General features: G+C 72.7%; 103 protein-coding genes and 2 riboswitches (1 of these 105 running past the window's edge). Of the genes, 38 read left to right on the top strand and 65 right to left on the bottom strand.

Features of this window, described 5'->3' with window-relative positions; translation table 11 throughout:
• Positions 1-54 precede the first annotated feature (54 nt).
• The 4 genes from MRBLMI1_RS10995 to MRBLMI1_RS10980 all read right to left on the bottom strand — a co-directional run bounded on the left by MRBLMI1_RS10995 (position 55) and on the right by MRBLMI1_RS10980 (position 4,236).
• Complete coding sequence (locus MRBLMI1_RS10995; RefSeq protein WP_367732609.1) at positions 55-819, bottom strand: glycosyltransferase; 765 nt, start codon at positions 817-819, stop codon at positions 55-57.
• Positions 816-2,222, bottom strand: a complete 1,407-nt coding sequence (locus tag MRBLMI1_RS10990) for a PIG-L family deacetylase (protein WP_367732605.1) — start codon at positions 2,220-2,222, stop codon at positions 816-818. The genes MRBLMI1_RS10995 and MRBLMI1_RS10990 overlap by 4 nt, the downstream gene beginning before the upstream one ends.
• Positions 2,216-3,328: an acyl-CoA dehydrogenase gene (locus MRBLMI1_RS10985; RefSeq protein WP_367732603.1), complete on the bottom strand. Its 1,113-nt coding sequence runs from the start codon at positions 3,326-3,328 to the stop codon at positions 2,216-2,218. The genes MRBLMI1_RS10990 and MRBLMI1_RS10985 overlap by 7 nt, the downstream gene beginning before the upstream one ends.
• Before the next feature lie 71 nt (positions 3,329-3,399).
• On the bottom strand, positions 3,400-4,236 hold the full coding sequence (locus tag MRBLMI1_RS10980; protein WP_367732601.1) for a helix-turn-helix transcriptional regulator: 837 nt from the start codon (positions 4,234-4,236) through the stop codon (positions 3,400-3,402).
• Between the two features lie 197 nt (positions 4,237-4,433).
• Between MRBLMI1_RS10980 and MRBLMI1_RS10975 the strand changes: the two genes are divergently transcribed.
• A complete protein-coding gene (locus MRBLMI1_RS10975) occupies positions 4,434-5,375 on the top strand; it encodes an SDR family oxidoreductase (RefSeq protein WP_367732599.1) in 942 nt (313 codons plus the stop codon).
• 88 nt (positions 5,376-5,463) lie between these two features.
• Here MRBLMI1_RS10975 and MRBLMI1_RS10970 read toward each other — a convergent pair whose 3' ends face one another.
• The 5 genes from MRBLMI1_RS10970 to MRBLMI1_RS10950 all read right to left on the bottom strand — a co-directional run bounded on the left by MRBLMI1_RS10970 (position 5,464) and on the right by MRBLMI1_RS10950 (position 11,574).
• Positions 5,464-7,296, bottom strand: coding sequence for a glycoside hydrolase family 127 protein (locus MRBLMI1_RS10970; protein WP_414685891.1), 1,833 nt, complete (start codon positions 7,294-7,296; stop codon positions 5,464-5,466).
• 106 nt (positions 7,297-7,402) lie between these two features.
• Positions 7,403-8,221 (bottom strand): carbohydrate ABC transporter permease, encoded by an 819-nt coding sequence (locus tag MRBLMI1_RS10965; RefSeq protein WP_367732594.1) that lies wholly within the window; start codon positions 8,219-8,221, stop codon positions 7,403-7,405.
• On the bottom strand, positions 8,218-9,189 hold the full coding sequence (locus tag MRBLMI1_RS10960) for a carbohydrate ABC transporter permease (protein ID WP_367732592.1): 972 nt from the start codon (positions 9,187-9,189) through the stop codon (positions 8,218-8,220). The genes MRBLMI1_RS10965 and MRBLMI1_RS10960 overlap by 4 nt, the downstream gene beginning before the upstream one ends.
• Positions 9,190-9,251: 62 nt before the next feature.
• Positions 9,252-10,508 (bottom strand): sugar ABC transporter substrate-binding protein, encoded by a 1,257-nt coding sequence (locus MRBLMI1_RS10955; protein ID WP_367732590.1) that lies wholly within the window; start codon positions 10,506-10,508, stop codon positions 9,252-9,254.
• Positions 10,509-10,551: 43 nt separating this feature from the next.
• Positions 10,552-11,574, bottom strand: a complete 1,023-nt coding sequence (locus MRBLMI1_RS10950) for a LacI family DNA-binding transcriptional regulator (protein WP_367732588.1) — start codon at positions 11,572-11,574, stop codon at positions 10,552-10,554.
• Between the two features lie 181 nt (positions 11,575-11,755).
• Between MRBLMI1_RS10950 and MRBLMI1_RS10945 the strand changes: the two genes are divergently transcribed.
• Entirely contained in the window at positions 11,756-13,498 is a 1,743-nt protein-coding gene (locus MRBLMI1_RS10945) for an amylo-alpha-1,6-glucosidase (protein WP_367732586.1), read from the top strand.
• An 81-nt stretch (positions 13,499-13,579) separates the two neighbouring features.
• The gene (locus MRBLMI1_RS10940; protein WP_367732584.1) at positions 13,580-15,175 is read left to right on the top strand and encodes a molybdopterin-dependent oxidoreductase; all 1,596 of its coding nucleotides are present in this window, start codon (positions 13,580-13,582) and stop codon (positions 15,173-15,175) included.
• 82 nt (positions 15,176-15,257) lie between these two features.
• Here the strand turns inward: MRBLMI1_RS10940 and rocD are convergent, their stop codons facing one another.
• The 4 genes from rocD to MRBLMI1_RS10920 form a co-directional block, all read right to left on the bottom strand.
• Entirely contained in the window at positions 15,258-16,475 is a 1,218-nt protein-coding gene (gene rocD, locus MRBLMI1_RS10935) for an ornithine--oxo-acid transaminase (protein ID WP_367732580.1), read from the bottom strand.
• Entirely contained in the window at positions 16,472-17,356 is an 885-nt protein-coding gene (ddaH, locus tag MRBLMI1_RS10930; protein WP_367732578.1) for a dimethylargininase, read from the bottom strand. The genes rocD and ddaH overlap by 4 nt, the downstream gene beginning before the upstream one ends.
• Positions 17,357-17,549: 193 nt before the next feature.
• Positions 17,550-19,061: an alpha-N-arabinofuranosidase gene (locus MRBLMI1_RS10925; protein ID WP_367732576.1), complete on the bottom strand. Its 1,512-nt coding sequence runs from the start codon at positions 19,059-19,061 to the stop codon at positions 17,550-17,552.
• Between the two features lie 232 nt (positions 19,062-19,293).
• Complete coding sequence (locus tag MRBLMI1_RS10920; RefSeq protein ID WP_367732574.1) at positions 19,294-23,034, bottom strand: proline dehydrogenase family protein; 3,741 nt, start codon at positions 23,032-23,034, stop codon at positions 19,294-19,296.
• A gap of 246 nt (positions 23,035-23,280) precedes the next feature.
• Between MRBLMI1_RS10920 and MRBLMI1_RS10915 the strand changes: the two genes are divergently transcribed.
• Complete coding sequence (locus MRBLMI1_RS10915) at positions 23,281-24,402, top strand: S1 family peptidase (protein ID WP_367732572.1); 1,122 nt, start codon at positions 23,281-23,283, stop codon at positions 24,400-24,402.
• A 125-nt stretch (positions 24,403-24,527) separates the two neighbouring features.
• Positions 24,528-25,508, top strand: a complete 981-nt coding sequence (locus MRBLMI1_RS10910; RefSeq protein ID WP_367732570.1) for an acetylxylan esterase — start codon at positions 24,528-24,530, stop codon at positions 25,506-25,508.
• Positions 25,509-25,521: 13 nt separating this feature from the next.
• On the opposite strand, the gene MRBLMI1_RS10905 is transcribed toward MRBLMI1_RS10910, so the two are convergent.
• Complete coding sequence (locus MRBLMI1_RS10905) at positions 25,522-26,082, bottom strand: acyl-CoA thioesterase (RefSeq protein ID WP_367732568.1); 561 nt, start codon at positions 26,080-26,082, stop codon at positions 25,522-25,524.
• The gene (locus MRBLMI1_RS10900; protein WP_367732566.1) at positions 26,079-27,026 is read right to left on the bottom strand and encodes a DUF817 domain-containing protein; all 948 of its coding nucleotides are present in this window, start codon (positions 27,024-27,026) and stop codon (positions 26,079-26,081) included. Before MRBLMI1_RS10900 ends, MRBLMI1_RS10905 begins: the two co-directional genes overlap by 4 nt.
• A 116-nt stretch (positions 27,027-27,142) precedes the next feature.
• Between MRBLMI1_RS10900 and MRBLMI1_RS10895 the strand changes: the two genes are divergently transcribed.
• Together MRBLMI1_RS10895 and cofE are read left to right on the top strand one after the other, a co-directional pair.
• Positions 27,143-27,649 (top strand): GNAT family N-acetyltransferase, encoded by a 507-nt coding sequence (locus tag MRBLMI1_RS10895; RefSeq protein ID WP_367732564.1) that lies wholly within the window; start codon positions 27,143-27,145, stop codon positions 27,647-27,649.
• 1 nt (position 27,650) lies between these two features.
• Positions 27,651-28,409, top strand: a complete 759-nt coding sequence (cofE, locus tag MRBLMI1_RS10890; RefSeq protein WP_367732562.1) for a coenzyme F420-0:L-glutamate ligase — start codon at positions 27,651-27,653, stop codon at positions 28,407-28,409.
• A gap of 188 nt (positions 28,410-28,597) precedes the next feature.
• Here cofE and MRBLMI1_RS10885 read toward each other — a convergent pair whose 3' ends face one another.
• Genes MRBLMI1_RS10885 through MRBLMI1_RS10875 form a run of 3 tightly spaced genes read right to left on the bottom strand, consistent with a single transcriptional unit; the run spans position 28,598 to position 30,547 of the window.
• Positions 28,598-29,206 carry an energy-coupling factor transporter transmembrane component T family protein gene (locus MRBLMI1_RS10885; RefSeq protein ID WP_367732560.1) on the bottom strand — a complete coding sequence of 203 codons (609 nt, stop codon included), beginning with the start codon at positions 29,204-29,206 and terminating at the stop codon, positions 28,598-28,600.
• Between the two features lie 34 nt (positions 29,207-29,240).
• Entirely contained in the window at positions 29,241-29,939 is a 699-nt protein-coding gene (locus tag MRBLMI1_RS10880; RefSeq protein ID WP_367732558.1) for an energy-coupling factor ABC transporter ATP-binding protein, read from the bottom strand.
• The gene (locus tag MRBLMI1_RS10875; protein WP_367732556.1) at positions 29,936-30,547 is read right to left on the bottom strand and encodes a biotin transporter BioY; all 612 of its coding nucleotides are present in this window, start codon (positions 30,545-30,547) and stop codon (positions 29,936-29,938) included. Before MRBLMI1_RS10875 ends, MRBLMI1_RS10880 begins: the two co-directional genes overlap by 4 nt.
• Before the next feature lie 52 nt (positions 30,548-30,599).
• Here MRBLMI1_RS10875 and MRBLMI1_RS10870 point away from each other — a divergent pair, with 52 nt between their 5' ends.
• Positions 30,600-31,256, top strand: coding sequence for a TetR family transcriptional regulator (locus tag MRBLMI1_RS10870; RefSeq protein WP_367732554.1), 657 nt, complete (start codon positions 30,600-30,602; stop codon positions 31,254-31,256).
• Positions 31,257-31,265: 9 nt separating this feature from the next.
• Here the strand turns inward: MRBLMI1_RS10870 and MRBLMI1_RS10865 are convergent, their stop codons facing one another.
• Genes MRBLMI1_RS10865 through MRBLMI1_RS10855 form a run of 3 tightly spaced genes read right to left on the bottom strand, consistent with a single transcriptional unit; the run spans position 31,266 to position 34,462 of the window.
• Positions 31,266-32,720, bottom strand: a complete 1,455-nt coding sequence (locus MRBLMI1_RS10865) for a cytochrome b/b6 domain-containing protein (RefSeq protein ID WP_367732552.1) — start codon at positions 32,718-32,720, stop codon at positions 31,266-31,268.
• A complete protein-coding gene (locus MRBLMI1_RS10860; RefSeq protein WP_367732550.1) occupies positions 32,721-33,686 on the bottom strand; it encodes an electron transfer flavoprotein subunit alpha/FixB family protein in 966 nt (321 codons plus the stop codon). It lies immediately after the preceding gene.
• Positions 33,686-34,462: an electron transfer flavoprotein subunit beta/FixA family protein gene (locus tag MRBLMI1_RS10855; protein WP_367732548.1), complete on the bottom strand. Its 777-nt coding sequence runs from the start codon at positions 34,460-34,462 to the stop codon at positions 33,686-33,688. The genes MRBLMI1_RS10860 and MRBLMI1_RS10855 overlap by 1 nt, the downstream gene beginning before the upstream one ends.
• A gap of 114 nt (positions 34,463-34,576) precedes the next feature.
• Here MRBLMI1_RS10855 and MRBLMI1_RS10850 point away from each other — a divergent pair, with 114 nt between their 5' ends.
• The gene (locus tag MRBLMI1_RS10850; RefSeq protein WP_367732546.1) at positions 34,577-35,104 is read left to right on the top strand and encodes a MarR family winged helix-turn-helix transcriptional regulator; all 528 of its coding nucleotides are present in this window, start codon (positions 34,577-34,579) and stop codon (positions 35,102-35,104) included.
• A gap of 31 nt (positions 35,105-35,135) precedes the next feature.
• On the opposite strand, the gene MRBLMI1_RS10845 is transcribed toward MRBLMI1_RS10850, so the two are convergent.
• Together MRBLMI1_RS10845 and MRBLMI1_RS10840 are read right to left on the bottom strand one after the other, a co-directional pair.
• A complete protein-coding gene (locus MRBLMI1_RS10845) occupies positions 35,136-35,939 on the bottom strand; it encodes an enoyl-CoA hydratase-related protein (RefSeq protein ID WP_367732544.1) in 804 nt (267 codons plus the stop codon).
• Positions 35,940-36,039: 100 nt separating this feature from the next.
• Positions 36,040-37,203, bottom strand: coding sequence for an acyl-CoA dehydrogenase family protein (locus MRBLMI1_RS10840; protein WP_367732542.1), 1,164 nt, complete (start codon positions 37,201-37,203; stop codon positions 36,040-36,042).
• 218 nt (positions 37,204-37,421) lie between these two features.
• Here MRBLMI1_RS10840 and MRBLMI1_RS10835 point away from each other — a divergent pair, with 218 nt between their 5' ends.
• Positions 37,422-41,225 carry a choice-of-anchor I family protein gene (locus tag MRBLMI1_RS10835; RefSeq protein WP_367732540.1) on the top strand — a complete coding sequence of 1,268 codons (3,804 nt, stop codon included), beginning with the start codon at positions 37,422-37,424 and terminating at the stop codon, positions 41,223-41,225.
• A 99-nt stretch (positions 41,226-41,324) separates the two neighbouring features.
• On the opposite strand, the gene MRBLMI1_RS10830 is transcribed toward MRBLMI1_RS10835, so the two are convergent.
• The 8 genes from MRBLMI1_RS10830 to MRBLMI1_RS10795 all read right to left on the bottom strand — a co-directional run bounded on the left by MRBLMI1_RS10830 (position 41,325) and on the right by MRBLMI1_RS10795 (position 48,575).
• On the bottom strand, positions 41,325-42,041 hold the full coding sequence (locus MRBLMI1_RS10830) for a Type 1 glutamine amidotransferase-like domain-containing protein (RefSeq protein ID WP_367732538.1): 717 nt from the start codon (positions 42,039-42,041) through the stop codon (positions 41,325-41,327).
• A gap of 52 nt (positions 42,042-42,093) precedes the next feature.
• Positions 42,094-42,246: a hypothetical protein gene (locus MRBLMI1_RS10825; protein ID WP_367732536.1), complete on the bottom strand. Its 153-nt coding sequence runs from the start codon at positions 42,244-42,246 to the stop codon at positions 42,094-42,096.
• 127 nt (positions 42,247-42,373) lie between these two features.
• The gene (locus MRBLMI1_RS10820; RefSeq protein WP_367732534.1) at positions 42,374-43,552 is read right to left on the bottom strand and encodes a thiolase family protein; all 1,179 of its coding nucleotides are present in this window, start codon (positions 43,550-43,552) and stop codon (positions 42,374-42,376) included.
• A complete protein-coding gene (locus MRBLMI1_RS10815) occupies positions 43,552-44,736 on the bottom strand; it encodes a bifunctional 2-methylcitrate synthase/citrate synthase (protein WP_367732532.1) in 1,185 nt (394 codons plus the stop codon). The genes MRBLMI1_RS10820 and MRBLMI1_RS10815 overlap by 1 nt, the downstream gene beginning before the upstream one ends.
• Positions 44,737-44,857: 121 nt before the next feature.
• Complete coding sequence (gene prpB / locus MRBLMI1_RS10810; protein WP_367732530.1) at positions 44,858-45,757, bottom strand: methylisocitrate lyase; 900 nt, start codon at positions 45,755-45,757, stop codon at positions 44,858-44,860.
• Entirely contained in the window at positions 45,757-47,283 is a 1,527-nt protein-coding gene (locus tag MRBLMI1_RS10805) for an MmgE/PrpD family protein (RefSeq protein ID WP_367732528.1), read from the bottom strand. The genes prpB and MRBLMI1_RS10805 overlap by 1 nt, the downstream gene beginning before the upstream one ends.
• Positions 47,280-47,909 (bottom strand): GntR family transcriptional regulator, encoded by a 630-nt coding sequence (locus MRBLMI1_RS10800; RefSeq protein WP_367732526.1) that lies wholly within the window; start codon positions 47,907-47,909, stop codon positions 47,280-47,282. Before MRBLMI1_RS10800 ends, MRBLMI1_RS10805 begins: the two co-directional genes overlap by 4 nt.
• A gap of 87 nt (positions 47,910-47,996) precedes the next feature.
• Positions 47,997-48,575, bottom strand: a complete 579-nt coding sequence (locus MRBLMI1_RS10795) for a TetR/AcrR family transcriptional regulator (RefSeq protein WP_367732524.1) — start codon at positions 48,573-48,575, stop codon at positions 47,997-47,999.
• Positions 48,576-48,643: 68 nt separating this feature from the next.
• On the opposite strand from MRBLMI1_RS10795, the gene MRBLMI1_RS10790 reads away from it, so the two are divergent.
• Positions 48,644-49,618, top strand: a complete 975-nt coding sequence (locus MRBLMI1_RS10790) for a zinc-binding dehydrogenase (RefSeq protein ID WP_367732522.1) — start codon at positions 48,644-48,646, stop codon at positions 49,616-49,618.
• Between the two features lie 99 nt (positions 49,619-49,717).
• Here the strand turns inward: MRBLMI1_RS10790 and MRBLMI1_RS10785 are convergent, their stop codons facing one another.
• The 17 genes from MRBLMI1_RS10785 to MRBLMI1_RS10705 all read right to left on the bottom strand — a co-directional run bounded on the left by MRBLMI1_RS10785 (position 49,718) and on the right by MRBLMI1_RS10705 (position 67,439).
• Entirely contained in the window at positions 49,718-50,188 is a 471-nt protein-coding gene (locus MRBLMI1_RS10785; RefSeq protein WP_367732520.1) for an NUDIX domain-containing protein, read from the bottom strand.
• A complete protein-coding gene (locus MRBLMI1_RS10780) occupies positions 50,188-51,828 on the bottom strand; it encodes a DUF4407 domain-containing protein (protein ID WP_367732518.1) in 1,641 nt (546 codons plus the stop codon). The genes MRBLMI1_RS10785 and MRBLMI1_RS10780 overlap by 1 nt, the downstream gene beginning before the upstream one ends.
• A gap of 122 nt (positions 51,829-51,950) precedes the next feature.
• Positions 51,951-52,964, bottom strand: a complete 1,014-nt coding sequence (locus MRBLMI1_RS10775; RefSeq protein ID WP_367732514.1) for an aldo/keto reductase family protein — start codon at positions 52,962-52,964, stop codon at positions 51,951-51,953.
• A gap of 61 nt (positions 52,965-53,025) precedes the next feature.
• Complete coding sequence (locus tag MRBLMI1_RS10770; RefSeq protein ID WP_367732512.1) at positions 53,026-54,645, bottom strand: ABC transporter ATP-binding protein; 1,620 nt, start codon at positions 54,643-54,645, stop codon at positions 53,026-53,028.
• Positions 54,642-55,211, bottom strand: a complete 570-nt coding sequence (locus MRBLMI1_RS10765; protein WP_367732510.1) for a GbsR/MarR family transcriptional regulator — start codon at positions 55,209-55,211, stop codon at positions 54,642-54,644. The genes MRBLMI1_RS10770 and MRBLMI1_RS10765 overlap by 4 nt, the downstream gene beginning before the upstream one ends.
• Positions 55,208-56,764: a serine hydrolase domain-containing protein gene (locus tag MRBLMI1_RS10760; protein ID WP_367732508.1), complete on the bottom strand. Its 1,557-nt coding sequence runs from the start codon at positions 56,762-56,764 to the stop codon at positions 55,208-55,210. Before MRBLMI1_RS10760 ends, MRBLMI1_RS10765 begins: the two co-directional genes overlap by 4 nt.
• A 2-nt stretch (positions 56,765-56,766) precedes the next feature.
• Positions 56,767-57,657 (bottom strand): ABC transporter permease, encoded by an 891-nt coding sequence (locus MRBLMI1_RS10755; RefSeq protein ID WP_367732506.1) that lies wholly within the window; start codon positions 57,655-57,657, stop codon positions 56,767-56,769.
• A complete protein-coding gene (locus tag MRBLMI1_RS10750) occupies positions 57,650-58,582 on the bottom strand; it encodes an ABC transporter permease (protein ID WP_367732504.1) in 933 nt (310 codons plus the stop codon). The genes MRBLMI1_RS10755 and MRBLMI1_RS10750 overlap by 8 nt, the downstream gene beginning before the upstream one ends.
• Positions 58,579-59,919 (bottom strand): M14 family zinc carboxypeptidase, encoded by a 1,341-nt coding sequence (locus MRBLMI1_RS10745; protein WP_367732502.1) that lies wholly within the window; start codon positions 59,917-59,919, stop codon positions 58,579-58,581. The genes MRBLMI1_RS10750 and MRBLMI1_RS10745 overlap by 4 nt, the downstream gene beginning before the upstream one ends.
• A gap of 61 nt (positions 59,920-59,980) precedes the next feature.
• A complete protein-coding gene (locus MRBLMI1_RS10740; protein ID WP_367732500.1) occupies positions 59,981-61,558 on the bottom strand; it encodes a peptide ABC transporter substrate-binding protein in 1,578 nt (525 codons plus the stop codon).
• A gap of 262 nt (positions 61,559-61,820) precedes the next feature.
• Positions 61,821-62,624 carry an ABC transporter permease gene (locus MRBLMI1_RS10735; protein ID WP_367732498.1) on the bottom strand — a complete coding sequence of 268 codons (804 nt, stop codon included), beginning with the start codon at positions 62,622-62,624 and terminating at the stop codon, positions 61,821-61,823.
• Positions 62,621-63,499, bottom strand: coding sequence for an ABC transporter ATP-binding protein (locus tag MRBLMI1_RS10730; protein WP_367732496.1), 879 nt, complete (start codon positions 63,497-63,499; stop codon positions 62,621-62,623). The genes MRBLMI1_RS10735 and MRBLMI1_RS10730 overlap by 4 nt, the downstream gene beginning before the upstream one ends.
• 65 nt (positions 63,500-63,564) lie before the next feature.
• On the bottom strand, positions 63,565-64,338 hold the full coding sequence (locus tag MRBLMI1_RS10725) for an NAD(P)-binding domain-containing protein (protein WP_367732494.1): 774 nt from the start codon (positions 64,336-64,338) through the stop codon (positions 63,565-63,567).
• A 36-nt stretch (positions 64,339-64,374) separates the two neighbouring features.
• Entirely contained in the window at positions 64,375-65,136 is a 762-nt protein-coding gene (locus MRBLMI1_RS10720; protein ID WP_367732492.1) for an IclR family transcriptional regulator, read from the bottom strand.
• Between the two features lie 21 nt (positions 65,137-65,157).
• Positions 65,158-65,757 carry a methyltransferase gene (locus MRBLMI1_RS10715; RefSeq protein ID WP_367732490.1) on the bottom strand — a complete coding sequence of 200 codons (600 nt, stop codon included), beginning with the start codon at positions 65,755-65,757 and terminating at the stop codon, positions 65,158-65,160.
• Positions 65,758-65,788: 31 nt separating this feature from the next.
• Positions 65,789-66,067, bottom strand: a complete 279-nt coding sequence (locus tag MRBLMI1_RS10710; RefSeq protein ID WP_367732488.1) for a hypothetical protein — start codon at positions 66,065-66,067, stop codon at positions 65,789-65,791.
• A 25-nt stretch (positions 66,068-66,092) separates the two neighbouring features.
• A complete protein-coding gene (locus MRBLMI1_RS10705; protein ID WP_367732486.1) occupies positions 66,093-67,439 on the bottom strand; it encodes a TRAP transporter large permease subunit in 1,347 nt (448 codons plus the stop codon).
• 247 nt (positions 67,440-67,686) lie between these two features.
• Here MRBLMI1_RS10705 and MRBLMI1_RS10700 point away from each other — a divergent pair, with 247 nt between their 5' ends.
• From MRBLMI1_RS10700 to MRBLMI1_RS10665, 8 genes are read left to right on the top strand one after another with little or no spacing between them, the layout of a single operon-like run.
• Positions 67,687-69,165 (top strand): glycosyltransferase, encoded by a 1,479-nt coding sequence (locus MRBLMI1_RS10700; protein WP_367732437.1) that lies wholly within the window; start codon positions 67,687-67,689, stop codon positions 69,163-69,165.
• On the top strand, positions 69,162-71,153 hold the full coding sequence (locus tag MRBLMI1_RS10695) for a hypothetical protein (RefSeq protein ID WP_367732435.1): 1,992 nt from the start codon (positions 69,162-69,164) through the stop codon (positions 71,151-71,153). Before MRBLMI1_RS10700 ends, MRBLMI1_RS10695 begins: the two co-directional genes overlap by 4 nt.
• A gap of 47 nt (positions 71,154-71,200) precedes the next feature.
• Positions 71,201-72,100: a DUF4397 domain-containing protein gene (locus MRBLMI1_RS10690; RefSeq protein ID WP_367732433.1), complete on the top strand. Its 900-nt coding sequence runs from the start codon at positions 71,201-71,203 to the stop codon at positions 72,098-72,100.
• Positions 72,097-73,731, top strand: coding sequence for a class F sortase (locus MRBLMI1_RS10685; protein WP_367732430.1), 1,635 nt, complete (start codon positions 72,097-72,099; stop codon positions 73,729-73,731). The genes MRBLMI1_RS10690 and MRBLMI1_RS10685 overlap by 4 nt, the downstream gene beginning before the upstream one ends.
• 29 nt (positions 73,732-73,760) lie before the next feature.
• Entirely contained in the window at positions 73,761-74,552 is a 792-nt protein-coding gene (locus MRBLMI1_RS10680) for a polyprenol monophosphomannose synthase (protein WP_367732427.1), read from the top strand.
• 50 nt (positions 74,553-74,602) lie between these two features.
• A complete protein-coding gene (locus tag MRBLMI1_RS10675; protein WP_367732423.1) occupies positions 74,603-74,884 on the top strand; it encodes a DUF1778 domain-containing protein in 282 nt (93 codons plus the stop codon).
• On the top strand, positions 74,877-75,380 hold the full coding sequence (locus tag MRBLMI1_RS10670) for a GNAT family N-acetyltransferase (RefSeq protein WP_367732420.1): 504 nt from the start codon (positions 74,877-74,879) through the stop codon (positions 75,378-75,380). Before MRBLMI1_RS10675 ends, MRBLMI1_RS10670 begins: the two co-directional genes overlap by 8 nt.
• Positions 75,381-75,432: 52 nt before the next feature.
• Positions 75,433-76,530 (top strand): alanine racemase, encoded by a 1,098-nt coding sequence (locus tag MRBLMI1_RS10665; RefSeq protein WP_367732417.1) that lies wholly within the window; start codon positions 75,433-75,435, stop codon positions 76,528-76,530.
• Between the two features lie 53 nt (positions 76,531-76,583).
• Here the strand turns inward: MRBLMI1_RS10665 and rlmN are convergent, their stop codons facing one another.
• Complete coding sequence (gene rlmN / locus MRBLMI1_RS10660) at positions 76,584-77,921, bottom strand: 23S rRNA (adenine(2503)-C(2))-methyltransferase RlmN (RefSeq protein WP_367732415.1); 1,338 nt, start codon at positions 77,919-77,921, stop codon at positions 76,584-76,586.
• 125 nt (positions 77,922-78,046) lie between these two features.
• On the opposite strand from rlmN, the gene MRBLMI1_RS10655 reads away from it, so the two are divergent.
• From MRBLMI1_RS10655 to MRBLMI1_RS10640, 4 genes are all read left to right on the top strand, one after another.
• Complete coding sequence (locus MRBLMI1_RS10655; RefSeq protein WP_367732413.1) at positions 78,047-78,955, top strand: PRD domain-containing protein; 909 nt, start codon at positions 78,047-78,049, stop codon at positions 78,953-78,955.
• A gap of 193 nt (positions 78,956-79,148) precedes the next feature.
• On the top strand, positions 79,149-81,008 hold the full coding sequence (locus MRBLMI1_RS10650; RefSeq protein ID WP_367732411.1) for a beta-glucoside-specific PTS transporter subunit IIABC: 1,860 nt from the start codon (positions 79,149-79,151) through the stop codon (positions 81,006-81,008).
• A gap of 18 nt (positions 81,009-81,026) precedes the next feature.
• The gene (locus tag MRBLMI1_RS10645; RefSeq protein ID WP_367732407.1) at positions 81,027-82,442 is read left to right on the top strand and encodes a glycoside hydrolase family 1 protein; all 1,416 of its coding nucleotides are present in this window, start codon (positions 81,027-81,029) and stop codon (positions 82,440-82,442) included.
• Between the two features lie 62 nt (positions 82,443-82,504).
• Positions 82,505-83,347: a Cof-type HAD-IIB family hydrolase gene (locus MRBLMI1_RS10640; RefSeq protein WP_367732404.1), complete on the top strand. Its 843-nt coding sequence runs from the start codon at positions 82,505-82,507 to the stop codon at positions 83,345-83,347.
• A 244-nt stretch (positions 83,348-83,591) separates the two neighbouring features.
• Here the strand turns inward: MRBLMI1_RS10640 and MRBLMI1_RS10635 are convergent, their stop codons facing one another.
• Genes MRBLMI1_RS10635 through MRBLMI1_RS10625 form a run of 3 tightly spaced genes read right to left on the bottom strand, consistent with a single transcriptional unit; the run spans position 83,592 to position 85,953 of the window.
• Positions 83,592-84,422, bottom strand: a complete 831-nt coding sequence (locus tag MRBLMI1_RS10635; RefSeq protein ID WP_367732402.1) for an SDR family oxidoreductase — start codon at positions 84,420-84,422, stop codon at positions 83,592-83,594.
• A complete protein-coding gene (locus tag MRBLMI1_RS10630; protein WP_367732400.1) occupies positions 84,419-85,195 on the bottom strand; it encodes an enoyl-CoA hydratase/isomerase family protein in 777 nt (258 codons plus the stop codon). Before MRBLMI1_RS10630 ends, MRBLMI1_RS10635 begins: the two co-directional genes overlap by 4 nt.
• The gene (locus MRBLMI1_RS10625; protein ID WP_367732398.1) at positions 85,192-85,953 is read right to left on the bottom strand and encodes an SDR family NAD(P)-dependent oxidoreductase; all 762 of its coding nucleotides are present in this window, start codon (positions 85,951-85,953) and stop codon (positions 85,192-85,194) included. Before MRBLMI1_RS10625 ends, MRBLMI1_RS10630 begins: the two co-directional genes overlap by 4 nt.
• 246 nt (positions 85,954-86,199) lie before the next feature.
• Between MRBLMI1_RS10625 and MRBLMI1_RS10620 the strand changes: the two genes are divergently transcribed.
• Complete coding sequence (locus MRBLMI1_RS10620; protein WP_367732396.1) at positions 86,200-86,664, top strand: GNAT family N-acetyltransferase; 465 nt, start codon at positions 86,200-86,202, stop codon at positions 86,662-86,664.
• On the opposite strand, the gene MRBLMI1_RS10615 is transcribed toward MRBLMI1_RS10620, so the two are convergent.
• The 4 genes from MRBLMI1_RS10615 to MRBLMI1_RS10600 form a co-directional block, all read right to left on the bottom strand.
• A complete protein-coding gene (locus MRBLMI1_RS10615; protein WP_367732394.1) occupies positions 86,661-87,287 on the bottom strand; it encodes a Pr6Pr family membrane protein in 627 nt (208 codons plus the stop codon). The two genes, MRBLMI1_RS10620 and MRBLMI1_RS10615, sit on opposite strands and share 4 nt — an antisense overlap.
• Positions 87,288-87,358: 71 nt before the next feature.
• Positions 87,359-88,159 (bottom strand): energy-coupling factor transporter transmembrane component T family protein, encoded by an 801-nt coding sequence (locus MRBLMI1_RS10610; RefSeq protein WP_367732392.1) that lies wholly within the window; start codon positions 88,157-88,159, stop codon positions 87,359-87,361.
• Positions 88,156-89,607 (bottom strand): ABC transporter ATP-binding protein, encoded by a 1,452-nt coding sequence (locus MRBLMI1_RS10605; RefSeq protein WP_367732390.1) that lies wholly within the window; start codon positions 89,605-89,607, stop codon positions 88,156-88,158. The genes MRBLMI1_RS10610 and MRBLMI1_RS10605 overlap by 4 nt, the downstream gene beginning before the upstream one ends.
• The gene (locus tag MRBLMI1_RS10600; protein WP_367732387.1) at positions 89,607-90,242 is read right to left on the bottom strand and encodes an ECF transporter S component; all 636 of its coding nucleotides are present in this window, start codon (positions 90,240-90,242) and stop codon (positions 89,607-89,609) included. Before MRBLMI1_RS10600 ends, MRBLMI1_RS10605 begins: the two co-directional genes overlap by 1 nt.
• Positions 90,235-90,345: riboswitch (TPP riboswitch) on the bottom strand. It overlaps the preceding gene by 8 nt.
• Before the next feature lie 36 nt (positions 90,346-90,381).
• Here MRBLMI1_RS10600 and MRBLMI1_RS10595 point away from each other — a divergent pair.
• The 4 genes from MRBLMI1_RS10595 (at position 90,382) to thiD (ending at position 95,269) form a co-directional block, all read left to right on the top strand.
• The gene (locus tag MRBLMI1_RS10595) at positions 90,382-92,130 is read left to right on the top strand and encodes a D-alanyl-D-alanine carboxypeptidase (RefSeq protein WP_367732383.1); all 1,749 of its coding nucleotides are present in this window, start codon (positions 90,382-90,384) and stop codon (positions 92,128-92,130) included.
• 67 nt (positions 92,131-92,197) lie between these two features.
• Positions 92,198-92,289: riboswitch (TPP riboswitch) on the top strand.
• Positions 92,281-93,087: a hydroxyethylthiazole kinase gene (gene thiM, locus MRBLMI1_RS10590; RefSeq protein WP_367732374.1), complete on the top strand. Its 807-nt coding sequence runs from the start codon at positions 92,281-92,283 to the stop codon at positions 93,085-93,087. Its footprint overlaps the riboswitch before it by 9 nt.
• Entirely contained in the window at positions 93,084-93,767 is a 684-nt protein-coding gene (gene thiE, locus MRBLMI1_RS10585) for a thiamine phosphate synthase (protein WP_367732372.1), read from the top strand. Before thiM ends, thiE begins: the two co-directional genes overlap by 4 nt.
• A complete protein-coding gene (gene thiD / locus MRBLMI1_RS10580) occupies positions 93,764-95,269 on the top strand; it encodes a bifunctional hydroxymethylpyrimidine kinase/phosphomethylpyrimidine kinase (protein WP_367732369.1) in 1,506 nt (501 codons plus the stop codon). Before thiE ends, thiD begins: the two co-directional genes overlap by 4 nt.
• A gap of 54 nt (positions 95,270-95,323) precedes the next feature.
• On the opposite strand, the gene MRBLMI1_RS10575 is transcribed toward thiD, so the two are convergent.
• From MRBLMI1_RS10575 to MRBLMI1_RS10565, 3 genes are all read right to left on the bottom strand, one after another.
• The gene (locus MRBLMI1_RS10575) at positions 95,324-96,283 is read right to left on the bottom strand and encodes an ABC transporter permease (RefSeq protein WP_387053086.1); all 960 of its coding nucleotides are present in this window, start codon (positions 96,281-96,283) and stop codon (positions 95,324-95,326) included.
• Positions 96,280-97,284: an ABC transporter permease gene (locus MRBLMI1_RS10570; RefSeq protein WP_367732367.1), complete on the bottom strand. Its 1,005-nt coding sequence runs from the start codon at positions 97,282-97,284 to the stop codon at positions 96,280-96,282. The genes MRBLMI1_RS10575 and MRBLMI1_RS10570 overlap by 4 nt, the downstream gene beginning before the upstream one ends.
• 83 nt (positions 97,285-97,367) lie before the next feature.
• On the bottom strand, positions 97,368-99,038 hold the full coding sequence (locus tag MRBLMI1_RS10565; RefSeq protein WP_367732343.1) for an ABC transporter substrate-binding protein: 1,671 nt from the start codon (positions 99,036-99,038) through the stop codon (positions 97,368-97,370).
• A gap of 261 nt (positions 99,039-99,299) precedes the next feature.
• On the opposite strand from MRBLMI1_RS10565, the gene MRBLMI1_RS10560 reads away from it, so the two are divergent.
• From MRBLMI1_RS10560 to MRBLMI1_RS10550, 3 genes are all read left to right on the top strand, one after another.
• On the top strand, positions 99,300-100,166 hold the full coding sequence (locus MRBLMI1_RS10560) for a spermidine synthase (protein WP_367732341.1): 867 nt from the start codon (positions 99,300-99,302) through the stop codon (positions 100,164-100,166).
• A 115-nt stretch (positions 100,167-100,281) separates the two neighbouring features.
• The gene (locus tag MRBLMI1_RS10555) at positions 100,282-100,809 is read left to right on the top strand and encodes a hypothetical protein (RefSeq protein WP_367732339.1); all 528 of its coding nucleotides are present in this window, start codon (positions 100,282-100,284) and stop codon (positions 100,807-100,809) included.
• Positions 100,810-100,838: 29 nt separating this feature from the next.
• On the top strand, positions 100,839-101,327 hold the full coding sequence (locus tag MRBLMI1_RS10550) for a SprT-like domain-containing protein (RefSeq protein ID WP_367732337.1): 489 nt from the start codon (positions 100,839-100,841) through the stop codon (positions 101,325-101,327).
• Positions 101,328-101,329: 2 nt separating this feature from the next.
• Here the strand turns inward: MRBLMI1_RS10550 and MRBLMI1_RS10545 are convergent, their stop codons facing one another.
• Positions 101,330-101,944, bottom strand: a complete 615-nt coding sequence (locus MRBLMI1_RS10545; protein ID WP_367732335.1) for a 2-phosphosulfolactate phosphatase — start codon at positions 101,942-101,944, stop codon at positions 101,330-101,332.
• A gap of 137 nt (positions 101,945-102,081) precedes the next feature.
• Between MRBLMI1_RS10545 and MRBLMI1_RS10540 the strand changes: the two genes are divergently transcribed.
• The 5 genes from MRBLMI1_RS10540 to MRBLMI1_RS10520 all read left to right on the top strand — a co-directional run bounded on the left by MRBLMI1_RS10540 (position 102,082) and on the right by MRBLMI1_RS10520 (position 105,821).
• Positions 102,082-102,591: a hypothetical protein gene (locus MRBLMI1_RS10540; RefSeq protein ID WP_367732311.1), complete on the top strand. Its 510-nt coding sequence runs from the start codon at positions 102,082-102,084 to the stop codon at positions 102,589-102,591.
• The gene (locus MRBLMI1_RS10535) at positions 102,588-103,100 is read left to right on the top strand and encodes a GNAT family N-acetyltransferase (protein ID WP_367732309.1); all 513 of its coding nucleotides are present in this window, start codon (positions 102,588-102,590) and stop codon (positions 103,098-103,100) included. The genes MRBLMI1_RS10540 and MRBLMI1_RS10535 overlap by 4 nt, the downstream gene beginning before the upstream one ends.
• Positions 103,101-103,231: 131 nt before the next feature.
• Entirely contained in the window at positions 103,232-103,549 is a 318-nt protein-coding gene (locus tag MRBLMI1_RS10530; protein WP_367732299.1) for a hypothetical protein, read from the top strand.
• A complete protein-coding gene (locus MRBLMI1_RS10525; RefSeq protein WP_367732297.1) occupies positions 103,546-105,327 on the top strand; it encodes a hypothetical protein in 1,782 nt (593 codons plus the stop codon). The genes MRBLMI1_RS10530 and MRBLMI1_RS10525 overlap by 4 nt, the downstream gene beginning before the upstream one ends.
• A 5-nt stretch (positions 105,328-105,332) precedes the next feature.
• Positions 105,333-105,821 (top strand): hypothetical protein, encoded by a 489-nt coding sequence (locus tag MRBLMI1_RS10520; RefSeq protein WP_367732295.1) that lies wholly within the window; start codon positions 105,333-105,335, stop codon positions 105,819-105,821.
• Positions 105,822-105,833: 12 nt separating this feature from the next.
• Here the strand turns inward: MRBLMI1_RS10520 and MRBLMI1_RS10515 are convergent, their stop codons facing one another.
• From MRBLMI1_RS10515 to MRBLMI1_RS10500, 4 genes are all read right to left on the bottom strand, one after another.
• Positions 105,834-107,324: an ABC transporter permease gene (locus MRBLMI1_RS10515; RefSeq protein WP_367732294.1), complete on the bottom strand. Its 1,491-nt coding sequence runs from the start codon at positions 107,322-107,324 to the stop codon at positions 105,834-105,836.
• A 76-nt stretch (positions 107,325-107,400) separates the two neighbouring features.
• Positions 107,401-108,051 (bottom strand): response regulator, encoded by a 651-nt coding sequence (locus MRBLMI1_RS10510; RefSeq protein ID WP_367732292.1) that lies wholly within the window; start codon positions 108,049-108,051, stop codon positions 107,401-107,403.
• 67 nt (positions 108,052-108,118) lie between these two features.
• Positions 108,119-109,285: a sensor histidine kinase gene (locus tag MRBLMI1_RS10505; protein WP_367732262.1), complete on the bottom strand. Its 1,167-nt coding sequence runs from the start codon at positions 109,283-109,285 to the stop codon at positions 108,119-108,121.
• A gap of 91 nt (positions 109,286-109,376) precedes the next feature.
• Positions 109,377-109,865 carry an Lrp/AsnC family transcriptional regulator gene (locus MRBLMI1_RS10500; protein ID WP_367732260.1) on the bottom strand — a complete coding sequence of 163 codons (489 nt, stop codon included), beginning with the start codon at positions 109,863-109,865 and terminating at the stop codon, positions 109,377-109,379.
• A gap of 120 nt (positions 109,866-109,985) precedes the next feature.
• On the opposite strand from MRBLMI1_RS10500, the gene MRBLMI1_RS10495 reads away from it, so the two are divergent.
• On the top strand, positions 109,986-111,392 hold the full coding sequence (locus MRBLMI1_RS10495) for a DUF6421 family protein (RefSeq protein ID WP_367732257.1): 1,407 nt from the start codon (positions 109,986-109,988) through the stop codon (positions 111,390-111,392).
• 47 nt (positions 111,393-111,439) lie between these two features.
• Positions 111,440-112,120, top strand: a complete 681-nt coding sequence (locus tag MRBLMI1_RS10490; protein ID WP_367732255.1) for an SDR family NAD(P)-dependent oxidoreductase — start codon at positions 111,440-111,442, stop codon at positions 112,118-112,120.
• A 49-nt stretch (positions 112,121-112,169) separates the two neighbouring features.
• Here the strand turns inward: MRBLMI1_RS10490 and MRBLMI1_RS10485 are convergent, their stop codons facing one another.
• Positions 112,170-113,127: the 3' portion of an MFS transporter gene (locus MRBLMI1_RS10485; RefSeq protein WP_367732253.1), read on the bottom strand. Its footprint extends 551 nt past the window's final position; the window shows 958 of its 1,509 coding nt (coding positions 552-1,509); its start codon lies beyond the right edge, outside the window — the gene reads right to left on this strand; its stop codon occupies positions 112,170-112,172.

Genomic DNA, 113,127 nt, shown 5'->3' with positions numbered 1-113,127 from the left:
CCGCCCCACCGGTTGACGCGCGGCGCAAGAGGAATAGGGGCCCGCAGCCGGCGCCTACCGGGCCGCTGCGTCGAGGCGGAGGTGCACCTGCGCGAGGAACGCGGCATAGCCCCCGGGAGTCCGGCCGACGAAGCGCCCGGACGTCTCGACCTCGTGCTCGTCGCTGGCCCGGATGTCCGCGCCTCGTCGCCGCAGCGCCTCCACGAGTGCGACGTCCTCGTGCGCGGGGAGGTGCGGCACCCCTCCCGCGTCGAGATACGCGCGCGCCCGCACGCCGAGGTTCGCGCCGTGGACGTTGCCGGGCGGTCGGCCGCGGTGATGCGTCGCCCGCCAGTAGGCCGCGTGCCGCTCACTGAGGTCGGCGAAGTCGGGGCGGACGGTGCCGAGAACCGCGTCGGCTCCCCCGTCCATCAGGTCGAGCTGATGGATGATCCATCCCTCGGGCACGACCGTGTCGGCGTCGGTCATGGCGATCCACGTCCGGTCGGGGTCCATGCCGCCCCCGGCGGCGGGGCCGGCGTCGTCGGCGGCGAGCCGGGCGAGGGCGGCCGCCACGGCTGCGCGTCGGGCGGTGCCGACGCAGCGCGCATCGATCCGCACGACGTCGGTGTCGCCGACCTGAGCCTCCGAGGCGTCCGTGCACGCGTCCAGGACGACCACCAGGGCCGACCGCAGCCCCGGCTCACGGGCGTGGGCGGCGTCGAGCGCGCGGCGCACCGACGCCAGGCACCGGCCGAGCAGCACCTCCTCGTTGTGCGCCGGGATCGCGACCGCGACGGCGCGGCCCGGCAGCGCGGGATCCTCCCGGCGTCCGCTCACGGGAGCAGCCCGCCCTCGCGCGCCACCGATCCCGCGCCCGGCGCCCCGAAGACCTCGAGGACGAAGTCCTCCTCCTCATGCCGCACCAGGCGACGGAGGCCGGGGTGCGCGGCGAGCGCAGCGTGCACGTCGTCACCCGTGCGGGGATACTCGGCGACCGGATGCCGCCAGTGGCACGCGACCAGGTGACCGCCCGGCCGAAGCGACCCGACGCAGGCCGTGAGGGCGCGATCGAGGTCCGCATCGCCCCAGTAGTAGGCGACCTCGGAGAGCACGATCAGGTCGAACTCGCCGTCGGGCCATTCGGCGGGGAGGGCGGCCCGCCGGATCTCGACGCCCGCACGTCCCGCGAGACGGTCCCGGGCGCGGTCCACCGCCGCCTCGGCGAGGTCGACGGCCAGCACACGGTCGCAGCGCGCGGCCAGCACCGCGGTGAGCGCGCCGGTGGAGCAGCCGGCCTCGAAGGCGGCGTCGTACCGTTCACGCGGCAGCGTCGCCGTGACGATGCGTCGTTTGCGCTCCTCGTACCAGCGCGAGTCGAACCCCCACGGGTCGTCGTGCCGGTCGTACATGCCGTCGAAGTAGGCGGCATCCATCGATCCGGACGTGACGCGCGCGTCCGCCTCCGCCTTGCCCACACCGGGCCGCAGAGGTTCCGGTGCGATGAGCAGCTCGACGGTGCGCGCGAAGTGCGCCTGCATCCCCGGGTGCAGCAGGGCCTCGTCGCCGGCGGCCGCGGACAGCGGATGCGTCTGGCTGACGTGGGCGTCGAGCGCCCGGGCCTTCGCCGCACGGGCGGCGTCGTCGAGGGCGACGGCCTCCATCCGGTCCCACGGGACGTCGGCGGGCGTCCCCCAGTGCCACAGCCAGATCGGGTAGGCACGGACGCGCGCGCCCGCGCGGGCTCCGACCTCTTCGGCGACCTCCCCGACGACGCGGTGGTCCCGGTGCCCGTCCCCTCGCCACGGCGACACCACGAGGACGCGCTCGTCGGCCGACGCGGCCGCCAGCACGGCGGTGAGGGCGGTCGCGATGGCATCCCGATGTCCGTCGGTGCCGCCGTCCGGCAGGCCCAGGAACGTCGGCGGGGTGAGCAGCCCCAGTCGAGCCATCGCGGTGGTCAGCTCGTCTCGCCGCCACAGCGCGAGGCGAGCGGGGGTGACGGTGGGCGACTCGGGATGCGAACCCTCCCCGTCGGTCACGACGAGGACGTCGACCGGGATGCCGCGGGCCACCGCGCGCGCGATGGTCCCGGCGGCGCCGAGGCTCTCGTCGTCCGGGTGCGCCGCGACGACCACCAGACGGTCGACCCTCTCGTCGGCCGCGGGGATGTCCCGTGCGGCGAACGCCTCCGCCCACACGGTCTCGGGCGTGCCCGGGTCGCGGTGGTCGAAGCTCACCACGCGCCGCCCGCCGTCACGACGTCGGCGCCGACGCGGGTGAGGTCCCGCTCCGCATGATGCTGTCGGACGTAGATCTGCAGGTCCGCGACCCGGCGCGCGTGCTCCTCGTCCGCGACCAGCGGCAGGGGGCCGAGGGCGTGCGCCGCGGCGGTGAGGACCGTCTCGACGGCGCCGGCCACCACGGTGCGCGCCCGCGCCGCGACATGCTTCTGCAGAGCTGCGTCGTCGTCGTCCGCCCCGACGGATCGCTCGCGCGCCGTCCGGTGCGCGCCGTCGAAGACGTCGGCGGCCTCCCGCAGCGCCGCGCGCGCCGCCCACAGCGCCGTGTCCGCGCGGCCGAGGTGCATCAGCGCGAGCTGATCGGCGCGTTCCGCCGCGGCCGCTGCGAGCAGAGCGGCCCGCAGCGGGAAGGCCCCGCCCCACCAGCACGCCGCGACCCCCACACCGCCGTGGGCGAAGCCGGGGCGGCGCAGATACCAGCCCGCCTCGCCGACCGGCACGGCGCGGACGCCCTCGAAGTCGACCGGCGCGCTGACGATCTCGGAGAGACCGCGGGAGTGCCACGGCCCCGGCCGGGCGGTGACGCCCGGGCCGCGCAGGGACACCGCGAAGAGGCGCCGCTCGCCGGGGCCGACCCACGCGGTCACCAGCGCGTGCGACAGCTCGGCCGCGAGCGAGCACCACGGCTTCGTCCCCGTGAGCACCCAGCCCTCCGCCGTGTCTGCGGCGTCGAGTCGGACGCCCGGCCCCTCGGCCGCGAAGACGCCCCACGACGACGCGGGCCCCGCGCCGACGGCATCCAGGTCCACGTCGATGCCGGCCGCGCGGGCCTCCTCCAGGATGCCGAGGGCGTCGAGGTGCGGCTCCAGCACCCGGGCCATGGCGACATCGCGCGCCGCCACGGCGGCGAGCAGCTCCCACGTGGCGAGCACGCCCTGCGGGCGCCGGTCGCCGATCTCGACCGCGGCGGCGATGGTCGCCCCGAGGTCGCCCCCGTCGGCGGGGAGGGCGGCGACGGTGGCGCGGATCGCGGAAGCGGACGCGCGGGCACCCTCGCCGTCGCCGTCGAGCAGGAGCGGGGAGGGGGGAGAGTCGGGATCGGGCACAGTCCGATTCTCGACAGCGCCGGCCCCATCACGAAGGCTTGACAGGACCGCCGCGGAAACGCAGCGTTGCGTTACCCGGCCAGCTCTCCGACGACGGCGAGCAGACCGAGCCGCTCCGCGCTCTCCGAGCCGGGGACGGCGGTGTAGACCAGCAGCGAGTGCGACGACCCGGGGTCGGTGAGCACCTGGCAGTGCAGGTCCAGCGGTCCGACCGACGGGTGCACGAACCGCTTCGTCTCGGCCGGCCGCAGCCCCACCTCGTGCGCGGACCAGAGCTCCTGGAACTCGGGACTGACGGCGAGCAGGTCGTCGGCGAGGGCGGCCGCCCGGGAGTCGGGTCCCCGCCGGCCGACGATCTCCCGCAGACCCGCGGCATACAGTCGGCCGAGGAACGCATGATCGGCGGGGTCGTAGAGCGCCCGGGTCCGCGGGTCCGTGAACCACCGGTACCCGAGGCTGCGCGCCGGACCCGTGCGCACGGACGCGTCCCCGGTGAGCGCCGCCCCGAGGCGGGTCTGCCGCAGGGTCTCGCCCAGCTCCGTGACGATCTCGGCGGGCGTGTCCTCGAGCCGGTCGAGGATGCGCAGCATGCCGGGACTGACGTGGTCGCCGGCCGGCCCGTGCTCGGTCGGCACATGCCCGGCCAGACGGAACAGGTGGTCGCGCTCGGCGCGTGAGAGGTGCAGCCCGAGGGCGATCGCGGCGAGCATCTGCTCGGACGGCTGCGGGCCGCGCTCCCGCTCGAGGCGGGCGTAGTAGTCCGTCGACATGTGCGAGAGGGCCGCGACCTCCTCCCGCCGCAGTCCGCGGGTGCGCCGGCGGGGCCCGCGCGACAGCCCGACGTCCTCGGGCTGGAGCGCCTCGCGGCGCGTGCGGAGGAAGTCGGCCAGCGCAGTCCTGTCGATCACGGATGTCCCCTCGTCTCGCCTCCTGTCTACCCGGCCGGACGCCGCCGCAGCCAGGACGCGTCGATCCCCCTTTCGCGGAAGCTGCCCGCACCCGGATCGCCGAGCCTCGGATCGGCGGGCCCTGCCTCGGCCCACGCGGAGACGTCACGCTGGCCCGGACAGGACGTCACCGGCATCCGCACCGACAGGAGCTCCTCATGGCCCGAGAGAACATCGACATCGACATCCCCGACCTGACCGACCGCCGCGCCGTCGTGACCGGCGGCAGCGACGGCATGGGCGTCGTCATCGCCGAGCGGCTCGCCGCCGCCGGCGCGGAGGTCCTCCTCCCCGTCCGGACCCGCGCGAAGGGCGAGCGCGTCGCCGCGGCCATCCGCGACCGGGTGCCGAAGGCCCGGGTCTCCGTCCACGACCTGGACCTGTCGTCCGTGGCATCCGTCCGCGCCCTCGGCGAGACGCTGCGGGCCGAGGGGTCCCCCGTGCACCTGCTCGTCAACAACGCCGGCGTCATGACCCCGCCCGCGCGGCAGACGACCGCGGACGGATTCGAGCTGCAGCTGGGGACGAACCATCTCGGACACGTCGCGCTGGTCGGAGAGCTCCTGCCTCTGCTGCGCGCCGGCACGGCGCGGGTGGTGACGCAGGTGAGCGTCGCCGCGGAGCGCGGCCGGATCGACTGGGACGACCTGAACAGCGAGCACCGGTACCGTCCGCAGCGGGCGTACGCGCAGTCGAAGATCGCGCTCGGCCTGTTCGGACGAGAGCTGGACCGCCGCAGCCGCGCGGAGGGCTGGGGCATCACGAGCGTCCTGTCGCATCCCGGCGTCGCCCCGACGAACCTGCTGGCCGCGCGTCCGGAGATCGGCCGCAGCTCCGACACGACGAGCGTCCGGGTGATCCGGTGGCTGTCCGCGCGAGGGGTGCTGCTCGGCACGCCCCGCACCGCCGCCCTCCCCGCGCTGCTGGCGGCGACCACGGCGCAGCCGCGCACGGACCTCCTGTACGGCCCGTCCGGCCTCGGGCACCTCGGCGGCGCCCCGGCCCCGCACACCCTCTACCGTCCGCTCCGCGACACCGCCGAGGCGGCGAGGGTGTGGGAGACCTCCGCCCGGATGACCGGCGCGGCGCTCCCGGTCTGAGGGCGGCCGACGCGGAGCGCGGACCGCCCGACCGCAGCGCGGAGATCACACGTTCCTGTCGAGATCACACCGTGCCGCGGCATCCGTCTCACGAAGAGGCCGCCGCCTCCCGTGGAACGAACACCCGCATCCGCGACGGTCCCCTCTCCGCCCACCGGTGGTACGGCACGAAGTCGGCCTCGAAGGTGCCGCCGCCCTCCGGTCGCGTCGGGCCCGGACGGTAGGGGAGCCCCCCGTCGGACGAGTGGTCCGACCGCACGGTGGTCACGGTGACGCGCGCCCCGTCGGCGTGGGGACGGGGCGGGACGGACGTCAGACGCACGTCGTCCAGCGACACCCCGTCGGGCAGGTCGACCGACTCCAGGCACAGCACCAACGGCCCGCGCTCGATGGCGGCGGCCCCGCGGACGGCGTCGATGCGCTCATCGGGGAAGGTCACGCGCGGATCCAGCGGCAGCTCCAGCACCACCCGGGTGCCGGCGACGGCGCCGTCCACGTCCACCCACCCGGGGCGCACGGACCGCCCGGGTCCCCCGTCGACCGCGACGACCGCTCCCTCCGCCCACGCCGGGACCCGCAGGCGCAGGCGTGCCGCGTCCTTCGGCGCCTCCCGCACCGTGATCGCCACGCGTCCCTCCGCGGGGTAGCGGGTGTCGATGCGGAGCCGCCACCCGTCGGCATCCACGACCCCCGCCGCGTACTGCAGCACCGTCAGGCCGTCGTCGTCGGCCGCGAGGGCGTAGGCCGACAGCGAGGCGAGCGTGCGGGCGACATTGGTCGGGCAGCACGACACCTCGAACCACGGCGCGCGCACCCCGCCTTCCGCACGCGGGTTGACCCCGTCCAAGGCGGACGCCACGGCGTCGCGCTGGTGCAGCGGGTTGGCGTAGAAGAACGACCGGCCGTCCTCCCCCGGCGAGGTCGCGACGACGTTGAACAGCGTGCGCTCGATCAGGTCGGGGTAGCGCACATCGCCGGTCTGCAGGAACAGCCGCCAGGAGAACATCACCGACGCCACTCCCGCGCACGTCTCGCAGTAGGCCCGGTCGGCGGGCAGCTCCCAGTCGTCGCCGAAGCCCTCGTCCTGGTGCCGCGACCCCATGCCGCCGGTGAGGTAGGTCCGCCGCCCCACGGTGCGCCGCCACTGCCGTTCGAGGGCGACGAGAAGCTCGTCGTCCCCGGTGTCCACGGCGACGTCGACGGCCCCCGCCGACAGGTACAGCGCGCGCACGGCGTGCCCGCGCAGCACGTGGGCCTCGCGCACCGGCACGTCGTCCTGGAAGTACTCGGGCGACTGCAGGGGCGGGACCGGCAGGGAGCCACGACCGCGCCGCTCGACGAACAGCCGGGCCTGGTCGAGGTAGCGACGCTCGCCGAACGCGCGCCCCGCTTCGGCGAGCGCCACCTCTATCTCGGCGTGACCGCACACGCCGTCGCGTGCGCCCTCGCCGAACTCCCGGCAGATGTGGTCGGCTGCGCGGCGGGCCACCTCGACGAGCAGGTCGTGGGGGTGGCCGGTGCGTGAGCGCGCCACGGCCGCCTGCAGCAGATGACCCATGTTGTACAGCTCGTGGCCCATCGACAGATCGCTGTAGCGCGGCGCCTGGCCCGGGTGACCGAATGCGGTGCCGAGGTAGCCGTCGTCGTCCTGGGCTCGCGCCACGCGCGCCACGAGCGCCGTGAAGGTCGCCGCGAGCTCGTCTTCGGGCGCGCGGCCCAGCTCCCAGGCCATCGCCTCGAGGAGCTTGTACACCTCGGAGTCGGAGAAGACCCACCCGGTGCGGCCGTCGAGCACCGCGCCGTCGGCGACACGATCGAAGTTGTCGAGCCAGCCGAGCCGGTCCATCCATTCCCGGCAATGGCTCAGGGTGGCCCGCGCGTTCGTCGTCTGCCGATGGCCCCAGAACCCCTCGGCATCCATGCGGAGGGCGGAGACGTCGAGTCCGCGGACACGCGAGGTCGCGGGGATGACGGGGATCGCCCCCAGGCGCGGCTCGGCCGCGACGGTCTGTTCGAGAACCACGGGGTCAGTCCTTCACCGCGCCGGCGGTCACGCCCGCGGCGACATAGCGTTGCGCGACCACCAGGAGGATGGCGGCGGGGATGGATGCCACTGCCGCGGTCGCCATGATGGCGTTCCACTGCGTGGTGTTGTTGCCGATGTAGGCGTAGATGCCGAGCGTGATCGGCTTGAGCGCCGAGTTGCGGGCGAGGGTCGAGGCGAAGATGAAGTCCGACCATGCCCACAGGAAGGCGAACAGCGCCACCGTGAGCACGGAGTTCCGGCTGAGGGGCAGCACCACCGACGTGAACGTGCGCCACGCCCCCGCCCCGTCGATGCGCGCCGCCTGCAGCAGCTCACGCGGCAGACCGCCCATGAAGGCGGTGAACAGGAGCACGGCGAACGGCACGGCGACCGTGGAGTCGGCGAGGATCAGCCCGGGCACGCTGTTGAGGAGGCCCGCGCGGGCGTAGATGGCGTAGAAGCCCATCGCCATGACGACGGCCGGGATCATCTGCGCTACGAGCAGCACGAAGTTCAACGTCCGCCCCCCGCGCAGATTGAGCAGGGCGATGGCATAGGCGGCAGGCGCGGCGATGACGACGGTCACCGCGACGCAGCCGAGGCCGATGAGCAGGCTCGTGCCGAGGTTGGGCAGCTGCTGCCCCAACACCGCCGTGTACCCCTCGAGCGTCGGGTCGACGGGGAAGAGATGGGGCGGGCTGAGACGCAGGTCGGTCGTCTTCGTGAAGGAGACGTTGAGCATCCAGTAGACGGGGAAGAGCATGAGGGCGGTGAAGACGAGGCCGAGGCCCGTCTTCCACCACGCGCGGCGGGCGGTCATGAGTTCTCCTGGCGACGCTGGGCCCGCAGGTAGACGAACCCGAAGACGAGGGCGATGACGATGAGGATGTTGCCGACGGCGGCGGCGGGCGACAGGTCGGGCTGGCCGGTTCCGAACGCCTCCCGGTACGACCAGATCGCGAGGGTCGTGGTCGTGTCGGCGGGACCGCCGCGGGTCATGATCCAGATGATGTCGACGACCTTGAGGGTGTAGACCAGGCCCAGCAGCAGCGTGATCGCCGACACCGGGCGCAGCAACGGGAACGTGATGCTCCAGAACTGGCGCCACGATCCGGCGCCGTCGAGCGACGCGGCCTCGTACAGGTCGCCGGGGATGTTCTGCAGCCCGGAGTAGAGGATGACGAGGTTGAACGGGATGCCGAGCCAGATGTTCGCGATGATGACGGCGGTCATCGCCGTGTCGGGCGAGGTGAGCCAGTTGATCGGCGCTGCGCCGACGGCGCGCAGCACGGAGTTGATGATCCCGTTGTCGCTGTTCATCATCCACGACCAGGTCGACCCCGAGACGATCAGCGGCAGGAGCCACGGGACGAGGAAGAGACCGCGGAGAACCCCGCTGAGGGGGAAGTGGGAGCGGAAGAACACCGCGAGACCGAGGCCGATCGCGTATTGGAACACCAGCGAGAGGGCCACGAACAGGGCCGTGTTCGACAGGGCCGGCAGGAATGTCGGCGAGGTGATCACGGCGATGTAGTTGTCGAGGCCGACGAAGACCGCGTCGCCCTGGACGAACGCGCGGACGGTGTAGTCGTGGACGCTCAGGTCGATGCTGCGCACGAGCGGCCACAGGTAGAAGACGAGCAGGTAGACGACCAGCGGGGCGGCGAAGGCGGCCGCGACGCACGGGGAGCCGCCGCGTCGGGCCCGTCGACGACCAGGGCGGGGCACGGTCACCGCGACGGTGTCGTCGGCGATGTCCGTGCGCTCGCGCAGCACTGGAAAGGACATGGGATGCCTCTTTCGAAGGGGCGTCCGGGGAACGTCGCCGTCCCCCGGACGCCGGGGTCTCGTTACTTGGAGGTCGCTGCCTGCGCGGCCGTCTGCGCGGCGTCGAGCGCCTGTTGGGGCGTCTGCACGCCGGAGAGGACGTTCTGCACGGCCGTCCACAGCTGCTCCGAGATGAGGGGGTAGTCCGTGCCGAGGTTGTCGCTCGTGCGGCCCTTGGCATCCTGGACCGCCGTCACCCACGTCTCGAGGTCGGGGTGCTCGGTGAGGAGCTCCTGCTGACCCTCCTCCGTCGGCGGGATGTAGTACGCGAAGGTGTTCGCCGTCTGCACGAAGCCCTCGGTGGTCGTCATGCAGTCGATGATCTTGCGCGTGGTGTCGTACCGGGCGGTGTCCTGCTGTGCCGGAGCGACGATGAACTCGCCGCCGGTGGGTGCGGGAGCGGCACCCCCGTCCTTGGCCGGGAGCTGGATGACGCCCGTGGCGAAGGGGGCTTCCGCGGCGCTGTTGACCTGCCACGTGCCGTTCTCGGCGAACGCGAAGTCGCCGGTGAGGAACTCCTCCCACACGGTGTTCTGCGAGTTGGTGATCACCGAGTTGGGGGCGTACCCCTTGTCGATCCAGTCCTTCCACAGGGTGAGCGCCTCGACCGCCTGCGGGGAGGACAGGTCGGTGAGGTCCGCGCCCGCACCCCAGAACCACGGCAGGAACTGGAACGTGCCCTCCTCGGTGTTGATGCCCGAGAACGAGATGCCCTTCTTGCCCGCGGCGGCCACCTTGGCCAGCGCGGCGTCGAGGGAGGCCCAGTCGGTCACCGAGGAGGGGTCGACGCCGGCCGCGGACAGCACGTCGGCGTTGTAATAGAGCGCGAGGGTGTTCGCACCGATGGGGATGCCGTAGGTCTGGCCGTCCAGCTCGCCGGCGGCCAGCAGGTTGGGCTCGATGCCCGAGGTGTCCAGGCCGAGGTCCTCGGTGGTGGTCAGCATCCCGGTCTCGGCCAGGGTGGAGACGGCCGGGTTGTCGATGAGGATGATGTCGGGCGAGGTGCCGTCCTGAGCCGACAGCAGCGCCTGGTTCGTCAGCGCGGTGGTGTCGTACGCCGTGCGCTGGATGGTGACCCCCGCCTGGGTGCCGCAGTCCTGTACGCGCTGGGCCCAGTCGGAGCCCTCGGCGTGCTGCGGATACGGGTCCCACCAGGTGTAGGTGTCGCCGGCGGCGTCGCCGGTCGATCCGCCGGTGCCGCCGGAGCATCCGGCGAGCGTTCCGACGGCCACGGTTGCCGTGGCCAGCGCCGCCGTGATGCGGAGCATCGTGGTGTTCATCTGTTCCTCCTTGAACGAGCTCGTCGTGAGCCGGGAAGCGGTGTCAATCTCGGTATGGTGGTGCGGCGATGCTGCCGCGATCGTCGATGATGGGCGCGATCAGGTCGACGACGTGCGAGCCCGCCGTGTCCGCGTCGTTCAGGCGAGCGACCAGCTGCTCGACGGCGCGGCGGCCGAGCAGGTCGGCGCCGCTGTCGATGGCGGAGTAGGGCAGGGAGAAGGTGCGGGCGAACTCGTCCGAGTAGCGCCCGATGACGGAGATGTCGCCGGGGGACGACAGGCCGCGCGCGGCGAGAACCGAGGGCAGCGCGGCGGCCGCCGCCTCGTTGTTCAGCAGCAGTCCGGTGGAGGACGGGTGGGCGTCGAGCACCGCGTTGAGATCGCGGCCGATGTCGGGCTGATGCGAGGCCCCGAACACGTGGTGCAGGCGGATGCCGTGCTCCTCCGCCCGGGCGCGGGCGGCGTCGGCGAGCCGCCAGACGTAGGCGCCGCCGCGCTCGACGACGTGCTCCGGCTGCGACACGAGGATCAGCTCGCGGTGACCGAGGCCGTGGAGACGGTCGACCATGAGGCGTCCGGCCGCGACGAAGTCGAGGTCGAACGCATCGACGCCCGCGGGATCGCCCGGGAGGCCGACGAGCGCCCCGGGCTGCGGGACGGCACGGAGGACGTCGAGGCGATCGTCGAACTCCGCCACGTTGAGCAGCACGAAGCCGTCGACCATGCGGGAGGCCGCGATGCGCTCGAGGGCGGCGCGACCGTCGCTCTCGGTGACGAGCAGCGTGTCGAAGCCCAGCTCGCGGGCCCGGTTGGCGATGCCGAGGATGTACTGCAGCATGGCCGGCGCGAACTCGTCGTCGAAGAACTGCCCGAGGACCGCCAGCACGTTGGTCCGCGAGGTCGCGAGGGCTTTGGCCCCGGCATTGGGGGTGTACCCGAGCTCGCGGACGGCCTTCTCGACCTTCTCCCGCACCGGCGCGGAGATGGTCCGCTTGCCCGAGAGGGCGTAGGAGGCGGTACTGCGCGAGACGCCGGCGGCGCGGGCCACGTCACCGATGTTGACCATGTCGTCGTCCTCTCTGGCGGCGACCGGGGGTGTGCGTCCCGGCCCGTCGACGGGGTGTCGACGGTGTGCGTATGGCGGGTTCGAACGGGGTTGTCGAACTGGTTCGATTCGAACCGGTTCGACCGTACAATGAGATCGCCGCCGTGGCAAGCACGAACTCCTCACGAATCGGAGACCCTCGATGACGAGCCCCCTCCCCTCCTTCGACCTGCGCCGCGTCCCCTTCAGCCGTCGGGGTTCGTGGATGAACCTCTCCCCCGTCGTCGCCGCGCACCGCACGGTCGACGACGTCCACCTCGTCTCGCACCACACCGGCATGCACGCCGTCCTCTCGCTGCAGCCCACGACCCCCGGGCGTGACGAGGGCCGGTGGGCCGTGTCCGCCGACGCCGCCGAGGTGCGATGGGCGGACGGACTCCGCTCCGTGCACGCGGTCTTCGCCTCGACCGACACCCTGCGGGTGCGCGGCGACGCCGGCACCGGCCTCCGTCTGGCGGAGGCTGCCGCCGAGCTCACCCCGTTCACGGGCATCTACCTCTTCCGCGACCCGCGTGACGGCAGCGCGGTGTTCACCTCGTACGAGACCGGCGCGCGGTACCGGGTCACCGCCCTGCGGGGAACGCTGGTCATCGACGGCGCCGAGGCACTGGGCGTCGCCTCCCGCACGGTCACCGTCACCGGCGTCGACGCCGCCGAGTGGGAGGTCGCGATCGAGGAGTTCGAGACGTCCCGCCCGCCGTTCGCCACCGCGACGACCTTCGCGGACGCACGGGCGGAGGTGGCGCAGGAGTTCCGCGACTACGCGCGGGCGGTGGCCCCCTGGGCGGAGGAGGACGGCACCGCCGCCGTCGTCCGCCAGGCCTCCCTGCTGGCGACCTACGTCCTCTGGTCGGCGACGGTGTCCCCCGCCGGGTTCTTCGGGCGCGAGGCCGTCCTGATGTCGAAGCACTGGATGGACAAGGTGTGGAGCTGGGATCACTGCTTCAACGCCCTCGCCCTGGCATCCGGTCTCCCCGGTCCCGCCCTCGACCAGTTCCTGACGCCCTTCGACCACCAGGACGCCTCGGGCGCCCTCCCCGACTCGGTCGCCCACTCCGAGCGGCTGTACAACTTCGTCAAGCCGCCGATCCACGGGTGGGCCCTCGGCCGTGTCCGCGCCGAGGGCGTCGAGCTCACCGCGGCGCAGCGACGCGACGTCTACGACAAGCTCGCCCGGTGGACGCGATTCTGGCTCGACGAGCGGCGCGTCCCCGGCCACGCCCTCCCCCACTACCAGCACGGCAATGACAGCGGATGGGACAACGCCACGACGTTCGACCGCTCCCGCCTCGTCGAGTCACCGGATCTCGCCGCGTTCCTCCTGCTCCAGCTCGACGCGCTGGCCGGCCTCGCCGATGAGCTCGACGAGGACCCCTCGGAGTGGGTCGACGAGTCCGCGCGCCTCGCCGCCGCCCTGCAGGACGAGCTGTGGCGGGGCGACGGCTACACCGCGCGCGGGGTCGCGGACGGGATGGATGCCACCAGGACCAGCCTCCTTCCCTGGCTCGCGGTCGTGGCGGCCGACCGACTGCCCGCCGCGGTCGGCGCGGTCCTGGCCGACGGCATCCGCGCGTTCCTCACCCCGTGGGGGCCTGCGACCGAGCAGCCCGACAGCGAGCACTACGCCGACGACGGCTACTGGCGCGGCCCGATCTGGGCGCCGTCGACGCTTCTCCTCGAGGACGGCCTGCGGCGGGCCGGGCACGACGGCCTCGCGGACGACGTCAGCGCACGGTTCCGCCGCCTGTGCGAGACCGGCGGGTTCGCCGAGAACTTCGACGCGCGCACGGGCGAGGGACTGCGCGACCGCGCCTACACCTGGACCGCGTCGGTGTACCTGATCCTCACCCGCGATGCGTGGCGACGGGATGCCGCCGGGGACTGACGCGCTCCCCGCGGGTGCCGGTTGGCTGTGAGTTCCGGGACCGACGGCCTCGCCGGGTCCGCCGCTCCATAGGCTCCGTTCGTGACTCCTCCGCCGTCCCGCGTCCGCGCCCTGCCCGCGATCGTCGCGGCGGCGGCGGCGACCGTCCTCGGAGCGGGGCTCGGCGAGCTCGCCGCCGCGGTCGTCGCCCCCTCCGCGAGTCCGTTCGCGGTGATCGGCGGCGGCATGATCGACATCGCCCCGGCGTGGGCCAAGGACCTCGCCATCGACCTGTTCGGGACGGGCGACAAGGCCGCCCTGCTCGTCGGGATCGCGGTGCTGCTCCTCGCGGTCGCGGCCGTGGCCGGGGCCGTCGAGTGGCACCGCCCGCCGTGGGGGCGTGTCGTCCTCATCGGCCTCGGGGTCGTCGGTGCGGTGGTCGCGACGACGCGTGCCGACGCGGGCGTCCTCTCCCCCGTGCCCTCCCTCCTCGCCGGCGTGGCTGCGGCCGTGGTCGCGGCGGTGCTCATCACACGTCTTCGTCGCGGCACGGTCCCCCGCGGGCGCGCGCACCCGGCTGACGGCGCGGCCCACGACGGCGCGCCGGTGCCCCGTCCCGCCGACGCCTCCGGACCCACCCGCCGCGGCGTCCTCGCGCTCTCGGGCGTCGCCGTGCTCGCCGGCGCCCTGGCCGCAGCGGGCTCCGTCGCGCTGAGCGGAGGCGCCCGGGCCACGAGCGCCGTGCGCGCCGCGCTGCGCCTCCCGCGTCCGTCCACGACCACCGCCGTCCCGGCGTCCGCCGAGCTCGGCATCGACGGGCTCGCCCCCGTCATCACGCCGTCGGCGTCGTTCTACCGCATCGACACCGCGCTCGTCGTGCCGCAGTTGGATCCCGCCACCTGGACCCTGCGCATCCACGGCCTCGTCGAGCAGGAGGTCGTGCTGCGCTGGGACGACCTGGTGGAGCTCCCGCAGAAGGAGACCGTCGCGACCCTCGTCTGCGTCTCGAACGAGGTGGGCGGATCCCTCATCGGCACCGCGCGGTGGCTGGGGGTGCCGCTGCGCGACATCCTCGCCCGGGCGCGCCCGACGGCCGAGGCCGACATGGTGCTGTCGCGTTCGGTCGACGGGTTCACGGCATCCACGCCCCTCGAGGCGCTCACGGACGAGCGCGACGCGCTCCTCGCGATCGGCATGAACGGCGAGCCGCTCCCGGTCGAGCACGGCTTCCCGGTGCGGATGGTCGTGCCCGGGCTGTACGGATACGTCTCCGCGACCAAGTGGGTCAGCGAGCTCGAGGTCACCCGCTTCGACCGCGCCGAGGGGTACTGGACCCCGCGGGGCTGGTCCGAGCGCGGCCCGGTCAAGCTCGCGTCGCGCATCGACGTGCCGCAGGCGGGCGCGCGCGTCACCGCCGGGGCGACCGTCATCGCCGGCGTCGCCTGGCAGACCCACGTCGGCGTCTCCGGCGTCGAGGTGCAGATCGACGACGGGCCCTGGCAGCCGGCGACGCTCGCCACCGCCATCTCCGCCGACACGTGGGTGCAGTGGAGCCTGCCGTGGGATGCCACCAGCGGCGCGCACACCGTGCGCTGCCGCGCGATCTCGGCCGACGGGCAGACGCAGACCGCGGAGCGCGCCGCCCCGGCCCCCGACGGGGCGACGGGCTACGACGAGCTCACGCTGACGGTCGCCTGACGGCGGCGAGACCGCACGCCCGCCGCGAGATCACACGCTCCGCGGAGTCCGGAGCGTGCGACCTCGCGCGGCCGACCGCAGGTCAGGCAGTGAGGACGTGCCGCAGCTGCTCGACGGCCCAGTCCAGCTCGGTGGCCCTGATCGTCAGCGGCGGGGCGATGCGGATGGTCTGACCGTGCGTGTCCTTGACGAGAACGCCGCGCGCAAGCATCTTCTCGGCGACCTGGCGACCGGTGCCGTACGCGGGGTCGATGTCGACGCCCGCCCACAGGCCCGCGATGCGCACGGCGGTCACGCCGGTGCCGATGAGGGACCGCAGATCGGCCTCGAGGTGCTCCCCCAGCGCCTTCGCGCGAGTCTGGAACTCCCCGGATGCCAGCATCTCGACGACCCGCAGACCCACCGCCGTCGCCAGCGGGTTGCCGCCGAACGTCGACCCGTGCTCGCCGGGACGGATGACGCCCAGCACGTCCTCGTCGGCGACGACCGCGGACAGCGGCAGGATGCCGCCGCCGAGCGCCTTGCCGAGCAGGTACACGTCCGGGACGACGCCCTCGCGGTCGCAGGCGAACGTCTCGCCGACGCGGCCGAGGCCCGACTGGATCTCGTCGGCGATGAACAGCACGTCGTTCTCGGTGCAGATCTCCCGCACGCGGCGGAGGAACCCGTCCGGCGGGACCACGACGCCGGCCTCGCCCTGGATGGGCTCGAGCAGCACGGCGGCGGTGTTCTCGTCGATCGCGGCGGCGATGGCATCCGCGTCCCCGTAGGGCACGTGCACGAATCCCGGCGCATACGGCCCGAAGTCGTCGTGCGCCACGGGGTCGTCGCTGAAGCCGACGATCGTGGTGGTCCGGCCGTGGAAGTTGCCGTTCGCGACGATGATGGTCGCGGCGTCCGGGGCGATGCCCTTGGTCCGGTAGCCCCAGGCGCGAGCGACCTTGATCCCGGTCTCGACCGCCTCGGCGCCGGTGTTCATCGGCAGCACGAGATCCTTGCCGCACAGCTGCGCGAGGGCCGCGGCGAAGGGGCCGAGCCGGTCGTTGTGGTACGCCCGGCTGGTCAGCGTCAGGCGATCCAGCTGCTCCCGCGCGGCGGCCAGGAGGGCGGGGTGCCCGTGGCCGAAGTTCAGCGCGGAGTAGGCCGACAGCAGGTCGAGGTACCGCTTTCCCTCGACGTCCGTGACCCACACGCCCTCGGCGCGCGAGACGACCACCGGCAGCGGGTGGTAGTTATGCGCGACGTGCGCGCTCTCGTCGGCGATCAGTCGGGCGCCGATGTCGTCGACGGCGGTGCTCATCGCGAGCCGCCGCGCAGCTCGAGCGTGCAGCACTTGATCCCGCCGCCGCCGAGCAGCAGCTCGGACAGGTCGACCATCACCGGGGTGTAGCCGCGCTCGCGCAGCTGCGCCTCGAAGCCCACCGCGCGCGGGGAGATGATCACGTTCTTGCCGTCGCTCGCCGAGTTGAGCCCGAACACCGAGCCGTCGGCATCCGAGACCCGGATGGCCTCGGGGTAGCGCTCGCGCAGGACGGCCTGGCTGCGCTCGTCGAACGCGGTGGGGAGGTAGGCGATGTTCGCCGACTCCACGCCGCCGGGACCCTCGACCGGGTCGAGGACCGCGATGGCGGTGTCGAGGTGGTAGAACCGGGGGTCCGTCAGGGTCAGCGACACGACCTCGCGCGAGAAGACCTCGCCGACCTCGCGGTGGCTGTCGCCGGTGGAGCGGAAGCCCGTGCCGGCCAGGATGGTGTCGCCGACGAGGAGGAAGTCGCCCTCGCCCTCGTTCACCTCGACGGGCTCGGCGACCTCGAAGCCGTTCGCGGCGAACCAGTCGATGAAGGCCGGGGCCTCGGCGGCGCGCTCACGGAAGCGGAACTTCGGGCCGTACGCGACGCCGTCGATGACGAAGCCGCCGTTGGCGGTGTAGACCATGTCGGGCAGACCCTCGACCGGGTCGATCAGCTCAATCTCGTGCCCCAGCTCGACGTACGTGTCGTACAGCGACTGCCACTGCTTCAGCGCCAGGTTCGTGTCGGTGGGGCGCGACGGCTCCATCCACGGGTTGATGCTGTAGCTCACCGTGAAGTGCTCGGGACGGCACATCAGATAGCGGCGGTGCTGCTGCACGCGCTCGACGGTCGAGGCCTCGCTGGCGGCGGCGGTGGGGTTCGCGGACATCTTCACTCCTCAGAGAAGGTGCGGCGGACGCTGTCCTCGGGCCCGGTGGCCCTTCGACCCGTCGGCACCGAGGCGCCGTGCGGGGAAAGGTCGGTCCGGGCACGCCGCGCCCATTCTCGCACGCGCGCGCGGACAGGCGCGAGCGGACCGCCGTGCGGACGCCCCGTCGTGTCGCCGACGGTCGCGCTCCGGGTCAGCGCCGTCGCAGCGCCAGCGCCGCCCACGCGACGGGCGGGAGGGTCACGCGCAGGATGCCGCCCTCGACACGCGCGTCGAGGGGACGGGGCCGGACCCGGTCGGGGTCGGCGAGCGTGTTGCGGGCGGCGGGGTCGTCGTCGTGCAGGAGGTGGGTCTCGACGATCTCGACGTCGCCGAGGCCGCGGACGTCGATCTCGACGTCGAGCGGCTCCGCCATCCCGCGGTTGACGAGGAATACCGCGGACGTCCCCGCGTCGGCGTCGTGGGTCGCGACCCCGGCCACGGCCGGCACGGTCCCGTAGCGCGCCGTCTCGACGCTCGGCGACGCGATGTGCAGGCGCACCGCCTCCCCCGTCGCCAGGCGGGAGGTGAGGGCGAAGGGGAAGAAGGTCGTCTGCCGCCAGGCCGGTCCGCCCGGCTCGGTCATGATCGGCGCGATGACGTTCACGAGCTGCGCCAGCGACGCGCTCGCCACCCGATCGGCGTGCGCGAGCAGCGAGATCAGGAGGCTGCCGAACACGACGGCATCCACCGCCGAGTACACGTCCTCGAGGAGCCGCGGCGCCACCGGCCAGTCGTCGATCGCCGTGGGCTTCTCGGATGCCACGCGGTCCATGTACCAGACGTTCCACTCGTCGAACGAGATGTCGATGCGCTTCGCGCTGCCCTTCGCGGCGCCGACGTGGTCCGCCGTCGCGACGACCGCTTCGATGAACCGGTCGGTGTCGACGGCGGAGGCCAGGAAGGACGCGGTGTCGCCGTCGTGCTCCTGGTAGTAGGCGTGGCAGGAGATCATGTCGACGTCGTCGTAGGTGTGCTCGAGGACGACCCGCTCCCACTCGCCGAACGTCGGCATCTGCGCGCCCGAGGAGCCGCACACGACGAGCTCGATCGACGGGTCCAGCTGGCGCATGCCCTTCGCCGTGCGGGCGGCGAGCGCGCCGTAGTCCGCGGCCGAGCGATGCCCGAGCTGCCACGGCCCGTCCATCTCGTTGCCGAGGCACCACACGCGGACGTCGAAGGGCTCCGCGCGGCCGTTGTCGATCCGCTGCTGCGCCAGCGTGGAGCCGGCGGGGACGTTGGCGTACTCGAGCAGGTCGATGGCCTCGAGGGTGCCCCGCGTGCCGAGGTTGACCGCGAGCATGAGGTCGCTGCCGGCCTTGTCGAGCCAGTCGGCGAACTCGTGCAGGCCGATCTCGTTCGTCTCCGTCGAGTGCCACGCGAGGTCGAGGCGGCGGGGGCGCTGCTCGCGCGGGCCGACGCTGTCCTCCCAGCGGAAGCCGGAGACGAAGTTCCCGCCGGGGTACCGGATGGTGCTCACGCCCAGCTCGCGGACGAGGTCGAGCACGTCGGTCCGGAACCCCTGCTCGTCGGCGGCGGGATGACCGGGCTCGTAGATGCCGTCGTAGACGTGCCGACCGAGGTGCTCGACGAAGCCGCCGAACAGGCGACGGCGGACGGGGCCGATCACGGATCGGGGGTCGACGGTCAGTCGGGCGGCGGTCATCGTTGCTCCTCCGGGTCGGGTCGACGGTATCCCGAGCCCCGCGCGCACGGAAACGTTTTCGAAACCCCTCAGGGCGATGGATGCCATGCCCCCCAACCTGGCGCTGACTTGTCGCATATGCACGCGAAAGCTCGGCGTCCGGCGTACATATGTGCCAAGTCAGCGCGAGGCCGGACCGCGACCCACGACGACAAGGACTGCGCTGCGGGCGATGGATGCCACGCCCCCGGGCTCAGATGACGGCGGTGCTCCACGGGTCGGGGCGGCCGTGACGGAACGCCGCGATCGAGATCGCCTGCTCCCGGAGGAAGGGCAGCAGCTCGATCCGGCCCGCGGTCGTCACCTCGTCGGCGTACACCGTGACCGCGGGGTCGCCGGCGATCGTCCCGACGAGGGCCGCGCGGAGGGCGCGCACCGACTCCGCGGGGCCGACGAGCCGCACGCGCGACGGCCGGACGGCGGGGGCCGCCGGCGGGTCCGCGGCGGTGTCGCCGGCGGCATCCGGGACGCCCCCCGCCATCCGCTGCAGCCACTGCGCGTCGCTCTCGACCGAGACCGCGACACCACCGTCGCCGAGCAGGTGCCGCACCTCGGCCGGAAGCCCGACCGGAGTGCTGAGGGTGAACGTCGACGCCGACCGCACCGCCGCCACCAGCACGCGCAGCACGGCCTGCCACGACGCGTCGCCGGTCGCACGCACGGCGACGTCGACCGGGCGGTAACGCCACAGGTTCCGTTCGACGCCGAGCCGCGACACGTCCTTGACGCGGCCGAACTCACGGTCCCACGCGACCGCGTCCGACAACGCCCCGCGGCGCAGCCACTCGAACGCCTCGTAGCCGAGCGTCGGCTGCGCGGCCTCGATGAGCGCGGCGATGCGGCTGTCCAGCCCGCGCAGGTGCAGCGTCGAGGACGCCGGACCACCCGACGACGGCCGCCACGACCCGAGGGCGACGAGGCGGTTCGGCCCGCCCGCCATCGTCCCCGTGCCCACGTTCGCCTCGCCCCAGCCGCCGAGCGGCTCGCGCTGGGCGGCGAAGCCCACCGTGGAGCGGTTGACCCGGAGCGTCGCGGCCTCCACGCCGTCGAGCCACAGGTCGAGGTCGGCGGCGTCGCGGGTGTGCAGCCCGGCGACGAGACCCGACCCCAGCAGGTTCTGCAGCTCGATCGCGCGGGTCATCGACGGCGCGTGCAGGACGCCGAGCACCGGTGCGGCCACGGCGGTGCGGGTCAGGTGCGATCCGGCGTGCACGCCGATGCGGACGCCGGGGGTCCAGAACCGTCCCGCGGTGTCCGGGCCGAGGTCCAGCTCGCGCGGCTGAACGAGCCAGCGCTCCCCGGTCTCGAGCACGGTCAGGGCGCGACGCACCTCGCCGGTCGGCTCCTCCACGAGGGGCCCGATGTCCGAGCGCGGGTCCGAGGCGGGCCCGACCCGCAGCGACGAGACGGCGTCGGCGAGCTGCGCCGCGATGCGCGACGACCGCGCGGCCGACCCGACGAGGATCGCGAGCGAGGCGGCGCCCGGGGCCTGACCGGCGCGCGCGAACGCCCCCTCCACGAGAGCCGCGACGGCGTCGTCGACGTCGGCGGACGGGGCGACCACGACGACGTTCCGCCCCGCCGTGACCGCCTGCAGCGGCAGCTCGGGTCGCCAGGCGACGAACCGCTCCGCCGTGGCCCGCGCCCCCGCAAGCAGGACGCGGTCGACGCCCGGGTGCACGAGGAGCGAACGACCGGATGCCTCCTCGTTGAGGTCGACGTAGGCGAGGACGTCCCGCGGGACCCCCGCCGCCCACAGCGCCTCGGCAACCACCGCCCCCGCACGCCGCGCGCGGGGCGAGGGGGTGAGCACGACACCGGAGCCCGTGGCCAGCGCGGCCAGGGTCTCGGCCGCGCACAGTCCGACGGCGGAGTTCCACCGCGGCGCGACGACCGTCACGCGATCGGGGACGAAGACGGCGCCCGGGACGCGGTCGAGCTCCTTGGCGGTGACGGCGTAATACGCGGCGGCGTCGACGGCCGCGTTGACCTCCGCGTCGCCCTCGGCGACGAGCACGCCCGCCTCGGACGCGAGCACCTCCAGCAGCTCGCCGCGGCGCTCCTCGAGCGAGCGCGCGGCCGCCTGCAGGACGACGGCGCGGTCGGCGGCACCGAGCGCGCTCCACGGCTCGGCGCCGGTCCGCACGCGGTCGATCACGGCATCCAGGCCCTCGGCGTCGTCGACGCGGCCCGCCGCCGCCGTCGCGTCGCCGGCGGTCGACTCTTCGGAGCGCGCGAGCACGTCGCGCGCCCAGGCGCGGTCCGCGGGGATCGTGGGGTCGGTGCGCGCGGCGTTGCGGAAGCCGACGGCCCCCTCGGCCGCATCAGCGGTCTCGCGCAGCGAGAACACCGCGGTGTCGACGAAGGCCTGCCCGCCGAAGAGCATCTGCTGCACGTCCGGTCCGAGCGCCGAGGTGTCCTCCGCGGCGGCGTCCCTGGCGATGCCGAGCACCGCCTGGGTGAGGCCGCCGTCGACGGCCTCGTCGTCGGCGCGGTCGCGCAGGATGGACGGCGCACCCGCCCGCCCGCGGCGGGAGAAGCGCGGGGGCAGCACGGTGGTGCCGGCCCGGCGGAGCGCGCGGTCGACGCGCTCGGCGACGGGCGAGGCCGGCCCGTCGTCGTCGGGGGATCCGGATGCCGCGGCGTCCGACGCCGGCGCATCGTCGCCCGCCGTCCCGTCGGTCGAGGGAGCCGGCTCCGCCGACCCGGGGCCGGACGTCGCGGCGGCGGCGGCCGCCTCCGCGGCGGCCCGGGCGATGTCGGCGGCGACGACGTCGAGGTCGTCGGGGTGGACGACGGGGGCGAGGACGACGTCGGCCCCGGCCGCCGGGACGAAGGAGCGCGGGGCGACGATCTCCACGGCGGTGCCGGCGTCGTCCGCGAGCGCGCGCGCGAGCTCGGCGACCACGCCGTCGGCGGTCTGCACCTGCACGCGCAGACCGGACGCGACGCGCTCGTCCAGCACGGTGCGCACCGCCGCGACGACGAGCGCGTCGAGGTCGTCGCGGTCGATGGCGAAGGGCGCGGACCAGCCCGAGCGCGCGGCGTCGACGAGCTCGTCGGTCGTCGGCACGCCGTCCACCAGCCGGACGTGGAGCGGCGCGCCGCCGTCCGCGACCCGCACGCGCGCCCACGCGGCCAGCTCGCGAAGGGCGTCGGCGGCGTCGGGAACGGCGACGGGGAGGGCGATGCCGGCCGCGAAGCCCTGCAGGCGCGGCTCCTCGAGCACCCGCGTCAGGACGGCGACACCGAGGTCGAGGTCGTCGCGACCCTCGACCACGAGAGTCGGTCGGACGTCGGCGCCGGCGGCATCCAGGACGATCGGAAGGATCCGCTCCGCCGCGCGCTCGACGTGCGCGTCGAAGCCCCACACGCCCAGGCCGGCGAGGACGTCGCGCAGGGTGAAGGAGATCCGGTCCACGTCATCGTGGGAGAGGAGGGCGCGGATGCCGTCGACGCGGCGGCGCGCGGCGGCGTCGCCGAGCACCGCGGGACCGGCGAGACGCACGTCGAGGCCGCTGTCGGCGCGGACGGCCGCGATGTCGGCGCCGAGACGCTCGCTCCGCGCGTCGAGGACGAGGCGGGCGACGAGGTCCCGGACCGCCCGGCGCGCCACGGGCACCGCCGGGGTCGGCAGGACCGGCGCGACGGCGCCGCCGAGCTGGAGGGCTCCCCGCACGAACCACGGCAGGGCGTCGGGCAGGTCGGCCGCCAGCCGGTGCAGGCCGGCCGCGGCGGCGCCGACGCCCTCGGGACGCAGCACGTCGTCGGCGGCCGTCGCGAGGAGCCGGACCGCCTCCGGCCCGATGACCGGCGGACGCGGGCGGTCACCGTCCGGCAGGGGGTCGTTCCGGCCCGCGATGCGCGCCGCGACGCGGTCGGAGACGTCGGAGGAGAGCGCCGAACCGGTGGCGCGCGCGTCGTTCGTGCTCATGGTGCACAGCCTAGGCACGAGGTGCCGAGCGCCCCGGCGGCCCGCCGCGCGCGCCGAGAACTGGCGGCTGGGGATCCGTCCGGCGCCGGCGGGCACCCTGCACGGTGCGGAGGACGGCGAACGAGCGTTTTGTTACACCCAGATCAACAAAACTGTGAGTTCCTTCGCAATCGGGCCTGAGCGTGCTTACATGTCTCCCGGGTACCCACCACCATTTATCCCCCACTGGATGGAAGGTCACTCCACGTGAACCGCATATCGAAAGCCGTCGTCGGCGCTGCCGCCTTCGGCCTCTTCCTCACCACCGCGGCCACCGCTCCGGCGCTGGCCCAGACCGCCGCCCCCGACGCCGCCGTCGAGGGCGTCGACGCCCGACTCCTCGCCGCCATGGCGAACAGCCTCGGGACCGACACCGCCGGAGCGCAGGACGTGTTGCGTTTTCAGGCCGACGCGACCGAGACGCAGACGGACGTCATCGAATCCACGGGCGACGCCTACGCCGGCACCTGGCTCGACGAGTCGAGCCTGACCGTCTACGCCGCGGTCACCGACGACGCGGCGAGCGCCGCCGCCGTCGAGGCCGGCGCCGTGCCGGTCGAGGTGGACCACTCCCTCGCCGACCTCGAGGCGATCTCCGCGCAGATCGAGGCCGGCGTCATCCCCGACGTCATCCCCTCCTGGTGGATCGACGTGGAGACCAACGACGTGGTGGTCGACGTCGTCGCCGGCGGCGAGCAGTCGGCGACCGACTTCGTCGCGTCGCTCGGCGTCCCCGCCGACGCGGTGCGTCTGGAGACGGGCGTCGAGGCGCCCGAGACCCTCGCCACGATCCGCGGCGGCATCGCGTACAACATGTCGAACGGCGGCCGATGCTCGGTCGGCTTCTCGGTCCAGGGCGGGTTCATCACCGCCGGTCACTGCGGCGAGGTCGGCACCGGCACCACCTACGGCACGTTCCGCGGCTCGTCCTTCCCCGGCAACGACTACGCCTGGGTGGCCACCACCGCGGACCACGCCCCCGTGGGCCAGGTCGTGAACTACTCGGGCGGCACCGTCGCGGTGCGCGGCTCGACGCAGGCCGCGGTCGGTGCGACCGTCTGCCGTTCCGGCTCCACCACCGGGTGGCACTGCGGCCAGATCCAGGCGTACAACACGTCGGTCCGCTACGCGGAGGGCACCGTCTCGGGCCTCATCCGCACCAACGTCTGCGCCGAGCCGGGTGACTCGGGCGGCTCGCTGCTCGCCGGCAACCAGGCCCAGGGCGTGACCTCGGGCGGGTCGGGCAACTGCAGCTCCGGCGGCACGACCTACTTCCAGCCCGTCAACGAGATCCTGCAGGCCTACGGCCTGCGCCTGCTCACCAGCTGAGCCCCTCCCCCCGAAGACGGCACCCCGGTCGACTGACGCGACCGGGGTGTCGTCGCGCGTGCGGGACCCGCGGCTCGCATCGTGTCGTACTGTCGGTTCGTCCCGCCCCCTGCCGAGGAGTCCCCATGGCTCACGTCCTCACCGACCTGCCGCTCGAGCAGCTGCACGAGTACCGCCCCGCTCTGCCGGAGCCCGACGACCTCGACGCGTTCTGGGCCGACACCCTCGCCGAGGCGCGTGCCGCCGCGACGGCCCCGACGCTCGCGCCGGTCGCCGCGCCCGTCCGCGCGCTCACCGTGCACGACATGACCTTCACCGGCTTCGGCGGAGACGAGATCCGCGCGTGGGTCGTCCGCCCGCACGGCACGGAGCCGCTCCCGGCCGTCGTCGAGTTCATCGGCTACGGCGGCGGCCGCGGACTCCCCGGAGAGCGCGTGAACTGGGCCGCGGCGGGATACGTCCAGGTCGTGATGGACACCCGAGGCCAGGGCAGCGGATGGAGCCACGGCGACACCCCCGACCCGCACGGGTCCGCGGCCGCCTTCCCCGGGGTCATGACCCGTGGCATCCGGGATCCCCGCGACTACTACTATCGACGGCTCATCACCGACGCCGTCCGTCTCGTCGACGAGGTACGGGCGATGGAGGGCGTGGATGCCACCCGCATCGCCGTCACCGGAGTGAGCCAGGGCGGCGGACTGGCCCTCGCCGCGGCGGCGCTGTCCGGCGATGCGGTGGCCGCGGTGCTGCCGGACGTGCCGTTCCTCTGCGACTTCCCGAAGGCGATCGTGCGGACGCCGCTGCCCCCGTTCACGGAGATCACCCGTTACCTGTCGGTCCACCGCGACGACACCGCCGCGGTCCTGCGCACCCTGTCCTACATCGACGGTGCCGTGCTGGCCCGCCGCATCGCCGCGCCGGCGTACTTCTCCGTCGGGCTCATGGACGACATCGTCCTGCCCTCGGGGGTCTTCGCGGCGTTCCACAACGTCGCGTCGGAGGACGCGGCGATCGAGGTGTACCCCTACAACGGCCACGAAGGCGGCGGGTACCGCCACTTCCTGCGGCAGGTCGCCTGGCTCGACGCCCGCTTCGGTCTCGGCTGAGCCTCCCCGCCGGTCACTTCCAGTCGCTGGGGGCGGGGCGCCGCGTCGAGGGAAGGGCGGATGCCGCCGCCCACTCGTGCACCCAGGGCTCGATGTCCGGCAGGCCTTCGGGGCGGCCGACCGCGCCGAACAGCTCGTCGTGCGGCACGGTCCCGCCGGTGCGGCGGAGGATGCGCGCCCGGATGACGGCGCTGGCGTAGATCTCCCCGCCCGCGACGGCGCGGTGCCCGAGGTAGACCGCGCGATCGTCGTGGCCGAGCAGCCGCGTCTCGAGCGTGAACCGCTGCCCCAGCTCGAGCGACCGGCGGAAGGTGATGGTCTCGGCGGCCACCACCGCGTACCACCCGTTCCGCGACATCGCGTCGAGCAGCCCGGTGCGGGTCAGCAGGTCCCACCGCCCGAGGTCGAACAGCGACAGGTACCGGCCGTTGTTGAGGTGCCGCAGCAGGTCGATGTCGGTCGGGAGCACGCGGATGCGGATGCGGCCGATCGTGTTCGGGTCGAGGGCTCCCTCGCGACGGAGTCGACGGCGCGCGCGGGCGAGGACGAGGAGGGTGCGCCAGAGGAGGTTCACGAGGGGCGAGTGTAGCGATCCGACGGAGAAGCCCTTTCTCCGTTGTCGTTGTCCGACAAGTCCGCGTTCGGGGCCGCGCCGACGACGACGTCCGGCCGACGCGGCGGGTACACCCACGTCACGAGGACGACCGACACGATCATCAGCAGGAACCACGACACGAGCTTCGACGCGTCCACGGGATGCCATCCGCCCACCTGGGAGGGGTAGAGCCAGGCCCCGGCATAGGTGCCGATGTTCTCCGCCAGCCAGATGACGACCGCGACCCCCGCGAATGCGAGGAGCAGCGGCATCCGGAACGTGCCCCGGAAGAAGCGGAAGTGCATCGTCGTCCGCGCCCACAGCAGCACCACCACGGCCAGGAGCACCCAGCGGGCGTCGAACACGAAGTGATGCGAGAAGAAGTTGACGTAGATGAGCGCCGCGACGACCCCCGTCGCCCACAGCGGCGGGTACCGGGTGAAGCGCAGGTCGAACAGGCGGTACACGCGCACCATGTAGCTGCCGACCGCGGCGTACATGAAGCCGCTGTACAGGGGCACCCCGCCCAGCCGCAGCACGCCCTCCGCCCCGTAGACCCAGGAGCCGACGTCCGTCTTGAACAGCTCCATGATCGTGCCGACGACGTGGAACGTGACGATGACGCGCAGCTCGCGCACGGTCTCCAGGCGACCGACGAGCATGACGACCTGGATCAGCACCGCCGCGATCGTGAGCGCGTCGTTGCGTGCGAGCACGGCGTCGTCGGGGTACCAGAGCTTCGCCGCGAGCAGCACGGCGAGGAAGGCCGCCCCGAACACGCACGCCCACGCCTGCTTCAGGACGAAGACCGCGAACTCGACCAGCCGCGCCCGGGCGCCCGTCTCCGGGGCGCCGGCCAGCAGGCGGTTCGCGACGGCGTCGATACGGGCCTCGACGGAGGTGAGGGAACGGCGGTCCGGCATGGGGGCATGCTGACACGTCCGTCTGACAGAACCCGGGCGGCCCGCATCGCATACCGCATCCGGGCGTCCGCGGCATCCGATTTCACCCCCGTCGGCGGCGCGCGTAGGGTCGTGCCATGGAAGCGGAGACCCGAACCGACATCGTCGTCCGTCCGGTACGCGACGTGGATGCCGAGGCCCTGGGCCGCGTGCACGCCACCTGCTGGCACGAGACCTACGACCACCTGATCAGCACGGCCGCCCTCGAGGCGGTCTCCCCCCGGCGCATGGCCGAGCTCTGGACGCATTGGGCGTCGCAGGGCGAGGAGTACCGCATGCAGGCCGCTCTCGTCGACGGCGAGATCGTCGGCTTCGTCGGCTCGGGCCCGGCCCGTGACGAGGACGCCCCGCGCCCCCGCGAGCTGTACTTCATCTACCTGCTCGACGCCTTCCACGGGACCGGCATCGGCCAGCGCCTGTTCGACGCGGCGGTCGAGGAGGGCGAGGGCCTCTACCTGTGGGTCGCCGAGGACAACCCCCGCGCGCACCGGTTCTACACGCGCAACGGCTTCACGCTCGACGGCTCCTCGCAGGTGCAGCCCTTCCTCGGTGAAGAGCTCACCGAGGTGCGCTTCGTCCGCTGACGTGCTGCAGGTGTGGGCCCTCGCGGGCATCGGCGAGATCACTCCGGGCGCGGACCTGACGAAGGTCGTCCTGGATGCCGCCGACGAGCCGTTCCGCGACGGCGACATCGTCGTCGTGACGAGCAAGATCGTCTCGAAGGCCGAAGGGCGACTGCTCGCGGCCGACGACCGCGAGGACGCCATCACCCGGGAGACGGTGCGGCTCGTGGCATCCCGCCCCTCGCCGTCCGGGCACGTGACGCGCATCGTCGAGAACCGCCTCGGGATCGTCTCGGCCGCCGCGGGCGTCGATGCGAGCAACACCCCCGAGGGGACGGTCCTGCTGCTGCCCGAGGACCCGGACGCCTCGGCCCGCCGCCTCGCCGAAGGCCTGCGGGAGGCGACCGGTGCCCGCGTGGGCGTCATCGTGACCGACACGCTCGGCCGCGCGTGGCGCGAGGGCCAGACCGATCACGCGATCGGGGCGGCCGGAGTGCACGTCTTCGAGGACCTGCGGGGGACCACGGATGCCGAGGGCCGGCCGCTCGTCGTGACGCTGCCGTGCGTGGCCGACGAGATCGCCGCGGCCGCCGACCTCGTGAAGGGCAAGGCCGCACGCCTGCCCGTGGCCGTCGTCCGCGGGCGCGGGGACCTCGTCGGGGACCTCGACCTGCCCGGCGCGCGGTCCATCGTGCGTCCGGCCGAGCGCGACATGTTCCGCCTCGGTGCGGACGAGGCGTACGCCGCCGGGCTCGCCGCGGGGCGGGCGACCGCGGACTGACGGCTGCGGTGCTTCCGGCGTCGTTCGCTGGGCGTGTCCCAGAATGTGCGAGGTGGGGGCTGCTTTCCTGCACGAAGTGGGACATGCCGGTTCGGCCAACGGCCGGTTCCTCGGGCCAAGAGGGCGTGTCCCAGAATGTGCCGATCAGAGGCTGATCTCCTGCACGAAGTGGGACATGCCGGCGGGGATCAGCGGACGCCGCGAGCCGCGAGCGCCTCGCCGAGCTGATCCGCATGCCGGAGCGTCAGGACGAGGAAGGGCAGCATGCCGCGGTGGATCGCCGGCCGCACGCCCCGCGCCCGTTGGGCCTCGCGCACCTCGGCCGCGAGGCGGGCGAGCACCGGGATCGTCGTGAGCGCGACGCTGAGAAGGAGCGCCGCGCGGGCGGCATCCATCCCCATCCACGACAGCGGGGCGAGGATCCGCTCGAGGGCCTCGAGCACCGCCGCGGCGGGCGTCGTCAACGGCAGGAGCGCGGCCACGGCCAGGGACACGGCGATGCGGACCGTCGTGGCCGCCGCGGGCTCGACGCCGGCGAAGACCGCCTGCACCACCGCCGTGAAGGCGAGCAGCCAGCGCAGCCCCCACACCTGACGGGCGAGCTCCGCGAGACCGGCGCGGGTACCCCACCCGACCGTGGCGTACCCGACGATCGCCGTGACCAGCCCGATCCCGCACGCGAGCCACGACGACGGCAGGGCCGCGACGGCGATCGCCACGAGGGCGAGGAGCGCGATCTTGCGTCCGGCGGGCATCCGGTGCAGCCGCCCGTCGCCGGGGCGGAAGAGACTCAGCACCGTCGCACCCGCGCCGCCTGGCCGGCGGGCACCGTCAGCACGCCAGCACCCGTTCGTAGGCGGCGACGACGTCGTCGGGCGTCCCCACGCCGGCGACCCGTCCCCCGGCGAACAGCACGGCCACGTCGCAGCGGCGCGCGAGGGCGAGGTCGTGCGTGACGAGGACGACGCGGTGCCCGGCGTCGGACAGCAGGTGATCGGCGACGAGGCGGGCGTTGCGGGCGTCGAGATACGCCGTCGGCTCGTCCGCGACGACGAGCGCGGGATCGCGGACGAACGCCCCGCACAGCGCGAGCAGCTGCTTCTGCCCGCCGGAGAGGTCGTGCGCGGCACGTCCGGCGAGGTCGCCGAGACCGAAGCGGTCCAGCGTCGCGGCGACCCGGGCGTCCCGCTCGGACCGCGGCAGGCGCTGCGGGCGCAGCGAGAAGGCGACGTCCTCGGCGACCGTCGGCAGGAGGATCTGCGCGTCGGGATTGCTGAGCACCAACGCCGCGCGGTCGCGGAGGACCGCGGCATCCCGGTCCGGATCGACGCCGAGCACCTCGAGCGTCCCCGCCGTCCGCGGCACCAGCCCGGCGACCACGCGGGCGAAGGTCGACTTGCCCGACCCGTTCTCGCCGATCACCGCGATGGTGCGCTGCGGGAGTGCGAGGGCGACGCCGTCCAGGACGAGGTGCCCGCCCAGCCGGACGGCGAGGCCGTCGCACCGCACCGTGGCCGGCGCCGGAGTCATACCGCGGCGGCCTCGGGGGCGCGCTCGGCCGCGACAGGCTCGCGCCACTCCCGCCGGAACCCGCGCGGGTAGGCCCGCACGAGCGTCGTGACGACGAGCGTCGCGACCACGGCCTTCGCCAGGTCGCCGGGCACGAACCCGAGGCTCGACAGGGCCGTCTCCCCGAGGGGCAGCCGCATGACCAGGCTCTGGACCGGGATGCCGAAGAGGTAGATGACGCCGATCCCGCCGACGACCATCGCGACGGCGGTCCGCCACACCACGGGCCGGCGACCGCCCGCGTGGACGATGAGCCCGATGACGACGGCGCCCACGATCCATCCGAGCAGGTACCCGGCGGTCGGGCCGAGGAAGACGCCGAAGCCGCCGCGGCCGCCCGACAGGACCGGGAGCCCGACCGCGGCGAGCGCGAGGAGGACCGACACCGACAGCGCACCGAGCCACGGACCGAGGATGGCTCCGGCGAGCATCACCCCGAGCGTCTGCAGCGTCACCGGGACGCCGCTGAGGACGACGAAGCCGCCGGGCAGGCCGAGCACGGCGATGAGCGCGGCGAAGACCGCGACGCGGGCGAGGTCGGTGGCGTCGAGAGCACGACGAGTGGGCATGAGGACTCCTCCTGAACGGTGTTCACTGAACGGCGTTCACTATACTCACCGGATGGCATCCCGCGGACACACGGCCGACGACGTCGCCCGGACGGCTCTCCGCCTCCTCGACGACCACGGACTCCCCGACCTGACGATGCGCCGCCTCGCCGGCGCTCTCGAGGTCCAGCCCAGTGCCCTGTACTGGCACTTCGCGAACAAGCAGACGCTGCTCGCCGAGCTGTCCGACCGGATCGTCGCGCGGATGACGCCGGGGCGGCCGGCCCTCCCCGCCGACAGCGCGTCGGACACCGACGGCGGAGCCGCGGGCCGCGGGCCGGCGTCCGAGGACGACGGTGCGGACCCCGCGGCATCCGGGATCCGCTCCGTCGCCCGCGAGGCCGCCGCGTTGCGCGACGCCCTCCTGGCCTATCGCGACGGGGCGGAGGTCGTCTCGAGCACCCTCGCGCTGGGCCTGGGCGGATCGACCGCCCGCGACCGTCTCTCCCGGGCGGTCCGGCAGGACGGGGTGGATGCCGCGGACGCCGACCGCGCGGCGACGACGCTCCTCCACTTCGTGCTCGGGCACGCCTGGCACGAGCAGCAGCGGATGCAGTACGACAGCGCCGGCGCACGTCTGGACGACGGCCGCGCGTCGACGGCATCCGCGGACTTCGCCTTCGGAGTCGACGTGATCGTCGCCGGCCTCCGCGCCCGCGCCCCGCGCTGACCGCCCGGGTCAGCGCTGCTTCACGTCGCCGAACAGGCGCGCGATCGGGATCAGGACGGACGGGCGCGCCGCCACCCATCCCGCGGCCATGACGAGGAGGGATGCCGCGAAGATCAGCAGCCCGGTCGGATCGCCCGCGAACGCGTCGGGGTCCACCGAGCCGCGCGCCGCGTACATGTGGTCGAGGTTCCGCAGGGCCCCCGTGGCGAGGACCAGGGTCACGTGGACCACGATGAACGCGACGAAGAACAGCATGGTCGGGTAGTGCAGCTTGCGCGCCCACTCGGCCGGGAACAGCCGGTTCAGCCTCTCGGCATCCCTCGGCCACACCCCCGACAGGCGCACCCCCGTGACGATGGCGACCGGGGCCGCCACGAAGGTGATGGCGAAGTACGACAGCTGCTGCAGGCTGTTGTAGTTCACCCAGCCGTTCTCGGTCGGCCAGTCGAGAGCGGCGTACTGCAGCGCCGCCGACACCGCGTTCGGGAACACGTCCCACGACGTCGGCACGATGCGCATCCACTGCCCGGTGACGAACAGCAGCACGACGAAGACGACGCCGTTGGCGATCCAGAGGATGTCGAGCGACTGGTGGAACCACAGTGCGAGGCTGATGCGGCGACGCTTGTTGCCGCGCGGCGACCAGAAGGCGGCGGGCCGCTTCTCCCGGTGCACCTGCCAGCCGGTGCGGATGATCAGCAGCAGGAAGAAGCTGTTGAGGAAGTGCGACCAGTTCAGCCACGCCGGGATGCCGACCGGAGCGGCGTCCGGCAGGGGGTACTCCCCCGGGTACGCGGCCAGGAACGCCTGCCCCGACGGCAGCGAGAGCAGCACGCGCGCGATGACGACGACGAGCGCGACGAGCACGAGCGCCAGCGTCCCCAGCACCGCGAGGGAGCCGGCCCACTGCACCGGCGTGTAGGGCCCGATCGTGCGCGGCTCGCGCTTCGGCGGGCGAGGGAGGGATGCCGCCACCCCCGGCCGCACCGTCCGCGGCAGGGTCAGCGGTGCACGGGGCGCGGCGGCGCGATCCTCGGACGACGGCACGGAGCTCGCCGCATCCCCCCGCGCATCTGCGGGATCGGGACGGATCTGCGAGATCGGCGGCCACGGCTCGCCCCCCGGCTCGCGCGGCAGTCCTCGCCGCACGCCCGAGCCCGCGGCATCCCTCCGCCCCGCTTCCGGGACTCCGGATGCCACCGCCCCCACGCCCGCGGAATCGGAGACCGACTCAGCGCCCGGGACTCCGGATGCCACCGCCCCCACGCCCGCGGAATCGGAGACCGGCGCCGCATTCGGACCCGCGGCGGGCTTGCGTCCGATTCCGGCGCGGTCCTCCGATTCCACGACGGCCGGTTCGGCGGACCCCTGCGGGCCCGGCGCGTCGGATGCCGCGGGCGGCCAGGGCTCCCCACCGGGGACGCGCGGCAGCCCGCGACGCGGGGTGCGGGGTGTGGACGCCATCTACTTCTTATGGGCCTCGAGCGCGCTGATGAGTTGGGGGACGACGGTGAACAGGTCTCCGACGATACCGAAGTCGGCGATGGCGAAGATCGGGGCCTCGGAATCTTTGTCGACGGCGACGATGGTGCTAGCGGTCTGCATGCCCGCGCGGTGCTGGATGGCTCCGGAGATGCCGAGCGCGATGTACAGCTGCGGCGACACCGAGACCCCGGTCTGCCCCACCTGGTGCGCGACGGGAACGTACCCGGCGTCGACCGCCGCCCGCGATGCGCCGACCGCCGCCCCGAGCACGTCCGCCAGCTGCTCGACGAGCGCGAAGCTCTCCCGCGATCCGACTCCCCGGCCCCCGGCGACCACCTTCGCCGCCCCGCGCAGCTCCGGACGCGACGACGGCGCCGTCGTCTCGCGGAAGCTCTCCACCCGGGCGGACGGGACCCCGGATGCCGCGACGTTCAGGCTCTCCTGCACGAGCGGTCGCGGCCCGAGCCGGTCGGTGACGGCTCCGGGTCGGAGCGTCGCGACGAGCGTGCCGAACGTCGGCGCCCCGTCGACGGTGAACGCACCGCCGAAGACGGAGTGCTGCGCGACGACGCCGAGCTCGTCCCGCGACACCCCCACCACGTCCGCGGCGAGCGGGAGCCGCAGGCGCGCGGCGAGACGTGCCACGGCGTCGCGCGGCTCGACCGCGTTCGCGGCGAGCACCGCCTCGGGCCGCACCCGGTCGACGGCGGCGGCGAGCGCGTCCACCACCGGGCCGGTGAGCAGGCTCGGGTCGACCGCCGACGTGAGGACGCGAGCGGCGCCGAGGCCGGCGGCCGCCTCCGCGGCGGCGGGGAGGACCTCGGCGGGTCCGGCGAGGAGCGCCACGGGCTCGCCGAGACGCTCGGCGGCGGCGAGCAGCCCGGCGGAGGTCGCGGCGAGCGCCCCGGACGGCAGGATCTCGAGCAGGACGACGACGGGACCCATCACGCCACCCCCGCCGCGATCAGGTAGTCGGCCAGGCGACGCCCGGCGTCGCCCTCGTCGACGATCTTCGTCCCGGCCTCCCGCGGCGGGCGCTCGGCGACGGACAGCATGATGTAGCGCGCGACGGCGGGGTCGTCGACCTCGATGCCGAGGTCGGCGGCCGTGAGGGTCTCGTACGGCTTCTTCTTCGCGGCCATGATCCCCTTGAAGGTCGTGAACCGCCCCTCCGGCAGGGCCTCCGTGATCGAGACCACTGCCGGCAGCGGCGCCCGTACCCGCATGGTCCCCGCATCGGTGAGACGGTCGCCCGCCACCTCGTCGTCGCCGATCTCGAGGGTCGCGAGCGCCGTGAGCTGCGGCATCCCGAGCAGTTCGGCGATCATCGCCGGCAGCACGCCGCCTCCGCCGTCGGTGGAGACGTTCCCCGCGATGACGAGCGCGGGGGCGACGCGGCGCACCGCCGCGGCCAGCACCTCGGCGGTCAGCCCGAGGTCGGCCCCGCGAAGGCCTTCGTCGACGACGTGCACCGCGGAGGTCGCCCCCATCGCGAGCGCCTTCCGGACGGTGGCGGCGGCGCTCTCGGGAGCCATGGTCATGACGACCACCTCGGTGCCCGGATGCGCGTCGGCGTACGCGAGCGCCGCCTCGACCGACCGCTCACCGATCTCGTCGAGCACGGGGGTGGACGCCCCGCGGTCCACGAGCCCGGTCTCGAGGTCGAGCCGCCGCTCGCCCCACGTGTCGGGCACTTCCTTGACGAGCACCGCGATCCTCATCGACGCGTTCCCTTCCCTCGGATGGATGCCTCTCCCCCGCGGGCCCGCCGTCGGACGGACGCGGCCGATCGCCGTCCGCCGCCCGCGCGGTACCGTGAGGGACGAGGAGGACCGATGACGCGACGACTGCCGGTGGACCCGATCGCCGAGGCGAAGCGCCAGTGGCTCGCGCACGGGTGGGACGACGCGGCCGACGGCATGACCGTCGTGACCTCGGTCATCCGGGCGCACCAGCTGCTGATGGCATCCATCGACCGCGCCCTCCGTCCGTTCGACCTGTCGTTCTCGCGGTTCGAGATGCTGCGTCTGCTCGCCTTCACGCGGGAGGGACGGATGCCGATGGCCAGCGCGATCGCCCGCCTCCAGGTCCACCCGACGAGCGTGACGAACACCGTCGACCGTCTCGTCCGCGACGCGCTCGTCACCCGCGAGCCGCACCCGACGGACGGCCGCGCCGCTCTCCTCGTGCTCACCGCGGAGGGTCGGCGGCAGGTCGACGCGGCGACGGAGGCGCTGAACGGCGTGTTCGCCGACCTCGGGCTGGGCGACGACGACGCGGTCGCCCTCGTGCGGATCATCGCGCGCTTCCGCAAGGGCGCGGGCGACTTCGCCGACCCGACGCCGGTCCCCGACCCGCTCTGACCGGGTCGCCCGTCCACCCCCGCCGTGACGCTCATCGGTGCGTGAACGACGGCGACCGCTTCTCGCGGAACGCCGCCATCCCCTCCTTCTGGTCGGCGGTGTCGAACAGCGACGAGAACGCCTGACGCTCGAAGCGGAGACCCTCGGCCAGCGTGGACTCCAGGGCCACGTCCAGCGCCGCCTTCGCCGCGTAGAGCGCGGGCAGCGACTTCTCGGCGATGGTGCGGGCGACCTGGTCGGCCTCGTCGAGCAGGTCGGCCGCGGGCACCACGCGCGAGACGAGTCCCGCACGCTCGGCCTCGGCGGCATCCATCATCCGCCCCGTCAGGACGAGCTCGGCCGCCTTGTAGTACCCGATCGCGCGGACGAGGCGCTGCGTGCCGCCCATGCCCGGGATGACGCCCAGCTGGATCTCCGGCTGCCCGAACTTCGCGCGGTCCGAGGCGAGGATGACGTCGCACATGAGCGCGAGCTCGCAGCCGCCGCCGAGGGCGTAGCCCGAGACCGCCGCGACGACGGGCGTCCGCACGGCGGCGAAGCGCGACCAGGCGCCGAAGTGGTCGGTGAGGGACATGTCCAGACCGGACTTCGTCTCCATCTCCTTGATGTCGGCGCCGGCGGCGAAGGCCTTCTCGGACCCGGTGACGACGATCGCGCCGATGTCGGGTGCGTCGTCGAACGCGGTGGCGGCGGCCACGACCTCGATCATCGAGCGGGTGTTGAGGGCGTTCAGCGCCTCGGGCCGGTCGAGGGTGATCCAGCCGACCCGTCCGCGCTGCTCCGTGCGGATGGTCTCGTAGGCGGCGCTGCGGTCACCGGTGTGCTGCTCGGTCATGTCACTCCCGTCATGTCGGCGCGGGCTGTCCCGCTGTCGCATGGTCGCACGTCCGCGGGTGCGGCGCGCGGGGGTTCCGCGGCCGTCCGCCGGGACGCCGTCACGCGGCCAGCACGCTGCGGCCGACGATGAGCCGCATGATCTCGTTCGTGCCCTCGAGGATCTGGTGGACCCGCAGGTCCCGGACGACCTTCTCGATGCCGTAGTCCTGCAGGTAGCCGTAGCCGCCGTGCAGCTGCAGCGCCTCGTTCGCGACGCGGAAGCCGACGTCCGTCGCGAAGCGCTTGGCCATGGCGCACCGCGTGGCGGCGTCCGGGGCGTGCGCGTCGAGGGCGGCGGCGGCGTCGCGGACGAGCAGGCGCGCGGCCTCGAGCTCGGTCGCCATGTCGGCGACGGCGAAGACGACGGACTGCTTCTCGGCGAGCGCCTCGCCGAACGTGAAGCGCTCGTGCACGTAGGCGACCGACCGTTCGAGCGCCCAGCGCGCGCCGCCGAGGGAGCACGTGGCGATGTTGAGACGACCGCCGTTCAGCGCCGTCATCGCGAGGGAGAAGCCGCGCCCCTCTCCGCCGAGCAGGTTCTCGGCCGGGACCCGCACCTCGTCGAGGATCACCTGCCGCGTCGGCTGCGCGTTCCAGCCCATCTTCTTCTCGTGGGGGCCGAACGACAGTCCCGCCGACCCGGCAGGGACGAGGAAGGCGCTGATGCCGCGGGCACCCGGCTCGCCCGTGCGCGCCATGACGACGTAGACGGATGCCTCGCCGGCGCCGGAGATGAACTGCTTGACCCCCGTGAGGACGTACTCGTCGCCGTGGCGGATGGCCGACGTGGTGATGGCGGCGGCGTCGGACCCGGCGCCCGGCTCGGTGAGGCAGTAGGCGCCGAGGTCGTCCATGGCGACGAGACCCAGCAGCCAGCGCTCCCGCTGCGCCTCGGACCCGTAGGCGTCGACCATCCACGCGACCATGTTGTGGATCGTGACGTAGGCGGCGATGGCCGGGTCGCCGTAGGCGAGCTCCTCGAAGACCGCGACGGCGTCCGTGCGGCCGAGGCCGGTCCCGCCGACGTCCTCGCGGACCGTGACGCCGCCGAGTCCCAGCTCCCCGGCGCGGCGCAGCACGTCGCGGGGGAAGTGCCGGGCGGCATCCCACTCCAGGGCGTGCGGGGCGAGCTCGGTCGCGGCGAAGTCGCGGACGGCGTCGAGGATGGCGGCGCGTTCGTCGGCGGACAGGGCGGCGAGGGCGGGAGCAGGGGTCGTGTCCATGCGGCTCTCCTTCGGGGAGCGACGGCGTCGTCGCCCGGTCGAGTTTACCTGGACGTCCTACTATTTCCTAGGGGTATGGAGGGACATGGATGCCACTCCCCTCCCTCCGACCGGCGCGTTCGTCCGCCGTTCACCCCGTGGTCACCGCCTCGCGACAGGATCGTCGCGACCGTCGCGCCTGACGGCGGTCGATCCACCCGACCCCTCCGAGGACACGCATGCCTTCGCCCTTCCTTCGTCGTGCCGTCGCGTTCACCGCGACGACCGCGGCGGTGTGCGCGCTCGCCCTGTCGAGCGCCACGGCGGCCTCCGCCGCCATCGTCCCCCAGCCGATCAGCGACAGCGCCGCCGGCGCCGCGATCGGCCTGACCCCGCTCGGCTCGTACGACACCGGTGTGTACAAGAAGTCGGCGGCCGAGATCGTCCAGCCGTACCGCGACCGCCTGTTCGTGGTCAACGCGCAGGCGGGCACCGTCACGGTGCTCGACAACCGCGACCCGAAGAAGCCGGTGAAGCTGTACGACATCGCCTCGACCGGCACCGCCAACTCGGTCGCCGTCCGCGACGACGGCCTCGGCGTCATCGCGTTCGAGGCGTCCGTCAAGACCGACCCGGGCCACCTCGTCTTCTTCGACGCCAACGCGACGGACGTCGCGGCCGCGAAGCTCGGCGAGGTCACCGTCGGCGCGCTGCCCGACATGGTCACGTTCTCGAAGGACGGTCTCTACGCCGTCGTCGCCAACGAGGGCGAGCCGGCGGCCGACTTCTCGGTCGACCCCGAGGGCTCGGTCGGCGTCGTCGCGCTGACCTCCGCCCTCGCCGCCCCCGCGCAGAGCGCGGTCAAGACGGCCCGCTTCACCGCGTTCGAGCAGGGCGGATCCAAGACCCTCGACCCGAAGGTGCGCGTGTTCGGACCGGACGTCGCCGCCCCCGACCAGGGGACCACGCCGCTGTCGGCCAACCGCGTCAGCCGCAACCTGGAGCCGGAGTACATCACCGTCGACGGCACCACCGCGTACGTCGCCCTGCAGGAGGCGAACGCCATCGCCACCGTCGACCTGGCCAAGGCCGACGTCACCGGCATCCTTCCGCTCGGGTACAAGGACTACGGCGTCGCGGGGCTGGACCCCAGCGACCGCGACGGCGCGAGCCAGATCCGCACCTACCCGGGCCTGAAGGGCATTTACATGCCCGACGGCATCGCCGCGTACTCCGCGACCGTCGGCGGCAAGGCGTCCACCTACCTCGTCACCGCCAACGAGGGCGACGGGCGCGAGTGGGGCACGTTCATCGACGAGGCCCGCGTGAAGGACCTCGGCAAGAACGGCCTGGGCGCGATCTGCGCCGCCTCGCCGCTCGCGACGAAGACCGCGGACGCGGAGCTGGGTCGCCTCAAGGTCGTCACGGACCTGGGCAAGACCGCCGACGGCTGCTACAGCGACCTCTACGCCTACGGCGGCCGGTCGTTCTCGATCTGGGACACCAAGGGACAGCTCGTCTTCGACTCGGGCGACCAGTTCGAGAAGAAGCTGAAGGAGGTCGCCCCGCAGCTGTTCAACGTCTCCAACGACAACAACACCGTCGACGACCGCTCCGATGACAAGGGTCCGGAGCCGGAGAACGTCGCCATCGGCGTCGTCGACGGCCGTACCTACGCCTTCATCGGCCTGGAGCGCGCGGGCGGCGTGATGGTCTACGACATCACCGACCCCAAGAACGCGACCTACGTCACGTACGTCAACAACCGCAACGCCTCGGCCGACGTCACCACCGCCGCCGCCGGCGACCTCGGACCCGAGGGCATCGCGTTCGTCTCGGCGCTGCGCTCGCCCACGGGCACGCCGCTGCTCGTCACGGGCAACGAGGTCTCCGGGTCGACCACCGTCTTCGAGGTGCGCCCGACGCAGCCGAAGACGCCGGACCTGCGCGTGCTCACCGTCAACGACTTCCACGGCCGCCTCCTCCAGGAGACCGGGGGCATCGCCGGCGCGGCCGTCCTCGCCGGCGCGGTCGAGAAGTACCGTCAGCAGAACCCGAACACCCTGTTCGTGTCGGCGGGCGACAACATCGGCGCGAGCGCGTTCGAGTCGTTCATCGACCAGGACAACCCGACCATCGACGCGCTGAAGAGCGCCGGCCTCGACGCCAGCGCCGTGGGCAACCACGAGTTCGACCGCGGCTTCGCCGACCTCACCGAGCGGGTCATCCCGCGCTACGGCGCGAACGACGGCGCGAAGAGCGACTTCGCTCTCGGGGCGAACGTGTACCTGAAGGGCACCAAGACCCCGGCGCTCAAGCCGTACACGATCGCGGAGGTCGACGGGACAAAGGTGGCCTTCGTCGGCACCGTCACCGAGCAGACGGCCGGGATGGTGGACCCGTCGAAGATCTCGACCATCGAGTTCGGGGACCAGGTCGAGGCCGCCGACCGCGAGGCGAAGAACGCCCGCGCGGCCGGCGCCGACATCGTCGTGCTGCTCGCCCACGAGGGCTCCGAGGGCACCGACTGCACCGCCATCGCGACCGAGAGCGGCGACTACGGCGACCTCGTCCGCGGCGCCTCGAGCGACATCGACGCGATCGTCTCGGCGCACACGCACCAGAAGTACGCGTGCACGATCGGCGACCGCCCCGTCATCCAGGCGGGCCAGTACGGCACGAACCTCGGCTCGCTCGACATCGACCTCGACGACCAGGGCGAGCTCGTCTCGATCACGCCCGGCGTGACCTCGCTGTACGACGGCACCGTGGGGCAGTACATCGCCTACCCGCAGGCCGCCACCGCCGCCATCGTGGCGCAGGCCAAGAAGACGGCCGACGTGAAGGGCCAGGTCGAGGTCGGCAGGATCACGGCCGACATCACCCGTGCGAAGAACGCGTCCGGCGGCGAGGACCGCGGGTCGTACTCGACGCTCGGCAACACCGTCGCCGACGTCTACCTGTGGGCCACGAGCGAGAACCCGGCGTACAACGGGCAGGACGCGCAGATCGCGATGATGAACCCGGGCGGCCTGCGCGCCGACCTGCTGTTCGGCACCGACAACGGCTCCGTGTCGTACCGCGAGGCCGCGAACGTGCAGCCCTTCGGCAACACCCTGGTCACGCTGTCGCTGACCGGCGCGCAGCTGAAGTCGGTCCTCGAGCAGCAGTGGCAGCCGGCCGGGGCGTCCCGTCCGGTGCTCGCGCTCGGCGTCTCGAAGGGCTTCACCTTCGAGTACGACCCGAACGCGGCGGCAAGCTCGCGCATCGTGTCCATCCAGCTGAACGGGACCGAGATCGACCCGGCGGCCTCGTACCGCGTCGTGACGAACTCGTTCCTCGCGGCCGGCGGCGACAACTTCACCGCCTTCGGGCAGGGCACGGGCAAGGCCGACTCGGGTCAGATCGACCTGCAGGCCACCGTCGACTACTTCGCCGCGGAGAAGGTCGTCGCCCCGTCGCCGCTGGGCCGGGCCTACCTCGTGGGCCAGACACCCGTCGACGAGGGCACCGAGACCCCCGACCCCGGCACCACGCCGGACCCCGGCACCACGCCGGACCCGGGCACGACCCCGGACCCGGGCACCACGCCGGACCCCGGCACCACGCCGACGCCGGGCACCCCGGCGCCGACCGCGCAGCCGACCACGTCCCCCGCCTCGGTGACGGTCACCGCGAGCGCGACGCGCGTCGAGCAGGGCGGATCGTTCACGATCCGCGTCACGGGGCTGAACGCCGGCGAGCAGCTGACGGCGACGCTGAACAGCACGCCGACCGTGATCACGGGGATCCCCGCGGCCGACGCGTCGGGCGTGGTGACCTTCCGGGTGAACGTGCCCTCGTCGCTCGCGACCGGCGCCCACACGGTGGTCATCACGCGCGCCGACGGCACGGTGCTCCCCCCGGTCGCCATCGAGGTCGTCCGTCCCGGCGCCCTCGCGGTGACCGGTGCGGAGACGCCCTGGGGCATCGCCCTCGCGGGCGGCATGCTCGTGATCGCGGGCGGTCTCGCCTTCGCGCTGCGCCGCCGCCGCACCGCCTGACGCCCGGCACCGGAACGGCCCCCACCCCTCGCGGGTGGGGGCCGTTCCTGTCTGCCGGCGCGCGGCATCCCGCACGTCCCTCCCGGAGACGTGCGCCGGTCAGGCGCGGATGACCTCGACCCGGACTCCGGATGCCGCGGACTCGACGCGCCAGACCTGCCCGCTGCCGCGGACGGCCGGGCCCGCCTGCGCCGACATCACCAGGGCCGTGTGCTCGTCGATCGCGACCCCTTCGGCGACGAGACCCGCGTCGACCGCGGCGACGAGACGCGACAGCGTCCCCCACTGCGCGGCGTGCACGTCGACGGCGAAGTCCAGCAGCCCGAGGCCGGGGCGCACCTCGAGCTCGTCGAGCTCCTCGCCGGCGTCCTCCGACGCGACCTCGACGCCGCCCACCCGGAAGCCGCCGACGAGCGCGGGGCCGGCCGCGATGACCGAGCCGGCCGAGAAGCCCGCGTAGGGCATCCCGTCGCGCACACGGTCGGTCACGGCATCCCGAATGCCCCCGACCGCCTCCTGGTACGCCGGCGTCAGCCCGCCTGCGACGAACACCGCGTCGGCATCGAGCACGTCCGGGGCGAACCGGTCGCCCTCGACGATCGCCGTGACCCGCAGCTCGGCCGCCGTCGCCCCCGCCGCCTCCAGCACGGCCGAGAAGCGCGCGACCGAGGAGTCGTCGTCCGCCTCCATGACGAGCAGCACGGCGATCCGGGGCGTTCTGCTGCCGGCCCGCTCCCGCGCCTCGAGGACGAAGGGCCTCAGCAGATCGCCGCAGCGGGCGGTGTCGCGACCGCCGCCGAGAAGGTGAACGCTCATCCGTCCAGTATCCCGCTCACCCGAACGCGCGATGCAGTCGCACGCACATCGCTCAGCTCCAGAGACCGGACTCCTTCCATCCCGCCGGAGCGCCCAGATCGGACACGGACAGCGACAGGACGGAGGGGAAGCCCCGGATGACAGCGGGAAGCATCGTTCGCCGGAGACCGTCCTGATCGAGCAGGAACTGGATCAGCGAGAGCATTCCGAACGTGCGGGTGAAAGGCGCGCAGAGGTCCAGCGCGCCGAACGAGCCGACGCGAGTGGGCGGAACCGGTCGTGATACCTCGAGAATATCAGGGCTGTCGTGTGCTCGACCCGGATTTCACCCGTCAGTATCGCCGCAGCAGCGCGGCGAGGGCCTGGCCGCCGCCGATGCACATCGTGACGACGGCGTACTCGAGGTCGCGACGCTGCAGGTCGAGCGCCGCGCGCACGGTGAGGATCGCGCCCGTCGCCCCGACCGGGTGGCCGAGGGCGATCGCACCGCCGTAGGGGTTCACCTTCGACGGGTCCAGTCCCGCGTCGCGGATCACCGCCACCGCCTGTGCCGCGAACGCCTCGTTCAGCTCGATCACGTCGACGTCGGCGGGCGTCAGTCCCGTCCGCTCCCACAGTCGTTGCAGCGCGATGACCGGGGCGTACCCCATGATCTCGGGGTCGACCCCCGCGGTGGTGACCGCCTCGAGCGTCGCCAGGCCCGTCAGACCCCGCTCGCGCGCGTCGTCCTCCCGGAGGAGCACCATCGCGGCGGCGCCGTCGTTGATGCCCGAGGAGTTGCCCGCGGTGACCGACCCGTCCTTCTCGAACGCCGGCCGCAGCCCGGCCAGCGTCTCGAGGGTCGCCCCGGGACGCGGGTGCTCGTCGACGGACACCTCGACCGGGCGCTTCCCGCCGGTCGTGACGGGGACGATCTCCTCCGCGAACGCCGCGCGGGCGGCATCCGTCGACGCCCGTCGCTGGCTCTCGACAGCGAAGGCGTCCTGCTCCTCGCGGGAGACGGAGTACCGGGATGCCACGACCTCGGCCGTCGTGCCCATGTGACGGCCGCTGAACGGGTCGGTCAGGATCGCGAGCGTGCCGTCGAGGAGGGTCCGGTCGCCGAGCCGCGCGTTGCCGCGGGAGCCGTGGTCGAGGAACGGGGTGCGCGACATGCTCTCGTCGCCGCCGGCCACGGCGACGTCGATGCCGCCCCACCGCAGCTCCTGGGCAGCCGACCAGATGGCCTGCAGCCCGGAGCCGCAGAGGCGGTTGACCGTGAACGCGGGCACGCGCGTGGGGAGCCCTGCGGCGAGCGCGACGCGGCGGGCGTTGTAGGCGTCGGGGCCGTTCTGGGCGATGCAGCCCATGACGACCTCGTCCACGTCCTCCTTCGCGACACCGGCGCGGGCCAGGGCGGCCTCGACGGCGACGGCCCCGAGCTCGAAGGCGTCGACGCCCGACAGGGCGCCGCCGAACGAGCCGATCGGCGTGCGCGCGCCCGAGACCAGGACGATCTTCTGCTCGGACATCAGCCCGCCGCCTCTTCGGGGCGGTCCTGGACCTCGGTGTCGGCGGCATCCGGCACGTATCCCTCGACATGCCGCTCGTCGGGACCGACGTACGCCGAGAGCGGTCGGATGAGCGCGTTCGAGGCCTGCTGCTCGCGGATGTGGGCGGTCCAGCCGGTCACGCGGGCGGCGACGAACAGCGGGGTGAAGGTCAGGGTGTCGAAGCCCATGAGCGCGTACGCCGGACCCGACGGGTAGTCGAGGTTCGGGTAGATGCCCTTGCGTCCGACGAACGCGGACTCGAGCGCGTCGTAGAGGGCGGCGACATCGGGTCGGTCGTAGTGCGCGACGAGCGTGTCGAGGGCCGCCTTCATGGTCGGCACGCGCGAGTCGCCCCGCTTGTAGACGCGGTGGCCGAAGCCCATGATCTTGCGCTTCTCGGCGAGCGCGGCGTCGAGCCAGGGCTCGACGTTCTCGGCCGAGCCGATCTCGGTGAACACGTGCAGCACGGCCTCGTTCGCCCCGCCGTGCAGCGGTCCCTTCAGTGCGCCGATCGCGCCGACGACGGCGGAGTACAGGTCGCTCAGGGTCGAGGCGATCACGCGCGCGGTGAAGGTCGAGGCGTTGAAGGAGTGCTCGGCGTACAGGGTCATCGACTGGGTGAAGGCCTCGACGACGACCGGCGCAGCCTCCTCGCCGAACGTCATCCACAGGAAGTTCGCCGCGTAGTCGAGGTCGTCGCGCGGAGCGACGAGCTCCTGCCCGCGACGGCGGCGCTGCCCGTAGGCGACCACGGCGGGCAGCTGCGCCCACAGGCGGACGGAGCGTTCGAGGTTCTCGGCGGGGGTGCCCACGGCATCCATCACGTTCTCGATGCCCGCGGTCTCGCGCGCGCCGATGACGCTCACCGCGGTGCGGACCTCGTCCATCGGGTGGGCCGTGACGGGCAGGAGGTCGATGGCCGCGCGGACGTCGTCGGTGAGCGCGCGGTGCTGCCGCTCGACGGCGCGGAGCGCGGCGAGCTCATCCTCGGTGGGCAGCTCGCCGTTCCACAGCAGGTAGGCCACGGCCTCGAACGGCTGCGTCGCGGCCAGTTGCTGCACCGGGTATCCGCGGTACAGCAGGCTGTTCGTCTCGGGGTTCACCTTGCTGACGGCGGTCTCGTCGACCGTAACGCCGGCGAGGCCTTTCTTGATGTCGGTCATCGTCTCTCCCTTGAGTCGTCTGCGGTCGTTCTCCGGCTCAGCCCGCCGGTCCTGGCATCCGTGTCCCACTATGTGCGGAGAACCTGCCCTCCCGCTGCACATAAGAGGACACGGATGCCGGCTAGCGCTCGACGGTGAAGTCGAACACGTCGGCGTCGAAGCGGGTGTAGCCCTCGTAGTCGATGAGGTCGTACAGGTCGGCGCGATGCTGCATGTCCCCCAGCTGGTCGCGCAGATGACCCTCGGATGCCAAGGCGTCCAGGCCCCGTCCCGCCGCGCCCATCGCGAGGCGGAGCAGCGACACCGGCCAGATGACCAGGTTCACGCCCGCGTCGCGCAGCTGGGCGGTGGAGAACAGCTCCGACTTCCCGAACTCGGTCATGTTCGCCAGGATCGGCACGTCCAGAGCCGAGCGCATCGCCTCGAACTCCCCCAGGTCGCGCATCGCCTCGGGGAAGATCGCGTCCGCGCCCGCATCGACGAGGGCCTTCGCGCGGTCGATCGCGGCATCCAGTCCCTCCACCGCCCGCACGTCGGTGCGGGCCATGACGAGGAAGTTCGGATCGCGCCGACCGTCGACGGCCGCCCGGATGCGCTTGACCGCGGTGTCGGCGTCCACGACGCTCTTGCCGTCGAGGTGACCGCAGCGCTTCGGGTTGACCTGGTCCTCGATGTGGGCACCGGCGAGCCCCGCGTCCTCTAGCGTCTGGATCGTGCGGGCGACGTTCATCGGCTCGCCGAACCCGGTGTCGGCGTCGATGATCGCGGGCAGCTCGGTCATGCGGGCGATCTGCCCGCCGCGTCCGGCGACCTCGGTGAGGGTCGTGAGCCCGATGTCGGGCAGCCCCAGGTCGGCCGAGATGACGGCGCCCGAGATGTAGACGCCGTCGAAGCCCTTGCGCTCGATCAGGCGGGCCGAGAGGGGATTGAAGGCCCCCGGCATCCGGACGAGGTCCCCGGATGCCAGCCTCTCGCGCAGCGCGCGACGCTTCTCGGCCGCGGTGGCCTGGGCGTACAGCATCAGAACAGGCCCTTCGGAGCCGGGGCGAGGGCCAGCACCCCGGGCTTGGCCACGATGGAGAGGTGCTGCACCTCGTCGGCGGTCAGCTCGGGCAGGCGCTGCACGAGCGCGAGGAAGCGCTCGATCTCCTCCGGCAGCAGCACCGGCTCGGCGAGCGTGCGGAACTTGCGGATGTAGTCCTCGCGCGCGAACGGCCGGGCCCCGAGGGGGTGGGCGTCGGCGACGGCGATCTCGTCCTCGACGGTCGATCCGTCGGTCAGAGTGATCACGACGCGGCCGCCGAACGCCTTCTCGTTCGGGTCCTCGGAGTGGTAGCGGCGGGTCCACTCCGCGTCCTCGTCCGTGGTGACCTTGTGCCACAGCGCGACGGTGTCCTCCCGGCCCGCGCGCTCGGGGGTGTAGGAGTCGACGTGGTGCCACGCGCCGTCCTGCAGCGCGACCGCGAAGATGTACGGGATCGAGTGGTCCAGCGTCTCGCGCGAGGCGGTCGGGTCGTACTTCTGCGGGTCGTTCGCGCCGGAGCCGATGACGTAGTGCGTGTGGTGGCTGGTGTGCAGGACGATGGATGCCACCTTGGCGGGGTCGCGCAGTTCGGGGCGCTCCGTGCCGAGGCGGCGGGCCAGGTCGATCCAGGCCTGCGCCTGGTACTCGGCCGAGTGCTCCTTCGTGTAGGAGTCGAGGATGCCGCGCTTCGACTCGCCCTCGGCGGGGAGGGGCACGTCGTAGGAGGCGTCCGGACCGTCGAGCATCCAGGCGATGACGCCGTCCTCGCCCTCGTAGATCGGGGAGGGGCTGGTCTCGCCCCGCATGGCGCGGTCGACGGCCTCGATCGCCATCTTCCCGGCGAAGGCGGGGGCGTGGGCCTTCCAGGTCGAGATCTCGCCCTTCCGCGACTGGCGAGTCGCGGTCGTGGTGTGGAGGGCCTGACCGATGGCCTGGTAGATGGTCTCCTGGTCGAGGTCGAGCAGAGTGCCGATGCCGGCGGCGGCCGCGGGGCCGAGGTGGGCGACGTGGTCGATCTTGTGCGCGTGCAGCGAGATGGCCCGGACGAGGTCGATCTGGATCTCGTACGCCGTGGCGAGGGCGCGCACCACCGCGGCACCGTCGCGGCGCGTGTGCTGGGCGACCGCCAGCACGGGCGGGATGTTGTCGCCGGGGTGCGAGTAGTCCGCAGCGAGGAAGGTGTCGTGGTAATCGAGCTCCCGCACGGCGACGCCGTTGGCCCAGGCGGCCCACTCGGGGCTCGAGCGGCGCTCGAGGGCGCAGCCGAAGACGGTCGCGCCCACGCCGCCGATGGACACGGCGTGATCGAGCGCCTGCTGGCGCGCCGCGCTGACCGGCTGCCGCGACAGCGACGCGGCTGCGACGGCCGCGTTGTCGATGAGGCGGTTGACGATCATGTCGACGACGTCGTCGTCCACGGCGACGGGGTCCACGGCGACCCGGGCGAGCGCCCACGCCAGCTGTCCCTCGCGGGCGAGGTTCTCGTCGCTGCGGTGCACGCGCACGTGGTGGGTGATCGTCATGAGGGGTCCTCCGTCAGGGCTTCGAGGATGGTGGTGAGGGCGTTGTGCAGGTGCACGTGGGTGGCGTGGACGGCGAGCTCGGGGTCGCCGTCGCCGATCGCGTGCGCGATCAGTCGATGCTCTCGCGCCGAGGCCGAGAGGCGCAGGGGGTTGAAGCGCGCCATGCGCCGCACCCGCACGAGGTGCATGCGGACGCTGCGCAGCGACGCGGAGAGGTAGCTGTTGTCGACCGCCGCATCGATGGCGGCGTCGAAGCGGGCGATGAGCGCGTAGTACCCGTCGGTGTCGTCGGTGTCGATGCCGTCGAACTCGGCGGCGAGGGCGCGGAACGCCCGGCGGTCGGCGCGGTGGGCGGCGAGACGGGATGCCTCGGACTCCAGGGCCCGGCGCAGCTCGAACAGGGCACGGATGTCGTCCGCATCGATGCCGGCGACGACCGTCACCCGCGGTGAGGCCTGCGTCACGAGCCCGTCGGAGGCGAGCCGGCGCAGGGCCTCGCGGAGGGGCGTGCGACTCACGCCGAGGCGTGCCGCCTGCTCGACCTCGGCGAGGACGGCGCCCGGGGCGAGGACGCCGGTCTGGATCTCGTCGAGCAGTCGGGAGTACGCCCCGTCACCCGCCCTCATGATCCGGCCTCTGTATACATTGCTACCGATTATGGCCGATCCGGCCGGTCATCGGGGGCTCTGCGTATACAAGGGCACGGCGGGGTGCTACGCCCACGCCTCCAGCGTCGACGCGACGGAGCCCAGCGTGGCGACCGCGGCGTCGCGGTCGGCCCGGGCCAGCGTCAGCCCGGCCACGACGAGCGAGGAGCAGACCGCCGCCAGCGCGTCCGTGGCATCCGGGTCCAGGTCGGGTCGGCGGTCGGCAACCGCGGCCCGGATCGCCGCGCGCATCTCGGCCGCGTAGCCCGACACCAGGCGGCGCAGGTCCGCGTCGTCGGACGCGAGGGGCGCGCACCCGGCGTTGAGGAGGAGGCATCCCGCCCGCGCGCGCGGGGTGTCGGCCGCGATGGCCGCGCGCATCTCGTCGACGTAGGCCTCGAGGGCCCCGGGGTCGCCACCGCCGAGCGGGCGCAGGCGCGTGCGAACGACGTCGTCGAGGTACGCCGCGAGCACCGCGTCGAAGAGACCCCTCTTGCTGCCGAAGGCGTTGTACAGGCTCGAGCGGGTCAGGCCCGTGGCCTCCTCCAGCTCGACGACGCCCGTCTCGGCGTAGCCGCGCTGCCAGAAGACGTCGCGCGCCGCGTCGACCACCTGTCCGCGGTCGAAGGTCGCCGTCCTGCCCATGGGTGCCGCTCCTCGTCGTCGGGGTCTATATTAGACCGGTCGTTACAAAATAACCACGGGAGGAACCCATGCGCGCGATCATCCACCACGAGTTCGGAGAGCCCGCCGACGTCCTGGCCGTCGAGGAGGTCGCCACGCCCGAGCCCGGGCCGGGCGAGGTGCGCGTGCGCGTCACCCTGTCCCCCATCCACAACCACGACCTGTGGACCGTCCGTGGCACCTACGGCTACAAGCCCGAGCTCCCCGCGCGGGCCGGCACCGAGGCGGTCGGCGTCGTGGACGCGCTCGGCGACGGCGTCGAGGGACTGACCGTGGGACAGCGCGTCGCCACCGGCGGGACCTTCGGCGTATGGGCCGAGTACGTGCTCGCGCCGGCCGCGGCGCTCATCCCCGTCGCGGACGCCCTGTCCGACGAGGTCGCCGCGCAGCTCGTCGCCATGCCCTTCAGCGCCATCAGCCTCCTCCACTCCCTCGACCTCGCCCCCGGCGACTGGATCGTCCAGAACACCGCGAACGGCGCGGTCGGCCGCATGGTCGCGCAGATCGCCCGTGCCCGTGGCATCCACGTGATCGGTCTCGTCCGTCGCGCGAGCGCCGTCGCCGAGCTCGCGGAGCAGGGGATCGAGAACATCGTCTCCACCGACGACGACGGCTGGCGCGACCGGGCGCTCGCCCTCGCGGACGGCGCGCGCATCGTGGCGGGCGTCGACTCGGTCGGCGGCTCGGCCAGCAACGACGTGCTGTCGCTGCTCTCCGAGAACGGCACGCTCGTGATCTTCGGCTCGATGGGCGCCGGGAAGCTCGAGCTCTCCGCGGGCGACATCATCTTCCGCCAGGCGACCGTGAAGGGGTTCTGGGGCAGCGTCGTGAGCAAGACGATGGATGCCACCACCCGCGCGGCCCTGTTCGGCGAGCTCGCCCGCTACCTCGGGGACGGCACCGTGACCCTGCCCGTCGCGGCGACCTTCGGCCTCGACGACATCGCCGAGGCGGTCACGACGAGCCTGTCGCCGCGCATCGGCAAGGTCCTCCTGCGGCCGTGACGCCCGCCTGACCCGGCGCCGTCGGCCTTCGGCCTGACCGGCATGTCCCCCTCGTGCAGATTCGACACCTCGTCGCTGCACAAAGGGGGACACGCCGGGTCAGGCGCGGTCGAGGGCGGCGGCGAGTGCGTCCAGAGCGGGCCGCTGACCCTTCACGAGGCGGTCGCGGGCGACGTCCAGCGGCATCCATTCCGCCCTGTCGACCTCGGGGAAGGAGGCCGTCCGCCCCGAGCGGGGCGGCCATTCCATCTCGAACTCGCCGTAGACGAAGTCGGTGGCGGTGAACTCGGAGCCGTCGGCGACGAAGACGACCACCTTCTTGCCGGACGAGGTGGGGTAGGTGCCGAGCTCGGCCCACTCCCCCGCCGGCGGCTCGACGCCGAGCTCCTCCGCGAACTCGCGGCGGGCGGCGTCGCGTGCGCTCTCGGTCTCCGGGTCGAACTCGCCCTTGGGGACCGACCAGGCGCCGGCGTCCTTCGACGCCCAGAACGGTCCGCCCATGTGGGCGATGAGCACCTCGGGGGCGGGCGTCAGCCGGTACAGCAGAAGCCCCGCACTCCAGGCGACCATCAGGCCGTCGCCGCCGGGACCCGCGTCGCCTCGTCGGTGATGATGTCGGCCCGCTTGCGGAACGTCCGTGCGGTGACGCGGTCGAGGGCGACCTGGCCGCGCATCTTCTCCGCCCGCTCGTACAGCGACGGTCCGCCGAAGCCGGTCAGCACCTTCACGAGCACGGGCAGCAGCTCGATCATGAAGAACAGTGCGGCGATCAACCAGTGCGCCCACTTCAGGACGGGCTCGCGCTCTCCGAGCCTCTCCAACGCGGTGATCTGCGACAGCAGACCCATGGCCTGCGCGTTGCCGCCGGCGACCGAGGACGTGCGCTCGTTGTAGGCGGCGAGCGCCGCCTCGTACTGGGCGCGGGCCGCCGGCAGCTGGTCCTCCGCCTGCGCCTTGTTCTGCTCGGCCGAGGAGGCGGCGGCGTCCGTACCCGCCGCGTTGGCGGCAGTGAGCGCCTGCTGGGCCTGCTGCAGCTGCGACGACAGCGCGTCGTAGGACGACTGCGCCTGCTGCAGCTGGGCCTGGGCGGCATCCGAGCTCGCGCCGTCACCGGCCACCCCGGTGCAGCCGGGCACCGTGCCGGCCCCCTGCCCCGTGAGCTCGCACTGGTACACCGCGCGCGCCTGGTCGATGACGGTCTGCTGGGCGGCGAGCTGCTGGGTGAGCTGGTCGACGGTCTGCTGGGCCGCGGCGGACTCGGCGGACGTCGATGACGTGCCGGCGACGATGCCCGTCGCCGCCTGGTTCTCGAGCGCACTGACCTGGGCGCTGGCCGCGTCGAGCGCCTGCTTCTCGGGACCGTTCAGGATCGCGTCCTGGTCGGTGAGCGCCTGCGTCACGTTCGTGGAGTTGACCTCGCGGGTGATGTCGTTCTGGAAGATCTGCAGCACCAGCGGCTCCGCGACGACGATGCCGATGAGCGCCGCCATGATGACGCGGGGGACGGCGAGGCCGAGGAGCCGTCCGATGTTCTTCGTCGACCGCATGGTCGAGGTGAGGAAGCGGTCGAGGTTGAAGATGATGAGGCCCCACACGATGGCGAGGGGGACGGCGAGCCAGATCGCCACGCGCACGCCGGTGAGCAACGCGAACATCATCGACAGGGCCGAGACGAGTGCCGTGCCGAACAGCACGAAGAACATCTGGACGAATCGCGGCGTCTCCTCCGGGACCTCGTCCAGGACGTCGTTGTCGGCACCGCCGAGCACGGCCATGCGGCGGACCATCGACAGACTCGGTCGCCGCGGGTCGGCGCGGCGCAGACGCGGGGGCCGGGGGTCCTCCGGCGCGGGGACGGCGAGCGCGACCGCGTCGAGCTCCCGGGCGCGCTCCTCGGCGGCCGGCTCGGACGCGGGCTGCTCCTCGACCACCGGGTCGGACGCCGGCTGCTCCTCGACCACCGGGTCGGACGCGGGCTGCGAGGACACGGGGTCGGTCTCCGCCGGCGTGCGGTCGAGGGGCAGGGTCTCGTCGTCGGCCGGCGGGGCTCCCCACGGCTCGGCGGTGTGATCCTGCGGCTCGGCGGGATGCTCCGCCGCGTTCTGCGCGGCGAGGAATTCGTCGAGGTACTGCGCGCGTTCCTCGTCCGTTGTGAACTCGATGCGGCCGTCGGAGCCGAAGCGGCCGGGCCGGTGAGCGGAAAAGGACATTCGCTCAGGGTACGACGCGATCCCTGCCGTCTCCTGAGCGGCGCCTGAGGCGGGGCCCAGCGCGGGGCCCGGGTACGGAGAAGCGGGCCGGGCGCGCACGCCCGACCCGCTCGTCCGTGCGGTCAGACCAGGCGCTTCTTGGGAGAGACCTCGTAGGTGTTCTCGGCGTCCGAGAAGACCGCGTCGCCCAGCGCCGCGTCGATGGCGGCCAGGGTGTCGCCATCGAGCGTCACGCCCGAGGCCTTGACCGTGTCCGCCAGCTGCTCCGGCCGCGAGGCGCCCACGAGAGCGGCCGCGATGTTCGGGTTCTGCAGCACCCAGGCGATCGCGAGCTGCGGCATCGACAGGCCCGCCTCCTCGGCGATCGGCTTCAGCTTCTGCACGGCCTCGAGGACGTCGTCGCGGAGGAAGCGCTTGATGAAGTTGGCGCCGCTCTTCTCGTCGGTCGCGCGCGAGCCCTCCGGAACCGGCTGCCCGGGCAGATACTTGCCGCTGAGCACGCCCTGCGCCATCGGCGACCAGACGATCTGCGAGATCCCGAGCTCTTCGCTCGTGGGGACGACCTTGCCCTCGATGACGCGCCACAGCATCGAGTACTGCGGCTGGTTCGAGATGAGCTGGATGCCGAGGTCCTTGGCGAGCTTGTGTCCTTCACGCAGCTGCTCGGCGGTCCACTCCGAGACGCCGATGTAGAGGACCTTGCCCTGGCGGACGAGGTCGGCGAAGGCCTGGAACGTCTCCTCGAGCGGGGTCTCGTAGTCGAAGCGGTGGGCCTGGTAGAGGTCGACGTAGTCGGTGCCGAGGCGCTTCAGCGACCCGTTGATGGAGTCCATGATGTGCTTGCGGCTCAGGCCGGTGTCATTCGGACCCATGGGGCCGGTCGGGAAGTACACCTTCGTGAAGATCTCGAGCGACTCGCGGCGCTGACCCTCGAGCGCTTTGCCGAGCACCGTCTCAGCGGCGGTGTTGGCGTACGTGTCCGCCGTGTCGAAGGTGGTGATGCCCGCGTCGAGCGCCGCGTGCACCGTCTTGACGGCGGCGTCGTCGCCGACCTGCGAGCCGTGCGTCACCCAGTTGCCGAGGGTGATCTCCGAGATCTTGAATCCACTGTTTCCGAGGTAGCGATAACCGACCATGAGTCCACGCTATCGGCGACCGCCGACACCGGGGCCGCACGCGTGCGCACCGGGCGGGTGCTCAGGCCGCCGACCGGCGCCGGGCCTGCTCCCGCGGATCGGGCACGGGCACGGCCGCGATGAGCGCCCGCGTGTACTGCTCGCGCGGCGCCGCGAGCACCTCGCGGCGGGGGCCCTCTTCGACGATCCGGCCGCGCCGCAGCACGACGACGCGATCGCTCAGCTGGTCGACCACCGCCAGGTCGTGGCTGATGAAGAGGCAGGCGAACCGCAGCTCCTCCTGGAGACGCCGCAGGAGCTCGAGCACCGTCGCCTGCACCGACACGTCGAGCGCCGAGGTGGGCTCGTCGGCCACGAGCAGACGGGGCTCGAGAGCGATGGCCCGCGCGATCGCGACGCGCTGCCGCTGACCGCCCGAGAGCTCGTGGGGGAAACGGCGGGCCCAGGATGCCGGGAGCTCGACGTCCGACAGGAGGGCGCCGACGCGCGCCTCGCGGTCCCGCGAGGACAGGTCGGTGTGGGCGCGGAGCGGCTCGGCGATCGACGCCCCGATGCTCATCCGGGGGTCCAGGGCCGCCGTGGAGTTCTGGAACACGACCCCGACCGACCTCTTCACCGCGAGCGCCTCGGCGCGGCGGGCCCCGCGGAGGTCGACGCCGTCGATGAGCACGCGTCCCGCGGTGATGGGCGCCAGGCCCAGCGCGCACATGCCGATCGTGCTCTTGCCCGACCCCGACTCCCCCACCAGCGCCGTCGTCTGGCCGCGGTGGATCCGCAGGTCGACGTCGTCGACCGCGGTGAGCGCGCGGGCCCCGCGGCCGTACACGACCGTCAGTCCCTGCACGTCGAGGACCGGCTCGCCCTCGGCCGCGGCGACGGCACGTTCGGAGGCGCCGAGGCGCGGGACCGCCGAGAGGAGCTGTCGCGTGTACGGCGCCGCGGGCGCGTCGAAGATGCGCTGCACGTCGGCGTGCTCCTGCACCTCTCCGCGGCGCAGGACCACGACGCTGTCGGCCATGTCGGCCACCACGCCCATGTCATGCGTGATGAGGAGCATCGCCGTCCCGGTCCGCTCGCGCAGCCGTCGCATGACGTCCAGCACCTCGCGCTGGACGGTCACGTCCAGCGCGGTCGTCGGCTCGTCGGCGATGATCAGCTCCGGGTCGCAGGCGAGGGCCATCGCGATCATGACGCGCTGGGCCTGACCCCCCGACATCTGGTGCGGATACGAGCGCACGCGCGCGGCGGCATCCGGGATCTCCACCATGGTGAGGAGCTCGATGACGCGGGCGCGCCGGGCGGCGCGGTCCATCTCCGGGCGGTGCACGCGCAGCACCTCGTCGATCTGGTGCCCGATGGGGAAGACCGGGTCGAGGGCGTTCATCGGGTCCTGGAACACGACGGCGATGCGGGAGCCGCGGATCGCGTTGAGCCGGACCTCGTCGAGGGCGAGCAGGTCCACACCGTCGAACAGGGCCGTCCCGCGGACGCGGGCGCGCTCGGGGAGGAGTCCGACGAGGGCCAGGGCGCTCACGCTCTTGCCCGACCCGGACTCGCCGACGAGCGCGACGATCTCGCCGTGCCCGACCGTGAGGTCCAGTCCCGACACGGCGACGATCTTCTCGGTCCCGACCTCGAAGACGACCTCGAGTCCGGTGACCTCCAGCACGGGCGCGCTCACGAGCCGACCTCCCGGCGTGCCGGCTCGACGGGGGTCTCGCCCGCGGCGCCCCCGGGGGCGGCGGCGCCCGCCGTGCTGTCGCGGTACTCCTGCCATTCGGCGAGCATCTTCCGGTGGTGGCCGACGAGCCACGTCATGTACCGCAGGGCGTTCGTGAGTCGCGTGCGCGGCCGGGAGGCGTCCTCGGGGAGGACGTCGAGGCCGAACTCGAGGGTGGAGTTGATGCGCCGGACGTAGTCCCGCTCCCCCGCGAGGAACCCGCCCCACACGTCGTCCTCGGTGCGGAAGTAGTGGCTGCGGTCGCCCGGGATGGCGTGGCGCTTGAGGAAGCCGAGGTTCACGAGCGCGCGGGTCGACATCGACACCGCACCGGCGCTGGCCTGCAGCAGATCGGCGATCCGGGCCGACGACAGGTACGGCTCGTCGACGATCAGGAGGAGGGCGAGGACGCGGCCCTCCATCCGCGGGTTCCCGGCCGCACCCCAGGCGTACGCGAAGTCCTCCACGAAGGCGCTCACGGCCTCGTCCAGCGGACCGGTGGGCTCGGCGTGTCCCTCGTCGTTCACAAGGCCATCCCCTTCAGCAGCTCCGACGGCTGCTCCGTCGACAGAGCGTAGCGATACCGGTCGTACGGCCACATGGACATGCCGCTCAGCCGGATCGAGACGACCTCCCCCGCGTCGTCGCGCTCGACGCCCATCGGCTCGCCGCTGGCGCCGAAGCTGGCCCGCGCGGGCATGCGCAGCGTCCCGTCGGCGTCGACCTCGAGCACCTCGGCCGATCGGGCCGGGTCGGGGTCGGCCGGGTGCAGCACCGCGAGGGCGCCGCCGAGGTCGACGAGATCGGCGACGCTCCACATGCTCGCGAACCGCCCGGTGATGTCCGCCGCGCCCGGCTCGCGGTCGAGCTGGGCGAGAGCGAGGCGCAGGATGCCGACGGCCCCGGTCGCGAGCACGTCGGCCGGACCGTCGATGGCGTTGGTGAGGACGCTGACGACGATGTCGTCGTCCAGGTCGAGCCACGTGCGCGTGATGTGCCCGGGATAGCCGCCGCTGTGTCCGATCAGGCTCGCCCCGTCGAGGTCGCGCACGTCGAAGCCGAGCCCGTAGTGCCGCAGCACGCCCGCGTACTCGATGTCCGACTCCCGGCGCTGCAGCAGGCGCCGCGACCCCTCGGACAGCAGCGTCTCCTCGCCGGGGGCGTGCGCGGCGAAGTACGCGGAGAGGTCGCGGGCCGTGCCGAACCATCCCGTGGCCGCCGCCATCGCCCGCGTGTCGACGTGCGGGATGACGCGCCGGGGCGCCCCCGCCTGCAGCGCCGCGGTGTGGCCGGAGGCGTACTCGTCGGCCCGGTCGGCATCCCATTCGGGTCCCAGGTCGTCCAGACCGAGCGGACGGACGATCTCGTCGGTCACGTACTGCCCGTACGTCCGTCCCGTCGCCGCCTCGATCACGAGACCGAGCAGCGAATATCCGACGTTGGAGTACTTGAAGTGCTCGTTCGGGGCGAAGACGCGCCCCTCCTCGGCCGCCATGCGCAGGATCTCGGCACCGTCAGGGAAGGGCAGGCCGCGCTGCCAGAAGTCGGCGACGACGCCGTCTCGGATGACCCCGCCCTGGTGCCCGAGGAGCTCGCGCACGGTGACCGGGCCCACCTCGGCGTCCGCCAGCTCGGGCAGCCACCGTGACACCGGGTCGTCCAGGCGCAGCGTCCCGCGCTCGACGAGCTGCAGGACCGCGGTGGCCGTGAACGTCTTGGAGTGCGAGGCGATGCGGAAGAGGTGCCCCGTGGTGAGGGGCTCGGACGTCGTGGCATCCGCGACCCCCCACGCCTCGTCGAGGAGGAGCTCCCCGCGGTGGCGGATGGCGACCTGGATGCCGGGGACCCCGCGCAGCTCGTGCTGGAACCCGATCCACTGGGCGACGTAGGCGGCTCCGGCGCGGAGCAGCGCGTCGCGGCGGGCGGCGGTCCCGTCCGCCGCGTCCGACCGGCTGGGGGCCGCGTCACGGTGCGCCGTGGTGGGCGCGGCGGTGGGCGCATCCGCGAGCGCGGTGGCGGGCGCGTCGGCGGCCGTCGCGTCGGCGAGGGTCGCGGCGGGGGCGGAGGAAGGAGTCGACACGGTCAGCGTCCTTTCGGGTCGAGGGCGTCGCGCACGGTGTCGCCCAGGGTGATGAGCGCGAGCACGGTGATGCTGAGGAAGAGGGCGGGAAAGAGGAGCATATGCGGCGCCGTGCCGACGTACGACTGCGCGTTCGCCAGCTGCAGGCCCCAGGAGATCGTGGGCGCCCGCAGCCCCACACCGAGGAAGGTGAGGGTCGACTCGGCGACGATGACACCGCCGACGAAGGTGGCGGCGATCGCCAGCACCGGCCCGATCGCGTTGGGGAGCACGTGCCGGAGGACGATCTGCACGTGCGACAGTCCGATGACGGATGCCGCCCGCACGTAGTCGGCGCCCCGGACGCTCCGCACCGCGCCGCGCACCAGACGGGCCATCGTGGGCCACGAGAAGAAGGCCAGAACGAGCGAGACCAGCACGGGGTCGGGCCGGCCGAGGCTGTTCAGCACGATGATCGCGCCCAGGATGAACGGGAACCCGAGGAACACGTCGGTGAGGCGGGAGATGATCGTGTCCAGGATGCCGCCGGCGTACCCGGCGATCGTCCCGAGCACGATCGCCACGATGAGGCAGAGCGCCGTCGTCAGCAGTCCGATGGACAGCGACGTGCGGGTGCCGAAGATGACGTTGGCGTAGATGTCGCAGCCCTGCAGGTCGGTCCCGAACAGGTGTCCCGGCCCGGGCGGCAGGGCGCTGTCGACGAGGTCGCAGGCGCGCGGGTCCCCGCTGCCCGAGAGCATCGCGATCGGCCCGGGCGCGACGGCGACGAGCGCGAGCACCGCGAGCACGGCGAGGGGCGCCCAGAACGTCACCCGGCGGCGCAGGACGGACCAGAGGCCGCGGTCGACGAGCGTGGGCTGGTCCGCTGCGGTGGCGGCGATCATCTCAGACATGGCGGATCCTCGGGTCGAGGGCGGAGTTGACGAGGTCGACCAGCAGGCTGAGCGCCAGGAAGATGAGGATGAGCGTCGTGCCCACCCCCACCACGGTGGGTCCCTCGTGCGTGCGGATCGCGGAGAACAGCAGCTGCCCGATACCCGGCAGGTTGAACACGCCCTCGACGACGACGGCGCCGCCGAGCAGGTAGCCCAGGTCGATGGCGACGAAGGTGAGGACGGGGGCGACGGAGTTGCGCATGACGTGCGTGCCGACGATCGTGCGACGCGGGACGCCCTTGGCACGCAGGGTCCGGACGAAATCGGACTGGAGCGTGTCGATGACGCTGCCGCGCATGAGGCGCGCGATCGCGGCGAGGCCGAAGATCGCGATGACGGCCGCGGGCAGGAGGTAGGCCGTCGGCCATCCCGCCGTCGTGCCGGCGATGGGGAGCCACTTCAGCTGCAGGCCGAAGATCAGCTGCCCGCCGACGGCGACGACGAAGATCGGGATCGAGGTCGCGAGGATCGTGGTCAGCAGCACGCCGCGGTCGATCCAGCTGCCCTTGCGCAGGCCCGCGACGAGACCGAGGAGCACACCGAGCACGACCTCGATGACCCAGGCCGTGACGGCGAGCGTGATCGTCACCGGCCAGCGCGCGGCCATGCGGTCGGCCACCGCGACGCCGTCGAAGGTGGTCCCCAGATCTCCCGTGAACAGTCCGCCGAGGTAGCGCAGGTACTGCAGGACGAGCGGATCGTCGAGGTGGTACTGCCGCCGCAGCTCGGCCACGACCGTCGGCGGGAGCGGCCGGTCCCCGCCCAGCGCCGCGATCGGGTCGCCCGGGAGGGCGTAGACCATCGCGTAGATGATGAAGGTGACGCCGAGGAAGACGATGCCGACCTCCAGCAGGCGCCCGCCGGCGGCGCGCGCGAACCTCACGCGGTCACCGCCGCGCGGGCCGCCGCCATCAGGGCGTCCAGCTGCACGCCGACCAGGTCGGCGAGCGGGAGGGTGTCGAGCGGCACCTGTTCGGCCTCGGCCACCCAGTCGTCGTAGACGCGCCGGAAGGCGTCGCGCTCGCGGCGCACCGTGTCGTGCGCGACTCCCGCCGCGCACTCCGCCTCCAGCGCGCGCAGGAGCATCCCCCCGAACCGGAGGCGGAAGGACCGCACGGCGTCCTCGTTCGAGAACACCTCGGCACGCGTCGCGACGCGCTCGTCGGTCAGACGCCGCGCCCGCTCGTCCTCGGCATCCGCGAGGACCGCCATCAACGGCGCGAACGCGCGTGCACCGCGCAGGAAGGGGCTGGGGATCGTCAGGTGCGGATCCACCCGGGACAGCACGCCCGTCAGCGTCTCGCCGAGGGTGCGGAGCCGGTGCGCGCGATCCGCGACGACACGGCGGTACGGCAGGCCGCTCGGACGGTCGTCCGCGACGTCGGCGTGCGTCCAATAGGGCAGCTCGGCGACCATGACGAGGGTGCCGAAGCGCTGCAGGTAGTCGGCGGAGCCGCCCCCGGACGCCTCCGCGAGCGGGTCGAGCCCGAGCGACTCGACGTAGTCGTAGCGCTCCGCGACCGTCGGGCAGCGGAACACGGCGTCGCCGAGACGCACCAGGTCGGGCGACTCCGGCTCCCCGTTGTCGAGGGGCAGACCGTGGCGTGCCGGGATCGACGACAGCTCGCGGACGAGCGCGTCGTCCTCGCGGTTCACGTAGAAGTACACGCCGCCGACCTCGGCGTTGTGCAGGCCGACGAACAGAGCCGGCTCGACCGTGTCGAAGAGGTCGGCGAGGGCCCGGGTCTCGGGCAGCACGCGGTCGAAGTGCAGCCGCTTGTACGACAGCGGGAAGCTCCACTCGACCTGCTCGTCCGGGGCGGGGCGGTAGAACGCCCGCCCGTACGCGCCGCGGTCGCCGGGCGCGGCGAACCAGCCCTCGTTCAGGCGGGTCCCGTCCGGATCGACGCACGGGACGATGTGGAAGGTCATGCCCAGCTCGCCGCGGAGGGCGTCGTCGGCGACGAGCCGCCGGGCGAGGGCGAGGGCGGTGTGGAAGCCGATGGGCTCGTTGGGGTGCACGCCCCCGGCGACGACGGCGTGCGCCGGCCCGTCGCCGATCTCGTAGACGGGGATGGGCTCGCCGAGCCGGGAGCGGCCGAGGAGGCGACGGCGCACGAGATGCGGTGCGCCCTCGGCGAGGGCGAGGAACGCGGACTCGAGGGCGTCGACCGTGGGGAAGCCCGTCAGGACGGGCGAGGGGGAGAGAAGGGGGTGCATGGGTGTCCCGGGGGTCGGCGGCCGGCGCGCGGGCGGGGGCTCCGCGCGCCTGCCGGGGAGGTCAGCGCAGCTGGATCGCGCGGTAGGTCGGGTTGCCCACCGGCGAGCTCACGAGCTCGGCGACGCGCTCCGAGGTCACGTAGGAGTACGTCTCGAAGAACAGCGGCACGGCCGGGAACTCCTCCTGGATGATGTCCTGGACCGCGGCGTACGCCTCTCCGTCCCCGCTGAGGTCGGCGTCGGCGGTCTGCATGGCCGCGCTCACCTCGGGGTCGTAGAACGGGATGCAGTTCGCGCAGCCGCCGCCCTCGATGAAGAACACGCGCAGCGTGGCCTGCTGGCTGGGGTACAGCGCTCCCCAGCGGGAGAAGAACGGCCCGGTGAGCGAGGCGTCCGTGCGCTTCTGCAGGAACTCCGCCCAGTCCGCGGTCGGCGTCGCGGTCGCGTCGATGCCGAGGTTCTGCCGCAGCTGGTTCGCGATGGCCTCGTAGAGCGGGTCCAGTCCGCCGCCGCCGGGGTAGGTGATCTCGAGGGGCCCGTCGAACCCTCCCGCCTCGTCGAGCAGCGCCTTCGCGGCATCCGGGTCGTACTCGCAGTACTCGCCGCAGATGCCCTCGGGCGTCCCGGGCTCGATCGCCGGGGTCCACGCCGTCGCCGGGGTGTACGTGCCGCCGTAGATGCGGTCGATGATGGTCTGCCGGTCGATCGCCATCGACAGCGCCTGGCGCACGCGGACGTCCTGGTACTGCTCGTTCCACAGCGGCAGGCCGAGGAACGAGATGCCGGGCGCCTCGAAGGAGTACAGGCGGTCGCCGAAGTCGGTGCCCGCCTGGATAAGGCGGCTGGCGGGCACGCCCGCGACGTCGAGGTTGCCGGCGAGCACGTCGGTGTAGGCGGTCTCGGAGTCGGTGTAGGGGACGAAAGTGATCTCGTCGACGGTGGGGGCCTCCCCCGCGAAGTCGTCGTAGGCCGACACCGTGATCGGCTCGTTCTCGACGTAGTCGCCCGTCATCTCGAAGGGGCCGTTGCCGACGGGGTGCGTGTTGTAGGCGTCGAAGTCCGACAGTGCCGACTCCGGCATCGGGAAGAACGCCGTCTGCGCCTGCGTCACCTGGAGCGGGAACTGTCCGTCGGGGCTGACGAGCTCCACCGTGAAGGTCAGGTCGTCCACGACGGCGAGACCCGACATGGCATCCGTCGTGGGGTCTCCCTCGGCCGGGTTCAGGTCGGCGTACCCGACGATGGATGCCAGCTGCCCCGAGTTCTCGAAGGCGTTGGGCCCGTAGGCCACGGCGTTCCAGGAGTCGACGTAGCTCTGCGCGGTGACGGGGGTGCCGTCCTGGAAGGTCCACCCGTCGCGGAGGGTGACGGTCCACGTCTGCGCGTCGTCGGACTCGATCGACTCCGCCTGGACGTACTCCAGGGTGCCGTCGGACTGCAGGAAGGCCAGCGGCGACCAGACCGCCATGTTGAAGTCGTAGGCGATCGACTGCCGCCCGGGGATGAGCTGCTGCGGGTCGGTGACCGCCACGCGGATGGATGCGTCGGCGGACGCGGTGTCCCCGCCGTCACCGCCGGAGCAGCCGGCGAGCGCGAGAGCGCCGGCGGCGAGCACGGCGAGCGCGATTCTTCTCTTCATCAGGAGCCTCTCGGGAAAGGGCGACGTTCCGCGCCCAAGGTGGGATGCAAGTGGAACTGCGCCCAGAGAACACCCGTGTCGCGAGACGGTCAATGCGAAACGTTCAGAAGTTTCAGCGAGTGATGAAAACTTAACGCCCGGGAAACACCGGCTCGGAGGCCGTGGCATCCCTCTCCCACACCGATAAACGCCGCCTGCCCCGAGAAACGCCCGCACACGGCGTTTCTCGGGGCAGCGAGCGTTTATCGGCAGACCCCGCGGGTCAGGCGTCCTTGCGGATCCAGCGGAAGGTGAGGCGCACCACCGCGAGCCCGACGACGAGCCACAGGGCCGTGACGAGCAGGATGAGGGGGTGGTCCCACGACCCGGACGGCTCGGCCGCGGCGAAGGAGTCCGGCAGGAACACCGACCGGAAACCCTGCGCCAGCCACTTCAGCGGGAACACGCTCGCGATGTTCTGCAGCCACTCCGGGAGCGTCGAGAAGTTGATGTAGACGCCCGAGATGAACTGCAGCAGCAGCACGATCGGGATGACGACGCCGGTGGCGCTGCGACCGGTCCGCGGCAGGGCCGACAGTCCGATGCCGAGGATCGCGCACGTGGTCACTCCGAGCAGGAACACCCACGCGAAGGTCAGCCACCGTTCCGGGTCGTCCGGCAGCGGCACGCCGAAGGCGAGCGCCGCGACCGCGATGAGCAGCGCCGACTGCAGTAGGCCGGTGATCAGCACCTGCCCGAGCTTGCCGATGAAGTACGACACGGGGCTCAGCGGCGTGCCCCCGAGGCGCTTGAGCGTGCCGTCGCTGCGCTCCATCGCGATGTCGATCGACATGTTCTGCAGCCCCGACAGCAGCACCCCGGCGGCGAGCATGGCGGGGAGGTAGAACCGGGCGGCATCCACCTCGTCCCCGGGCGGGCCGAAGGTCTGCGAGTCGAAGGCCACCGCGAAGATGAGCAGAATCATCACCGGAAACAGGAAGGTGAAGAAGACCGAGTCGCCCTGCCGGAAGTACGAGCGCGTCTCGAAGGCGATCCGCGCGACACCCAGCCGGAGCACCCGGCTCACGCGAGGCCACCCGACGTCGCGGCGATGCGGCGCTCGTCGGCGCCGAGGAACGACAGGTACACGTCCTCGAGGCTCGGGCGCACCACCTCCAGCCGGTCCGGCTCGCCGAGCCGGGCGTGCAGCGCGGCGACGAGCGCCCCGGGGTCGTCCGTCCGCCGCTCCTTGGCGACACCGTCCTCGCGCCAGCGCACGAGCGGCACCCGGGCGTCGGGCCCGCCGAGCTCGTCGATGGGACCGGTGGATGCCACGGCTCCCGCGACGATGATGGCCGCGCGTTCCGACAGCTCGGCGGCCTCGTCGAGGTAGTGGGTCGTGAGGAGGATGGAGGTCCCCTCGGCTTGGAGCGTGCGGATGAGGTCCCAGAACTGCCGGCGCACCTCCGGGTCGAACCCGGTCGTCGGCTCGTCGAGGAACAGCAGCTCCGGACGCCCGACGATGCCGAGCGCCACGTCGACGCGGCGACGCTGACCGCCGGAGAGCTTGCGTACCGACACCTTGGCCTTCTCGGTGAGTCCGACGGCCGCGATCACCTCGTCGACGTCCCGCGGGCGCGGGTAGAAGGAGGCGAAGTGCGCGAGCAGCTCGCGCACGGTCGCCGTCGGCGCCTCGCCCGTGTTCTGGAGCACGATGCCGAGCCGGGCCTTCCAGTCCAGACCGCCGCGGTGCGGATCGACGCCGAGCACCCGCACCTCCCCGCTCGTGCGGTCGCGGTACCCCTCGAGGATCTCGATCACGGTGCTCTTGCCGGCGCCGTTCGGTCCCAGGAGCGCGAACGTCTCGCCTCGTCGGATCTCGAACGCGACCCCGCGCAGCGCCTCGACGCCGCCGCGGTAGGTCTTGCGCAGGTCCCGGACCTCGACGACGTTCTCGCTCATGGGCCCAGTCTGTCGTGCCGCGGCCACCCGCTTCACGTCAATTCACCCGACACCCGCCCGGCGGGTCAGGACCGCTCGGCCCCCAGGCGGGTGAGCACCGCGCGCGCGGCGTCGGACATCTCGGCGGCCACGCCGAGGCTGCCGAGGTAGTCGACGACCGACTCCATCTCGTGGGCGCGACGGACGGCGTGCTTGCGGCTGCCCGTCTCGTACCGGTCCATCTTCGCCTCCGCGTCGCCCGACAGTTGCGCCGCGATCTGCGCCCGCACCCACGGCTCGCAGCCCGCGGCCCGTCCGGCCTCGAGCGCCTCGATCACGATCGCAGCGAGGCTCTTCATCAGGACGCTGCGCAGGAGCTTGCGCGACGTGGCGTCCCCGGCGGGCCCGTCGATCAGCTCCACGTCCGAGCCGAACCGTCGCAGCACCTCGGCCACGTCGGCCGCCGCTCCGCCGCTGACGATCGTCTCCGTCGCCGCGCCCTTGGTCGGCACGGGACCCAGAATCGCGACGTCGGCGAAACGGGCGCCCGCCGCCTCCACGACGGCCGCGACATCGACCATGACCTCGGGCGAGGCGGTGGTGAAGTCGGCGTAGACCGCGCCGGGGCGCAGGTGCGGTGCGGCGTCGGCCGCGATGCGGGGGCTCAGAGCCGCGCCGGTGAGCACGATGACGAGGTCGCCGGCCGCAGCCAGGGCGTCGAGCGTCGCCGCCCGCTCCACCCCGTCCGGCGTCGGGGTCGGGGCGGGGTCGTAGCCGTGCACCTCGTACCCGGCCTCGACCGCCCCGCGGGCGTAGAGCGAGCCCGCCTCGCCGAGTCCGATGATTCCGATCACGCGCATGTCGTTCCTTTCGAGACGCGCGAGTCGGTGCTCGCGCTATCGGCCGACGGCCGCTGCCGCCCGTCGGAGTTCGGGGGCCCACTCGGGCAGTCGCGCCGGATCCGTCGACTCGACGGGGCCGGACGCGGAGAGGGAGGCGATGACCTCCCCGGTCCCCGCGAAGACGGGGACGCTGATGGATGCCACGGCGGTGTCGCGCTCGGCGACGGAGACGTGGAAGCCGTTCCGACGGATGTCGGAGAGGTCGGCATCCATCCCCTCCACCGACACGGTGCGGCCGTCCGCCCGCTGCGTCTCGCCCAGCAGCTGGAGGATGCGGGTGATCTCGTCGGCGGGGAGGTTCGCGAGGATCGGCTTGCCCGCCCCGAGGTGCAGGGCGAGCCGGCGCCCGAGCGGCAGCTGGTAGCGGAGCGGGTGCTCCCCGTCGACGCGGACCGCGAGGATGCGCTCGTCGCCGCTGCGGACGTACAGCGAGGTGGTGAGACGGGTCGTGTCGGCGAGCTGCTGCAGGTGCGGCCGCGCGCGGTTGCTGAGCGGATCGGACGAGATGTACCCGTGCGCCATGCCGAGGGTCGCGACGCCCAGCCGGTACTCGCCCGCTCCGCTGGCGACGAGGTCGCGGCGCTGGAGCACGGCGAGCAGACGGAGGAGCGTCGCCGACGAGAGACCCGTTCCGCGGCTGAGGTCGACGAGCCGCAGCGGGCGGTCGGCGCGCTCCAGCAGCTCGAGCACCTCGAGGGCGCGCTCGACGCTGCGGACCGTGGGCTGACCTGACGTCTCATCGCGAGCCGGACTCATCCATCTAGTCTGTCGGATCGGTCAGGAGGCCAGGATGCCGCGACGGATCTCGGACTCGTCCGCGTTCTTGCGCCGTGCACGCTCGAGGACCGCCTCCGCCTCCGCCGCCGGCACGACCGCGAGGCCGTCGCCGTCGCCGACGACGACGTCACCGGGCGTCACGACCACGCCGCCCAGCGCGATGGGCACGCCCACGCGGAACGGGCCGTTCTTGTACGGACCGGCGGGGCTGCTCGACCGGGCGAAGACGGGGAAGCCCATCTCCTCCAGGTCGCCGACGTCGCGGACGGCGCCGTCGACGACGAACCCGGCGCAGCCGACCTTGCGGAGCCGCTCGGCGATGAGCTCGCCGATGAGGGCGCGGTCGGTCACGCCGTGGCCGTTGACCACGAGCACGGCGCCGGCGGGCACCTGCGAGATCGCGGCGTGGATGCCGGCGTTGTCGCCGCCGGCCACCTCCACGGTGAAGGCCGGGCCGGCGACCGCGGCGCCGCGCCAGACGGCCTGGATCCCGGCGTCGACGACGTTGAGCCGGTCCATCGAGTCACCGATGTTGGCGACGGGGAGGGCGGCGAGACCGGCGACGACGTCCGCGGCGACCGGGGTGGGTGAGGTGGTCATGTGGCATCCATTCGTTCGAATCGGCCGACGGTCAGTCGGCGGGCTTCCATCCGTGGGCGTACGACAGCAGCAGCGTCCAGATGCCGAGCACGCCGGCGATCCCGAACGCCCAGGGGCTCAGCGCGTCGGCGACGCCGACGACGAACGAGCCGTTCGCCAGGAGCAGGCCGATGATCTGCAGCACCACCAGCACCGTGCCGACGATGAGCATCGTGGCCAGGAGGACCACGAAGACGGGGGTCATGAGCGCGATCGCGCGGCGGCGGACGGGGCCGTGCGGGTTCTCGGCGGGAGTCTTCTCTTCAGACATGTGCTTCTCCGATGACGGACGCGGGCTAGAACGACACCGGCAGCCAGCCGGGACCGATGAGGGCGGCGATCGCGAGGATCGGCAGGACGTACCAGACGATCAGCGGCACGAAGGTCTTCACGGGGTTGACCTGGGCGATGCCGGTGGCGATGTAGATCGCCGAGGCACCGGGAGGGGAGGCCCCCTCGGTGGACGCCGCGACGAGGACGACGCAGGCCGCCAGGATCGGGTCCACCCCCGACACCATGAGCACGCTGAAGCCGATGCCGCCGATCGTCGCGATCGTGGCGGTGGAGCTCAGCGGTCCTGCGACGAGGACGGTGAGGACCGCGACGATGATCGACATGACCACCGGGGAGGCGTTGAGGCCGTTCAGGACCGCGGCGAGCTGATCGCCCAGGCCCAGCTCGGTGAGGACGGCGCCGCCCGCGAAGGCGAACACCAGCGTGGCGCCGATGTCGCGGTAGCGCGGGGCCGTCTTGGCGATGAAGTCGTACCACGCCCGGCCGCCGCGGGGCAGACCTCGCCAGCCGAGGAGGACGGCGAAGATCATGAGGAGCACGGGGATCCAGACGATGACGCTGACGGCATCCATCGTGTCCTCGCCGAGCGCCTGGGTGAGCGCGTCCCCGGTGGGTCCGAGCGTGACCGCGACCGGGATGACGATGCCGAGGAAGACCAGCAGCGACGTCCATCCCTGACGGAACGAGCGGGCGAAGGGGAGGATGTCGGCCGCGGCGACCCGGTCGATCTTGTGGCGGCGCACGAAGATGAAGATCACGATGAGGCGCCACAGCACGCACCAGGCGGCGGCCACGAACATGGCGATCAGGAGCTTGTCGATGGTGACGTACGGCGCCACGGTGGCCGTGCCGATCAGGATGAAGAACGAGGCGCTGGGCGGGATGACCGTGCCGTTGCCGGCGTTGCCCGCGATGACCGTGGCGGCGACGTGCGGCGGCCAGTTCGACCGCTTCATCCAGGGGATGGCGACCGATCCCATCGTGGCGGCGTTCGCGGAGCCGGAGTGGGCGACGGAGCCGAACAGCGCGGAGCCGATCGTCGCCACGTAGCCCGCCCCGCCGCGCAGGCGGCCCAGCAGCGAGTTGAGGATGTCGACCTGGCGGTCGATGACTCCGGTGGATGCCAGGAGGAAGCCGATGAACGTGAAGGCCAGGGCCGCGAAGACGATCTCCTGCGTGAACGCCGCCTCCAGTCCAACCGCCAGCAGGCGGAGGAAGTCCGCACCGCCGAAGGCGCAGACGACGAGGAAGCCGACGACCATCGCCTCGCCGATGCCGCGTTTGACGACGACGCTCCAGAGGACGATCACGCCGATGTAGGCGATCAGCGCCCAGACAGCCAAGCCCATAGTGCTCTCCATTGAGGTGGGGGGTTCATCTAGTGAACTAAGTGTTCACCTGTTGGAGTATGCCTCACGCCCACGGACGCGTCAACCGCCCCGGCGGAGCGCCGGAGAACCCTGGCAAACCCCTGGGCGATCCAAACCATCCCCCCCACGGCCCCCGGATGACCCGCGTACGACGACCTCGCCCGCGGTCGTCACCCATCCCCCACTCCGCCCTCGAACCGTCCACGTGGACGCTGGAGGTTGTCTTTTGTCGTCCCTGCTCACACCCACGATGGTCCGCGCGACCGCCGCGACCCCCCAACCGCTGCTCACCCCCGTCGCTCCCGCGCCCGGCGGCGGGCCCGAGGACATCACCACCGTTCCCGTCCCCGCTCAGCCGGGGACCTCGGTCATGGGCAGCCTCCTGCCCGACTGGTCCCTCGGCGAATGGCTCGGCTACAGCGGCATCATCGTGCTCGCCCTGCTCCTGACCGTCGTCGCGACGACGACCCTCTGGTGGATGCTGCACGCGTGGCGCTCCGCCGACGACCTGCGGGCCACGCAGTTCAGTTCGTCCCCGCGCCCCGCACGGCACCGCTTCACGCTCCTCGTCCCCGGCCGCCACGAGGAGGAGGTCATGGGGCAGACCCTGGACCGCCTCGCGCAGCAGGACCACCCCGACTTCGAGATCATCGCCATCGTCGGCCACGACGACCCGGGGACCGAGCTCGTCGTCCGGCAGGCCGCCGCGCGGCATCCCGACCTCATCAAGGTGGTCGTCGACGACAGCGTCCCCAAGAACAAGCCCAAGGCGCTCAACCGCGCCCTGCAGATCGCCACCGGCGACGTGGTCGGCGTGTTCGATGCGGAGGACGAGGTGCACCCCGGCCTGCTGACCGTCGTCGACTCCAAGTTCCAGGAGACGGGCGCCGACGTCGTGCAGGGCGGCGTGCAGCTGATGAACTTCGAGACCAGCTGGTGGTCGCTGCGCAACGTGCTCGAGTACTACTTCTGGTTCCGGTCGCGCCTGCACTTCCACGCCCGGTCCAAGTTCATCCCCCTCGGCGGCAACACCGTCTTCGTCACCCGTGAGCGCCTGGAGTGGTCGCACGGCTGGGACGACCAGTGCCTCGCCGAGGACTGCGAGCTGGGCGTGCGCCTGTCGAGCGACGGCGCGAAGGTCGTCGTCGCCTACAACCCCGAGTACGTCACGCGCGAGGAGACCCCGCCCACCCTGAAGTCGCTGTACAAGCAGCGCACCCGCTGGAACCAGGGGTTCCTGCAGGTGCTCGGCAAGGGCGAGTGGAAGGCGCTGCCGACCCTCCGCCAGCGGATGTACGCCCGCTACCTGCTGAACATGCCGTTCCTGCAGGCGGCCACCGGTCTGCTGATCCCGATCTCGGTCGCGTTCATCCTGCTGGTCAAGGTGCCGACCCCGGTCGCGCTGATCACCTTCCTGCCCCTCGTCCCCACCGTCATCACGCTGGTGGCCGAGGCTGCCGGGCTCACCGAGTTCGGCCGCGTGTACGACAAGAAGGTGCGGGTGCGCGACTACGTGCGCCTCGTGCTGGGACTCGTGCCGTACCAGATCTTCCTCGCGGCCGCGGCCGTGCGCTCCGTCGTCCGTCAGCTGCGCGGCGACGGCAGCTGGGAGAAGACCGAGCACACCGGCGCGCACCGTGAGGCCGCGTCCGAACCGACCACGAGCCGCGAGCTCGTAGGCGCCACCGCGGAGGTGACCCGATGACCTCGACCCTCGAGCGCCCCACCGCGCCGGTCCCCACCCGCCGCGACCGCGGAACGGCCGACGCGCCCGCACGCCGCTCGACGTGGCGCACCCGCCTCGTCGACGCGGCCTGGCTGCTGCCGCCGCTGTTCGTCGGCATCCTCGTCAACGCCCTCAACCTCGGCGGCTCGCCGCAGAGGATCGACGACGAGGGCACCTATACCGCCCAGGCCTGGAGCATCGGCAACCTCGGCGAGCTGACCCACTACACGTACTGGTACGACCACCCGCCGCTGGGGTGGATCCAGATCGCCGCCTACGCGGGCCTGACCGACGCGTGGGAGCGCTACGACGTCGCCGTGATCGCCGCCCGCGAGGCCATGCTGGTCTTCACGGGGATCGCCGCGATCCTGCTGTGGGTGCTGGTACGCCGCATCGGATTCGCCCGGCTGACGGCCTCGGTCGCGGTCGCGATCTTCCTGCTCTCGCCGCTGGCGGTGCAGTTCCACCGTCAGGTGTACCTCGACAACATCGCGACCGCGTGGCTGCTGGCCGCCCTGCTGCTGGCCTTGAGCCGGCGCGCGCAGCTCATCGGCTACATCGGGGCCGCCGCCGCCTTCGGCATCGCTGTGCTGACGAAGGAGACGTACCTCCTCGCGCTGCCGCTGCTCGCCTGGTTCCTGTGGCGCGGCGCCGACAAGACGACCCGCCGCTACACGCTGTCGGTCGCGGCCGCGGTGCTGGGTCTCATCGGCCTCACCTACGTCGCGTTCGCCGTGGTCAAGGGCGAGGTCATGCCGGCCGACGGCCGCGTGAGCCTGTGGGACGGGCTGGCCTTCCAGCTGGCGTCCCGCGAGGGCAGCGGGTCTCTGTTCGACCCCGAGAGCCTCATGTCCCGGACCGTCGGCCTGTGGTGGCAGCTGGACGCGGCGCTCATCGTGACCGCGCTCGCGGCGGCCGTGGCCGCGCTGTTCGTCCGTCGCCTCCGGCCCTGGGCGATCGCCCTGCTCGCGCTGACGGCGTTCATGTTCCGCGGCGGCTACCTCCCGGTGCCGTACGTCATCATGCTGCTCCCCTTCGCCGCGATCGTCGTGGCCGGAATGGGTCAGATCGCCGTCGAGTCGCTGCGGTCGCGGGCGACGCTGCGCCGATTCGGCGGGGTCGCGGTCGCGTCCGGCCTGCTCGTCGCGCTCGTCGCCGCGGGTCCGCTGTGGGCCGCGCAGCTGCGCGGGTTCCTCCTCGCCGACCTCGACCGGCCGTTGCGCGATGCGGAGGCGTGGATGACGCAGAACGCCCCGGCTGACGCGCGCATGCTCGTCGACGACGCCATGTGGGTGGACCTGGTCGACGCGGGCTTCACCCGCGAGGACGTCGTCTGGTACTACAAGGCCGACACCGACCCCGACGTGCAGGAGCTCGCTCCCGACGGCTGGCGGGACTACGACTACGTCATCACGACGGACTCGATGCGCACCTTCCCGACCGAGTTCCCCACGGTCCGGCAGGCGATCGAGAACAGCGTGGTCGTGGCCTCCTTCGGCGAGGGGGCGCAGCAGGTCGACGTGCGTCTGATCGATCGGGAGCAGGCCGCGCTCGCCCAGGCCGCGGACGAGGGGCTCTACACCGCCCGGTCGGTGGCCGGACAGCAGCTGCTGCAGAACCCCGGCATCGGACTCCCCGGCGCCGAGCAGGACCTGCTGACCTCCGGCGTCGTCGACGGCCGCATCCTGGTGACCCTGGGTCAGCTCTCGGCGGTCGGACGCATCGACGTCGCCGCGATCGACCAGCTCGACGGCGACCCCTCGGGCGTGCACCGTCAGCTCGTCGTCAGCTCGTTCGACGGTCAGGACGCACGCGGCACCGCCGCGGGCGCGGACGAGGTGGTGCGGTTCTACGAGTCGCTGACCGGCCGCCTCCGCCCCGTCTCGGTCGAACGCGGCGATGCCGGCGTGGTGATCACGTTCTCCCCCGACGAGCCGACCGGCCTCCTGCCGCGTCCGACCTCGTGACCCCGTCCCCCCGGACGACTCTCCTCCCCCCGACGAAAGGATCCCTCATGACCCGCATGACCGAGACCCCCCGCTCCTCGACCCGCGCACCCCGGCGCGCCCTGCGCGGCCTCGCGCTGACGGCCGCGGCCGTGATGCCGCTGGCCCTCGGCGTCGCCCTCGCCCCCGCGGCATCGGCCGCCTCGGCGGCTCCGGGCGGATGGGCGCGCGTGGCGCACCTGTCCCCCGACACCAAGTCGGTCGACGTGCAGATGACGGCGCTGTCGGGCGGCGCTGTCGTGTACGAGCTGGACGACGTCGCCTACGGCGCCGTCAGCGACTACATCCCCCTCGCGGAGGGCACGTACGTCGTGTCGATGGTCCCCTCCGACGCCGCCGACGACGCCGAGCCCGTCGTGCAGCAGTCGATCGACGTCGCGGAGGGCGAGCCGGTCACGGTCGCCGCCTACGGCCGCAACGCCGAGCTGCGCACGACGGTCTTCGAGGACGACCTCTCCGCCCCCGACGAGGGACAGGCGCGCGTGCGCGTGGTTCAGGCCTCCACGGTCGAGCCGACCGTCGACGTGGACACCGCGGAGGGCCGCGCGATCGCGCGCGACGTCCCCACCGGGACGGCCACCGACTACGCCGCCGTGCCCGCCGGTTCGTGGGACCTCGAGCTGACCGGCGCCGACGAGAGCGGCTCCTCCGCCGTCGACCTCCCCGCCGGATCGGTCTCGACCCTCTTCGTGCTCGATGACGCCGCGGGGGCGCTGACCGCGCGCGCCGTCACCGACTCGGCCACCCTCGCCGACATGCCCGTCGGCGGCATCCACACCGGCGGCGGCAGCACGGCCGCGTCGTCCGAGGTCGCACCCGGTGCCGTCGTGGGCGCGGCGGCTCTGCTCGGCGGCCTGCTCGTCGCGGTGGCGGCGCTCCGTCGTCGGGCGTCGAAGGGCACAGCGTGACCGGCATCCGCACCGTCCTCTCCGCCGGCGCGGCCGCCGTCGCCGTCGCGCTCACCCTGACCGCCTGCGCCGGACCGGCCGAGCCGGACACGGAGGGCCACGACCGCACCGTCGAGACGGCATCCGCGTTCCTGTCGACCTACGTGGACGACGGACGGGTCGTCCGCACCGACCAGGGCGGCGACACCGTCAGCGAGGGGCAGGCGTACGGCCTGCTCCTCGCCCTGGCGGCCGGCGACGAGGAGCAGTTCGACCGCATCTGGTCGTGGACCACCGAGAACCTGCAGCGCGACGACCTGCTGCTCGCGTGGCGGTGGGAGGGCGGCGCGGTCGTCGACGAGCAGCCGGCCTCCGACGCGGACCTGGATGCCGCCCGCGCCCTCGTGCTCGCGGGGGACGCGTTCGGCCGCGACGACCTGCGCACCGAGGGCATCGCGCTCGGAGGGGCGCTGCTCGACGACATGACGGCCGAGACCGCTGTCGGGCGGATCCTGCTGCCCGGTCCGTGGGCCACGTCGTCGCCCCACGCCTACAACCCCTCTTACGCCTCGCCGGCCGCGTATGCGGTGCTGTCCGAGGCCTCGGACGATCCGCGGTGGGAGGAGCTGGCCGAGGGCAGCCGGGCCGTGACCTCGGCCCTGCTCGACGCGAACCCCCTGCCGACGAACTGGGCCACGGTGGCGGCCGACGGGACCGTCGCGATCGCCGGCGCCGCCGACGGTCAGGGCGAGCCGGGCTACGGCTACGACGCCACGCGCACCCCGATCCGCTTCGCCGAGTCGTGCGAGCCCGCGGACCGGGCGCTGGCGGGACGCATCGCCGCCGCGCTCCCCGCGGACGACACCCTCGCCGCGGAGCTCGACTCCGGCGCGGGCGCGGTCACGAGCGACCAGCACGCGATCGCGTACGCGGCCCGGGCGGCGTCCTACGCAGGTGACGGGGACAGGGATGCCGCCGAGGCCGACCTGCAGCGGATGTCCGAGACCTCGGCATCCACGCCCACCTACTACGGCGACGCGTGGAACGCCCTGGCGACGGCGATGCTGACGGACGACGTCCTCGCCGGCTGCCCCCCGCTCGAGGAGTCCGCCTCCGCCGCGCCGGCGGGGGCCGCCCCCGGCACGGGCGCCGCCTCCGGCACGGGCGCCGCCTCGGGCTTCCAGGACCCGGTCGCGGCGGCCCCGGCCTCCACGGCGACACCCGTCCACCTCTCGATCCCCGCCATCGGCGTCGAGTCCGACCTCATCGGGTTGGACCGCGGGGCGGACGGCTGGATCGAGGCGCCCACCGACTTCGACGCCGTCGGCTGGTACGAGGGCGGCGTCCTCCCCGGGGAGGTGGGTCCGGCGGTCATCGCCGCGCACGTCGACTCCCCCACGGGCCCCGCTGTGTTCTTCGACCTGCCGAAGCTGACCGCCGGCGACACCGTCTCGGTCCGACGCAGCGACGGCACGACGGCGGACTTCGTCGTGACGGGACTGCAGACCGTCGAGAAGGACACCTTCCCCACGGCATCCATCTACGCCCCCGTCCCGACGCCGGAGCTGCGCATCGTCACGTGCGCGGGCGCCTGGGATCCCGAGACGGGCCACTACGTCGACAACGTCGTCGTGACCGCCGTCGCCGCCTGACATCCGCCCCTCGACGCCTCAGGAGAGACATGACCCCGGTCCTCACCATCATCCCCACCTACAACGAGATCGAGAACCTCGGCCCGATCGTCGATCGCGTCCTCGCCGTCGGCGGCACGGACGTCCTCGTCGTCGACGACGCCTCGCCCGACGGGACCGGTGAGCTCGCCGACCGGCTGGCGCTCCGGCACGAGGCGGTCCACGTCCTGCACCGGTCGGGCAAGGACGGTCTCGGCCGCGCGTACCTCGACGGCTTCGCCTGGGGGCGCGCTCACGGCTACGCCTACCTGGTCGAGATGGATGCCGACGGCTCCCACCAGCCGGAGGCGCTCCCGGCCCTGCTGGCCGAGACGCCGACCGCCGACGTCGTGCTCGGTTCGCGCTGGATCCCCGGCGGACGGGTGCGGAACTGGCCGCTGCATCGACGGCTGCTCAGCCGCGGCGGCAACCTCTACGCGCGTCTCGCCCTCGGGATGGACGTCCGCGACGCGACGGGGGGCTACCGGGTCTTCCGCGCCGACGCCCTCGACGCGATCGGGGTCGACGACGTCGCCTCCCAGGGTTACTGCTTCCAGCTCGACCTGCTGTGGCGCGCGCTGCAGCGCGGCCTGCGCGTCTCGGAGGTGCCGATCACCTTCGTGGAGCGCGAGCGCGGGGTGAGCAAGATGAGCGGGGCGATCGTCCGCGAGTCGCTCGCGAACGTCACGCGGTGGGCGGTGCGCCGACGCCTGACCGGCCTCCGCACGATGCTCACGACCGGCCGGCGCCTGCCGTCCGTGCGCGCGCACACGCGGAGGGTCGCGCTGCCGTCGGCGTCCTGACCGCCGGACACACAGAGCGAACGTACGGAATATTTCCGTACACTGGAGCCATGGCCGCACCCCGGAAGAACGCGCGTATCGAACTGCGGGTGACCGCTGCGCAGAAGGAGTCGATCGAAGCCGCCGCCGCGATCTCCGGTCGCACCGTCACCGCGTTCTCGGCCGACGTTTTGACCGAGCGGGCGGAAGAGGTGATCCAGCAGGACCGGCAGCTCCGCGTCGAGGCCGAGGCCTTCGACGCGTTCCTCGCCGTGATGGATCGTCCCGCACGGTCGGTCGAGGGACTGCAGGACCTGTTCCGGCGCACATCCGTCTTCGTCGACCGTGGTTGAGTTCCTCACCCCCTGCCCGATCGCGGCGGGTGACCGGCTGTCGGAGTTCGACTCCGGTGAGGAAGCGCTGGACAGTTGGCTGCGTGGCCGGGCGCGCAGCAGCGAGAAGGCGGGCGCCTCTCGCACCAGCGTCTGCGTCACCCGTGAAGACCACCGAGTCGCGGGGTATTACTGCCTCTCGTCGAGCTCGCTGGAACGCGAGGACGGCCCGCCCCCTCTCACGGCCAAGCTGCCCTCACGCGTCCCGGTCGTCCTTCTCGGCCGTCTCGCCGTCGACCGTGCCTTCCACGGCATGGGCCTGGGTGCCTCCCTGCTCCAGCATGCGACGATGCGGGCTCTCGACGCGGCGGAGACCATCGGCATCCGAGCCGTCCTCGTCCACGCCCTGCGGGAGGACGTCATCCCGTTCTACGAGAGATTTGGGTTCACCCGCTTCCCCGGCCAGGCGAAGACCCTCTACCTGCTCACTCAGGACGCCCGAGCGAGCCTCGGCTAGCGCCCCCCACGTCTGCGGAGCAGGCCTCACCCCACCGAGCGGAGCCGACATCGTGCAGCACTCCCCCGTGTCCGACCTCGAGACGCCGAGCCTGCTCATCGACCGCGACATCCTCCAACGGAACCTCTCCGGGATGCAGACCGCGCTCGCGGAAAAGGCCATCGCCCTCCGCCCGCACGCGAAGACCCACAAGATCCCCGAGATCGCGCGGCTGCAGGTGGCGCTCGGGGCGGTGGGGATCACGGTCGCGACGCTCGGCGAGGCCGAGGTGTTCGCCGCCGCGGGCATCGACGACGTGTTCATCGCCTACCCCCTGTGGATGACGCCCCGGTCGGCAGACCGCGTGCGGGCGGTCCTGGCATCCACTCGTCTCTCCCTCGGCGTGGACTCCGCGGAGAGCGCGGAGAACACCGCGGCTCTCCTCGGGCCGGATGCCGCCCGCGTCGCAGTCCGCATCGAGGTCGACAGCGGGCATCACCGCTCGGGCGTCCGCCCCGAAGACGCGGCGACGGTCGCCCTCGCCGCCCGGTCGACGGGCCTCGCCGTGGAGGGCGTGTTCACGTTTCCCGGCCATTCCTACGCACCGGGCGCCGCGGCGACGGTCGCGCTCGACGAACGCGACGCCCTCACCGCGGCCGCGGCGGCGCTGGAGGCGGTGGGGATCCCGGTGGCCGTCCGCAGCGGCGGATCCACGCCGACCGCGCTGTTGACCGCCGCGGGCACGGTCACCGAGGCTCGACCCGGCGTGTACGCGTTCGGAGACGCCCAGCAGTGGGAGCTCGGCCGCTGCGCCCCGGAGGACATCGCGGTGAGCGTCCTGTCCACCGTCGTCAGCGCGCACGAACGCGACGGCGAGACGTTCCTCGTCGCCGACGCGGGCAGCAAGATCCTCGGGTCCGATCGCCCCGCCTGGACGACCGGCTACGGGCGCGTCCTCGACGCCCCCGACGCGCGTATCGTCGCCCTCTCCGAGCATCACGCCACCATCCGCTGGGCAGAGCGAGACCGGCCGCCTGCTCTCGGCTCGCGCCTGCGCATCGTGCCCAATCACGTCTGCCTGGCGATGAACCTCATCGACGACGCGGTCGTCACCGCCGGCGATCAGGTCGTCGACGTCTGGCGCGTCGCGGCGCGCGGCCGGAACGGCTGAGGGCCGTCGGCCCCCTCCGCGTCGATCAGGCGACGGGGCCCGCCCGGGCGGGATCAGGCGACGGGGGTCGCCGCCGCGGCGACCTCGTCCTCCTCGGTCGCGACGAGCTGACCGCACGCCCCGTCGATCTCCTTGCCGCGGGTGTCGCGCAGGGTCGTCGGGATGCCGGCGTCGTTGAGGCGGCGCACGAACTCGTTCTGCACGGGGACCTCGGATGCCGTCCAGATCGAGCCCGGAGTCGGGTTCAGCGGGATCGGGTTGACGTGCACCCAGCCGCGCCCACGGGCGTTGAGCTTCTCCGCCAGCAGGTCGGCGCGCCAGGCGTGGTCGTTCATGTCCTTGATGAGCGCGTACTCGATCGAGACGCGGCGCCCCGTCTTGTCGAAGTAGGCGCGGGCGGCATCCAGGGCCTCGTCGACCTTCCAGCGGGAGTTGACCGGGATCAGCTCGTCGCGCAGGTGGTCGTCGGGGGCGTGCAGCGACAGGGCGAAGGTGACCGGGATGTCCTCGGCGGCGAGCTTGGTGATCGCGGGCACCAGGCCGACGGTCGAGACGGTGATACCGCGGGCGCTCATGCCGAGGCCGTGGTCCTTGTCGACCATCACGCGCACGGCCTGCATGACCCGCGCGTAGTTCGCCAGCGGCTCGCCCATGCCCATGAAGACGATGTTCGAGACACGGTCGAGCGAGTGGTCGTCGCGCTTCTTGCCGCCGAGACCGCCGGCGGCGATGAGGGCGTTGGCGCGGACGATCTGCTCGATGATCTCGGCGGACGACATGTTGCGCGTCAGGCCCGCCTGCCCGGTCGCGCAGAACGGGCAGTTCATCCCGCAACCGGCCTGGCTCGACACGCACAGGGTGATGCGGCCCGGGTAGCGCATGAGCACCGACTCGACGAGCGCGCCGTCGTGCAGCTTCCAGAGGAACTTGATCGTGTCGCCGCGGTCGGTCTCGAGCCGGCGCACCTCGGTGAGCAGGGGCGGCAGCATCCCCGCGACGAGCTGTTCCCGAGTGGATGCCGGGAGGTCGGTCATCTCGGCCGGGTCGGACGTGTAGTGCGTGAAGTAGTGCTTCTCGAGCTGCTTCGCCCGGAAGCCGGGCAGGCCCAGCTCCTTGACCTTCTCGACGCGCTCGGCGGCGGTGAGGTCGGCGAGGTGCACGGGCGGCTTGCCGCGCTTGGGGCTGGCGAACTGCAGCAGCGGGCGGCCGGTCTCGTCCTTCTGCTGCTGCCATCCCTCGGTCTGAGGGCGGACCTGGCGTCCGGCCTTCGGTCGGGTCTCGCGGATGCCGGTGCTCTTCGGCGTCGTCTCGCGGATGCCGGTGTCGGCCGGCGCCCCCGCGGGGCGCACCTGCCGGGGCGTGGTGGTGCGCACGGGGGGCTGGTCAGTCATGGTTTCCAGGATACCGGGGGCCGCCTGCGTCCCGGCTGGGCACGGAGAACGGGGCGTCGAGGTCGTGTCGAGGGGACCCCGACGCGCCCTCCGGCACCGACCCGACCGCGAATATGATGCATCCCATGCCCGGTGCCGGTGACGTCTCCCTCCCGCCCGGCGGCGTCCAGAAGCTGCTGAACAACAACGTCGTCGTGGCCATCGACGCCGACGGCCGCGAGCGGGTGCTGATGGGGCGCGGGATCGGCTTCCAGCTGAAGCACGACGGCCGTGTCGACCCGGCGAAGGTCGAGAAGACGTTCGTCCTCGACCAGTCCACCGACACCGCGCACGCGCAGAAGCTGCTCACCGACGCGCCCTACGCGCTCGTGCAGGCGGTGCTGCGCGCGGTCGACGAGGCCGAGCGGGAGCTCGGGCGGGACCTCGGCCGTCGTCTGCCGCTGGCCGTGATCGACCACGTCAACTACGTCGTCGAACGTCTGGACCAAGGCATCCGGATCCCTGGTACGTCGATGCCGGAGCTGCGCATCCTCCACCCCGACGAGTCGCGCGTCGCCGAGCACATGGCCGCGTCGATCGCCCGCTCGCTGGACCGGGAGCTCCCGCCCGAAGAAGGCGTGTTCCTCACGATGCACCTGCTGAACGCCACCCGCGACGAGCCCAACGGCACGGCGGCGCTGCTGTTCCGGCGCGTGCAGCACGTCGTGCGGACGGTCGAGACGGGCCTCGCCGTGACCCTCGACACCGCGAGTCCGGACTACGCCCGCTTCATCCTGCACGTCCGGTTCCTCCTGCAGCGCCTGGTCGACCGCACGATGCTGACGAGCGGTGACTCGTCGTTCTTCGAGTTCGCCAAGCACCGGTACCCGCGCTCCTTCGGCATCGCCGAGGCCGTCAAGGCGTACGTCCTGGCCGCGACCGGCTCCGCGCTCACCGACGAGGAGGTGCTGTACCTGATCGTCCACGTCGAGCGACTGGCGACGAGCATGGGGCGGGCCGACGCCACTGGCGACCCCGACGCGCCGGTGCTATAGTCGCCGACGCAGGCGTCACAGCCTGCCGACGATTTCCGGATTGTTACCGCGCGAGCGGGCAAGACCTGAATCCACATCGCTGACGAGCGATGAACGGATTCGGGTCTTTTTTATTGCCCGGAACACCCCGGAACCGTCGCCACAGAACATTCGAAAGGGCCGCACCGAAGCGGCGAAAGGCAGGCGGATTCCGATGACGGATCACGCGAAGACAGCAGCGGCGGTACTCACCGGCGTCGGCGGAGAGAGCAACATCACCTCGATGGTGCACTGCGCGACCAGACTCCGGTTCGTCCTGAAAGACGAGGGCAAGGCGGATGCCGCCGCCCTCCGCGCCACCCCCGGCGTCATCACCACCGCGCAGGCGGGCGGTCAGTACCAGGTCGTGATCGGCAACGACGTCCCGGATGTCTATGCGGCGATCCAGGCGCAGACGTCCCTGGGCGGCGGCGGCGCGGACGGCGGCGACAGCGGCCCCAAGGGCAACCTCTTCAACCGCTTCATCAAGATGATCTCGTCGATCTTCACGCCCATCCTCTGGGCGCTGGCGGGCACCGGTCTGCTGAAGGCGTTCGTCGCCGCGGCCGTCACCTTCGGCTGGCTGGATGCCACGACCACCACCTACACGATCCTCAACGCGCTCTCCGACGCGCTGATCAACTTCCTCCCGATGGCGCTCGCCATCACCGCGGCGCGCTACTTCAAGGCATCCGAGTTCACCTCCTTCGCCATCGCCGGCGCCCTCGTGTACCCCTCGATCGTCGCGTTGAACGGCCAGCCCGACATCACCTTCTTCGGCATCCCGGTGACGATGGTCAGCTACGTCTCGAGCGTCATCCCGATCATCGTGATCGTCTGGCTGCAGAGCTACGCCGAGCGCTTCCTGCTGAAGGTGCTCCCCGGGGCGGTCAAGCGGTTCCTCACCCCGATGATCGTGGTGGCCATCGCCGTTCCGCTCGTGTTCCTCGCGATCGGCCCCCTGTCGAGCCTCATCGGCGGCGGTCTCGCCGCGGGCATCGGCTGGGTGTTCCAGACCGTGCCGTGGCTGGGCGGGGCCATCATGGGTGGCCTGTGGCAGGTCTTCGTCATCTTCGGCCTGCACTGGGGCCTGGTGCCGCTGTTCCAGCTCGAGCTGCAGACCACCGGTCAGATGCTCCTCATCGGCCCGGTCTTCGCTGCGGTGCTCGCCCAGGCCGCCGCCGTCGCCGGTGTGCTCGTGCGCACCCGTAACAAGAACCTCCGCTCGCTCGCCGCCCCGGCCACCCTGTCGGGACTGCTCGCCGGCATCACCGAGCCCGCGATCTACGGCATCAACCTCCCCCTCAAGCGCCCCTTCGCCTTCGGCATCGCCGGCGGTGCGCTCGGCGGCGCCCTCATCGCCATGGGCGGGGTGTTCTCGGTGGCGTTCGTCGTCCCCTCGGGCCTGGCCCTTCCCGCGCTGCTCGGCAACGGCAACATGGTGATGCTCGCGATCGGTCTCGCCGTCGCGCTGCTCGTGCCGTTCCTGCTCACCGTGCTCGTCGGCTTCAAGGACCCCGTCGACACGGCCGCCCCCGCGGCGCCCGTCGCGGCGACCGACACCGTCGTCCTGAACCCCGTCGACGGCACCGTCGTGCCGTTGAGCGAGGTTCCGGATGCCGCCTTCGCCGACGGATCGCTCGGGCAGGGCGTCGCGATCCGCCCGACCTCCGGCGCCGTGTACGCCCCCTTCGACGCGACCGTCGTCGCGGCGTTCCCCACCGGACACGCGATCGGCCTGCGCGGCGTCGACGGCGTGGAGCTGCTCATCCACGTCGGTCTCGACACTGTCCGCCTGGGCGGTCAGCACTTCACCCTGAAGGTGCGGTCCGGCGCCGAGGTCAAGGCCGGCGACCTCCTCCTCGAGTTCGACGGGGATGCCATCGAGAAGGCCGGCTACGACCTCGTCACCCCGGTCATCGTCACGAACGGCGACCTCTACCCGGGCATCGCCGAGGCGGCATCCGGTCCCCTCTCGCACGGCGAGGCGCTGTTCCGCGCCGTGTCCGTCGACTCCCTGTCCACCGCCCGCTGACCCCTGGAGGCACGCACCATGACCACCACCCCCTTCCCCGACGGCTTCCTCTGGGGCGGCGCGACCGCGGCGAACCAGATCGAGGGCGCCTACGACGAGGACGGCAAGGGCTACTCGGTGCAGGACGTGATGCCCCGCGGCATCTCCGGTCCGCGCAGCGAGCGCCCCACGCCCGACAACCTGAAGCTCGTCGGCATCGACCATTACCACCGCTACGCCGAGGACATCGCCCTCTTCGCGGAGATGGGCTTCTCGGTCTACCGGTTCTCGATCGCGTGGAGCCGCATCTTCCCGAACGGCGACGAGACGGAGCCGAACGAGGCCGGCCTGGCGTTCTACGACCGCGTCCTCGACGAGCTCGAGAAGCACGGCATCGAGCCGCTCGTCACCATCTCGCACTACGAGACCCCGCTCCACCTCGCCGAGCAGTACGGCGGGTGGACGAACCGCGCGCTCATCGGGTTCTACGAGCGCTACGCCCGCACCCTGTTCGAGCGCTTCGGATCGCGCGTGAAGTACTGGTTGACCTTCAACGAGATCAACTCGCTGCTGCACGCGCCGTTCATGAGCGGCGGCATCCCGATCCCCGAGGGCGGCGTGCCCGAGCAGCAGCTCTACCAGGCGATGCACCACGAGCTCGTGGCCTCCGCCCGCGCCACCCGGATCGCCCGGGAGGTCGCCCCCGAGGCGAAGGTCGGCTGCATGGTGCTGTCCATGCCGATCTACCCGCTCAGCCCGTCGCCCGATGACGCGGTCGCGGTCATGACCGCCGACCACGGCAACCTGGTCTACGGCGACGTGCACACGCGCGGCGCCTACCCCGGATACTTCCTGCGCACGCTGCGCGAGAAGGGCATCGAGCTCGACATCACCGACGAGGACCGCGACGACCTGACGAACACCGTCGACTTCGTCTCGTTCAGCTATTACATGAGCATCGCCGAGACCGCCGACCCCGAGAAGCGGGGCAGCGGCGAGGGCAACATCATGGGCGGCGTCCCGAACCCCACCCTCGAGGCGAGCGAGTGGGGATGGCAGATCGACCCGGTGGGCCTGCGCCTCGTGCTGAACCAGTTCTGGGACCGGTGGCAGAAGCCGCTGTTCATCGTCGAGAACGGTCTGGGCGCCCGCGACCAGCTCGTCGAGGTCGACGGTGAGAAGACGGTCGTCGACGACTACCGCATCCAGTACCTCAACGACCACCTCGTGCAGGTGGGCGAGGCCCTGGAGGACGGCGTCGACGTGCTCGGCTACACCTCGTGGGGCTGCATCGACATCGTCAGCGCGAGCACCGCGCAGTTGAGCAAGCGATACGGTTTCATCTACGTCGACCGTGACGACGACGGCACCGGTTCGCTCGATCGCTACCGGAAGAAGTCGTTCCACTGGTACGCCGACGTCATCCGGACCAACGGCGCGTCCCTGACCCGCTGATCCCCCACTGATCGGATCGGCCCCGGAGCCTCGCGCCCCGGGGCCGTTCCGCGGAGAAACGCATGACCCGCATCGCCTTCCTCGACGTCGACGGCACGATCCTCGAGCACGGCTCCGTGATCGCCCCGTCCACCGTCACTGCCATCCGTCAGGCCCGGGAGAACGGCCACCTCGTCTGGCTGTGCACGGGCCGCTCCGCAGGCGACATCCACCCGGACGTCCTCGCCATCGGGTTCGACGGGGCCATCACCAACGGCGGCGCCTACGCGACGCGCGAGGACGACACCCTCGCCGCGCACCCGATGCCCCGCGCCGACGTCGAGCTCCTCGAGCGGTACTTCGACGCTCATGGCATCCACTACTTCCTTCAAACGCACGGGGGCGTGTTCGCGAGCCCCGGCATGGGACCGGTGATGAGCGAGTACCGGCGCGCGCGGCACGCCGAGCGCGCCGCCGAGCTCGAGGCGCAGGGACTACCGGCGGAGCAGCCGCTGTGGCGCGAGCCGCGTCCCGTCGCGGAGGTCGACCGCGACGCCGTCGCGAAGGCCGTGTTCGTCAGCCCGTCCATCGACACCGTGGCGCACGCCGCCGCCGAGCTCGGGTCGGGGTTCCACGTGATCCCCGGCTCCATCCCGCTGCCCGGCGGCTCGAACGGCGAGATCGGTCAGGCCGGCGTCACGAAGGGCTCCGCCATCCTCGAGGTCCTGGAGGTGCTGGGGATCGACCGGATGGATGCCATCGGCATCGGCGACAGCTGGAACGACGTCGAGATGTTCGAGGTCGTCGGAACCCCCGTCGCGATGGGCAACGCGGTGCTCGCGCTGCAGCAGCTCGCCGGCCGCGTCACGACCGCCGTCCTGGACGACGGCGTGCACAACGCGTTCCGCGAGCTCGGCCTGATCTGACGCCCCGGCGGCGAGGCGCGCCGGAAAGCGCCGGGGCGCCTGCCCCGATGCGGCCGGCGAGGCGCACCGGAATGCGTCGGGGCGTCTGCCCCGGCGCGGCCGGCGAGTCTGCAGGACGCGCGTCCGTCGCACGGCCCCATCCGCCCCAGGGCGTGACGCCAGCCCCACGGCTCCTGCAATCGAGCGGCCGCGCGGCCGGCATCTAAGCGGCCGAACGGCTCGCGACCCCACCGCGGACGCGGGCTCAGTCGAGGAAGATGTCGGGGTACAGCGCGGCGTCGGGAGTGCCGGGCACCGCGGCGTAACCGGAGAAGTCCGTCACCCCGGCCTGCCCGAGCACGTCCTCCACGATCAGCGTCTGCCCGCTCAGCTCGCGGGCCGGCGCCGTCAGCACCTCGTACGCGGCGTCGGCGTAGATCTCCGGCGTCCGCGACACCGCCATGAGCCGGTCGCCGCCGATGACGTTCTGCACCGCGGCGGTCGCGATCGTCGTCCGCGGCCAGAGGGTGTTCGCCGCGATCCCGTCGCTCGCGAACTCCGACGCCAGACCGAGCGTCGCCATGGTCATGCCGAACTTGGCGAGGCTGTACCCGGTGTGCGCGCCCAGCCACTTGGGGGTGATGTTCAGCGGCGGTGACAGCGAGAGGATGTGCGGGTTCGCGGCCTCGCGCAGCTGCGGGACGGCCGCCCGCGAGAGCAGGAACGTCCCGCGGACGTTCACGTCCTGCATGAGGTCGTACTTCTTCGCGGCGAGCTCGAGCGACCCGGACAGGTCGATGACGCTGGCGTTGTTCACGACGATGTCGATGCCGCCGAACTCCCCCACCGTCCGCAGCACGGCCTCCGTGATCGACGCCTCGTCGCGCACGTCGCCGACGATCGGCAGCGCCTGACCGCCGGCCGCCCGGATCTGCTCGGCCGCGGTGTGCACCGTCCCCTCGAGCTTCGGGTGCGGGGTGTCGGTCTTGGCGAGCATCGCGATGTTCGCGCCGTCGCGAGCCGCGCGCAGCGCGATCGCCAGGCCGATGCCGCGGCTTCCGCCCGACATGAGGATGGTCTTGCCGGAGAGCGTCACGAGCGTCCTTTCGCAGAGGCGGCGGCGAACGCGGCGACGCGCGCCTTCGCCTCGGGGGTGTCGAAGGCGGCGCCGATCGTGGCCGCCTCGTCGTCGAGGTTGTCGGCGAACGTGCGCCCGGCGCCGAGGCGCACGAGCCTCGTCGCCTGCCCGAACGCGGCGGTCGCGCCGTCGAGCCAGAAGCGGGCGATCTCGTCGACGCGGGTCTCGAGGTCTCCGGATGCCACGACCTCCGCGACCAGACCCCACTCGAGCGCCTCCGCGGCGTCGATCATCCGGTCCTGCAGCAGCAGCTGGAGCGCGCGGCGTTGGCCGATCGCCGCGGGCAGCAACGTCGACACCCCGAGGTCCGGGGTGAGGCCGATGTTCGCGTAGCGGCTGACGAACCGGGCCTTCTCGCTCGCGACCACGTAGTCGGCGGTGAGCATGAGACCGAGGCCCCCACCCGCGACGGCACCCTGGACGGCCGCGACCATCGGCAGCGGGGCCTCGACGAAGGTCCGGATGCCGTCGTGGATCGCCTCCGCCGTCTCCGTCACCTCGCGCCCCGACGAGCCGGTCGTGGCCATCGCGACCACATCGCCGCCGGCGCAGAAGGCGGGGCCGTTGGCATCCATGATCACCGCGCCCACCGAGGAGTCGGAGGTGACCTCGTGCGCGATCTCGCGCCAGCGGCGCGCCATCGGGAAGTCCATCGCGTTCAGCGACGCGGGACGGTCGAACGTGACGCGGGCGAGCCCGTCGGCGACGGAGAGCAGGATGCCGTCGCTCATCGCGGAGCCATCCGGATCGCGCCGTCGAGGCGGATGGTCTCGCCGTTGAGGTAGCCGTTGTCGACGAGGGAGAGCACGAGCCGAGCGTATTCGTCGGGCGCGCCGAGCCGCGAGGGGTAGGGCACCTGCTGACCCAGCGAGTCCTGGGCCGCCTGCGGCAGGCCTTTGAGCATCGGCGTCTCCATGATCCCGGGCGCGATCGTGACGACGCGGATGCCGTGACGCGCGAGCTCGCGCGCGATCGGCAGCGTCATCGCGTGGACGCCGCCCTTGCTGGCGGCGTAGGCGGGCTGGCCGATCTGGCCGTCGAAGGCGGCGACGCTCGCGGTGTTCACGACGACGCCGCGGTCGCCGCCGACGGTCGGCTCGGTGCGGGCCATGACCGCGGCGGTCTGCGCGACGACGTTGTAGGTGCCGACGAGGTTCACCCGGACCACCCGCTCGAAGTCGGCGAGCGAAGTGGGGGTGCCGTCGCGGTCGAGCACCTTGGCCGGCGGGGCGATGCCGGCGCAGTTGACGACGACGCGCAGCGGGCCGGCCTCCGCGGCGCGGGCGGCTGCGGCCGCGATCTGGTCCGCATCGGTGACGTCCGCCGGGGCGAAGGACCCGCCGAGCTCGGCCGCCACGTCCGCCCCCGCGGAGGACGGCAGGTCGACGACGACGACGTGCGCTCCGGCCTCGGCGAGGCGGCGCGCCGTGGCGAGCCCCAGCCCCGAGGCGCCCCCGGTGACGAGGGCGGATGCTCCCGCGATGTCCATGCGTTCTCCTTCGAACAGAAACCCGGTGCCACCCTACCCGGCACCCAGTCCCGTCGCGATGCGTCGCGTCGCCGACCTCTCGGGGTCGCACCCGCGGCACCGGCGGCTCTCTGCTTCATCAGTAAACGCTCCGGCGCGGTGGAAACGCCGTGCCACGGCGTTTCCACCAGCCCGGGGCGTTTACTGGCGCGGGAGACCCGCGGCTACGCTCGACGGGTGGGCCACGCGGGGTTTCGGATCGAGCGGGTGGATGTCGACGATCCCCGTGCGGTGGAGCTTCGCGGCATCCTGGACTCCGATCTCGACCGGCGTTACCGCGACGCCGACCGGGACGACCCGCCCGGCTTCGCCGAGAAGCGCGCCGACGCCCTCCGCGTGCACCCCGAGCAGATCGTCGCGACGCTCCTCGCGGTCGAGCCGGACGGCACCCCGCTGGGACACGTCATGCTCCGCCGGCTCGACGCTGACTGGGAGCTCAAACGCCTCGTCGTGGTCGAGGCCGCCCGCCGCCGCGGCGTGGGCCGGGCACTGACCGACGCCGTGGTCGGCATCGCGCGCGACGCGGGCGCTGAGCGGGTGATCCTGCAGAGCGGACGGATGCAGCCCGAGTCGCTCGTCCTGTACGCCGCCGCGGGGTTCACGCCCATCCCCGTCTACGAGCCGTACGTCGAGACGATGCCGCGCTCGCTCTGCTTCGAGCGCGTCCTCTAGACGGCTCCGCGCGCGGGCGCGTCCCGCCTGCCTCCGCGCCGCGGCAGGCGCGTCATCGCCCATGTCAGGGCGCCGGCCACGACCAGCGAAGCGAGCAGACCGCCGACGTGGGCGAGGAGGGATGCCACCCCCCGCTCCGGCAGCAGGAAGCCGTACGGCACCCACCCGTCGGTGGCGCCCCGCACGAGCACGACCGCCATCCACAGCAGCGGATACGGCAGCACCATCCACAGCCAACGCCACGGCAGCGGCCTCCGATCCGGAGCGGACAGCAGGTCGAGCAGGAAGAGCACGGGGAAGACCCCGTGGAGCAGCACGCTCACCCACACGGGGGCCGTCCCCGTCCCCGGGACGAGAACGTTGTACACGACGGCGACGATGAGCAGGCATGCTGCCGAAACGGCCTGCGCCGCGGTGAGCCACCGCATCCCGGGCCGACCGCGGACCGCCCGGATGCCGGAGACGATCATGACCGCCGCCGCCCACAGGCTCGTCTGGTTCGTGAAGTAGCCGAAGTAGTCGAAGGGGTTCGCATCCCCCACGGTGATCCGGCCGGCGTACGTGACGAGCAGGACGACGATCACCGCGACCCCGGTCACGATGCGCGCGATTCCTCTCCCCACCGCATCAGGGTACGGGAGGGGGGGGGATCCGGCATCCCGTCGCCGGACGGACGCGGCGGAACCGCACCGGCTCACGCCCAGATGAAGCGGAACGTCCCCGCCGCCACCGCGGCGGTCAGCGCCCCGGCGATGATCACGACCGCGCCGACGAGCGCGACGGCGTCGCGCGGGTGCAGCCGCGAGGGCCTCGCCCACGTGCGCTCGATGTCGGCACCGAAGCCGCGGGCCTCCATCGCCGTCGCGAGCCGCGTCCCCCGGCGCACCGCGAAGACCAGCAGGACGAACGCCATGGAGAAGAACCGGCGCACCGCGCCCCGGTCGCCGAGACCCCGGGCGCGGCGGGCGAGCGCCATGCTGCGCCAGTCGTCGACGAACAGTCCGACCGTCCGCGCTCCCGCGAGCACGCCGAGCACGAAACGGCTGGGCAGCTTTGCGACCTGCGCGAGCGCGTCGGCCAGTTCCGTCGGGTCGGTCCGCCCGAACAGCAGGATGGTGGGCAGGGCGAGTGCGAAGACGCGTAGAAGCACGGCCACCGCCAGCGAGATGGAGTCGTCGCTGATCGTGGCGTACCAGAACGACCAGTACACGCGCCCGCCGGGATCGGCGTAGAGCAGCATGCTCAGGCCGGCCACCGGAGCGAACAGGGCGACCGGCAGCAGGCGCTTCGCCACCGTCGCGTACGACAGCCCGGTCAGGGGGACCGCGAGCAGCTGGAGGACGATCGCGACCGCCGCGCTGACGACGTCGATCGAGGCGAACAGCGGCACCGACAGCACGAGCGCGACGACGATCTTCGTCACGGGGTTCACCCCCGCGAGCCATCCGCCCCCGTTCGATGTCGCGGCGGCCGAGCGGGCGAGCGTCGCGCTCATGCCGCGGCCCCCATCGCGACGCGATGCTGACCGACATGGCGCACCACGTCGGCGTCGTGCGTGACGGCGACGACGGTCCGACCGTGCGCGATCTCCCGCTGCAGCAGCGCGACGATCTCACGCCATCCGCGGCGGTCCTGCCCGAAGGTGGGCTCGTCGAGGACGATCACCGCCGGTGACGAGGCGAGCACCGTCGCCACCGACAGGCGCCGCTTCTGCCCGCCCGAGAGAGTGAACGGGTTCGCCAGGCCGAGAGGGGCGAGGTCGAGCCGCTCGAGCAGCTCGTCGACGACGGCATCGATCTGCGGCGCCGACATCCGCAGCGCCTTCGGCCCGACGGCCAGCTCGTCGCGCAGCGTCGATGCCAGGAACTGGTGCTCCGGCTCCTGGAACACCGTGCCGATGCGGGTCAGCAGCTCGGTCGACCGCCAGCGGGCGGGCCTGCGGATGCCGCGCGCGGCGAGGTCCGCGGATGCCACGACCTCCCCCGCCAGCTCGGGCAGGAGTCCCGCGAGGGTGAGCGCCAGGGTCGACTTGCCCGCGCCGTTGGGGCCGGTCACCACGGTCCCCGCACCGGCCGGGACGGCGAGGTCGAGACCGGATGCCACGACCGTGCGCCGCTCGCGCCCGATGGCGAGCGCCGACGCCGACAGGGCGGCATCCCTCCCCCCGGGAAGCGGCGGCAGGATCGGGAGGTCCACGGGACGCCCGGGCACCCACACCCCCGCCGCGGCGAGGTCGTCGCCGTGGGTGGCGAACACCCGGGCGGGCTCGCCGTCCGCGAGGAGGCCGCCGCCGGGCGCGAGCACGATGACGCGCGTGACGAGGTCCGCCCACACCTCCGTGCGGTGCTCGATGAGCACGAGCGTCGTCTCTCCGCGCGCCACGACCCGTTCGACGCTGGCGCGCACCTCGGCGACGCCGTCCGGGTCGAGGTTGGCGGTCGGCTCGTCCAGCAGCAGCAGCCCCGGTCGCATCGCGAGCACGCCGGCGAGGGCGAGGCGCTGCTTCTGCCCGCCGGAGAGGGCCTTCGTCGGACGGTTCAGCGGCACGTCCAGACCGACGGATGCCACGGCCTCCGCGACCCGCGCCGGGATCTCGGCCGCGGGCACCCCGAGGTTCTCGCATCCGAAGGCGACGTCGTCCCCCACCTGCGACAGCACCACACCGGACTCCGGGTCCTGCAGGACGAGGCCGATCCGCCCGCGCTGCCCCTCCGGGGGTGCGCCGTCGACGAGGACCCGGCCGGTCGCCTCCCCCTCGTCGCTGTCGCCGAGGAGTCCCGCCAGCCCCGCGAGCAGCGTGGACTTGCCGGCACCGGACGCCCCCAGCAGGAGGACGCGCTCACCCGGTTCGATGACGAGGTCGACGTCGCGCGTCGCGGGCAGCCGCCGGCCCGCGTAGCGCCAGCCCCAGCCCTCGACGTCGACGCGCGCGGGGCCCGCCATCAGACGTCGCGGCGGTGTTCCCGCCCGGCGGCGAAGCGGCTGAGCGCCCCCGTCGCGGCGAGCGCCCGCACGAGCAGCCAGCCGACGAGACCGGCCAGCAGCGCGCCGGACACGACGAGGGTCGCGAGGTAGATGAGGTTGAACTCGACCGTCTTGACGATGTTGCCGTAGACGAAGAACTCCAGCAGCCACGCCGCCACGGCCGCACCGACGCCCGAGAGCATCGCGACCGGCAGGGTGAAGCGGAGGTACAGGAACGCGAGGAAGACGAGCTCGGCTCCGAGCCCCTGGGCCAGGCCCGAGAAGATCGTGCTGATGCCCCAGACGTTGCCGATGAGGGCGGACACCACGGCCGCGATCAGCTCGACGAGCAGGGCCGCACCGGGCTTGCGGATGACGAGACCGCCGACGACGCCGCCGAGGAGCCAGATGCCCACGGCGATGCCGCCGAGTCCCGGGGTGAGTCCGTCCATGGCGGTGAACCAGGCGTACCCGACGGTGTTCCAGCCCCAGAAGACGAGGCCGAGGGCCACGCCGAGGACGGCGGCGACGACGATGTCGACGACCCGCCAGCGGAAGCGATCCGGGGCGGCGACGGCCGAGCGGCTCGCGGGGGCAGACGTGGACGTGTGCATGAAGGCTCCTCCCTGCGCCGGCATGATCCGGATCAGGTTCGACGGTCGAAGCGTGGATTCGCTTCCTCTCAGCCCGGCTCACCGGACTCCCGTGGTTGTGCTCATGAGTATAGGAGGCGGGCCGGGGTAGCGTGGGCGGGTGCACGAGCAGAGCCCGACCACCCGGCGCGAACTCCGGGGCCGGACGGGTCTGCCGACCGGCGTGATCGCGACCGTCTCGACGCCGTCCGCGCAGGACGGGAGGGATGCCACCCCCGCGGCGCCGGAGCCCGAGGTGACCGCCGCCGAGCCCAGGCCGGCCGTCACGCCGGAGCCCCCCGCTGAGTCCGCGCCCGCCGCCGAGCCCGCGCCCACCGCCGCACCGGAGCCCACGCTCGAGCCGGAGCCGGCGCCCGCCGCTGAGTCCGCGCCCGCCGCTGAGCCCGCGCCCGCCGCCGCACCGGAGTCCGCGCTCGAGCCGGAGCCCGCGCCCGCCGCCGAGCCTGCGCCCGCCGCTGAGCCCGTGCCCGCCGCCGCACCGGCGCCGGCACCCGCCGCGGCATCCTCCGGCGGCTACCCCGCCCTTCAGTGGGTGGACCCCGTCGCCGCCGGAGCCCCGCGGGCCGAACCGGTCCTGCAGCTCGAGGGCGGCTGGAAGGTGGCCCGCCCGGAGGACCTCCTCGCCCGCCGGCCCCGGCGCCGCGGCCTGCGTCCGACCGCCGTCATCCCGACGGTCTTCCTCCTCCTCGTCATCGGCGTCTACGCGGCGGTGACGCTGCTCTGGCCGTTGACCAACGTCGCCCCCACGGCGCAGTCCGTCGCGGTCGAGACGAACGCCGCACCCGAGGCCTCCCCCGCGTGGCCCGCCGAGGGGTCCGCGGCGCTGTCGGTCAGCGGCATCCCCGGTGTCCCCGCCTCCTCGGGCGAGGCCGCCTCGATCGCGAGCATCACCAAGGTGGTCACCGCGCTGCTGGTGCTCGACCGCCAGCCGCTCGCTCCCGGCGAGCAGGGCCGCGACTACGCGTTCACGGCCGCCGACAGCGCCGCGTACTGGCAGTACCGGGCGCGCGGGGAGTCCTCGCTCGACGTCCCGGTCGACGGCACGCTGACCCAGCTGCAGATGCTGGAGGGGATGCTGATCGGGTCCGCCAACAACTACGCCGACCGTCTGGCATCTGACATCTGGCCCACCGACGCGGACTTCGCCGACGCCGCGAGCGCCTACCTCTCGGAGCAGAACATCGAGGGCATCACGATCGTCGACCCGACGGGGATCGAGGCCGAGAACCGCGCGAGCCCCGGCGCGCTCGTGCCACTGGCCGAGAAGGCCCTGGCCAATCCCGTGATCGCGGGCATCGTGAGCACGCAGCAGATCGAGCTCCCCGGCGCCGGACTCGTCCGCAACGGCAACCCGCTGCTGGCGGACCCGGGCGTCGTCGGCGTCAAGACGGGCACGCTCGACGCCTGGAACCTGCTGAGCGCGAAGGACATCGTCGTCGGCGACACCACCGTGCGCGCGTTCGCCGCCGTCCTGGGGCAGCCCGGCCCGGACAGCCGCAACGCCGCGAGCCGGGCGCTGTTCGACCGGGTGGAGCAGGAGCTGCAGCCGCAGACGTCGGTGCCGGCGGGCACGGTCGTGGGACGCGTGTCCACCCTCTGGGGCGAGGAGGCCGACGTGGTGTCGACCGCGGACGCCTCGCTCGTGCTGTGGAACGGCGCCGCCGGGGACGCGTCGACGGACGTCGACCTCGGCGAGGCCCGCCTCTCGGGCGAGACGGTCGGGACCCTGACGGTCGTCGGTCCGCTCGACAGCGACACCGTGGCGGTCGAGCTGGCGGGCGACATCGAGCCGCCGACCCCGTGGTGGCGCCTCACCCATCCGCTGGACCTCCTCGGCATCAACGGCTGACCGGCGTCGACGCCCGCGCGCGGCGTTCCCGTCGCGGGACGCGTCGCCCGCCTGTGCTACCGTCACCGGCAGTGACACGGGGTGCCCCACGGGGCTGAGAACACACCCGTCGAACCTGATCTAGTTCGTACTAGCGAAGGGATGTCGCGAATGGTCGTTCGCACGTCGTCGTCTCCGTCCACCCCCGTCGAGGCCCTGTCCGCGCTCCGCGCCTCGGGCCCTCTGGTGCAATGCATCACGAACGCGGTGGTGACCAACTTCACCGCCAACGCGCTGCTCGCCCTCGGCGCCTCCCCCGCCATGTGCGACATCCCCGGTGAGGCGGGGGTGTTCGCGCGGGTCGCGGACGGCCTCCTCGTCAACCTCGGCACACCGACCGGGGAGCAGCGGGATGCCGCCCGGGAGGCGGTCGCGGCCGGGACCCCGTGGGTGCTCGACCCGGTGGCGGTGGGCGCGCTGCCGGTCCGCACCGCGCTCGCCCACGAGCTGCTCGCCGCGCGACCGGCGGTCATCCGCGGGAACGCATCCGAGATCCTCGCCCTCGCCGGAGCGGGTGCGGGCGGTCGCGGCGTCGACACCACCGACAGCCCCGAGGCCGCACGCGACGCCGCCCGCGAGCTGGCCGAACGGACCGGCGGGACCGTCGCCGTCTCGGGCGAGGTGGACCTGATCGTGGATGCCACGGGCACGGCGCGCGTCGCCGGCGGCAGCGCCCTGCTGACCCGGGTGACCGGCGGCGGGTGCGCACTCGGAGCGACCATGGCGGCGATGCTCGCCGTCGCGCCGGCGTTCGATGCGGCGGTCGCCGCGAGCGTCGTGTGGGCCGTCGCCTCCGAGCGGGCGGCCCGCTCCGCGTCCGGGCCGGGCAGCTTCGCCGTCGCGTTCCTCGACGAGCTCGCCCGCGTGGAGCCGGCCGACCTCGCCGATCGGGTCGACATCGCGGAGGCGGCGCGATGAGCGGCGACCGGGACCTGTCCCTGCATCTCGTCACCGACCAGCGCCTGCCCTTCCCACGCGTCTGCGACATCGTCGACGCGGCGGTCTCCGCCGGCATGAGCGTGGTCCAGCTGCGGGACAAGCTCGTCGGCGGCGCCGAGCTCTACGCCCGGACCCGCCGTCTCGCGGACGTCGTCGCCGGGCGCGCGGCCTTCGTCGTGGACGACCGGGTCGACGTCGTCCTCGCCGCGCGGGCGAACGGCTCCCGTGTCGACGGGGTGCACCTGGGACAGAGCGACCTCCCCGTCGACGTCGCGCGCGTCCTGCTCGGCCCCGACGCCCTCGTCGGCTGGACGGCGAACACCCTCGCCCATCTCGCGGCCGCGGGCGACCTCGAGCCCGGCACCGTGGACTATCTCGGCGTGGGCGTCATCCGCGCCACCGCGACCAAGCCCGACCACCCGCGACCGCTGGGCGTGGACGGATTCGCCGCGCTGGCGGCATCCACTCCCCTCGCCTGCGTCGCCATCGGGGGCGTCGGCGTCGACGACGTCGCCCCGCTGCGCGCCGCGGGGGCGGCCGGCGTCGCTATCGTGTCGCTCGTGAGCGGGGCCGACGACCCGGCAGCGGTGGTCCGGCGCCTCCGCGCCGCGGCCGCGGACGAGCTCGCGCCGCTCGCCGCCCCGACGGGTGCGTCGTGAGCGCGGCGGACATCGCCCGCCCCGGCCGCCCCGACGTCCCGTCCGGCCACTCCCCCCGCGGCTCGTCGCCCCGCGTCCTCAGCATCGCCGGCACCGACCCCACCGGCGGGGCGGGGGTCCAGGCGGACCTGAAGTCGATCGCCGCCTTCGGCGGCTACGGGATGGCGGCGGTGACCGCGCTCGTCGCGCAGAACACCCAGGGGGTGCGCGAGGTGCACGTCCCGCCGCCGGGCTTCCTGGCCGCGCAGCTGCGGGCCGTCAGCGACGACGTCGCGATCGACGCCGTGAAGATCGGCATGCTCGGCTCCCCGGCGGTCGTCGCGGTCGTCGACGCGTGGCTCGCCGAGGTCCGCCCGCCGATCGTCGTCCTCGACCCCGTGATGGTGGCCACCAGCGGCGATCGCCTGCTCGACGCGGAGGCCGAGGACGCCGTGCGGCGTCTCTGCCGTCGGGCCGACCTCGTCACGCCGAACCTCCCCGAGCTCGCGGTGCTCGTCGGCGCGCCCGTCGCGGCGGACTGGGACACCGCCGTCCTGCAGGCGCAGGCCCTCCACCGCGAGACCGGCACCGCCGTCCTGCTGAAAGGCGGGCATCTCGGCGGCGACGAGAGCCCCGACGCGCTCGTGGACGCCGACGGCATCCATCTCGTCCCCGGCCGGCGCGTCGACACTCGTCACACGCACGGCACCGGATGCTCGCTGTCGTCGGCCCTGGCCACCCTCGCCGGCGACGGCCGGACTCTTCTGGACGCGCTCGTCCGCGCCAAAGAGTGGCTGACCGGGGCGCTCGAGAACGCGGAGGCGCTGCACGTCGGCCGCGGGAACGGGCCGATCGACCACCTGCACGAGCTGCGTCCGCACCTCGACACGGGCCGCCCCTGGAGCGCCGAGGTCTGGGCCGACGCCGCCGCGGTCCGCGCCGAGGTGGACGCGTGCGCGTTCGTGCGGGACCTCGGCTCCGGCGGGCTCGACCGCGCCGCCTTCGGGTGGTACCTGGAGCAGGACCTGCTCTATCTCCGCCACTACGCCCGCGTGCTCTCCCGCGCCGCGGCGCTGGCCCCGACCCCCGCGGAGCAGCGGTTCTGGGCGACGGCGTCCGTGCAGTGCCTGGTCGAGGAGGCCGCGCTGCATCAGTCGCATGTCACGGCGGACGGTCTCTCCCCGGCCCCCGCCACCGTGGCGTACACGGACCATCTGCACGCGGTGTCGGCGTGCGGCTCCTACCCGGCGCTCGTCGCCGCCGTGCTGCCCTGCTTCGTGCTGTACGCCGACGTCGGCGCGCGATGGCGCGGGACCTTCGGCCCGGACCACCCCTACGCCGACTGGCTGACCGCGTACGGCGACGAGGGCTTCGCCGCGTCGGCGGACGAGGCCGCCCGGATCGTGGATGCCGCGGCCCGCGCCGTCGCTCCGTCCGACCGGGCCGCGATGGCCCGGGCGTACCACCGGTCGATGGAGCTCGAGCGGGAGTTCTTCGCGGCGCCCCTGTCCCGGCCGGCGTGACGGGGGCCCCGGCGCTGGACGGCACGGGTCCGCGGGGCCCGTGCCGTCCGGAGGTCAGCGGGCGCGCGTGCGGGGGTCCATCGCCTCGCGCAGCGACTCGCCGAGCAGGGTGAAGCCCAGCGCGGTCACCGCGATGCAGATGCCCGGGAGGAAGGCCAGCCACGGCGCGATCGCCAGCTCCGCCTGCGCGTACGTCAGCATGCGCCCCCACTCGGCCGTCTGCGGCAGGCCGCCGCCGAGGCCCAGGAACGACAGGGCCGCGGCGTCGATGACGGCTGTGGCGAGGGTCAGCGTCCCCTGCACGATGACCGGACCGACGCTGTTGGGCAGGACGTGGGTCATGGTGATCGTCCGCCGGCTGAGACCGAGCGTCTGCGCGGAGAGCACGTAGTCCGCGCCGCGCTGCTGCAGCATCGACGCGCGCAGGAGGCGCGCGAACACCGGGACCTGCGACGCGCCGATCGCGATCATGACGGCGAGCTGGCTCTGGCCGAGCACCGCCGCGATCGACACCGCGAGCAGGAGGTTCGGCACCGACAGCAGGATGTCGACGAACCGCATGACGATCGCGTCGACCCAGCCGCCGAACATGCCGGCCAGCAGTCCGAGGAACATGCCCCCGGCCAGGCCCAGCGCCGTCGAGACCACGCCGATGAGCAGCGACGCCTGCGCGCCCCAGATGAGCTTGGACAGCACGTCGCCGCCGAAGCGGTCCAGACCGAGGGGGAACTCGGCGAGCTCGCCCGGGCCGGGGATGTCGGTGGGCGTGATGAAGCGCTGGCCCGGCAGCGACTCGGCCGGATACGGCGCCAGCAGCGGGGCGAGGGCGGCGACGAGCAGGAAGAGCAGCACGATGACCGCGCCGATCCAGGCGACGGGGCTGCGCCGCAGCCGCTGGAACACGTCGTGCCAGAAGCCGCCGCGCGTCTGCGCGGCCAGGAGCTGCGAGTCGACCACCGCGTTGTCGTCGACGGGACCGCCGCTGGGGGCGGGAGGGAGGATGCCGGAGCTCACTGGACTCTCACTCTCGGGTCGATGACGCTGTAGGACAGGTCGACCAACAGGTTGATCAGCGCGTAGGCGATGGCGATGAAGATGATGAACCCCTGCAGGACGGGGAAGTCGCGCGTGAAGATGGCCCGCGCGAGGAACTGCCCGATGCCGGGGAACGCGAACACCGTCTCGGTGAGCACTGCGCCGGCGATGAGCAGACCTGCCTGCAGACCGACCGTCGTGATGACCGGGAGCATGGCGTTCCGCAGGATGAAGCGGTTGCGGAGCGTCGAGCGGCCGATGCCCTTCGCGCGACCCGTGCGGACGTAGTCCGCGTTCTGGACTTCGAGCACCGACGCGCGGGTGATGCGCACGATGATCGCGAGGGGGATGGTGCCCAGGGCGATCGCGGGGAGGATCAGGTGCAGCACCGCATCCCACGCGGCGTCGAACTCTCCGGTCATCAGACCGTCGAGGACGTACAGGTTCGAGTAGTGCGTCGCATCGATGCGCGGGTTCTGTCGCCCGTCGGAGGGGAGCCACCCGAGCTGCACCGCGAAGACGTACTTCAGGATGAACGCGAGGAAGAACACCGGGATCGTGATGCCGATGAGGCTGAGCACGACGGCCGTGTGGTCCCAGATCTTGCCGTGCCGGCGCGCGGCCCAGTACCCGAGGGGGATGCCGACGCCGACGGCGACGATCAGCGCGCCGATGGACAGCTCGAGGGTCGCCGGGAACCGGCGGACGAACTCCTCGAGCACGGGACGGCCGGTCTGGATGGACGATCCGAAGTCACCCTGCAGCAGGCGCCCGAGCCAGGTGAAGTACTGGATGTAGAGCGGGTCGTTGAAGCCGTACAGCTCGTTGATGCGGGCGACCGCCTCGGGCGTCGCCCGCTCACCGAGGAGGGCGACGGCAGGGCCGCCGGGGAGCGCGCGCACCCAGGCGAAGAGGAGGACGGACAGACCGAACAGGGTCGGGATGAGCAGGAGCAGGCGCCTGCCGATGGTGCGGAGCACGAATTCTCACAAGGTCGAGGGCGGGTGGACACGGAACACCGCGGGCCCGGCGCCGAAAGGGCGTCGGACCCGCGGCATCCGGGTCACTCGGTCAGTTCGATCTGGTTGTAGACCTCGTCCTGCACGGGGCTGGCCGGGTACGACGCGACGCGCGAGGCGAACGCCAGCGTCGGGGTCGGGTTGGCCAGCGGGACGCCGGGCAGGAACTGGGCGATCTGCTCGTTCACAGCCTGGTAGGCGGTCTCCTGCTCGGACTCGGTCGCGAGACCGCGGGCCGAGGTCAGCGCGGAGAACAGCTCCGCGTTGTCGAAGCCCCACTCGTTCGAGGCGCCGCCGAAGAACGTGCCCACGAAGTTGTCGGGGTCGTTGTAGTCGCCGGTCCAGCCGAGGAGGTGGATGCCGTGGTCGCTGCCGCCCTGGATGAGGTCGAGGTACTCGCCCCACTCGTTCGACACCGGGTTGAGCACGATGCCCACGGCCGACAGCTGCGACTGCAGGTTCGTGAAGATCTGCTCGGGGTTCGGCATGTACGGACGCGAGATGTTCACGGGGTAGTTGAACGTCAGGGTCAGCGGGTTCGCGTCGGTGAAGCCGGCCTCGGCCAGCAGCGCGCGGGCGCCCTCCTGGTCGAACTCGTACTCGGTGACGTCAGGGTTGAAGCCGATGACGCTGTCGGGCATGAACTGGGATGCCACGGTCGTGCCCTCGGGCAGGACCTGGCTGATCAGCTGCTCCTTGTCGATCGCGTGGGCGATCGCCTGACGCACGCGGATGTCGGCCAGCGCCGGGTCGGCCTGGTTCATCGCGAGGTAGAGGATGTTGAACGGGTCGCGGTTGACGAGGGTGTAGCCCGCGTCTTCCAGGGCGCCGAGGTCGGCGGGGGCGACGAGGTCGTAGCCGTCGATGGAGCCGGACTCGAGCGCCTGACGACGGGCGGTGGTGTCGCCGATCACGCGGAAGATGATCTCGGTCACCTGACCCTGCTCGCCCCAGTAGTCGTCGTAGGCCGACAGCGTGGCCTCGGCGCCGGGCTCCCAGGAGTCGAAGCGGAAGGGACCGGTGCCGGTCGGGTGCGCGGTGGCGTACTCGCTGAGGGTCGGCGCCTCGGAGGTGCCGCCCACGTCGTCGGCCGCGTACTGCTCGAGGGCCGTCGGGCTCTGGATGGCGAACGCGGGGAGCGACAGCGCGGGGATGAAGCCGGCGAAGGGCTCGGTGAGCGTGATGGTCACCTCGGTCGGGCTGGACGCCTCGCAGCCGCCGTAGATGGAGGTGCCGGTGTCGGCGTAGCCGCGCATGATCTTGCCCCAGTAGTAGGACAGGCTCTCGGACTGCGCGATGCCGGTGAAGTTGTTCTGCCGGTCGAAGTTGAAGCAGACGGCCTCGGCGTTGAACTCGCTGCCGTCGTGGAAGGTCACGCCCTCCTTGAGGGCGAAGGTGTAGGAGAGCCCGTCCTCGGACTGCTCCCAGCTCTCGGCGAGCGCGGGCGCCGGGTCGGCGGTGCCGGGCTCGACACCCACGAGGCCCTCGAAGATCTGACGCGAGATGCGGAACGACTCGCCGTCGCTGGCGAACGCGGGGTCCAGGCTGGACGGGTCGCCCGAGGCGCCGAACACGAACGTGGAGTCGACGTCGCCGCCGCTGTCACCGCCGCCGCCGTTCTCGTCGCGCTGACTCGTACAACCCGAGAGCGCGATCGCGCCGATGGCGATCGCCGCGCCGCTCGCGAGGAGCCGACGCCGGAGGGTTCGTGCCATTTCTGTGCACCTTCCTGGGGGAGGGGGGAGGGCTCGCCGGCGTGTCACAACGTCGTGGCCGCTCCATCTGCTGTTCCCCCGACCGTACCTGGCGGGACGGGCCCTGCCCATTGCCCCCGTGTATCGATCGTGTTTCGACGCTCCAGCAGCCTGCGTGATCGACGACGGATGCTCTGACCGTTTCGCGCACACCGGACCCGTGGGACGCAGCACTGCGCGCAGGGCGACGCCGTGGCATCCCGAGGCCCTAGCGTGGATGCCATGGCGAGAATGCGTGTGGAACCGGACGACGCCCCGACCGCGCGCCTGTCCGACGGTGCGGTCGCGCGGCTGGCGCCGTCGGGATTCGTCTCCGGCTGGGAGCTCGTCGTGGACGGGACCCCGCAGTCGCATGTGGACCTCGACGACCCGACTCACCTGCACTTCGAGTACGTCGCCCGGATGGGTGCGGTCATCGACCGGCTCAGGATGCCGGGGCAGCCGCTCACCGCGGTGCACCTCGGGGCCGGCGCCCTGACGCTCCCCCGGTACGTCGAGGCGACGCGGCCCGGCTCGCGTCAGCAGGTCGTCGAGCTCGAGCCCGCGCTCTGGGACCTCGTCCGCGAGAACCTCCCGCTCCCCCGCGGCGCCTCCGTGCGCGTGCGCATCGGCGACGCGCGTGCGGGGCTGTCCCGACTCCCGGCGGGCCTGGTCGGCGCCGTCGACCTGCTCGTCAGCGACGTCTACTCGGGCGCGCAGACCCCGGCGCACCTGACCACGGTGGAGTTCTACCGGGAGGCGGCATCCCTCCTCGCCCCCGACGGCGTGCTCCTCGTGAACGTGTCCGACGGGCCGGGCCTCGCCTTCGCGCGCCGGCAGGTCGCGACGGTGCGCGAGGTGCTGCCCGAGGTCGTCGTCCTGGCCGAGGTGCAGGTGCTCAAGGGTCGACGGTTCGGGAACCTCGTGGTCGCGGCGTCGGCCGCGCCGCTGCCCGTGGAGTGGCTCCCCCGCCTCATGGCCGCCGGGCCGCACCCCGCCAAGGTGGCGCAGGGCCCCGAGATCGACGAGTTCGTCCGCGGCGCGCGGCCCGTCACCGACGCGGACGCGACGCCCTCGCCCAAGCCGTCGTCATCGATCTTCGAACGCTGACCACCGCGCGCCGGTATCCGTCGCCCTCGTGTTGGCGGCACGACCGCGTGGCGAGTCGCCTCCGCCGCGACCGCGACGCAGACTGGAAGGCATCGGCCATTCGAGAGGAGCGACGGTGAGCTACATCCACGGGTACGACCCCGACACGCTGCGCGAGATCACCGACTCGCGCGAGTGTGCGGAGCGTCTCGAGGAGATCGGCCCGCAGCGCAGCCTCCCCGCTCTGCTCGAGCGCGTCTGGCTGCTGAAGGTGCTCGACCGCTTCGACGAGGCCCTCACCGTCTCGGAGCAGTCGGTCCGCGTCGCCCGCATGGCCGGCACCCGCCGCGACCTCCTGCGCGCCCGCATCCTGCACGCGACCATCCAGCAGTGCCGGGGCGCCTACGCCGCCGCCGAGCAGGAGCTCACGATGTGCGCCGAGGAGGCGGAGGGGCAGAATTGGGCCGGCATCGCCGCGTTCGCGCTGCAGCACCGGGGCAAGGTCCACTACGACGAGGGCGACTACGACGGCGCGCGCGCGGACTTCAAGCGCGCGCTGTTCCTCCGGCAGAACGCCGGGGCGACCGACGCGCAGCTCGAGTCGATCCTCCTCGCCATCGATGCGGCCGATCGTCGCCGCACGCGCCAGGTCGTCGCCAGCTGACGTCGGAGCCCCCGTCTACCCTCCCTGACATGTCGGATCTGCAGCGCGTGCGCACGTGGGCCGAGGCGCTGATCGGCCTCCACCTCGATCCGTCGTGGACGTTCGGCTTCGACAACGCCAAGCGCCGCGCCGGCCTGTGCGACTACACCCGCAAGCGCATCAGCGTCTCGCGGTACCTCGCCGCTCGGTACGACGACGACACGAACCACCAGACCCTGCTGCACGAGGTGGCCCACGCTCTGGCCGGCGCGCAGGCGGGGCACGGGGCACGGTGGAAGCGGGTGGCGTCCGACCTGGGGTACGTCGGCGGCACGACCCACGCAGGAGAGACCGCGACCGAGCTCGCCCCGTGGGTGGGCACGTGCCCCAACGGGCATGTGGCGTACCGGCATCGCCGAGCGACACGACCCACGTCGTGCGCGCTGTGCGCGCCGCGCTTCGACCCGGCGTACGCCTTCACCTGGGTGCGTCGCGAGATCCCGCCGGCCGTGCGCCTGGCCGCCGCGACCCCGCGCTGAGCTCAGACGCCGAAGACGCCGTCCCGCAGGACGGGGACGAGGGATGCCGCGTCCCGCGCGGCCGCCGCGAGCACCTCGTCCCGCCGGCCCTGGTCCGCCAGGGCCCGGCCGGTGCCGCTGGCCGTGAGGAGGTGCTTCGTCGCGCCGCGCAGCGCCCGGAACCCTTCGCCCGCCACCGCCGCGTCAGGCGATCCGTGGTCGATGCCGAGGTCGCCCAGCGCCGCGATCACGGCGCCGGCGCCGAGCAGGTCCTCGACGGCGAAACGGGAGGCGGTCGCCTCCGACGAGCCGACCGGGAGCAGGGCGATGCTCGTCCGCTCCCCGCGGGCGCGCTGGACCTCGAGGATGTGGTCCGCGACGGCGGCCGCGTTCCGGACGCCGCCGACGACGACGTGCGCGCCGCGCTCGGCGGCGGCGAGCGCGACGGCGGAGGATGTACCGTCGTCCGTCGCGAGCGTCTCCCCGCGCTCGGCGGCGGCGAGCGCGGCGCCGGTCAGACCGAGGACGTCGACGACGACCACGACGTGCGCCGGCGCGAGCCGGTCGAGGCCGTCCTGTCCCCAGTCGAGTCTCACCTGGTAGTCGGCCTGCGCGTGGGGGCGGTGGTCAGCGGACATCCTCCGAGCCTACGGCGACGGCGGCCTCCGTCGCCGTGTCGTCGGCCATCCCGCGTAACACGGCGAGACCCTCCCCCACCCGGGGCCCGGGCGTCAAGGCATCCGGGATTCTCCGACGCCTTCGGCAGGATGCGGATATGCGGATCTTGCTGAAGTTCGTCGTCGACTGCGACGTGGATGCCGCCTGGCGCGCCCTCCACTCGCCGCGTGCCGTCGCGGAGCTCTACGGGCCGCTGATGAGCGTGGACGCGCTCGGGGACATGCCGACGTCGTTCTCCTCCGGCGACGACGTGCCGGTGCAGATGAGCGTCGCCGGCGTCCTCCCGGTGGGGCGGCAGCTCATCTCGGTGGCGGACCGCGAGACCGAGGACGGCAACGGCCGGGTCCGCGTGTTCCGGGACTGGGGCGTGCCGTTGACCGGCCCCCTCGCCGCCTTGGACGTCTGGGACCACCAGATGGCCGTCTCCGCAGCCCCCGGCGAGCCCGGTAGGACGCTGTGGCGGGAGCGGTTGACCATCGGTGGCGCGGCGGCACCGGCGCTCTGGCCGATGCTCTGGGCCACCTGGCAATGGCGGGCGGCCCGCATCCGCGCGCTCGCCCCGACCTGGGCCCACGACCCGGAGCCCGCGGACGAATCGCCGGAGTGAACGACGTCAGCGTACGCCCGGCCGTCCCCGATGACGGTCCCGGGATCGCGCGCGTCCACGTCCAGAGCTGGCACGAGGCGTATACGGGACGTGTGCCCGACTCGCTGCTGACCCGGCTCGACCGGACCTCCTCGAGCCGCCGCTGGGCGGCCCGCCTCCGCGGTGAGATGCCGCCCGGCGGGCAGCCCGGCGGTCAGACGTGGGTCGCCGTCCGCGGGCGGTCCGTGGTCGGCTTCGCCTCGGCAGGACCGTGCCGGGACCCCGACCGTTCGACGGCCGACGAGGAGCTGTGGGCCCTCTACGTCCTGCAGGCCGAGTACGGCACCGGGACCGGGAAGGCCTTGATGGATGCCGCCCTCGACGACCGGCCGGCGACGCTCTGGGTCCTCGCCGACAACCCCCGGGCGCTGGCGTTCTACGCGAAGCACGGCTTCGAGCCGGACGGCGCCACCCGGGACGACGCGCGCTGGGGCGCGACCTTGCACGAGGTGCGGCTCGCGCGCGGATGAGCCCTCTCTCGCCGCGCGCGGACGGGGGATGAAACCGCGGGCGACCACCGCCGGCGGCTGAACTTCGCCCGGGTGAAATGGCCGTCGGTTCCCGTGACACGGTGCGGGCGGCCTCCCTACCGTAGGGCGCCATGAGGGGCGTCTATCGGATCGATGTGGCGGGTTTCGTCGCGACGACGGGGGCGGTCGCCGTCCTCGTCGACAGGATCGGGCAGGCGATGCAGGCCGCACGTCGTCACGTCGATGCGCTGGATGCCACGGTGTCCGGCGAACGCGACCTGGCGTCCGCGCTGTCGCGCGTGACCTCGTCGCGGATCACCGCCGCCCGGGGTGGGGTGGCCAGGGCGAGCGACGTCCTGGCCGCGGCGGGGCGGGTCCTCGTGGCGTACGTCTCCGCGGACGACGAGATGGCCGGGTCGACGGCGGCTGCGGCGGGGCGGGCCTGGTGAGGGTGGTCGGCACCGAGGACGTGCCGCAGGTGCGCATCGACCCCCTCGTGCTGAGCACTGAGGCCGCGAAGCTGCGGGGCAGCGCGACCGAGGCCGACGAAGCGAACGACGAACTGGTCTCGACGTGGGCCGGGCTCACCGGCGACTACGACGCCCCGGAGGCTGCGGACCTCCTCGTCCGAATGACCCCGGCGACGGAAGCCGTCGCGGAGGTCGCCCTGACCTTCACAACGGTCGCCGACGTGCTCGACCGCCTGGCCGAGACCCTCGCCTCGGCGCAGGGGACGGCGTTACTGCTTCGCGAGGAGGTCGCCGACTTCGCTCGACAGGCCGCTCGGCGCAGCGGCGAGATCGAGGAGTTTCCCTGGACCCCCGGCGAGCGAGAGCGCAACATCGAGCTGCTCGCCGGCTGCGTCGCGGTTCAGCAGTCCATCGACACCGCCGTCGACGAGGCCCGGTCCGATCTGTCCAGGATCGAGGACCCGCCATTCACCTTCGACAGTGCCCACGACGCCGGGCCGGCGTCTCCTTCGACGGCAGTCGCACAGCACGCCCGCCTCACGAATGACGTCGCCGAGAGCATCCTGGACGCCTTGGCATCCCTCCCTCCGGACGGGATGCGAGAGCTCCTCGCCGCACATCCGGACTGGATGCGACTGTTCGGCTCTCGAGAGGTGGACCCCGAGCGCATCGCGGCCTGGTGGGCGGCGCGCGCCGCGGCTGATCCGGAGGCTGTAGCCGCCCTCACCGTCGGGGCCCCCGCGATCGTCGGCTCGCTTCCCGGAGCACCCGTCGAGGCCCGTGTGCGCGCGAATCGCGAGAAGGCGGCCGCACGCATCGCGGACATCGACGCGGAGGTCGCCCGGCTCCAGGCCCGCATCGATCGTCACGCCTCCCCCGACCTCCGGCGGGTGCCGCATCGCGGTCCGGACGACTGGCGGGCCGATATCGACGCCCTGCGGAGGGAGCGGGACTACCTCGAGCGGGCGCGGGCGGGAGAGGTGCAGTTGTACCTGTACGAGCCCGAGAACCGCAGCGTGATCGAGATGATGGGCACTCTCAGCGAGGCGACCACCGACGTCGTCACGTACGTCCCCGGTACCTTCACCGGGCTGGCGGACTTCCACACCGGCGCCGTGCAGCAGGTCGGCCGGCGGCTGGCGACGGGTGGCGACATCGTCACCTTCGTGTGGAAGGAGGGCGTCTTCCCGGGCGAGGGTGACGGCGACGCGGACTACTGGCGCATCCTCGAGGCAGCCGACGAGCCGACGGCCCTCGAGAAGGGATCCGATATCGCCCGGTTCCAGAGAGAGATCGATGCGAGCTCTCCCGTCATCGCCGCCGCGCAGAAGGACGCCATCGGACACTCGTGGGGTCTGGCCGCGCTCACCTCCGCCGAGGTGGCGGGCGCACGGTTCGATCAGGTGCATTCCCTGGCGGGGGCCGGGATGCCGACGCAGTGGCACCCTCAGGAGGGGACCGTGTACCACCACTGGGCGTACACCGACCTGCTCACCATCGGTCAGCAGACCGGGCTGATCTGGAACGGAAAGATCCCGACCAACGAGTCGGCGTTCACGTCGCACGTGTTCAGCCGGGACGGCGACTTCAGGATCTCCATACCGGTCCCCGGCAAGCCGGGGCTCTACCCGCCGCCGGCGCCGGTGCCGTTCGAGGGCACCACCCACCTGCTGGAGAATCACAACCTCATCGCGAGCGACGCCCCGGAGAACGAGGACGTCCTCCAATTGCTGCAAAGAGAGCTGCACGATCGATGAGGCGTGTGTTCGGCGCGACGGTGGTCGCCTCGAGTCTGCTTCTGGTGGCCGCATGCAGCCCTTACTACAACAGCGTCACCTCCGAGCTGACGCTCGAGCAAGCCAAGCGGCAGACGCAGAAGACAGAGCGAGAGATCGCGGCGTTCGTGCCTCCGGAGGCCGTCCGCGCAACGGAGCACAACGAGAAGGGTTATCTGTGGTCGTGCCGCGAGAAGGGCAGCTACAAATGGATGGGCTACTTCCGTGTCACCTACAGCGCCCCGGTCGACATCCGGACCGTGCTCGATCAGATCGCGGCGGAGTTCCGCAGCCGCGGACAGTATGAGATCAGAGAATCCACTCACGATGACGGATCTCCACGGCTGCAGATCATCGGCGCGTTCGGCGAGGACTACCTCGTCGACGAGAACAAGGCCGCCACCAGCCTGGAGGTCACTTCGTACTCTCCCTGCTTCGTCCTGCCCGAGGGGGCGTGGCCCGGCAGTGCGTTCTGAACCGCCGTGGGCTCAGGCGTCGGCGAGCGCCTCGACGGGGGTCACGGACGTGGCGTGGCGCGTCGGGACCACCGCCGATACGAGCGTCAGCACGGCCGTGACCGCCACCACGACGAGGACGGTGGCGACGGGAACCGCCGGGAGCACGAACGTGGGCGACTCGTAGGACGGCGGCACCCCCACCGATCCGAGCACGGACTGCGCTCCCGCCCAGCCGTAGACGATGCCCAGCACGAGTCCCACGACGAGAGCGGTGAGGGTCAGGTGAGCGGCCTCGATCAGGACGACCGCGCGGATCTGCCGCGTCGACAGCCCGAGCGCCCGCAGCAGGCCGAACTCGCGGCGACGCTGGACCACCCCCAGCGTCAGGAGGTTGACCAGCCCCACGGCGGCGATCAGCGCCGACACCGCCGTCAACAGCATCATCACGGACGAGAACGACTCGAGGATGCGCAGGAACTCCGGGTCCGGTTCGCCGGCGGAGGTCACGAGGACCGTCCGCGCGGAAGCGAGACCCGCGGCGAACATCGTCACCAGCGTCACGCCCAGGACGACGCCGATCGTCATGCGGCTCGCCCGCTCCGGATGACGCATCGCGTTCTCCGCGGCCAGACGGGCGACGGCGGATCGCCCGAACGCCCGCCCGACCAGCCGCAGGACCGGCGGCATGAACAGGGGCGCCGCGAGCGCCACCCCCACGAACGAGACGAGGCCGCCCACGAACGCCGGGACCACGCCGAGCGGCGTCACCAGACCCGCGAGAACCCCGAGCGCGAGCACGCCGAACCCGAGGACGAGCAAGCAGATCGCCACGACGTTCCGCGAGGTGCGACGGGTGATCTCGGACCGGGACCGGTCGCCCGATGCGGCGAGCGCCTCCAATGGAGACACCCGTAGGACGCGTGCCGAGCCGGCCCAGGCGGAGCCCCACGTCGTGAGGGCGACGGCCACGGGCGGGACGAGGACGACCGGGCTCAGCAGACCGGCGTACGGCATCGTCACCGTCAGGTCGAGGACGGCGACGGCCGCGGCGATGCCGCCGCCGGAGAGCGCGATCCCGAGGACGAACCCGATGACAGCGCCGAACGCCCCCGCCCACAACCCGTCGCGGGCGACGGCGGAGCGCTGCGCTCCCGCGCTCGCCCCGAGCAGCCGGAGGAGGGCGATGCCGCGGACCCGCCCGGCGACGACGGCCGCGAACGTCGTCGCGGTCACGATGGACGCCACGAAGACCGCGACACCGAGGAGCAGCCACGACAGGATCGCGATGATCACGACGACGCTCTCCCGGCCCTGCAGGTAGTCCGCCGACGCCAGAAGGTCCCCGATGAAACCCGTCGCCGCGAGGAGGACGACACCGAACGCACTGGAGAGGGCCGAGACGAGCACACTCGCGCCCGTGTCCCGCGGCCGCGCCCACGAGCGGCGACGGCGCGCCGCCGGGAGGGGCGCCGCCGGAAGCGGGGAGGGCGAACGGGTGGGAACGGGGGGAGCGGCATCCATACGACCGACGCTATTGACCGTCGGTGTCGCGCCGCGTCCGCCGGAGGAGGTACGCCCGTCCTCCCGGCGGCGGATGTCAGGCCAGGCCGTGCTCGTACGCGAACACGACGAGCTGGACGCGGTCCCGCAACGACAGCTTCGTCAGCACGCGGCTGATGTGGGTCTTCACCGTCGCCTCCGACAGGAACTCCCGCTCGGCGATCTCGCTGTTGCTCAGACCCTGCGCGGCGAGCGCGAAGATCTCGCGTTCGCGCTCGGTGAGGTCGTTCCACGTCGGCGGCACCGGACGCGCCGTCCCGGCGTCGGCGATGTGGGCGAACAGCTCGCGGGTCGCCGAGGCGGCGATGACCGCCGACCCCGCGTGCACGGTGCGGACGGCCGACAGCAGCGACTCCGGTTCGGAGTCCTTCAGGAGGAACCCGCTCGCGCCCTGCTGGATCGCGCGCGCCGCGGCCTCGTCGAGATCGAACGTCGTCAGCACCACGACACGGGGCGGCTCCGGCTGGTGCAGGATCTCCGCCGTGGCCGCCAGTCCGTCCATCACCGGCATCCGCACGTCCATGAGGACGACGTCCGGACGCGTCGTCCGCACGACCTCGATCCCCTCCCGGCCGTCCGCGGCCTCGCCGACGACGGTGAGGTCGGGCTGGGAGTCGATCACCATGCGGATCCCCGCGCGGAAGAGAGCCTGGTCGTCGACGAGGACGACGCGGATGGGCTCGGTCATGCGAACCAGTCCTTTCGGCGGGGGTGGAGGGGGTGGCATCCACTCTCCCGGATGCGGCGGGACCGGGTCACGCGGGCGCGCCGATCGGCATCGTGGCCCGGACGACGAACCACGGCCCGTCGACTTCCGCGGCGAAGGTGCCGCCGACGAGCTGCGCGCGTTCGCGCATCCCGATGAGCCCGTGCCCACCGGGGGCCGAGGGGACGGCGGCCGTCTCGCCGCGGGCGTTGCGGACGGAGAGCTCGACGCGGTCGGGCAGCCATCCGAGATGGACGTCCACCCGCCGATCCGTCCCGTGCCGCAGTGCGTTGGTCAGAGCCTCCTGCAGGATGCGGAACACGGCGAGCTGGATCGCTGCGGGAGGCTCCCCCGGCGGCGCCGGGTCGATGTCCACGGTGAGGGCGACTCCCGCCGCACGCACCTGCGCATACAACGTCTCGAGGTCGGCGAGGGTGGGCTGCGGACCGTCCGCTTGGCTGTGCCGCAACTGCGTCAGCAGCTGACGCACGTCCGTCAGTGCCGCCCGCGCGGTCGAGGAGATGGTCGCCAATGCGCTCGTCGCCGCCTGCGGGTCGGCGGCGGCGGCGTAGCGCGCGCCGTCCGCCTGCGCGATCACGACCGCCAGGGAGTGGGCGACGACGTCGTGCATGTCGCGCGCGATGCGCACGCGCTCCTGCTCGGCGATCGTCTCGGCCTCGGCCAGGCGCTGCGCCCGGCTCGTCGCCGCCGCGCGCATGGCTGTCCGGGCGAGCGCACCGGTCACCCACGCGAGGACGAGCGCGAACGCCGCGGCCAGGAGGATCGCGACGATCGAGAAGAGGACGCTCGGCTGCAGGAGCTCCTCCTGGCCCCGACCGAGGACCACCAGGTAGACCGCGATCACCACCGCACCCACCAGGGAGGACGCGAAGCCCGCCCAGAAGACGCGGCGTGTGCCGTAGGCGGCGGCGGTGTAGAGGACGGCGAAGATGGCGACGTCCGTCGGCGACGGCTGGCGGCCGAACACCATCTGCAGGACGGCCCCGACCCATGCCAGCGTGAGCGCGACGCCCGGCTGCAGGCGACGCACTGCGAGGGCAGCGCTCATGGCCATGACGAGGAGGACGGCCGAGACGGCGTCGACGGGCCAGACCCTCGTCGAGAGCTCCACGGCGAGCATGAGCGCGCCGAACACCCCGGCGACACTGAGGTCGGTGATCACCTGATACCGGCGGAGCGAACGGAGTTCCCACATCACCGCAACGCTACGCGGGCCGTCTCCGTCGGGCATCCGCCCACCGATGTATCCGCGGTCACCGGAGGACGGATGCCACCGGGTCGCACCGTCAGGCCGGGAAGTCGGCGGGCTCGATCGGACGAGCCTCGAAGAAGGTCTGCAGAACGACCGTGGTCCGGGTGTTCACCTGCGCGGCGGCGCGGATGTCGCGGATGAGGTCCTCCAAGTCGCGCGGGGTCGCGACGCGGACGAAGAGCATGTAAGCGGCCTCGCCGGCGATCGAGTGGCAGGCCTCGATCGCGGACAGGTGGGCCAGGAGCTCGGGCGCGTTGTCGGGCTGCGCCGGGTCGAGAGGCGTGATCTCCACGAACGCCGCCAGCGGGCGCCCGAGCGCCTCGGCGTCGAGGACGGGCCGGTAGCCGCGGACCACGCCCCGCGCCTCGAGGCGCCGGAGGCGGGACTGCGTCGCCGACACGGACAGCCCGACGCGTTCCGAGATGTGCGCCAGCGTCGCGCGCGCGTCGAGCGAGATCTCGCGGACGATCGCGGCGTCGACGGCGTCGTCGAGGCGAGGGACGCGACCGGGGACGTCAGTCATGCGGTGAGGCTAGCAGTCGCCTCCCTCCCCACCTGGCGGTCCACGTAAGTTTTCCGTTAGCATCGCCGTGTTGCCGTAATTCTTACGGCTTGATCACAGGATCGCCGACCGGAGGCTGCTATGACGATCACGACGCCCGCTCTTCCCCTCGACGATCTCGTCAGCGGCCGCACGGCGGCGGAGGCGGAGCACACGCCCGCCTGGACCACCCTCAAGACCGCAGCCACGCAGCTGCAGCAGATCCAGGCCCAAGACGGATCCGTCCCCGACGCGGCGGACCACCCCCGCGCCGTCGCCCTCGTCGACGACATCGTGCGCGCGGTGAGCGCGCTCACGCCGCTCTTCCCCCACGACGACCGCTATCTCGCGGCATCCATCGTCGACTTCGTCCGCTGGCGCGACGGGGGCTTCGGCGTCCCGGACTTCCTCGACTCGCTGCAGGCGTTCCAGCCGCAGGAGCACCGGGTCGACGGGATGCGCCACCTCGTCGTCTTCCCGATGTACACGCAGAACGGCTCGCGCGACCGGCACGTGGAGGCCCTCCTCGTCGAGGTGATCTGGCCCGAGTTCATCGCGCGCCTCGAGACCGAGTACTCCAACCGTCTGTTCGTCTCGCTGCGCCTGATCGACTTCACGCCCGGATACGACACGAACTCCGCCGTGCTGTTCCCCGAGACGGTGGCGATGCGCGAGGTCCCGACCTTCACCTGGGGGGCGATCTTCCAGGACCGGGAGGCCGCCCGCTACCGTCGCGTCACGCGGGCGGCGGCGGAGATCACCAAGCTCGACCTCCCGGACGCCGCCGCGCGCATGCTCGACGACCAGGCGCTGACCGAGCAGACCTTCGTGATGTGGGACATCATCCACGACCGCACGCACATGCGCGGGGACCTGCCCTTCGACCCCTTCATGATCAAGCAGCGGATGCCGTTCTTCCTCTACTCGCTGGAAGAGCTGCGCTGCGACCTGACAGCCTTCCGCGAGTGCGTGTCCCTCCAGGCGCGACTCTCGGCCCGCGACGACCTCGACGAGGCCGAGCGCGCGATGCTCGAGCATGCCGGGCTGGTGCAGTACGCCGTGATCTTCGACCGCATCTTCCGCTTCGCCATCACCGGCTCGCGCGTCCGCAACTACGACGGTCTCGGCGGCCAGCTGCTCTTCGCCTGGCTGCACCAGCGCCGGGTGCTGCACTGGACCGACACGTCGCTCGCGTTCGACTGGGACGAGGTGCCGGCCGCGGTGGTCGCCCTCGCCGACGCCATCGACGACCTGTACTGGCGCTCCATCGACCGGCCGAAGACCGCGCATTGGCTCGCCGCCTACGACCTCGTGCGCTCGGTCGTGACGCCCCACCCCGCGTCGGTCTGGGCGCGCGGACTGTCGGACGAGATCCTGGCCGGAGCCCCGAAGGGCTTCACCGACGCGGTCCTGGACGACGAGTTCCCGCTGTCGATGTTCTTCGAGGCGCTCGAGAAGAAGATGCGCCCCGTGATCGCCTCCACCGAGGGGATCCGCGGGACCGACTGAGCGTCGGCGACGACCCGACCCCGCACGCCGTCCCGAGGAGGACCCTGATGACCGCGCCCCACCCCGTGGCCGGGCGCCTCGTCCTGCTCGCCGGCGGGACGAGCGCCGCCGGGCGCGCGTGCGCCCGCGCGCTCCGCGCCGCCGACGCGCGCGTAGTCGTCGTGGGTTCGGACGCGGGCCGTGCCGCCGATGCCGCCGCCGCCGCGCCCGGCGCGGCGTCAGAGGTGTGCGACCTGACCGACCCGACGGCGGTGACCGCGCTGCGGGGGCGGCTGCACGCCGAGCACGGAACGGTCGACGGCGTCCTCCACCTCGTCGGCGGGTGGCGCGGCGGAGGCGGCCTGGCGGGACAGACCGATGACGACCTCGCCTTCCTGCTGCGGTCCTTCACCGCCCTGCGGAACGTCTCCCGCGCCTTCGACGACGACCTGCGCGCCTCCTCGGCCGGACGGCTGGCGATCGTCTCGTCCACGGCCGTCGCCCGGCCCCTGGCCGGCGGGGCGAACTACGCGGCGGTGAAGGCCGCGAGCGAGGCCTGGACGCGTGCGGTGGCCCAGGGCTACGCCAAGGCCGCACGAGAGGCGGACACCGCCGTGACCTCGGCGGCCGTGGTGTTCCGCGTCGCCACCCTGGAGGGGCGCGAGGACGAGCTCGCGCACGCGTTCCTGTCGCTGTGGGAGACGGACGCGGCCGCGGTGAACGGCGAGGTCGTCGACCTCGGCTCCTGACGCCCGGTCGTCTCGACGCTCCGCACGAGCGGCTCCGCCGTGGCGAACGTCAGCTCTGCGGGCCCTTCCGGATGCGGCCGTCTCCGCCGCCCCGGGCGCTGACCGGGTCGACCGGCTCCTCGGCGTCGGACGGGACACCGGATGCCACGACCGTCTCGTCCGCGGACCCGCTCGCCCCCGTCGCCGCGTGCGGTTCGCCGCCGGGGTCGGCGTTCACCTCCGACGTCGTGTACTGCCGGGACAGGATGCGGTACGACCGCGTGAAGAACGCCAGGGACGCGGCCACCACCATGACGAGCCCCGCGACGACGAACACCAGCGCGATGCCGCGGGTCTCGCCCTCGCCCAGCAGCCATCCCCACGTCGCCCGCCCTGTCGGCTCGTCCATGTAGGGGATGATCAGGAACTGCGCGATCGGGGCGATGAGGAACGACGTGACCGGGGCGGCGGCCGACTCGAAGGCCGCGGCGAAGCCGAACACACGCCCCTGGGTCTGGAAAGGGACGACCTTCTGGATGACGGTCTGCTCCGCGGCCTCGACCGGCGGGATGAGGGCCATGTAGACCCAGATGCCCGCGACGTAGAGCCACCACCATTCCCGCAGGGTGAAGACGGCACCCAGAACGCCCATCGCGATGACGATGAGCAGCATCGTCCGGATCGGGTTGCGGCCGAGTCCGAACTTCGCGACGAGACCGCCGCCGATGATGAAGCCGGTCGCCGTGAGCCCCAGGACGAATCCCCAGACCTGCACGTCGAACATCTCGAGACCGTACGGGTCCATCAGCGCCATGTAGACGCCGCCGATGAGGTTGTTGAAGGTCGAGAAGACGATGAGGGCGAACAGGCCCGGGGCGGCGCGGACCGCGGTGACGGCTCCCCGGAGATCGACGAGACGGGCACCCTCGGCGGGCTTCTCCGGCTTCGGCTCGGGGACCCTCAGGGTCAGCAGGTGGATCAGGGCCGCCACCGTCAGGCCGATCGCGATGGCGAGCGTCCACCCCATG

The sequence above is a fragment of the Microbacterium sp. LMI1-1-1.1 genome (assembly GCF_040815675.1).
Classification (GTDB): domain Bacteria; phylum Actinomycetota; class Actinomycetes; order Actinomycetales; family Microbacteriaceae; genus Microbacterium.
This window is presented reverse-complemented; position numbering and strand designations above follow the sequence as displayed.

Bases quoted from the DNA above. Each gene is read 5' to 3' on its own strand.
- MRBLMI1_RS10875 (WP_367732556.1), bottom strand. From the start codon at position 30,547: ATGCCCACTCGTCGTGCTCTCGACGCCACCGACCTCGCCCGCGTCGCG.
- MRBLMI1_RS10690 (WP_367732433.1), top strand. From the start codon at position 71,201: ATGACCCGCATGACCGAGACCCCCCGCTCCTCGACCCGCGCACCCCGG.
- MRBLMI1_RS10730 (WP_367732496.1), bottom strand. From the start codon at position 63,499: ATGAGCGAGAACGTCGTCGAGGTCCGGGACCTGCGCAAGACCTACCGC.
- MRBLMI1_RS10795 (WP_367732524.1), bottom strand. From the start codon at position 48,575: ATGGGCAGGACGGCGACCTTCGACCGCGGACAGGTGGTCGACGCGGCG.
- MRBLMI1_RS10540 (WP_367732311.1), top strand. From the start codon at position 102,082: ATGCGGATCTTGCTGAAGTTCGTCGTCGACTGCGACGTGGATGCCGCC.
- MRBLMI1_RS10710 (WP_367732488.1), bottom strand. From the start codon at position 66,067: ATGTCTGAAGAGAAGACTCCCGCCGAGAACCCGCACGGCCCCGTCCGC.
- MRBLMI1_RS10490 (WP_367732255.1), top strand. From the start codon at position 111,440: ATGACCGCGCCCCACCCCGTGGCCGGGCGCCTCGTCCTGCTCGCCGGC.
- MRBLMI1_RS10965 (WP_367732594.1), bottom strand. From the start codon at position 8,221: ATGACCGCCCGCCGCGCGTGGTGGAAGACGGGCCTCGGCCTCGTCTTC.
- MRBLMI1_RS10675 (WP_367732423.1), top strand. From the start codon at position 74,603: ATGGCCGCACCCCGGAAGAACGCGCGTATCGAACTGCGGGTGACCGCT.
- MRBLMI1_RS10880 (WP_367732558.1), bottom strand. From the start codon at position 29,939: ATGACTCCGGCGCCGGCCACGGTGCGGTGCGACGGCCTCGCCGTCCGG.
- MRBLMI1_RS10860 (WP_367732550.1), bottom strand. From the start codon at position 33,686: ATGGGTCCCGTCGTCGTCCTGCTCGAGATCCTGCCGTCCGGGGCGCTC.
- MRBLMI1_RS10725 (WP_367732494.1), bottom strand. From the start codon at position 64,338: ATGCGCGTGATCGGAATCATCGGACTCGGCGAGGCGGGCTCGCTCTAC.
- MRBLMI1_RS10975 (WP_367732599.1), top strand. From the start codon at position 4,434: ATGGCCCGAGAGAACATCGACATCGACATCCCCGACCTGACCGACCGC.
- MRBLMI1_RS10550 (WP_367732337.1), top strand. From the start codon at position 100,839: ATGTCGGATCTGCAGCGCGTGCGCACGTGGGCCGAGGCGCTGATCGGC.
- MRBLMI1_RS10500 (WP_367732260.1), bottom strand. From the start codon at position 109,865: ATGACTGACGTCCCCGGTCGCGTCCCTCGCCTCGACGACGCCGTCGAC.
- MRBLMI1_RS10680 (WP_367732427.1), top strand. From the start codon at position 73,761: ATGACCCCGGTCCTCACCATCATCCCCACCTACAACGAGATCGAGAAC.
- MRBLMI1_RS10820 (WP_367732534.1), bottom strand. From the start codon at position 43,552: ATGTCCGAGCAGAAGATCGTCCTGGTCTCGGGCGCGCGCACGCCGATC.
- thiE (WP_367732372.1), top strand. From the start codon at position 93,084: ATGAGCGGCGACCGGGACCTGTCCCTGCATCTCGTCACCGACCAGCGC.
- MRBLMI1_RS10605 (WP_367732390.1), bottom strand. From the start codon at position 89,607: ATGGCGGGCCCCGCGCGCGTCGACGTCGAGGGCTGGGGCTGGCGCTAC.
- MRBLMI1_RS10955 (WP_367732590.1), bottom strand. From the start codon at position 10,508: ATGAACACCACGATGCTCCGCATCACGGCGGCGCTGGCCACGGCAACC.
- MRBLMI1_RS10920 (WP_367732574.1), bottom strand. From the start codon at position 23,034: ATGAGCACGAACGACGCGCGCGCCACCGGTTCGGCGCTCTCCTCCGAC.
- MRBLMI1_RS10830 (WP_367732538.1), bottom strand. From the start codon at position 42,041: ATGAGCGTTCACCTTCTCGGCGGCGGTCGCGACACCGCCCGCTGCGGC.
- MRBLMI1_RS10510 (WP_367732292.1), bottom strand. From the start codon at position 108,051: ATGACCGAGCCCATCCGCGTCGTCCTCGTCGACGACCAGGCTCTCTTC.
- MRBLMI1_RS10705 (WP_367732486.1), bottom strand. From the start codon at position 67,439: ATGGGCTTGGCTGTCTGGGCGCTGATCGCCTACATCGGCGTGATCGTC.
- MRBLMI1_RS10715 (WP_367732490.1), bottom strand. From the start codon at position 65,757: ATGACCACCTCACCCACCCCGGTCGCCGCGGACGTCGTCGCCGGTCTC.
- thiM (WP_367732374.1), top strand. From the start codon at position 92,281: ATGGTCGTTCGCACGTCGTCGTCTCCGTCCACCCCCGTCGAGGCCCTG.
- MRBLMI1_RS10560 (WP_367732341.1), top strand. From the start codon at position 99,300: ATGGCGAGAATGCGTGTGGAACCGGACGACGCCCCGACCGCGCGCCTG.
- MRBLMI1_RS10850 (WP_367732546.1), top strand. From the start codon at position 34,577: ATGACGCGACGACTGCCGGTGGACCCGATCGCCGAGGCGAAGCGCCAG.
- MRBLMI1_RS10755 (WP_367732506.1), bottom strand. From the start codon at position 57,657: ATGTCTGAGATGATCGCCGCCACCGCAGCGGACCAGCCCACGCTCGTC.
- MRBLMI1_RS10960 (WP_367732592.1), bottom strand. From the start codon at position 9,189: ATGTCCTTTCCAGTGCTGCGCGAGCGCACGGACATCGCCGACGACACC.
- ddaH (WP_367732578.1), bottom strand. From the start codon at position 17,356: ATGTCCGCGAACCCCACCGCCGCCGCCAGCGAGGCCTCGACCGTCGAG.
- MRBLMI1_RS10565 (WP_367732343.1), bottom strand. From the start codon at position 99,038: ATGGCACGAACCCTCCGGCGTCGGCTCCTCGCGAGCGGCGCGGCGATC.
- MRBLMI1_RS10695 (WP_367732435.1), top strand. From the start codon at position 69,162: ATGACCTCGACCCTCGAGCGCCCCACCGCGCCGGTCCCCACCCGCCGC.
- MRBLMI1_RS10640 (WP_367732404.1), top strand. From the start codon at position 82,505: ATGACCCGCATCGCCTTCCTCGACGTCGACGGCACGATCCTCGAGCAC.
- MRBLMI1_RS10900 (WP_367732566.1), bottom strand. From the start codon at position 27,026: ATGCCGGACCGCCGTTCCCTCACCTCCGTCGAGGCCCGTATCGACGCC.
- MRBLMI1_RS10645 (WP_367732407.1), top strand. From the start codon at position 81,027: ATGACCACCACCCCCTTCCCCGACGGCTTCCTCTGGGGCGGCGCGACC.
- MRBLMI1_RS10495 (WP_367732257.1), top strand. From the start codon at position 109,986: ATGACGATCACGACGCCCGCTCTTCCCCTCGACGATCTCGTCAGCGGC.
- MRBLMI1_RS10785 (WP_367732520.1), bottom strand. From the start codon at position 50,188: ATGGTCGCCTGGAGTGCGGGGCTTCTGCTGTACCGGCTGACGCCCGCC.
- rlmN (WP_367732415.1), bottom strand. From the start codon at position 77,921: ATGACTGACCAGCCCCCCGTGCGCACCACCACGCCCCGGCAGGTGCGC.
- MRBLMI1_RS10815 (WP_367732532.1), bottom strand. From the start codon at position 44,736: ATGACCGACATCAAGAAAGGCCTCGCCGGCGTTACGGTCGACGAGACC.
- MRBLMI1_RS10610 (WP_367732392.1), bottom strand. From the start codon at position 88,159: ATGAGCGCGACGCTCGCCCGCTCGGCCGCCGCGACATCGAACGGGGGC.
- MRBLMI1_RS10720 (WP_367732492.1), bottom strand. From the start codon at position 65,136: ATGAGTCCGGCTCGCGATGAGACGTCAGGTCAGCCCACGGTCCGCAGC.
- MRBLMI1_RS10650 (WP_367732411.1), top strand. From the start codon at position 79,149: ATGACGGATCACGCGAAGACAGCAGCGGCGGTACTCACCGGCGTCGGC.
- MRBLMI1_RS10945 (WP_367732586.1), top strand. From the start codon at position 11,756: ATGACGAGCCCCCTCCCCTCCTTCGACCTGCGCCGCGTCCCCTTCAGC.
- MRBLMI1_RS10515 (WP_367732294.1), bottom strand. From the start codon at position 107,324: ATGGATGCCGCTCCCCCCGTTCCCACCCGTTCGCCCTCCCCGCTTCCG.
- MRBLMI1_RS10970 (WP_414685891.1), bottom strand. From the start codon at position 7,296: ATGGATGCCGAGGGGTTCTGGGGCCATCGGCAGACGACGAACGCGCGG.
- MRBLMI1_RS10655 (WP_367732413.1), top strand. From the start codon at position 78,047: ATGCCCGGTGCCGGTGACGTCTCCCTCCCGCCCGGCGGCGTCCAGAAG.
- MRBLMI1_RS10895 (WP_367732564.1), top strand. From the start codon at position 27,143: ATGGAAGCGGAGACCCGAACCGACATCGTCGTCCGTCCGGTACGCGAC.
- MRBLMI1_RS10625 (WP_367732398.1), bottom strand. From the start codon at position 85,953: ATGGACATCGCGGGAGCATCCGCCCTCGTCACCGGGGGCGCCTCGGGG.
- MRBLMI1_RS10630 (WP_367732400.1), bottom strand. From the start codon at position 85,195: ATGAGCGACGGCATCCTGCTCTCCGTCGCCGACGGGCTCGCCCGCGTC.
- MRBLMI1_RS10545 (WP_367732335.1), bottom strand. From the start codon at position 101,944: ATGTCCGCTGACCACCGCCCCCACGCGCAGGCCGACTACCAGGTGAGA.
- MRBLMI1_RS10740 (WP_367732500.1), bottom strand. From the start codon at position 61,558: ATGAAGAGAAGAATCGCGCTCGCCGTGCTCGCCGCCGGCGCTCTCGCG.
- MRBLMI1_RS10870 (WP_367732554.1), top strand. From the start codon at position 30,600: ATGGCATCCCGCGGACACACGGCCGACGACGTCGCCCGGACGGCTCTC.
- MRBLMI1_RS10825 (WP_367732536.1), bottom strand. From the start codon at position 42,246: ATGCTCTCGCTGATCCAGTTCCTGCTCGATCAGGACGGTCTCCGGCGA.
- MRBLMI1_RS10530 (WP_367732299.1), top strand. From the start codon at position 103,232: ATGAGGGGCGTCTATCGGATCGATGTGGCGGGTTTCGTCGCGACGACG.
- MRBLMI1_RS10805 (WP_367732528.1), bottom strand. From the start codon at position 47,283: ATGACGATCACCCACCACGTGCGCGTGCACCGCAGCGACGAGAACCTC.
- MRBLMI1_RS10800 (WP_367732526.1), bottom strand. From the start codon at position 47,909: ATGAGGGCGGGTGACGGGGCGTACTCCCGACTGCTCGACGAGATCCAG.
- rocD (WP_367732580.1), bottom strand. From the start codon at position 16,475: ATGAGCACCGCCGTCGACGACATCGGCGCCCGACTGATCGCCGACGAG.
- MRBLMI1_RS10745 (WP_367732502.1), bottom strand. From the start codon at position 59,919: ATGCACCCCCTTCTCTCCCCCTCGCCCGTCCTGACGGGCTTCCCCACG.
- MRBLMI1_RS10845 (WP_367732544.1), bottom strand. From the start codon at position 35,939: ATGACCGAGCAGCACACCGGTGACCGCAGCGCCGCCTACGAGACCATC.
- MRBLMI1_RS10835 (WP_367732540.1), top strand. From the start codon at position 37,422: ATGCCTTCGCCCTTCCTTCGTCGTGCCGTCGCGTTCACCGCGACGACC.
- prpB (WP_367732530.1), bottom strand. From the start codon at position 45,757: ATGCTGTACGCCCAGGCCACCGCGGCCGAGAAGCGTCGCGCGCTGCGC.
- MRBLMI1_RS10855 (WP_367732548.1), bottom strand. From the start codon at position 34,462: ATGAGGATCGCGGTGCTCGTCAAGGAAGTGCCCGACACGTGGGGCGAG.
- MRBLMI1_RS10600 (WP_367732387.1), bottom strand. From the start codon at position 90,242: ATGCACACGTCCACGTCTGCCCCCGCGAGCCGCTCGGCCGTCGCCGCC.
- MRBLMI1_RS10775 (WP_367732514.1), bottom strand. From the start codon at position 52,964: ATGGTCGGTTATCGCTACCTCGGAAACAGTGGATTCAAGATCTCGGAG.
- MRBLMI1_RS10840 (WP_367732542.1), bottom strand. From the start codon at position 37,203: ATGGACACGACCCCTGCTCCCGCCCTCGCCGCCCTGTCCGCCGACGAA.
- MRBLMI1_RS10790 (WP_367732522.1), top strand. From the start codon at position 48,644: ATGCGCGCGATCATCCACCACGAGTTCGGAGAGCCCGCCGACGTCCTG.
- MRBLMI1_RS10865 (WP_367732552.1), bottom strand. From the start codon at position 32,720: ATGGCGTCCACACCCCGCACCCCGCGTCGCGGGCTGCCGCGCGTCCCC.
- MRBLMI1_RS10780 (WP_367732518.1), bottom strand. From the start codon at position 51,828: ATGTCCTTTTCCGCTCACCGGCCCGGCCGCTTCGGCTCCGACGGCCGC.
- MRBLMI1_RS10950 (WP_367732588.1), bottom strand. From the start codon at position 11,574: ATGGTCAACATCGGTGACGTGGCCCGCGCCGCCGGCGTCTCGCGCAGT.
- MRBLMI1_RS10910 (WP_367732570.1), top strand. From the start codon at position 24,528: ATGGCTCACGTCCTCACCGACCTGCCGCTCGAGCAGCTGCACGAGTAC.
- MRBLMI1_RS10505 (WP_367732262.1), bottom strand. From the start codon at position 109,285: ATGTGGGAACTCCGTTCGCTCCGCCGGTATCAGGTGATCACCGACCTC.
- MRBLMI1_RS10925 (WP_367732576.1), bottom strand. From the start codon at position 19,061: ATGACCGCCGCCCGACTGACCGTCGACCCCCGATCCGTGATCGGCCCC.